Below are 113106 nucleotides of genomic sequence, written 5' to 3'. Positions count from 1 at the left end.
GCAAATGGTGAACAAGGGCGACAAGCTGCTGCGCCTGGATGACACACGCTTCCTGTCGAACAAGGGTGAGAGCGAAGCCGACCGTTACGCGCTGACCGCGCAAGTCGAACGCCTTTCCGCCGAAGCCGAGGGCCGTCCGTTCAAGCTGTCTGACGAGGTGATCGCCAAGGCGCCACAGGTCGCCGAAGACGAACGGGCGCTGTACGACCAGCGCCAGCGCCGTCTGGCCAGTGAGCAACGCACCCTCACCGAACAGCTGCGGCAGAAGACTCAGGAGCTGGCGGAGTTTCGCTCCAAGCAAGGCCAGTACAGTTCCAGCCTGGCGCTGCTGCAGCAAGAGATGAACATGTCGGCGCCGCTGGTCGGCACTGGTGCGGTGTCACCGGTGGAGATCCTGCGACTGAAACGCAGCGCGGTGGAAATTCGCGGCTCGCTGAACGCGACGACTTTGGCGATCCCACGGGCGGAATCGGCGATCAACGAGATCAAGAGCAAGATCGACGAATCGGAACAGACCTTCCGCTCCGACGCCGCCAAGGACCTCAATCAGAAGCGCACCGACCTGTCGAAAATCACCGCGTCGAGCATCGCCATCGACGACCGGGTCAGCCGCACCACCGTGACCTCACCGGTGCACGGGGTGATCAAGCAACTCAAGGTCAACACCATCGGCGGCGTGGTGCAGCCGGGCAGCGACATGGTGGAAATCGTGCCACTGGAGGACAACCTGCTGATCGAAGCCAAGGTCCGTCCGCAAGACGTCGCGTTCCTCCATCCGGGCCAGAAAGCCATGGTCAAGTTCAGTGCCTATGACTACACGATCTACGGCGGGCTGAGCGCGAAACTGGAACTGATCGGCGCCGACACGATTACCGATGACAAGGGCAACAGCTTCTACCTGATTCAGGTGCGCACCGATAAAAACCATTTGGGCGGGGATGTGAAACCGCTGCTGATCATCCCGGGGATGGTGGCGACGGTGGACATTATTACCGGGGAGAAAAGCGTGCTGGATTACCTGCTCAAACCAGTGCTCAAAGCCCGGACCGAGGCGATGCGCGAGCGGTAGGCATTGTTGGGATTTGCGGTGATTGATCCGACGCCTTCGCGAGCAGGCTCGCTCCCACAGGGAATTTGAGCCGAGCACATAATTTGTGCACATCTGCGATCAAATGTGGGAGCGAGCCTGCTCGCGAAGAGGCCCGTATCAACAACTATTATTTCGCATGATTTCGCTGGTAGACCTCCGCCCCCATCGCCGCAATCTGCCCCTCGATCAACGCCTCGAACGGCTTCAACAACGGCGCAAACGTCGCCGGGGCCTCGAGGGTTTCCAGCGCCTGCACAATCGCCTCAATGGTCGACAACGCCCCCGGCCCCGGGGCCTTGCGCAACCGGTAGCGCGACACCCCGCCCTGCGCCAGCGTCACCCGTGGCAACGCCGCCAGCAGCGGGTTGAGGTGGAGCATCTTGCGTGCCTTGCGCCAGGTGCCGTCCGGCACCACCAGCAGCAACGGTTCATCGGATTCTCCATAAGCCTGCATCGGCTGCGCATCGTCAGCGGGAAACAGCAACCGCGCCTGATACCCCGGCCGGTTCAGCAGCGCAGGTAAATCCTCGAATACCTCGCCGACAATCAGCTCGGCATTGGTCAAACCCAACGCCGCCAATCGCGCGGTGTTGAGCGCATGATTGACCTCGCTCGGATGCTGCAACAGCAGCACCCGGGTGCGGCTGTCGAGGTTCGGGATCAGTGGGCACAGGCAATGGGTGAGTGGGCGCAGGCAGCGCGGGCATTGGGGTCTGGACATAGTTTTTACGCCTGATTCAACTGCGCTTTGAGCAGATCACGGAACGTCTGGATCAACGGTTCGCGGCTGCGGCCACGGCGCATGATCATCGAAAATGGCGCCTGATAACCGAAGGTCGCCGGCAGCAACACGCGCAAGTCGCCCTTGTCGGCCCAGGCCTGGGCGTAATGCTCCGGCAGGTAACCGATGTAGGCGCCGGACAGCACCAGAATCAGCTGTGCCTCCATACTCTCCACGGTCGCCGCGCTGTGCTTGAATCCATGACGTGCCAGCTCTGCCTGACTCCAGTAGCCACGGCCGACCATGCGTTGCTGGGTGATGACCTGCTCGGGAATCCGCCGCTCGTTGAACAACGGATGCCGGCTGCTGCAATACAGCCAGTGCTGCTCGCGGTACAGCGGCATGTACACCAGACCGCTCATGCGCGTGGAGAACGCGCCGATGGCCAGATCGAGGCGATTGTCCTGCACGCCGAGTTGCAGTTCGTACGGGCTCATCACCGACAGATGCAAATGCACCGCCGGGTGTTCCTGACTGTAGGCACCGATGGCTTCGGCGAACGGCAAGGCCTTGTCGCTGACGGTGGAGTCGATCACCCCGAGGTTGAGCGTGCCACGCAGTTCGCCCTTGAGCGCGGCGGCGTATTGCTCGAAACCTTCGAGTTCGGCCAGCAGGCGCAAGGTTTCCTGATGGAACAGCTCACCCTTGCTGGTCAGGCTGAACCCACCGCGCCCGCGATGGCACAGCACCAGACCGAGCGCCGCTTCGAGCTGGCTCATGTAGGTGCTGATCGCCGAGGTCGACAGGTTGAGCTCCTGCTGTGCATTGGCGAAGCCCTGATGCCGGACCACGCTGACGAAAATGCGCAATAGTTTCAGGTCGGGTAAAGCGTTGGCCATGCGGCTCTCCAAACACCGTTGATTTCACCCTGTAGGAGCTGCCGAAGGCTGCGATCTTTTGATCTTTGTTTTTAAGGTCAAGATCAAAAAATCGCAGTCCTCGGCAGCGCCTACAAGGGTGTTTCACTTGGCAAGAAGTCTATCCCGGGCCTGACCATTAGTTTAGAAAAATCTGAACTAAGTTTTTGCCCGTAGCGATTCTTCCCCCGCACTACATTTCGCAGAATCGGCCCCACAGCGGCGTCCGAACCTGTGCTCAACGGTGCGCCGACATAAATAAAACAAAGACGATGAGGCCCTACCCGTGGACAAGATTCTTCACCAACCACTGGGCGGCAATGAAATGCCGCGCTTCGGCGGCATCGCCACCATGCTCCGACTCCCCCATGTACCGACCGCTGCCGGCCTGGACGCTGCCTTCGTTGGCGTGCCACTGGACATCGGCACTTCGCTGCGCCCCGGCACTCGCTTCGGGCCGCGCGACATCCGCACCGAATCGGTGATGATCCGCCCGTACAACATGGCCACCGGCGCCGCGCCGTTCGACTCGCTGTCGGTCGCCGACATCGGTGACGTGGCGATCAACACCTTCAACCTGCTCGACGCCGTGCGCATCATCGAAGAAGCCTACGACAACATCCTCGAGCACAACGTGATCCCGATGACCCTGGGTGGCGACCACACCATCACCCTGCCGATCCTGCGGGCGATTCACAAGAAGCACGGCAAGGTCGGTCTGGTGCACATCGATGCGCACGCCGACGTCAACGATCACATGTTCGGCGAGAAGATCGCCCACGGCACGACCTTCCGTCGCGCCGTCGAAGAAGGTCTGCTGGACTGCGACCGCGTAGTGCAGATTGGTCTGCGCGCGCAGGGCTACACCGCTGACGACTTCAACTGGAGCCGCGATCAGGGTTTCCGCGTGGTGCAGGCCGAAGAGTGCTGGCACAAGTCGCTGGCACCGCTGATGGCCGAAGTGCGCGAGAAAGTCGGTGGTGGCCCGGTGTACCTGAGCTTCGACATCGACGGTATCGACCCGGCCTGGGCGCCCGGCACCGGCACCCCGGAAATCGGTGGTCTGACGACCATTCAGGCGATTGAAGTCGTTCGCGGCTGCCAGGGCCTCGACCTGATCGGCTGCGATCTGGTAGAAGTCTCGCCCGCTTACGACACCACCGGCAACACCTCGCTGCTGGCCGCCAACCTGCTGTACGAAATGCTCTGCGTACTGCCTGGCGTGGTCCACCGCTGAGGGTTCGGCCATGAACGAACGTGATCAGGTATTGAAAGCGGCTGCCGATCTGGTGTCCGCCTTTGCTCGTAACGATCGCGAAGCTTATTTCGGCGCGTTCAGCGCCGATGCGAGCTTCGTGTTTTACACCCTCGAACAGCCGCTGCTGTCGCGCGATGCCTATCAGGCCTTGTGGGACAGCTGGCGCGCCGAGGATGGCTTTGAAGTGCTGTCGTGCACTTCAAGCAACGCCTTTGTCAGCCTGCAAGGTGACGTGGCGGTGTTTATCCATGACGTGGCCACCGAGCTGCGCATGCAAGGGGAGCAACATTTCAGCCAGGAGCGCGAGACGATTGTTTTCAGGAAACAAGCGTCGAGCCTAGAACAACAAGGCCATTGGCTGGCCTGCCACGAACATTTGTCCGCAATGCCGGAAGGGCTGCCATCCCCTTAGCCAAACAGGTGACGCCTCACACACGATGAGGCGCGCCTTTATGATCGGAGCAGATCATGAATAACAACAACAACGACCAAAGCCTTACGCAGATTGAAACCCACGGGGTCGAACAGATCCCGGACCACGAACGCACCGCAGGCCCGACGGACTTGTTCCGGATGATCTTCGGCGGTTCGAACACCTTTGCCACCGCCGTGCTCGGCAGTTTCCCGGTGCTGTTCGGCCTGTCATTTCAGGCCGGTGTCTGGGCGATTGTGCTGGGCGTGCTGCTCGGCTCGCTGATCCTCGCACCGATGGGCCTGTTCGGCCCGATCAACGGCACCAACAATGCCGTGTCCTCCGGAGCGCACTTCGGCGTGCACGGGCGGATCGTCGGTTCGTTCCTGTCGCTGTTGACCGCCATCGCGTTTTTCTCGCTCTCGGTGTGGAGTTCGGGGGATGCGTTGATCGGTGGGGCGAAACGCCTGATCGGTCTGCCGGAAACCGACCTGACCTTGGGCCTGGCCTACGGTCTGTTCGCGATTCTGGTGCTGACCGTGTGCATTTACGGCTTCCGCTTTCTGCTGTGGGTGAACAAGATCGCGGTGTGGAGCGCCAGCCTGTTGTTCCTGCTGGGCATCTTCGCCTTCGCCGGTCCTTTCGATGTGAACTACGTGGGCACGGTGAACCTCGGTCAACCGGGCTTCTGGGCAGCCTTCATCGGCGCGGCGCTGGTCGCGATGAGCAACCCGATTTCCTTCGGTGCGTTCCTTGGCGACTGGTCGCGCTACATCCCGAGTGACACGTCCAGGCAGCGAATCATGGCCGCTGTAGTGCTGTCGCAGATCGCCACGTTCATCCCGTTCCTGTTCGGCCTGAGCACCGCGACCATCGTCGCGATCAAGGCGCCGGACTACATCGCGGCGAACAACTATGTGGGTGGCCTGCTGGCGGTATCGCCGAGCTGGTTCTTCCTGCCGGTGTGCCTGATCGCAGTGATCGGCGGCATGTCCACCGGCACCACCTCGCTGTATGGCACCGGGCTGGACATGTCCAGCGTGTTTCCACGGGTGCTGTCGCGGGTCAAGGCGACGCTGCTGATCGGCGTGCTGTCGATTGCCTTCATCTTCATCGGGCGCTTTGCGGCGAACCTGGTGCAGAGCGTGTCGACCTTCGCCGTGCTGATCATCACCTGCACCACCCCATGGATGGTGATCATGATCATCGGCCTGCTGGTGCGTCGCGGTTTCTACTGCCCGGATGACCTGCAGGTGTTCACTCGCGGCGAGCAAGGCGGGCGCTACTGGTTCAATCACGGCTGGAACTGGCGTGGCCTGGGCGCATGGATCCCGAGCGCGGCGGTCGGCCTGTGCTTCGTCAACTTGCCGGGGCAATTCGTCGGCCCGCTGGGTGAATTGGCCGGCGGCATCGACATCAGCCTGCCGGTGACTCTGGGCCTGGCGTCGGTGGTGTACCTGACGCTGCTGAGCCTGTTTCCGGAACCGCGCGAAGTGTTCGGGCCCACGGATGCCCGCAGCCAAGTGGTAGCAAAATCTGAACTGCGTCAGGCCGCCTGACGCCCCCCCTGTGGGAGCGAGCCTGCTCGCGAAAGCAATCTGTCAGTCACTTCTTTGTTGAATGTGCCGACGCCTTCGCGAGCAGGCTCGCTCCCACAGTGAGCAGCCACACCGAACCAAATTTGTTTCACATAAAAAAGACAATCGGAGACACGCCATCATGGCTTTGGATTTATTCGTCGTCCTCATCTACGCCGCCGGCATGCTGTTGCTCGGCTACTACGGCATGCGCAAGGCCAAGACCAACGAGGACTTTCTGGTCGCCGGGCGGAACCTGGGCCCAAGCCTGTACATGGGCACCATGGCCGCGACCGTGCTCGGTGGTGCATCCACCGTTGGCACCGTGCGTCTGGGCTACGTGCATGGCATCTCCGGTTTCTGGCTGTGCGCCGCGCTGGGTTGCGGCATTGTCGCGCTGAACCTGTTTCTCGCCAAACCGCTGCTGAAACTGAAGATCTACACCGTTACCCAGGTGCTGGAAAAACGCTATAACCCGATGGCCCGCTCGGCGAGCGCGGCGATCATGCTGGCCTATGCCCTGATGATCGGCGTGACCTCGATCCTGGCGATCGGCACCGTGCTGCAAGTGCTGTTCGGCCTGCCGTTCTGGATCTCGGTATTGCTCGGCGGTGGCGTGGTGGTGATCTATTCGGCGATCGGCGGCATGTGGTCGCTGACCCTGACTGACATTGTCCAGTTCATCATCAAGACCGTGGGCCTGATGTTCATCCTGTTGCCGATCTGCCTGTACCGCGTCGGCGGTTGGGACGAACTGGTGCTGAAGCTGCCGGCAGCGGCGTTCAACTTCACCACCATCGGCTGGGACACGATCATCACCTACTTCATGATCTACTTCTTCGGCATCCTGATCGGTCAGGACATCTGGCAACGGGTGTTCACCGTCAAGACCGCCAAAGTCGCCCAGTACGCCGGCAGCATCGCCGGTATCTACTGCATCCTTTACGGTCTGGCCTGCGCGCTGATCGGCATGGCTGCGCACGTGCTGATCCCGGATCTGGACAACGTCAACAACGCCTTCGCCGCCATCGTCAAACTGTCGCTGCCGGACGGCATTCGTGGTCTGGTGATCGCCGCGGCACTGGCCGCGATGATGTCCACTGCCAGCGCCGGCCTGCTCGCCGCTGCCACCACCCTGACCGAAGACCTGCTGCCGAAACTGCGCGGCGGCAAACAGTCGAGCCTGGCAATCAACCGTCTGTTCACTCTGCTCACCGGTGTCGTGGTGCTGGGTATCGCGCTGGTGGTGAATGACGTGATCAGCGCCCTGACCCTGGCCTACAACCTGTTGGTCGGCGGCATGCTGATTCCGCTGATCGGTGCGATCTTCTGGAAACGTGCGACCACCGCCGGCGCCATCGCCAGCATGGGCCTGGGTTTCGCCACCGCGCTGTTGTTCATGTTCAAGGACGGTCTGGACGCCAACACACCGATCTACTACAGCCTCGCAGTAGGTCTGGTGAGTTTTGTAGTGGTCAGCCTGGTCTCCCCTCGCCCGGCGACGGTGGCGAGTGCAATCTAAGCTTTGATGTAACGACTTGATGCTTTCTTCGACGGGTGTGGCGTCGGTTGCCACACCCGTTTTTTTACGTCTGGAGAAATGGTTTATGAAGATCGTTTCGCGCGATCAGTGGTTCGAAGTTCTGAGTTTGAGCGACGGCATTCGGTTGATTCACGAGCCGTATATTCGCCCGTTCTACCGCTGCAACCTCTGGCACATTCAGGGCCGCGACAAGGATCTGCTGCTCGACAGCGGCTCTGGACTGGTCAGCCTGCGCGAGCAGTTGCCGTGGATCACCGAGCGGCCGCTGGTGGCCGTCGCCAGTCATTGCCACTTCGACCACATTGCCGGGCATCACGAATTCACCGAGCGCCTGGTGCATCGCGCCGAGGCCGACATCCTCGCCGCGCCGAACGGCGAGAACGACTTGAGCCGGGCCTTCGTCGGCGACGACATGTTCGAGGCGCACCCGGACTGCCCGCTGTGCTACGCCGAATACCGGGTCAAGGCTGCGCCGGCCACCGGTTTTGTCGAGGATGGCGACGTGCTGGATCTGGGCAATCGTACCCTGCAGGTGCTGCATACGCCGGGGCACTCGCCGGGCGGGATCAGCCTGTATGAAGCAGCAACGGAAACCCTGTTCAGCGGCGACATCATCTACGACGGGCCGTTGATCGAAGACGCCTACCACTCCAATCTGCAGGATTACGCCGCCAGTCTGCGACGCTTGCAGGCGCTGCCGATCCGCACCGTGCATGGCGAACATTTCGGCAGTTTTTCCGGGGAGCGTTTGCGCTCGATGATTGACGAATGGCTGCGCGGGCACGCTTGAGGCCTGAACCGTTTAGTGCCGAAGAGAGATCGGATGCTCAAGACCGCCAGGACGGCGAACAGCATTCGTGATGTTTGAGCACCACCACAAAAGCAAAAGATCGCAGCCTTCGGCAGCTCCTACAGGAAACACATTGCCCTGTAGGAGCTGCCGAAGGCTGCGATCTTTTGATCTTTGAATAGAGCACTACCGCCGGCGAGGCTGACGCCGGCGCTGTTCGTCATCGGTACGGATCGGTACGGGTTGCAGAGGCGGTTCGATCAAGCCGAGGGCGACACCCAAATCGTGCAGCCAGTTCTGAATTTTCTCTTTCATCGTCATGCCCCCTTCAGGGTAGTGCTGAGCGGCCGGAATTCTGAGGCCGCTTCGCACTGATAATAGTCCGAAGTCCTACGCAATGCTCGGCCAAATCCGCAATGATCTGTTACTGAATTGAACAGAATTACCATCGGTTGGTTCACGCCGTCTGCCGGGATTCATTCGCGGCCACGGGATAGAGCGCTTGCTGCTGTTCAATCCAGGCATTGAGGTTGGCCCCGACCATGCCCTTGCGCCACATGAGCCACGTTGTCGCACTGGCGAACGGCTCGGCCAAAGGGTGCACCGCGACGCTTTCGCGCCCCGGCAGACTGGCCAGCATCGACTCCGACATCAGTGCCACACCACTGCCGGCAATCACGCAGGCAAGCATGCCCTGATAGGACTCGATCTCCATCGCCCGGCCCATCGCCGCCTGATAGTGAACGAACCACGCCTCCAGCCGCGCGCGGTAGGCGCAACCATGGCGGAAGGTGAACACCGCCCTGCCCTCGACCTCCTTGGCGCTGCGGATCGGCGGGTGGTCGGCTTCGCTGATCAGCACCAGACGCTCGTCGCACAGCGGCACGCCGTCGATCCCGGCGAGTTGTGGCGGGCCGTCCACCAGCGCCGCATCGAGACGCCCGGAGACCAGGCCTTCGAGCAGTTCGCCGCTGGGTCCGGACTGCACTTGCAGATTCACCGCCGGGTATTGCTTGTGATAGCGCGCCAACAGCGCCGGCAAATGGATCGCCGCCGTGCTGTACAGCGTGCCGAGGACGAAATCCCCGGCCGGTTGCCCGCCCATCACCGCCGCACTGGCCTGATCGCGCAGAGCGAACAGCTTGCCGGTGTAGTCCAGCAGGACTTTTCCCGCAGGCGACAACTGCAAACGCTGACGCTCACGGACGAAAAGCTCGACGCCCAATTGCTCCTCCAGCTGTTTGAGCCGAGTCGACAGATTGGACGGCACACGGTGCAGACGCTCGGCGGCGCGGGTGATCGAACCCTCCTCGGCCACCGCCTGAAAGATCCGCAATTGGCTGAACTCCACCACCATTCTCCATAACAGAACAAGTTACTCACTATTATTCAATTTTAAAGAAAGTCAATCGCTTCTAGCCTGACGGTCATTGCTCCTTCAAAGGAATCCCGACCATGTCGCCACTGATTCGCTTATCCGCCTGTTTCGTCGCCCTGATGATGGCCATGGGCATCGGGCGTTTCGCCCTCACCCCGCAAATGCCGCACCTGCTCAGCGAAGGCCAGGTCGACCTGACGGCCGCCGGCCTGATTGCCGCGGCCAACTACCTCGGCTATCTGCTGGGCGCGGTGGACGCGATGTTCGCCCATCGTCCGCAGCAAGTGCAGCGTCGGCTGCATGGCGGTTTGTGGCTGTGTGTGCTGCTGACCCTGGCGTCGTTCTGGGCCAACGGCTTCTGGGCGCATTTGCTGCTGCGCTTTGGCACCGGGGTGGCGAGTGCCTGGGTGCTGGTGATGATTACGGCGCTGAGTCAGCCACTGGCAGCGGCGGCAGGCCGGCCACGGCTGGGGGCACTGGTGTTTGCCGGACCGGGGCTGGGGATTTTTCTCACCGGGTTGCTGGCACTGGTCTCACATCTGCTGCAGCAGACCTCGGCAACGCTGTGGCTGATCTACGCCGCCGTGGCGCTGCTGATGTTGCTGGGGATCGTGCGGATCCTGCCGCAATCGGGCGTGCACACGCCTGTCGCCACGCTCAATGTCAGCCATTCGAATCGCGGCATCCCGCGACTGGCAGTGGTGTATGCGCTGTATGGCGTGGGTTACATCATTCCGGCCACATTTCTCTCGCAAATGGCCAACACACAGTTTCACGGGCAATGGCAGGCCGATCTGTTCTGGCCGTGTTTCGGTCTTGGCGCGGCGATTGGTGTGCTGTTGGTGAGCCTGCGTCGTCACGACCCAAACACCACGCGGCACTGGCTGACCGCCACGTTGTGGTTGCAGGCGCTCGGGGTCTTCGCCTGTCTGTTGGGCAGTGCTTATGGCCTGGCGCTGGGGGTGATGTTGTGCGGCATGCCGTTCCTGGCCTGCATGCAACTGGTGATGCAACGCTCGCGCGAACTGGCGCCGCACAGCACCCAGCGTAACGCCGGGCTGCTGACGGCGTGCTTTGCCGTCGGCCAGCTCAGCGGCCCGTTACTCGCGGCGCTTAGCAGCCATTTCAGCGGCGGTCTGCAACCGGCGCTGATCATTGCCGGCAGCGGTCTGCTGATTGCCGGCGGGCTGGCGCTGCAATCGGTCAGCGCTGGCCGAGGACTTTGCGCAAACGCCGACGCACCCACTGTTCAGCGCTGACAAAGGTGATGCCGAGCAGCACCAGCACCGCACCGATGACGAAGTTCACGCTCAATTCTTCACCGAGCAGCACCACGCCGAACGTGACGCCGAACAGTGGCGTCATGAACGAAAACACCGCAAGGTTAGCCGCCAGATAGCGGCGCAGCAGCCAGAACCAGATCAGGTAACTGAAGAACGACACCACCAGGCCCTGGAACAACACGCTGGCGACCGCCACGGTGGTCAGGCTGACGTGGCTGATCTGGCCGCTGAACAGTGCGATCAACAGCAGACCGACGAAGCCGACGATCAGTTGATAGAACAGAGTCAGCGTCACTGGCGCCTCTGACAGACGCGAGGCGCGCACCACCACGGTGGTCGCGCCCCAGCAGGCACCGGCAATGACACCGAACGCATCGCCCAGCAGCATGCGCCGGTCGAGGTTGTCCCATGATACGCCGCCGGCAAAAGCGATGGCGATACCGACGAACGCGAGCAGAATCCCCAACCATTGCAAAGGCCGCAGGCGTTCACTGGCCAACAGAAAATGTACGCCGAGCGCGGTGAAAATCGGCGCGGTGTAGAGGAACACCGACATGTGCGCGGCGGTGGTCAGTTGCAGGCCTTCGGCGATGAAGAAGAATTCCAGACCAAACAGCGCACCGGCCAGCAGGCCGCCGCGCCAGGTGTTGCCCACCTGATCCCAGCCACCCTTCCAGCACAGCAGCAAGCCCACCAGCAACGCGGAAATCCCCGAACGCCCGGCCGCCTGCATCACTGGCGCGATGTCGGGTGCGGCCCACTTGATCATCACTTGCTGCACGCCCCAGATCAGGCACAGGCCGATCATCACCTGCAAGGCAAACCCGTCGGCATTGCGCCGCTCGACATTCACCGCAACACCTCGAAAACACACAACATGGCAGCCGTCCAATGGTCAGAAATCAGTGTCGGGGATTATCAGTCAGTCAGACGGGAAAAGCCGTCTGGAAAAGACATTTTGTGCTTCAGTGACGTCAGGGGTGAATGGCTGTCGGCTGCGCCGCCATTCGCGAGCAGGCTCGCTCCCACTTTGGAGTGCGTTCCCCGGTGGGAGCGAGCCTGCTCGCGAAGAGGCCGGCATTGCTTACCTACATTTCGAATCAGACCTTGCCCAACCGCCTCGCTAACAAAAAACCGACGCTACAAGCCACAGCAGTGGCAAAGGTCCCCCACGCCCAATCCATCAACGTCACCTGCACCGACCACCCGCGCAATGTCGCCCAGTTGGTCAGGTCATACGTGCCGTACGCCACCAGCCCAAATAAAGCCCCCCGCTTCGCGGCCCACTGCAGACTGGCCGCCGGCAACACCACAAACAGCACACAGCCGAAAACGTACAGGCAATAAAAAACCGCTGCCGGTAACAGCAGCGGTTTTTCGAGCATCAGCGAACCGAGCAGTTCGCGATAGGTCGGCGCCATCAAAACGCCGAGCCAGATACCGTCGAGCAACAGAAACGCCAGCAGGGTGGCGCCATAGGCAATCAACGCTTTTTTCATCTGCGAACCCTCATGTAGGAGCTGTCGAAGGCTGCGATCTGTTGATCTTCAAAAGGCAAAAGATCGCAGCCTGCGGCAGCTCCTGCATGGGGCCTGCGGTGACTCAGGTTAGTTCAATGCGATCGGCATGAATGACGATCTTGCCTTCCTTGTACAACGAACCGATCGCCTTCTTGAAGTTGCCCTTGCTGACACCGAACAGACTGCTGATCAAGGCGGGATCGCTCTTGTCGCTGACGGCCAGCGAGCCATCGTTTTCGCGCAATTTGGCGAGGATCTTCGAACTCAGGCTGCTGGCCGCTTCCTGACCCACCGGTTGCAGGCTGAGGCTGATCTTGCCGTCGGCGCGCACTTCCTTGATGAAACCCTTCTCGCGCATGCCGGAACGCATGAACTTGAAGATTTCATTCTTGTGGATCAAGCCCCAGTGCTTGTTGTTGATGATCGCCTTGAAGCCCATGTCGGTGGCTTCGGCCACCAGCAGATCAACTTCCTGACCGGCGCTGTAGTTGGCCGGGGTCTTGTCGAGGTAGCGATCCAGTCGCGCGGTCGCAGTGATGCGGCGCGTGTGTTTGTCCAGATAGACGTGCACCACGCAGTACTCGCCAGCGGTCATCTGACGCTTTTCTTCGGAGTACGGCAGCAACAGATCTTTCGGCAGGCCCCAATCGAGGAACACACCGATGCTGTTCACTTCAACTACTTTCAGGCTGGCAAATTCACCCACCTGAACTTTTGGTTTTTCAGTGGTAGCGAGAAGTTTGTCTTCGCTGTCCAGATAAATAAAAACGTTGAGCCAGTCTTCATCTTCGCTGGGAATATCTTTAGGGATATAACGGTTGGGCAAAAGAATTTCGCCGTCAGCACCGCCGTCCAGATATAAACCGAAGTTAGTGTGTTTAACCACTTGCAAACTGTTGTAACGCCCGACTAAAGCCATTTTCCAAAACCCTCATTGCGTGGGCGGCATTCTACCCGTTTTTGCCTCTGCCGTTCGCTGGCGGAGCACCCGTTCGAGAAAATCCGCGGGACGCCTTGATTTTCCTCGATCTGACGCCGCCGGGTTGCCCCTCGTCAGACCAACGCGCGGCCTGACGCGTCATTTCACTCGGGATATTTTCACTGATTACAAATAAATGTTCTTATTCAAAACAGTGGCTTAGGAGAATATTTCGAATAATTAACCGAGAATACTCCACCCACGCGCTCAGTTATTCCGGGGGATATTTATCAAGCAATTGTCAAGTTATTCCTGTACGATGCCTGGCCGAGTTACTTTTCTACAGGTTAATGGCCGCCATGCGTGTAAAAGCATCCACCAGCAAAGCAAAGCCAGCTCCAGCCGTTGAAACCAGCGAATCGATCAACGATCAGATCGCAGCGTTCCTCAAGTCCGGCGGTGAAATCCAGCAAATTGCCAAAGGCGTCAGCGGCCAGACGTTCGGTCCGTCCAAGCAGATCAGCCTGGGCAAGAAGTAACACCCGGTAATACACCCGTCCAGAGGCGCTTTGAGCTTCGAAGCGTCTGGACTGGCACCCGCGTAATACTCTCCAATCTGTTTAATCAATCTTTGAAAATCGACGAACGGCCATCATTGCCGAGCATTCGTCGGTATCCTTGCACGCGTCTGGATCAAGCGTTTCAGCAGGCTCAAGCCCTGCCCTCGCTGTTCATGGAGTGACGCATGCTCAAATCTTCCCGTTTATTGCTTTTAAGCCTGCTGGTCTGCTCGTCCGCGCACGCGCAGATTTTCCAGCGTGAACTCGGCGACTTCGACCTCAAACTCGGCACCACGCCCAGCCGCAGCATGGCCCAAGGTCTGGTCAAACCGGCAGCAGTCGGCTCGTTCCACGGCGGCCTCGATCTGAGCCACGACAGCGGCCTGTATGTCGGCCAGTACGCACCGAGCATGGGCCTGACCCCGGGCAAGAACCTTGAAATCGACTCCTACGTCGGTTTCAAACAACCTTTCGATCAGACCCTCGGCTATGAAGTCGGGATGATCCATTACAGCTATCCCAAAGTAGACACCCTCGACAGCCAGGAGCTGTTCGGCGGCCTGACCCTGCTCGGCAGCCGCTTCGGTGTGGCCGTCAGTAACGACCCTGACAAACAGAACAACACGCTGTTCGCCGATCTTGGCGGCAATCAGCCGTTCGGCATCGGGATCAGCATGAAATACACCACCCACCAACTGAACACGCCGGTGTCGGTGGACGGTGGTTATGTCAGCAGTTTTACCGACTGGTCGGTGAAATTTTCCCGGCCGTTCATGGGCGTCGACCTAGACCTGATCTACAGTGATTCCAACCTCAGCGGCAGCGAATGCTCGGCGTACTCGGGACACAACAGTCAGTGTGACGGCCTGGTGACGCTCAAGGCCGAACGCGCGTTCTATTAATCGGCTGAACTGCCGGGAGTTCCCTGCGTTCACATAAGAATCAGACGTCAGGCTCTCGCAAGGATTCGCTCATGTCTCGCTGGTTCAAACACCTCGCCACCCTGCTGATCTTCACCCTCGCCCTCGGCGCCTGCAGCCGCGTCGGCCTGGCCTACCGCAATCTCGACGTGATCATTCCATGGACGCTTGGCGACTACCTGGACATGAACGGCGAGCAGAAGGACTGGTTCAACGAACGGCTCAAGGAACACCTGAACTGGCACTGCACCACACAGCTCCCGGGCTATCTCGACTGGCTGGATCGCTTGCAGGCGATGGTCGAAACCAATCAGGTGACGGACGCGGCACTGCAAGCGCGAACCGCCGAGGCCAAACAGGCCATCGCCGAAACCGCGCGCCAGATCACCCCGTCGGCCATCGAATTGCTGCAAGGGCTGGACGACAAACAAGTCGCGGAAATGAACGACGCGTTCGCCAAGGAGCTGCGCAAGCGAGAAAAGGAATATGTCAAACCGCCCTTGGCGCAGCAGATCGCCGAACGCGGTGCACGCATGGACAAGCGCCTGACCGATTGGCTTGGCCCGCTGAGCGTCACTCAGGAACAACGGGTGATGGCCTGGTCGACGGCGCTGGGTGATCAGAACACTCAATGGATCGCCAACCGCGCACATTGGCAGCAGCAATTCAGTAACGCCGTTGCCCAGCGTAAAAGTCCCGAATTCCCACAGCGAATCGAGACACTTCTGGTCAACCGCGAGCGTTTATGGACGCCCGATTACCAGAAGGCCTACGCCAACACCGAAGCACAGGCGCGCTCGCTGGCGGTTGATCTGATGGCCGAGAGCACGCCGCAGCAGCGTCAGCGGTTGCTCAAGAAAATCGAAGGGGTGCGCAAAGACTTCAACGATCTGAAGTGCCTTAAAGCCGCACAAAAATCTTGAGAGCGATGCAAAGCCCTGTTGGAGTGAGCCTGCTCGCCATGGCAGTGTGTCAATCAACATCACTGGCACTGAAATACCGCTATCGCGAGCAGGCTCACTCCTACAGGGGTAATAGGCAAATTCAGGCAATCTGCGCCTTTGAAGCCAGTTCATCAAACGTCGCCTCATCCAGCGCATCTTCCTGCTCATCCAGCACCTGACGCGGGTGGTCATTGCCGGGAATGCTGCTGTCGATCAGGCTCAACAAACTCGACCCACGGGGCGTCAGAACGAAATTGTTGCCCGTGCTGCCTTCATCATCCGGGCGCGGTGCAATGTACCCGCGCAAGAGCAACAACCGCTCATAGTCACAAGCCAGCGTTTTCAGGTGATCCAGATTCTCGATCGGCTCACCCGCACCGGCTTTCGCCGCCGCATAGTCCTCGGCATAAGCCCGCGGCGCGAAGCTGTGACCCGCACTGTTCTGCACTTCATGCAGCAAGCGTTCAATCAAATCCCAGTTATAAGTCGTCATCCTGATTCAACCTCCGGTGCACGTGAATTGGGCACTGTCATAAGTTGTGACCCGGGCGTGACGTAGCCGTTCAGCCGCATTTCTCGCCACGACCGACCGGCGGTCTGTCGAATTGATCGAGGGTTAAACGACTAGTCTGACAAAGACGGTTTCAACCCCCGCAGGAGAAATCATCATGAACGTCGAGAATCATCCGGTGGTATCGCGCGAAGAATGGCTCGCTGCGCGCAAACAGCATCTGACCGACGAAAAGGCCTTCACCCGCGAGCGTGACCGCTTGAGCGCCAAACGCCGCGCATTGCCTTGGGTCAAAGTCGACAAGGACTACCGCTTCCACGGCCTGCACGGCGAGCTGAAACTGGCCGACCTGTTCGGCCAACACAGTCAATTGATCGTTTACCACTTCATGTTCGCCAAGGACTGGGAAGAAGGCTGTCAGGGCTGCTCGTTCCTGTCCGACCACATCGACGGCGCGAACCAGCATCTGGCGCATCACGATATTGCGGTGGTGGCGGTCTCCCACGCACCGTTCGAACAGTTTCAGGCCTTCAGGCAGCGCATGGGCTGGAAATTCGACTGGGTGTCGTCAGACGGTTCCGATTTCAACTACGACTTTGGTGTTTGCGCCAGAGCCGAGGACGCCGAAGCCGGAAAGGCTACCTACAACTACGAAAAAACTGACAGCGCCGAGGAAGAAATGCCGGGGCTGAGTGTTTTCTATCGAAATGCGAAGGGCGACATATTCCATACCTACTCAACCTACGCCCGAGGTCTGGACATGCTGGTCGGCGCCTACAATTACCTCGACCTCACCCCCAAGGGCAGGAATGAGGACGACATCATGGAGTGGGTGCGGCACCATGATCGGTATGATGGAGGAACGAAGTCCATCTGCTGCCATAGTGATTGATATAAGTTTTTCACCGATGTGGGCAGCTGAATTTTCGCCAGCTACATCAACCCTTTACCGCAGTCGGACCAGCAGCAAATCGAATCATCCGAGCGGTTCAGATACCGACAAGTGGACACAACAGTTTTTCTGAATGTGCGATGCTAGCGACTCCGAAGGCTTCGGCCCGCTATAATAACTGCAGACTGTCAGTAAGGTGCCAAGATGGAAAAGCTCAGTTTGCAAGCCAAAAAAGTATGGTTTGCCAAGTACCGAAAAGGCAATTTCGCAGCCAGTTTGCGCTTGGAAGGTTTTGTACCATCGCCTTGTGAGGGTGATATCAAGCTGCCCACCAGAGACGCAGCCTTGAGGGCTGTGCGGCACGTGAAAGCTTGAGCACTGACAAGTACGGTACTGACCAGGCTCCGGATTGTTACCCCGGAACTGACGTTTTGATTAATTTGCTCAACCTGCAAAACGCGCAAGACCTTGATGAAGCCGAACGCTATATCAACGAGGTAGCCGCTGAAACCCTCGATTTCATCCTGCCTCCTTACAGTCTTGCGACGTTGAAACAAATCCATCGCACCCTGTTTGAACGAGTTTATTCTTGGGCAGGTGAAATTCGATCACTGGCAATTAGCAAAGGAACCACTCGATTCTGCAGCCCGGAATTCATTGAGCGAGAGGTAGCGAAGGAATTTGAAAGGATCGAGGCTGCGAACTGGTTCGAAGGATACCGCCGCGATCAACTGGTGGTATCCGTTGCCGAGTCCTATGGGACACTCAACGTAGCCCATCCATTCAGGGAAGGTAATGGTCGAACTCAGCGCATTTTGTTCGAATACATCATCGTCAATGCGGGCTATTCAATTGACTGGAGTTCGATTGGCCGACAGGAATGGATAGACGCGTGCATTCATTCTTTCTACACAAGTGATCAACCTCTTGCCGACATCTTTGATCGTTGCGTAGGTACTTCGCTGGTTGAATTGGACTACTGAGCGAGCACTTGGTGAGCAAGCCGGCGTACAAAGGCAATCTTCACTGAACTTTTCCAGAATGTCCCCCTCCACCGGTTAACCCGCCTTAACCGGAACGGAGGCCTGCCCCCATGAAAACCCTGATCAAGCTCACCCTCGCCGCCACCCTCGCCTGCGCTCTGCCCGTATGGGCGTGCACACCCGAGGAAGCCACCGCCAAACGTGAACAATTGGCCAAGGAAGTTTCCAGACTCACCGAACAGAATCCGGCCAAGGCCAAGGAGATCAATGCCGAGTTGCAGAAGATGGACTTGGGCACGGCCAGCGCCGATCTGCCGGACAAGTGCCAGTTGATTGATCAGCGGTTGAAGGAACTGGGGACGGCTGAGAAAAAAACCGAGAGCTAAACGCAAGATCTACAGATCGCAGCCTTCGGCAGCTCCTACACCGATCCCTGTAGGAGCTGCCGAAGGCTGCGATCTTTTACCCGTTAAAATGCATCAGTGCATTTATTTTATTGCATAAACGCATATCTTGACTAAGGTTACCTCGAGCAAGGAGATCGGCACCGTTCATCGCAGATGAAAACCGTTAACCACCGATCGCTCTGCAGCACCGCAACACACTCACAAGCTGGACGCTTGTTTTCATTCATGGAGGACTGAAAATGTTAACCACTCAAGCAACATCGTTCACCGGCGAGAGCCTGCCAAGATGCCTCGTTGGCCATCTGCTCGACCCGCAACTGGTCGAGGTTGAAGCCACTGCGCAAACCGCACCACTGGCCGCCGCCAGCCTCAACTTCAGCATGCAGAAACAGACCCAGACCAACTGGTGCTGGGCCGCCGTTTCCGCCTCGGTCGGCAACTACTACGGCACCGGGTCATGGACTCAGTGCGGCGTCGCCAGCACCCAGCTGGACCGCAATTGCTGCAGTCAGCCGGGGCCGTGCAACGTCTATGGCTACCTGGATTCGGCCCTGCAGACCACCCGCAGCTACAACGGGATGAATCAGGGTTCGCTGCAGATGTCGGCCATTCAGAACCAGATCAACATGGGTCGCCCGGTTGGCCTGCGCTGTGCCTGGTACGGTGGCGGTGCGCACTTCCTGGCGATCTACGGCACCAACGGCAACTACGTGCTGGTCGCCGACTCGATCTACGGTTACTCGACCCGCGCGCTGAACTCATTCCCGGGTTCGTACAACGGCGGCGGCAACTGGACTCACACTTACTTCACTGCGAAAAACTAGGAGGGCGACATCATGCAACTGACTTATCCAAAGGCGCCTTCCAACGGCGTACAGACTTTGCGTCCGGTGCTGCAAGCCGCGCTGCAAAACCAGGGCTTCGGCATCAATCGCCAGTTCGCCAATGCGGCACCGGCCAAAGTCAGCCTCAGCGAAGCCTATCGCGGCTACTCGCTGACGCTGGACGACCTGAGCCAGGGCAAGGGTCTGAAAGACGCACGCATCGGTGACTGGCATTACCTGGTATTTGCCGACGGCGTAAGCATTGCCGATGCGCAACTGGCCGAGGTGCGTGGCCATGTCGAGTTCGCTTCGCTGAACCACGGCACCCGGGCCGCCGACACCGTGGGCGCGTTGAAACTGGCGGAACAGGCGCCGCAGCTGCAGGGCAAGAGCGTCGAATTGCGTGTGCTGTTTGTCTCGGCGCTGCACGTCGTGGCGATCTGGCTGCACGCTGACGGTGAAGATGTGCTGATCCCGATCGAGCCGACGCCGAAAGAGCTCGGGGATTCGCGGTTGTACAGCGAAGCCACGCTGCTCGCGCTGCTCAAACCGGCGGCAGATCGCGCCAAACAGCGCTTTGACGCAGACACCAGCGGACAGTTGGGGAACTGACAAACCCTGCGCATAAAAAAACCCGGACACTGTCCGGGTTTTTTATTGGCCATTTGAGGCGACTTATTCAGCCGCAGGCTCAACCGGCTTGCGACGCTTGAGCGGGGCCATGCCGTCGCTGCTCACCAGCGAATCCGGCTTCGGACGGTTGGCACTCTTGCGCTTGGTCGGGGTCTTGGCGGCGGTTTTCTTCTTGTCGCCCTTGGCGTCGGTCTTTTTCTTCTTCACGCCGACGGCTTTGCCCGAGGCCTTGACCTTTTTCGGCCCGCCGTAGGTGCCTTTGACTTCCTTGATGGTGCGGCGCTCGAAGCTCTGCTTCAGGTAGCGCTCGATGCTCGACATCAGGTTCCAGTCGCCATGGCAGATCAGCGAGATCGCCAGACCGTCGTTGCCGGCGCGGCCGGTACGACCGATGCGGTGCACGTATTCGTCGCCACTGCGTGGCATGTCGAAGTTGATCACCAGATCCAGGCCATCAACGTCCAGACCACGGGCCGCGACGTCGGTCGCTACCAGAATCTTCACGCCGCCCTGCTTCAGACGATCGATTGCCAGTTTGCGATCCTTCTGGTCTTTCTCGCCGTGCAGCACGAACGCCTTGTATTCCTGAGCCACGAGGCGGCCGTAGATGCGGTCGGCCATGGCACGGGTGTTGGTGAAAACGATGGCCTTCTGGTAGGTCTCGTTGGCCAGCAGCCAGTTGACGATCTGTTCTTTGTGCTGGTTGTGGTCGGCAGTGATGATCTGCTGACGGGTGGTCGAGTTCAGCTGGCTGACCGCGTTGAGCTGCAGGTGCTCAGGGTTGTTCAGCACCTTGGCGATCATCTCGCGCAGGCCGGAACCGCCGGTGGTGGCGGAGAACAGCATGGTCTGCTGACGGTTCGGGCATTCGTCGACCAGACGTTGCACGTCTTCGGCGAAACCCATGTCGAGCATGCGGTCGGCTTCGTCGAGCACCAGCACTTCGACTTCTTTCAAATCGAGGTTGCCGGCGTTGAGTTGCTCGATCATCCGGCCCGGCGTACCGATCAGGATGTCCGGCACCTTGCGCAGCATCGCCGCCTGTACCTTGAAGTCTTCGCCGCCGGTGATAAGGCCGGACTTGATGAAAGTGAACTGCGAAAAACGCTCGACTTCCTTCAGGGTCTGCTGGGCCAGTTCGCGGGTCGGCAGCAGGATCAGGGTCTTGATGCTGACGCGGATCTTGGCCGGGCCGATCAGGCGGTTGAGGATCGGCAGGACAAAAGCGGCGGTCTTGCCGCTACCGGTTTGCGCCGTCACCCGCAGGTCACGCCCCTGGAGCGCCAGCGGAATGGCCGCTGCTTGCACAGGCGTTGGCTCGACAAATTTCAGCTCGGCCACGGCTTTGAGCAGGCGTTCGTGCAGGGCGAATTGGGAAAACACGGGTGCTACCTCGAAGATATGCAAAAAAACAGCTGCATAGGTTACCGGTTTCGAGCGCTCAGGCCGAGTTTCTTTATACAAACGGGCGTAATCAGTGGCTTTTTTGTTGCTCGATTTGTCTCCAACGGTAATACACAGCGTCTTAAATGCTCTAATCGCCCATCGCGTCTTACAGAAGAATCGTTGCTCACATGGATTTCAAACAGCTCTGGCTCAACGCCCAAGACCTCTGGGGTGCCCTCGAACAGCACCCGTTCCTGCAATCCGGCCTGGCGCTGATGTTGCTATTGGTGATCGCGCTGGTCCTCGGACGAGTGGCACGTTATCTGATCCTGCATGCCAGCCGCATGCTCGGGCGCCAGCCGGCCCTGCACTGGATCAACGACTTTCGCCACAACAAGGTGTTTCAGCGTCTGGCGCAGATGACCCCGTCGCTGGTGATCCAGTTCGGCCTGCACCTGGTGCCGGAACTGAGCAAAACCGCGATGACCTTCCTCGGCAACGTGGCGCTGTCCTTCACCATCCTGTTCCTGCTGCTGTCGGTCAGCGCCCTGCTCAATGCGCTGCTGGACATCTACGCCCGCACCGAACACGCCCGCACCCGCTCGATCAAGGGCTACGTACAGCTGGGGAAAATGGTCTTGTACGTGTTTGGTGCGATCATCATCGTCGCGACCTTGATCGACCGTTCGCCGCTGTTGCTGCTCTCCGGTCTGGGTGCGATGTCGGCGGTGATTCTGTTGGTCTACAAGGACACATTGCTGTCGTTCGTCGCCAGCGTGCAGCTGACCAGCAACGACATGCTGCGGGTCGGCGACTGGATCGAAATGCCGCAAGTCGGCGCCGATGGTGACGTGGTCGACATCACCCTGCACACGGTCAAGGTGCAGAACTTCGACAAGACGATTGTCTCGATCCCGACCTGGCGCCTGATGTCCGAGTCGTTCCGCAACTGGCGCGGCATGCAGCAATCCGGTGGACGTCGGATCAAGCGCAGCCTGTTCATCGACGCCAGCGGCGTGCGCTTCATCCGCGACGATGAGGAAGAAAAGCTCTCCCAGGTACACCTGCTGACCGGCTACATGGCCCGCAAGAAAGCCGAACTCAAGGCGTGGAACGAGGCGCAGGGCAACGTCGCGGCGATGTCGGCCAACCGCCGGCGCATGACCAACGTCGGCACCTTCCGTGCTTATGCGCTGGCGTATCTGAAGAGCCACCCGGAGGTACAGCCGAACATGACCTGCATGGTTCGCCAGATGCAGACCACGGCGCAGGGTATTCCGCTGGAAATCTACTGCTTCACGACCACCACGGTGTGGGCCGACTATGAGCGGATTCAGGGGGACATTTTCGACTATCTGCTGGCGGTACTGCCGGAGTTTGGCTTGAGCCTGTATCAGCAGCCGAGTGGTGGGGATTTGCGTACCGGGTTGCTACCAGCGGTGCTGGGTTCGGCGCATATCCCCGAGCCGCAAAAACACCTCATGTAACACCATCCCCATGTAGGAGCTGCCGCAGGCTGCGATCCTTTGATCTTTAAAATCAAAGGATCGCAGCCTGCGGCAGCTCCTACATTCAGTTATGCGGTGCGGCGGATGCCCAATCGGCTGATCCATACAGCGGCGAGGATGACGCTGCCGCCGAGGAACAATCGCCCCAGCTCTTCATGCTGATTCCAGATCAGCAGATTCAGCAGCAGCCCCACGGGCACATGCAGGTTGTTCATCACCGCCAGCGTGCCGCCGTTGACCATGCACGCGCCCTTGTTCCACCAGTACATCCCCAGCGCCGTCGAGACCAGTCCGAGGAACAGCAACACGCCCCATTGCAGCGGTGCTTCGGGCAGGAAGTTGGCTTTGCCGAACAGCAGAAATGCCGGCAATACCACCGCCAGTGCCCCGAGGTAGAAGAAGCCGAAACGTCGGTAATGCGGCAGATCGCTCGGGTGTTTGGCCACCAGATGCTTGTACATCACCTGCCCTGCCGCATAGGTGAAGTTGGCCAGTTGCAGCAGCAGGAAGCCCATGAAGAAATCCGGACTGATGCTGTCGAAACGAATCACCGCCGCGCCGCCCACCGCGACCAGCGCCGCAATCAGCGCCCACGGATTGAAGCGGCGGTTCAGCGCATCTTCGATCAGCGTCACGTGCAGCGGCGTGAGGATGGTGAACAGCAACACCTCCGGCACCGTCAGCACACGGAAGCTCAGGTACAGGCAAACGTAGGTGATGCCGAACTGCAACGCGCCGATCAGCAGCATGCCGCGCATGAACGCCGGTTCCACCGAGCGCCAGCGGGTCAGCGGAATGAACACCAGCCCGGCCAGCACCACACGCACCAGCACCGCGAAGTAGCTGTCGACGTGCCCGGCGAGGTATTCGCCGATCAGACTGAAGGAAAACGCCTGAATCAGCGTGACAAAAAGTAGATAGCCCATGCTCGCCCCTAATTTGAATGGCGGCGACGATAGCCGGTTTTACATTCCGCAACCAACACAAAATCCCCTGTAGGAGCTGCCGCAGCCCGAGCCTGCGGCAGCTCCTACAGGGAGAGCAGTGAATCAGAGAAATCCCAGGCAAAAAAAAAGCCCGATCTCGCTAAAGCGTTCAATCGGGCTACAGCACTCAGGAGCAACAAGTGCAAAGGGAGGTTCGATGCGCGTAGAGCCTTGAAGGGGTTGCGCCAGGTCACTTAAACAATCGGCGATTATCTGGCGATTAACATATCAAGCGACCTGGGACAGTTTGGCGTTGGCCTGATTAAGGCCCTTCTCCTGGAAGTCGCCGCCCAGGTTCATGCCTTCGGCGTGAATGAAGGTCACGTCGTGGATGCCGATGAAACCCATGACCTGACGCAGGTACGGTTCCTGATGGTCGGCCGGGCCGCCGGCGTAGATCCCGCCGCGAGCGGTCAGCACGTAGGCACGTTTGCCGCTGAGCAGGCCTTGCGGGCCGGTTTCGGTGTACTTGAAGGTCACGCCGGCACGCAGCACGTGGTCGAGCCAGGCCTTGAGGGTGCTCGGGATTGCAAAGTTGTACATCGGCGCAGCCATCACCAGTACGTCGGCGGCGAGCAGCTCGTCGGTCAATTCGTTGGAGCGCTCCAGCGACGATTGTTCGTTGGCGCTGCGCTGCTCGGCAGGCTTCATCCAGCCGCCCAGCAGGTTGGCGTCCAGGTGTGGAACGGGATTCAAGGCGAGATCACGCACGGTGATCTGATCGTTGGGGTGCGCGGATTTCCACTGGCTGATGAAGGTCTGGGTCAGTTGACGGGAAACCGAATCTTGCTGGCGGGCACTGCTTTCGATGATCAGAACGCGGGACATGGTGTGTAGTCTCCATCCGAGAATGTTGTAAGTCGATGGAGTGAAGGTTAAACAGGGTTGTATCGATGAAAAAGCGCAAATAATTGCTGCAAAGTATCGAATAATTCGTTTAGATGCTGACACGCACCTTTGTAGGAGTGAGCCTGCTCGCGATAGCGATGTGTCCGATACATCAGAGTTAACTGACACACCGCTATCGCGAGCAGGCTCACTCCTACAGGGGATCGACCGTTATTTCGGGCTGCAGCTCAGGTTGATGCGCAGCTTGATGATTTCGCGGGAGAACTTGGCCGTGGCATTCGTATGCTTGCGGGCCGGGACTTCGATGTTGCGCGTACGCGGTGCTTCCGGGCCATTGTTGAAAACGACTTTGCAGGTCGCGTCGACATCACCGTAGTTGGCGACCCGGATGGAGCCGATGTCTTTGTCGGTGTCGAAGGTCTCGTAGTCGATCTTCAAGCCATTGAGGTTCTTCTGCACATCGATCGGGTAAGCAAACGCCGTCAGCGGCAGCAGCGCCAGCACCACACAACAGAATTTTTTCATTCGCCAGTCTCCATGAGGGACGGCCAGCTTAGGACAAGAGGAGCTATTGATGAAAGCGCCCCGCGTGACCCTTGATCAATGGCGAACATTGCAGGCCGTGGTCGACCACGGCGGATTCGCCCAGGCCGCCGAGGTTCTGCACCGTTCGCAATCGTCGGTGAGTTACACCGTCGCCCGCATGCAGGACCAGCTCGGCGTGCCGTTGCTGCGCATCGACGGACGTAAAGCGGTGCTCACCGAAGCCGGCGGCGTGCTGCTACGCCGCTCGCGACAACTGGTGAAACAGGCCAGCCAACTGGAAGACCTCGCTCACCACATGGAGCAAGGTTGGGAGGCCGAGGTGCGGCTGGTGGTCGATGCGGCTTACCCAAGCGCACGCATCGTCCGGGCGCTGACCGCATTCATGCCGCAGAGTCGCGGCTGCCGCGTGCGTCTGCGCGAGGAGGTGTTGTCGGGGGTCGAAGAGGTCTTGCTCGAAGGCGTGGCCGATCTGGCAATCACCGGCCTGAGCATCCCCGGCTACCTCGGCGCGGAATTGAGCGACGTCGAATTTGTCGCGGTCGCCCACCCGGATCACGCGCTGCATCGGCTCAATCGCGAACTGAGCTTCCAGGATCTGGAAACCCAGATGCAGGTGGTGATTCGCGACTCCGGTCGCCAGCAACCACGCGACGTCGGTTGGCTCGGCGCCGAACAGCGCTGGACCGTCGGCAGCCTCGCTACGGCTGCCACGTTCGTCAGCAGCGGCCTGGGCTTTGCCTGGCTGCCGCGGCACATGATCGAACGCGAATTGAAGGAAGGCACGCTCAAGCTGCTACCGTTGGATCAGGGGGGCAGCCGTAACCCGAGCTTCTATCTGTATTCGAACAAGGACAAACCGCTGGGCCCGGCGACACAAATACTCATCGAACTGCTGCGCACCTTCGACACTTTGCCGCTGGACGCACCGTTCGCCGCCCCTGAGCAAGCCTGACACGGAGTTCACCGATGGCGTATTTCGAACATGAAGGTTGCAACCTGCACTACGAGGAATATGGCCACGGCACCCCGTTGCTGCTGGTTCACGGGCTCGGTTCGAGCACCCTGGACTGGGAAATGCAAATCCCGGCACTGTCGGCGCACTACCGGGTGATCGTCCCCGACATACGCGGTCACGGTCGCTCGGACAAACCTCGCGAGCGCTACAGCATCGCCGGTTTCAGCGCCGATCTGCTGGCGCTGATCGAGCACCTGAAACTCGGCCCGGTGCACTACGTCGGGCTGTCGATGGGCGGGATGATCGGCTTTCAGTTCGGCGTCGATCAGCCGCAAATGCTGAAAAGCCTGACCATCGTCAACAGCGCCCCCGAGGTGAAGATCCGCAGCCGCGACGATTACTGGCAGTGGTTCAAGCGCTGGAGCCTGATGCGCGTGCTGAGCCTGGCAACCATCGGCAAGGCCTTGGGCGGCAAACTTTTCCCCAAGCCCGAGCAGGCCGATTTGCGGCAGAAAATGTCCGAGCGCTGGGCAAAAAACGACAAACGTGCTTATCTCGCCAGCTTCGATGCGATTGTTGGCTGGGGCGTTCAGGAACGACTTTCCCGGGTGACCTGTCCAACCCTCATCGTCACTGCCGACCGTGACTACACACCGGTGGCACTGAAAGAAACCTATGTAAAACTGCTGCCCGATGCGCGGCTGGTGGTGATCACCGATTCGCGCCACGCCACCCCGCTCGATCAACCCGAACGCTTCAACCAAACGCTGCTGGAGTTCCTTGCCACAGCCGATACTCAATCTCAGGATCACTGACCCATGCTGAAAAAACTCGCCCTCGCCGCCGGCACCGTGCTGTTTGCTGCCAACCTGATGGCTGCCACCCCGGCCAAAGCGCCGCACGTGCTGCTGGACACCACCAACGGCCAGATCGAAATCGAACTGGATCCGGTCAAGGCGCCAATCAGTACCAAAAACTTTCTGGATTACGTCAACAGCGGTTTTTACACCAACACCATTTTCCACCGTGTGATCCCGGGCTTCATGGCTCAGGGCGGCGGCTTCACGCCACAGATGCAGCAGAAAGAAACCAGGGCGCCGATCAAGAACGAACACAAAAACGGCCTGGCCAACGTGCGTGGCACCTTGTCCATGGCGCGCACCTCCGTACCTGATTCGGCCACCAGCCAGTTCTTCATCAACGTCAAGGACAACGACTTCCTCGATCAAGGTGATGGCTACGCCGTCTTCGGCAAAGTAGTCAAAGGCATGGACGTTGTAGACATCATCGTCAACTCGCCAACCACCACCAAACAGGGCATGCAAAACGTGCCTTCCGACCCTGTGATCATCAAGTCGGCCAAAGTCATCGACTAAGCTGTACAGGGCATTTCGAGCGGCGCTGGCGTGACGCCACGCCGCTCACACCGATAAAAGGAGAGCCCGGCATCCGGGCGGTTATCTGATGCTCTATCGCCGTTTCGAACAACTGATCGACATATTCCGCGATGCCCCCACGGCCTCCCCGCCGGATCGTGTCTGGCCCTTCTATACCTATTACCTGAAGCAGGTCTGGCCGAGTTTTGCCGCCCTGCTCGTCGTCGGCCTGTTTGCCGCGCTGATCGAAGTGGCATTGTTCAGTTACCTGAGCCGCATCATCGACCTGGCCCAGGGCACGCCCAACCCGAATTTCTTCAGCGACCACGCCCTCGAACTGACCTGGATGGTGGTGGTCGCCCTGGTGCTGCGGCCGATCTTTTTCGGTCTGCACGACCTGCTGGTGCACCAGACCCTGAGCCCCGGCATGACCAGCATGATCCGCTGGCAGAACCATAGCTACGTGCTCAAGCAGAGCCTGAACTTCTTCCAGAACGACTTCGCCGGGCGCATCGCCCAACGCATCATGCAGACCGGCAACTCGCTGCGTGACTCGGCGGTGCAAGCGGTGGATGCGCTGTGGCATGTGGTGATCTACGCGATCAGTTCGCTGGTGCTGTTCGCCGAAGCCGACTGGCGCTTGATGATCCCGCTGCTGACGTGGATCGCCGCCTACATCGGCGCGCTGTATTACTTTGTGCCACGGGTGAAAGATCGCTCGGTGGAGGCCTCCGACGCGCGCTCGAAACTGATGGGGCGAATCGTCGACGGCTACACCAACATCGCCACCCTCAAGCTGTTCGCCCACACCAACTTCGAACAGCACTACGCCAAGGAAGCCATCGAAGAGCAGACGGTCAAGGCGCAAATGGCCGGCCGCGTGGTGACCAGCATGGACGTGGCAATCACCACCATGAACGGCCTGCTGATCGTCGGCACCACTGCGCTGGCACTGTGGCTTTGGACGCAGTCGCTGATCACCGTCGGCGCGATCGCCCTGGCCACCGGTCTGGTGATCCGCATCGTCAACATGTCCGGCTGGATCATGTGGGTGGTCACCGGCATTTTCGAGAACATCGGCATGGTGCAGGACGGTCTGCAGACCATCTCGCAACCGGTCAGCGTCACCGACCAAAAACAGGCCAAACCGCTGGCCGTGGCCCGTGGCGAAGTGCGTTTCGAGCACGTGGATTTTCACTACGGCAAGAAGAAAGGCATCATCGGCGACCTCAACCTGAACATTAAACCCGGCGAGAAAATCGGTCTGATCGGGCCGTCCGGCGCCGGCAAATCGACCTTGGTCAACCTGCTGCTGCGCCTGTACGACGTCGAGGGTGGACGGATCCTGATCGATGGGCAGAACATCGCCGAAGTCGGCCAGGAAAGTCTGCGCGCACGCATCGGCATGATCACGCAGGACACTTCCCTGCTGCACCGCTCGATCCGCGACAACTTGCTGTACGGCAAGCCTGACGCCACCGACGCCGAACTCTGGGATGCGGTGCACAAGGCCCGCGCCGATGAGTTCATTCCGTTGCTGTCGGACGCGGAGGGCCGCACGGGTTTTGACGCGCACGTCGGCGAACGCGGGGTGAAACTGTCCGGCGGCCAGCGTCAGCGCATCGCGATTGCCCGGGTGTTGCTCAAGGACGCGCCGATCCTGATCATGGACGAAGCGACCTCGGCACTCGATTCGGAAGTCGAAGCGGCGATTCAGGAAAGCCTGGAAACACTGATGCAAGGCAAAACCGTGATCGCCATTGCTCACCGCCTCTCGACCATCGCCCGCATGGATCGGCTGGTGGTCCTGGAAAACGGCAAGATCGCCGAGAGCGGTACCCACGCCGAACTGCTGGCACATCGCGGATTGTATGCGCGGTTGTGGGCGCACCAGACCGGGGGGTTTGTCGGGATCGATTGATCACGCAAGATCAAAAGATCGCAGCCTTCGGCAACTCCTACAGGGTATTTGTGCCCACCTGCAGGAGCTGCCGATGGCTGCGATCTTTGCTTTTGGGTCGCTGGAAAACCACAAAATCCCTGCTGTACTCAGCCAAGGTTCCAGCAGGGAACCTGTCGTAAATCGCAAGGAAGCACAACTCGATACAGTCTCGATAGCACGCCTATCAAGGACTCTCTCATGTCTCTGTTCAAACGTTCAGTTACTGAGTTGTTGGGTACGTTCTGGCTGGTTCTGGGTGGTTGTGGCAGCGCGGTAATCGCCGCGTCCTCGCCCTTGGGTATCGGGGTGCTGGGGGTGGCCCTGGCGTTTGGTCTGACGGTGCTGACCATGGCGTTCGCCATTGGCCACATCAGCGGCTGTCACCTCAATCCGGCAGTGTCGGTCGGGTTGGTGGTCGGCGGGCGGTTTCCGGCCAGGGAGCTACCCGCCTACATCATCGCCCAGGTGCTCGGCGCGATTCTCGCCGCGGCGCTGATTGCGCACATCGCCAGCGGCAAGGAAGGCTTCGATATCGCCGCCGGTCTGGCCTCCAACGGGTATGGCGAGCATTCGCCCGGCAAATACTCGATGGCCGCAGGCTTTGTCACCGAACTGGTGATGACCGGGATGTTCGTGATCATCATCCTCGGCGCCACCGACAAACGCGCCCCGGCGGGCCTCGCACCGATTGCCATCGGCCTTGGCCTGACGCTGATTCACCTGATCTCGATTCCGGTCACCAATACCTCGGTCAACCCGGCGCGCAGCACCGGGCCGGCGCTGATGGTCGGCGGTTGGGCGATTGCGCAGTTGTGGATGTTCTGGGTCGCGCCGCTGCTGGGCGCGGTAGTCGGTGGGACGATTTATCGCTGGCTGGGCAAAGAGCAATCCTGAAACCACCGCCGTCCCTGTAGGAGCTGCCGCAGGCTCGGGCCGCGATCGGACGATCTTTTGATTTTATTTTTCAAGATCAAGATCAAGATCAACAGATCGTCCGATCGCGGCCCGAGCCTGCGGCAGCTCCTACAGGGATCTAGGTTTGGCGGTAGGGCAAGGCTGTTCTGGCTTCCTCGGCGTACGCAAGGACGCCGGCGCGTTCCTGTTGCAGGAAGTCTTTGACTGCGGCTTTCAGACCGGGATGGCGCAGGTAGTGCCACGAGTGGGTGATCACCGGCTCAAAACCGCGAATCAGTTTATGTTCACCCTGAGCACCCGCATCAAAACGCTGATACCCCTGGGCAATCGCATAGTCCATGCCCTGATAGAAACACGTCTCGAAATGCAGCCGGTCAAACTCGGCCAGACAGCCCCAATAGCGTCCGTAGAAACTGTCGCCCCCGACCAGACTGAACGCCATCGCCACCGGACGTGAACCCTGCCTGGCGAAGACCACCCGAATCGCCTCCGGCATCCGCGCAGCCAGCAGACTGAAAAACTCGCGCGTCAGGTACGGCGCCTGCCGGCGCACGGCGTAAGTATTGGCATAGCAGGCGTAGACAAAATCCCATTGCGCCTCGTCCAGCTCGCGCCCCTGCAGCCATTCGAACTCGAAGCCCTGCCCTGCCACCTGCTCGCGTTCTTTACGCATCTGCTTGCGCTTGCGCGAACTGAGCACGTCGAGAAAATCCTGGAAGTCTCGGTAACCGCGATTCTGCCAGTGATACTGACAGCCGATACGCTGCAGCCAGCCTGGTTGCTCGGCCATCGCGGCATCGGTGAACGGGTCGGTGAAATTGATGTGCGCGCTGGAAAGCTCTTCGATTTCCAGATAACCCGGCAAGCTCTTGAGCAGTTCGAAACCGTCCTCGACATTCGCTGCCAACAGTCGTGGGCCGCTGACCGGGCTGAACGGCACCGCCGTCAGCAGTTTGGGGTAGTAATCGATGCCGGCCCGGGCGCAGGCATCGGCCCAGCCGTGATCGAACACGTACTCACCGTAGGAATGCCACTTGCGATAACTGGGCAACGCCGCGATCAGCCGATCATCTTCGACGTGCAGCAGATGCTCGGCTTGCCACCCGGAATGCGGGCCAACGCTGCCGCTGTCTTCTAGGGCCGAGAGAAAGGCGTGCCGCAGAAACGGCTGGTTCTCGGGCACCAGTGCATCCCAGGTCGCAGGGGCGATTTCTGACAGGCTTTGCAGGCGTTGCAACGGCATCCACTGACTCTCCACTTCCGGGCTTCAAAGCCCCGCGAGTATCGCTTATCGCTGCCCTTTGCACACGAGCATTCGGACGACAGCGCTCTAGATCAATAGTTCAGGACAACTTTATATCGTCATCGACATGACATCACTTAGCCACTGCCCTGTCATAAACCATCGCGATACTCGCTCCTGTTTTTAGAGCGCCGGGTTCTACCCGGACACTGTTTTCCGACGTGCGCGTCGGTGTGCCCAGGATGGTTCAGCCATCCCCTCTCATCTTCGGAGATTGCTATGCGTCTTGCTTCCACGAAAACTGCGGCGGCCCTGTGCGGTGGCCTGTTGCTGGCCATGAGCGTTCCGGCCAGCGCTGCAGTCGACGCCAAACTGCTCGACATGCTCAAGGCCAACGGTTCCATTTCCCAGGCGCAGTACGTCGAACTGCAGACTGAACTGGCCAAGGATCAAAAGGCTCAGCAAATCGCGCAGCAGGCGCAGCAAGAGACCAACGAGCAAATCGCGGCGACCGCGAAGAAAACCAACGAGCTGAGCTCCTTCGACCAGAAACTCGCCTGGGCCGCCAAGACCCAGTTCAAGGGTGACGTGCGTATTCGTCAGGAGACCGTCAAGATCGACGGCGAATCCAATAACGGTGGCCGTGACAAGGATCGCCAGCGTATCCGCGCACGTCTGGGTGCTTACACCGAGATCAACCCGCAAGTCGACACCGGTATTCGTATCGCCACCGGCGGCGGCGACGATGCCCGTTCGACCAACCAGGACATGGACAACTACTTCGACAAGAAGCAGATCTGGCTCGACCTGGGCTACATCGACTACCACCCCGATGCAATCAAGAACCTGCACGTGATCGGCGGCAAGATGCTGCAACCGTGGGTCAGCATGGGCGACGTGATCTGGGACAGCGACATCAATCCGGAAGGTCTGGCCGTCACCTACAAATATCCACTGGGCAGCAGCGCCGAACTGTTCGGCAGCCTGGGTAACTACACCCTCAAGGACAACGTCGACGGCGAAGGCGTGCAATTCCGTCACGACCTGCGCCTGACTGCCGGTCAATTGGGCAGCCGTTTCGCGATCACCGACAACCTGAAACTGACCCTGGGCGGTAGCGTCTACGCCTACCAGAACGACGAAGACAGCCGCTGCACCGGGACGTCCACACCGTGCGCGCTGTCGGTCAATGGCAACTCGGCCAACAACGAATTCCGTCTGTATGAAGGGTTCAGCCAGGTCGACATCGGCGGTCTGCCGATGCCACTGTCGTTCTACGGCCAGTACGTGAAGAACAACGATGCCGTGACCGATCAGGACACCGCGTGGCTGTTGGGTGCCAAGTCGAAAGTCTTCGGCCTGAACCTCGATTACAACTATCGTGACGTGCAGCGCAACGCCGTGGTCGGCGCCTTCACCGACTCCGACTTCGCCAACGGCACCACCGGTTCCCGCGGGCACAAGTTCAAGGTCGGTTACGACATCGACAAGAACTTCGCCATCGGCGCCACGTACTTCCTGACCAAGGCCGACTTCTCCAGCCGTACCCAGCGTGACGCAGATACCAACACCCTGCAGCTGGATGCGGAAGCCAAGTTCTAAAACGCTTCACCCTCTAGCCTGACGCGGGCGGGACGATCCCCATCATCCGTTCGTTTCGTCCGCGCCGGGCTATTCTGCAGGAAGCAAAAAAAAACTGTAGGAGCTGCCGAAGGCTGCGATCTTTTGATCTTGTTTTTGAGGATCAAAAGATCGCAGCCTCCGGCAGCTCCTACAGGGAATTGTCTTTGCGGCGTTGCTCGGCCAGGCGTTCGGCCAGCGCATCTGCACCCTCTTGTGGTTTCTCCGGCATCGCCTTCAGGGTGGCCTGCATCAAACGCATCTGACGAATGAAGCGCCGACAGTTCGGGCAGAACATCAGGTGATGGCGCACCATCAGTTTTTCGCGAAAGCTCAACTGGCCATCGAGATAATCGCTGGAGCGTGCCACTTGTTCCTTGCAGGTCAGCATTCGCCAGTCTCCTCAAAATGCTCCACCGTGGCGAAGACTTTCAGCCGCGCCCGATGCAGCAGAACACGGACATTGGAGAGCGAGATCTCCAGAAGATTACAGATCTCTTCCAGCTCCAGACCCTGACGCTCACGCAGCAGCAACACGCTGCTTTGCAGTTCCGACAGGCTGAGCAAGGTGTGCTCCAGGCAATCACGCAATTCGCTTTCGGTGAGCAAGGCTTCCGGCGTGTCCTGATGCCAGGCGAACGGCGCCACCAGCCAATGACCGTCACCGGGAGAAAAGCGATCATCGTCGATGGTGCCGTGGGGTGACGGCAGATCATCCATCAATACTTCGCGGCGGTTTTGTTTGTAGCGGCTCTTGGCCGAATTGGCGGTGATGGTCAGCAGCCAGGTCTTGAGACTGGAACGTCCCTCGAAGCTACCGATATGGCGCACCACGGAGAGCCAGGCGTCCTGCACCACTTCTTCGACATGGCGCTGGCCGACAATCGCGTAAGCCACCGCGCGCATCGCGCTCTGATAGGTGCTCACCAGTTCCTTGAAAGCCTTTTGCTCACCCGCGAGCAGGCGTTCGAGCAGTTGGGGGTCGTTCGTTGCGGCCATGCACGCCTCGTTTTCAGATGGTCGAAAGCAAAAGATCGCAGCCTGCGGCAGCTCCTACAGAGATCAGTGTAGGAGCTGCCGCAGGCTGCGATCTTTTCAGGCGCACTCAGCGCTTGCGCAGAATCACGCTACCGATCGAGTAACCGGCGCCGAACGAGCTCAATACCGCCAGCGAACCGCTGGCCAGATCGTCCTGGTATTTATGGAACGCAATCACCGAGCCGGCAGAGCTGGTGTTGGCGTAGGTATCGAGAATCACCGGCGCCTCTTCTTCAGTGGCTTCACGGCCCAGCAGCTTGCGCACGATCAGGTGGTTCATGCTCAGGTTGGCCTGGTGCAGCCAGAAGCGCTTGACGTCGCCGACGTTGAGCTTGTTCTCCTCCAGGTGCTCGCCGATCAGCTCGGCAACCATCGGGCAGACGTCCTTGAACACCTTGCGGCCTTCCTGCACGAACAGCTTGTCGCGGGCACCGATGCCCTCTTCCGCGGCACGGTTGAGGAAGCCGAAGTTGTTGCGGATGTTGTTGGAGAACTTGGTCAGCAGTTTGGTGCTGACCACGTCGAACTGATACTTGGACGTCGCCAGGTCAGCGCGCTCGATGATCACTGCCGTCGCCGCGTCACCGAAGATGAAGTGGCTGTCACGGTCGCGGAAGTTCAGGTGACCGGTGCAGACTTCCGGGTTGACCATCAGGATCGCCCGGGCCTGGCCCAGTTGCACGCTGTTGGCGGCGGCCTGAATGCCGAAAGTCGCCGAAGAGCAGGCCACGTTCATGTCGAAACCGAAGCCCTGAATGCCCAGCGCTTCCTGGACCTCGATGGCGATGGCCGGGTAGGCACGCTGCAGGTTGGAGCAGGCAACGATCACGCCGTCGATGTCGGCGGCTGTCTTGCCGGCACGTTGCAGGGCCTGTTCGGCGGCGCCGATGGCCATCTGGCAGAGGACCGACCATTCGTCGTTGGAGCGCTCCGGGAGGCGCGGGGCCATGCGCGCAGGATCGAGGATGCCGTCCTTGTCCATGACAAAGCGGCTCTTGATGCCCGAGGCTTTTTCGATGAATGCAGCACTCGATTCGGTCAGCGCCTGGACTTCACCGCTGGCGATGGCGTCGGCGTTGTCGGCGTTGAATTGCGCAACATAGGTATTGAAAGACTGCACCAGCTCTTCGTTGGAGATGCTGTTGGCCGGGGTGTACAGGCCGGTGCCGCTGATGACGACGTTATGCATGGTCGTTTCTCTAATCTGTTCAGGCAGAAAGCGCTGGCACCGACGTACCAACACACAAAGGGTCTATTCCCGTCCGCGGGACGCTGACCTGGCATCGCTTTATTCCGCCACGTGACCCAGCCGAAGGCTCTGGGTCACGAAAACGGCGTTTATGGTCGCGAAGTTTGCCATAAACCCGAGGTTTTGGCCCCTTTCTCATGCCGAACCCAATCACTGTAGGAGCTGCCGCAGGCTCCTACAGGGGCGATGCAGGGTTTGGGATCAGGCCTCGACCTGACTCCACTGCTTGCTCAGCCGCTTGTCCGAGATCGGTGCTTTCGTCCCCAACTGCTGGGCGAACAGCGACACTCGGTATTCCTCCAGCCACCAGCGGTACAGTTCAAGCTGCGGATCGCGTTTGCCTTCCTGGGCATGCTTGGCGGCGCGGGTCTGGTATTGCGCCCAGAGGCTGGCCAGTTCACCGCTCCAGACCCGATCCTTCTGCACTTGCGCACCGAGTTTCTCGAAACGCTGCTCGACCGCCTTCAGATAACGCGGCAATTCCTTGAGCCATTGCATCGGTGTTTCCCGGACGAAACCCGGATACACCAGATTGCTGATCTGCTGCTTGATGTCGTTAAGCGCCACAGCCTGAGCCAGATCGATCTTGCCCTTGAAGCGTTTTTGCAGGCCGTGCCACAGCTTGAGAATTTCCAGCGTCAGCCGCGCCACACGTTCGGCGTGTTCGGTCCAACTGCCCCGTTTGCGTTCGGCCAATGCCGCCAGCCCGGCGCCGTCACGCGGCAACGGGTCTTCGCCTTCCAGAATGCAGCTGTCGAGACTGGCCAGCAGAATGTCTTCGACCAGCGCATCCACTCGGCCCAGTTCGCGATAGAGCAGGCCCAGCTCGGTGATACCCGGCAGTTTGCTGCGCAGGAACTTCGCCGGCTCCGCCAGTTGCTGCAGCAGCAGCCGCTGCAAGGCGCGACGATGCTGGAACTCGGCTTCGGCCGGGGTCGAAAACCGCCCTTCCTTGACCGTGCCGCCCTCTTCCACCAGCGCCGGATAGACCGTCATCGACAACCCGGCAATCTTCTGCTGCGTCTTTTCCGCCACCGGGGCGAAGACCTTGGCCTCCACCGGCTGCTGACTTTTCGCACTCTGCGGCACGGCCAATGCCGCTTGGCTGGCTTCGGCAAAACGCGCGGTCAGCTCGGCCAGATCGCGGCCCTCGCCGAGGAATTTGCCCTGGCCGTCGACGATTTCCAGGTTCATCCGCAGATGGCTTTCGACCTGCTGCGCCGCTTCCGCCCAAGCCTCATCGCTGACGCGGGCGCCGGTCATGCGCAGCAGTTCGCGACCCAGCGATTGTGGCAACGAACCTTCAGCGAAGGTCATGCGCTGCAACGCCGCCTTGATGAAGTCCGGCACCGGCACGAAGTTCTTGCGCAGGGCCTTTGGCAGGTTGCGCACCAGCGCAATGCACTTGGCCTCGATCAGCCCCGGCACCAGCCATTCCAGACGCTCCGGCGGCAGCATCGGCAGCAGCGGTGCCGGCACCCGCAGGGTCACGCCGTCGCGCGGGTGATTGGGTTCAAAGTGATAACTTAGCGCCAGTTCCAGATCGCCGATGTGCAGCGTGTCCGGGTAGTCGCGCGCGGTGACTTCACTGGCCTCGCGGGCCAGCACATCTTCTTCGCGCATGATCAGCAATTGCGGGTCTTTCTGGCTGTTGACCCGATACCAGCTGTCGAACGTCGCGGTCTGATGAATCTCCGCCGGCAAGCGCGCATCGTAGAACGCGTACAGGGTTTCTTCGTCGGCAAGGATGTCGCGACGCCGGGCCTTGGCTTCCAGTTCGTCGAGCTGTTCGAGCAACTGCTTGTTGGCGGTCAGGCACTTGGCTTTCGACTGAATCTCGCCACGCACCAGCCCTTCACGGATAAACAGCTCACGCGAAACCACCGGATCCACCGGGCCGTAATGCACCGGACGGCGACCGACCACGATCAGCCCGAACAGGGTGATCTGCTCGTAGGCCACGACCTGGCCGCGCTTCTTCTCCCAGTGCGGTTCGAAATGGTTTTTCTTGATCAGGTGCCCGGCCAGCGGCTCGATCCAGTCGGCATCGATCTTGGCGACCATGCGCGCGTAAAGCTTGGTGGTTTCCACCAGTTCGGCGGTCATCAGCCACTGCGGACGTTTCTTGCCGATGCCCGACGACGGATGAATCCAGAAGCGCCGCTGGCGGGCGCCGAGGTAATCGCCGTCCTCGGTTTTCTGGCCGATCTGGCTGAGCAGGCCGACCAGCACCGCTTTGTGCAGTTTCGGATAATCCGCCGGTTCCTTGTTGAGGCTCAGCTGCATGTCGCGGCAGATCAGGCTCAACTGGCGATGGGAATCACGCCACTCGCGCAGACGCAGATAATTCAGGAAATTTTTCCGGCACCAGTTGCGCAGCGGGCTGGCGGTCAGTGCCTGGCGCTGTTCTTCAAAGCCGCGCCACAGATTGACCAGCCCGGCGAAGTCCGAATCGCTGTCTTTCCATTGTGCATGGGCCTGATCGGCTGCTTGCTGACGCTCCGGCGGGCGCTCGCGGGGATCCTGAATCGACATCGCGCTGGCGACGATCAGCACCTCTTGCAGGCTGCCGAGCCTGGCTGCTTCGAGCAGCATGCGGCCCATGCGCGGGTCTACCGGCAGGCGTGCCAACTGGCGGCCGAGCGGGGTCAGCTGACTGTTGCGATCCACCGCCGAGAGTTCTTGCAGCAGGTTGAAACCGTCGCTGATCGCCTTGCCGTCCGGCGGCTCGATGAACGGGAACGCGGTGATCTCGCCGAGGCGCAGGTGCAGCATCTGCAAGATAACGGCGGCAAGGTTGGTGCGCAGAATTTCCGGATCGGTGAATTCCGGGCGACCGAGGAAATCTTCCTCGCTGTACAGGCGCACGCAGATCCCCGGCTCGACCCGGCCGCAGCGACCTTTGCGCTGATTGGCGCTGGCCTGGGAAATCGCTTCGATCGGCAGGCGCTGAACCTTGGCGCGATAGCTGTAGCGACTGATGCGCGCGGTGCCGCTGTCGATCACGTAACGGATGCCCGGCACGGTCAGCGAGGTCTCGGCAACGTTGGTCGCCAGCACCACACGACGCCCCGGATGCGACTGGAAAATCCGTTGCTGCTCGGCTGGCGACAGGCGCGCGTACAGCGGCAGGATTTCCGTGTGTTTGAGCTGAGCCTTGCGCAGCATGTCGGCAGCGTCGCGAATCTCGCGCTCGCCGGGCAGGAACACCAGCACATCGCCGGGACTGCGGCGTTCGCTGCGTTCGTAGGCGGCAATTTCGTCGAGGGTGGCGAGGATCGCCTGATCCACGGTCAGGTCGTCTTCGACACGGTTGCCCTCTTCGTCCTGTTCCAGGGTCAGCGGGCGATACCAGGTGTCCACCGGGAAGGTGCGACCGGACACCTCGACGATCGGCGCATCATCGAAATGTTTGGAGAAGCGCTCCAGATCGATGGTCGCCGAAGTAATGATGACTTTCAGATCCGGACGACGCGGCAGCAGGGTTTTCAGGTAACCGAGCAGGAAGTCGATGTTCAGGCTGCGTTCGTGGGCTTCGTCGACGATGATCGTGTCGTAGCGTTCCAGATAGCGGTCGTTCTGGGTTTCCGCCAGCAGGATGCCGTCGGTCATCAGTTTGATCAGGGTGTTGGAATCGCTTTGATCCTCGAAGCGCACCTGATAGCCGACCAGCGAACCGAGCGGCGTGCCGAGTTCTTCGGCCACCCGGCTGGCGACACTGCGCGCAGCGATTCGGCGCGGCTGGGTGTGGCCGATCAAGCCATGCTGGCCGCGACCGATTTCCAGGCAGATTTTCGGCAACTGGGTGGTTTTACCCGAGCCGGTTTCGCCAGCGATGATCAGGACCTGATGCTTCTCCAGTGCTGCCTTGATTTCGTCACGCTTGGCGGCAATTGGCAGGCTGTCGTCGTAACGAATCACCGGCAGGCTGGCACGGCGCGCCAGCACCTGATCACAGGACGCCTGCATGCGCGCCACCCACTGGACCAGCTTGGCCTCGTCAGGTTTTTTGCGCAGCTCAAGCAACTGCCGCCGCAGCCGGTGACGGTCGGCGAGCATGGCGTGATCGAGGTTTTTCAGCAGTTTGTCGATGGAGGGCGATTCGTCGGTCATCGGGTACGCAATTCGGTCGTCTGTTTATGCAGGGGGCCGATTGTCGCAGATTTGCCCTCGATTGACCTGCTTCCCCTGTAGGAGCTGCCGCAGGCTGCGATCTTTTGATGTTGTTTTTGAGGAATCAAAGTCAAAAGATCGCAGCCTGCGGCAGCTCCTACAGGGTTGAGGTGACAACGGGTTATTCGTTATCGAGGCCTTTGCGGCGGTAGGGGAAGACGTCGATGACTTTGCCGGCGCGGATCGCCTCCTGCAGGCCCTTCCAGTAATCGGCGTTGTACAGTTCGCCATGCAGTTGATCGAACAGTTTGCGCTGCCCGGCATCGGCGAACAGGAACGGTGGAAACTCTTCCGGGAACACATCCAGCGGCCCGATCGAGTACCACGGCTCGGACGCCATTTCGTCCTCGGGGGTGCGCGGCGCGGGGATGTGGCGGAAGTTGGCTTCGGTCAGGAAACAGATCTCGTCGTAGTCGTAGAACACCACCCGCCCGTGCCGGGTAACACCGAAGTTCTTCAGCAACATGTCGCCGGGAAAGATGTTGGCCGCCGCCAGTTGTTTGATCGCCAGGCCGTAATCCTCCAATGCCTCGCGCACCTGCGCTTCATTGGCGTTTTCCAGGTAGAGGTTGAGCGGGGTCATCCGGCGCTCGGTCCAGCAGTGGCGGATCAGCACCGTGTCGCCTTCGACCGAGACCGTCGACGGCGCGACTTCCAGCAGTTCTTCCAGGCACGCCGGATCGAACTTGCTCAGCGGAAAACGGAAGTCGGCAAACTCCTGGGTATCGGCCATGCGCCCGACCCGGTCGACGCTTTTCACCAGACGATATTTTTCGATCACCGTCGCCCGGTCGACGTTTTTCGACGGCGAGAAACGATCCTTGATGATCTTGAATACGGTGTTGAAGCCCGGCAGGGTAAACACACTCATGACCATGCCGCGCACGCCGGGGGCCATGATGAACTGGTCGTCGGTGTTGGCCAGATGATTGATCAGCGCCCGGTAAAACTCGGATTTTCCGTGCTTGTAGAAACCGATCGAGGTGTACAGCTCGGCGATGTGCTTGCCCGGCAGGATGCGCCGCAGGAAGCCGATGAACTCCGCCGGCACTGGCACATCGACCATGAAATACGAACGGGTGAAAGAGAAGATGATCGACACATCGGCTTCGTCGGTGATCAGCGCGTCGATCTGAATCCCGCGGCCTTCGCGGTGCAGCAATGGAATCACCAGCGGCCACTGCTCGTCGCGGGTGTAGATGCGCCCGACCAGATACGCGCCCTTGTTGCGGTACAGCACCGAGGAAAACAGCTCGACGCTCAGCTCCGGATCCTTGCACACCCAGTCCGGCAGGTTCTCGCGCAGTTGCGATTCGAGGCGCAGCAGGTCGCCGGGCAAATCGGCGTAATCCTCGCTGAAGCGGTAGTCGGCAAAGATGCTGGCGAGCATCGACGACAACTGCCCTTGCGGCTTGTAGGTGCGGGTTTGCGCAGCCCGGGCGCGGCGCAGGCTCGGCCGGGTGGTGTGGATGAACATGCAGCCGTCGCTGATCAGGTCATGGCTGAACAGCCCGCAGAAGATCGAGTTGTACCAGGTCTCGGACAGTTCATCGTCGAAACGCAGGTCAATGACGCTGATGTAGGCGCTTTTCACCAGCGGCCAGCTGCCGACATTCATCAGCGTCTCGTCGTCGAAATGCTCGCGCAGGCGGGCGATGGTTTCGCCGACCTTTTCTTCGTAGAGATTGATCCGCGCCGCCGACGCGGTCTGCGTCTCCTGCCAGCGCGCCTGCTCGAAGCGCTCGCGCGCACCGTCGGTGATCCGCCGGAAATGCTCGCGGTAATCGTCAAAGCCATCGAGGATCATGCGGGCGATGTCGGTGGCTGGCCATTGCTGCGGCATAGAGGAGACCTCGGCGTGCAAGTGGAAATCTGTGCCTGAGCTTAGCCACGGATGCCTGTGCAGGAGAAGTGCAATTTCTGCCAAAAGCGCGACAGGGTTGTACAGCGACACAGTTTTTAGCAAAGTTTTTTGAGTCGACCGTTCGGTCAATTTACCGCCCTCTCAGTCTCACCTGCCGCACCACGCCAGCCCGCGAATTCACTGGTGCTCGGATCCAATCGCCGCTCCGCCGCTCTGGCTCGCGGTTGTACCACCGTGATTCGGCCTGCCGATGCAACAGCTGAACAGATCACAGATTGGTCTTACCAAAATAGTGGCACTTTGATATATAGCCCGCCAGCACCCACCTCACAACAAGATCCTCGGCCCACGAGGACGACCTCTCCCTCATAGATCAAGGAGCACATTGATGTCTATCCGCAATCTGCGCATCGGTTTGCGCGCCAGCTTGAGTTTTGCCGTATTGGCCGGCCTGCTGGTAGTGGTCGGCCTGTTCGGTCTGGGCCAAATGAAAAACCTGCGTGAGAGCGCAACGGTGATCGAAGAGTCATGGATGCCCAGCATCGAGAGCATTCACGATGCGGCGGCGAACATCGCCAACATCCGCCTCGAATCCCTGCGCCTGATCACCAGCACCCAGCCGGCGGTACGCGACACAAGCAAAGGCATCATCAAGGTGCAGCGTGAAGAATTGTCGAAGCGCCTGAAGGACCACACCACTCTGCTGGCCAGCGATACAGAACGGGCGATGCTCGACGGTTTGAATGGCGACGTCGCCAAGTACATGAGCATCCTGGACCAGATCATCGCTCAGATCGACGCCGGGCAAAGTGAACATGCCTATGCCCGTCTGAACAATGAACTGGCGCCACAGGGCAGGATCCTCGACAAGGCGCTGGAGCAGATGATCAGCTTCAACCAGCAAGGCGCCGACAGCGCCGCCGAAGCGGCTGCCGGGGTTTACCAGCGGGCGCTGTGGATTGTCGCGACGATCATCATTGTCGCCCTGATCGCCACCCTGCTGCTGGCCTGGCTGCTGACCCGCAGCATCACCGCACCGATCAATCAGGCCCTGTCCGTCGCGCAAAAAATTGCCGCCGGCGACCTCAGCGGCCAGATTGCCGATCACGGTCGCGATGAGGCGGCGCAGTTGCTCAGCGCCCTCGCCGAGATGCAGAGCAACCTGCGCTCGACCATCCGGGGTATCAGCGAATCGGCGCAGCAACTGGCCTCGGCCGCCGAAGAAATGAGCTCGGTGATGGAGCAAAGCACCCGTGGCCTGCAGCAGCAGAACGATCAGATCGAACAGGCCGCCACCGCCGTCACCGAGATGAGCACGGCGGTGGATGAAGTTGCGGCCAACGCGGTGTCCAGCGCCGAGGCCTCTGCAGCCTCCAACGAGGACAGCAAACACGGGCATGTGCAGGTCAGCGAGACCATCAGCTCGATTCAGGATTTGGTCAGCGCAGTGCTTGGTGCGTCGGAGCAGGCCGAAGGCCTCGCGACCCAGGCCCAGGACATCAGCAAGGTGCTGGAGGTGATTCGCGGCATCGCCGGGCAGACCAATCTGCTGGCGCTCAATGCAGCCATCGAGGCTGCGCGCGCCGGTGAGGCCGGACGCGGTTTTGCGGTGGTCGCCGATGAGGTGCGCTCCCTGGCGCAACGCACGCAGAACTCCACCGAAGAAATCGAGCTGATGATCAGCAGCATCCAGCAGGGCACCGGTGCCACCGTCGGTGCACTGCAAAGCAGTGCCGAGCAGGCCAGCCACACGTTGCGCCGGGCCAACAGTGCCGGTCAGGCGCTGGAGAAAATCACCGCGTCGATTTCGCAGATCAACCAGCGCAACCTGGTAATCGCCAGTGCCGCCGAACAACAGGCGCTGGTGGCGCGAGAAGTCGATCAGAATCTGGTGACCATCCGCGACCTCTCGACCCAGACCGCCGCCGGCGCTACCCAGACATCCGCCGCCAGTCAGGAACTGTCACGCCTGGCGATCGACCTCAACGGCTTGGTCACGCGCTTCGTGCTCTGACGAGAAATTAAATGCCGGTTTAGCGGTTGCCATCGACAGGGCGCTCGGCAACACTCTCGTCCCGATCAAGGAAGGAGTGCCATCGTGAGCGCTGTCGATATTTTCCGCATGCTGTCGCTGGCAGCCATCTGGGGCGCGAGCTTCCTGTTCATGCGCATTATTGCGCCGGTGATCGGCACCATTCCGACCGCGTTCTTTCGTGTTTCGATTGCTGCAGTCGGTCTGCTGGTGATTCTCGGGCTGATGCGCATCAGCTGGGATTTCAAGGGCAAACTGAAAACCGTGATGTTGCTGGGCGTGATCAACTCAGGGATTCCGGCGACGCTGTATTCGGTGGCGGCGCAGGTGTTGCCGGCCGGTTACTCGGCAATTTTCAACGCCACCACGCCGTTGATGGGCGTGTTGATTGGCGGACTGTTTTTCAGTGAAAAACTCACTGTCGCGAAACTGACCGGGGTTTTTCTCGGCTTGTTCGGTGTCGGCGTGCTGACGCGCGCAGGTCCCGTGGCTTTCGATCTGCAATTGCTGATGGGCGCCCTCGCCTGCCTGCTCGCCACCACTTGCTACGGTTTCGCCGGATTCCTCACGCGTCGCTGGCTGGACCATAGCGGCGGGCTCGACAGTCGTCTCTCGGCCGTGGGCAGCATGCTCGGCGCCTCGCTGTTTCTGTTGCCGCTGTTCGGCTACAGCGTGATCACCGCCCCTCCGGCAAGCTGGGGTGGGTGGAATGTCTGGCTGTCGCTGCTGGGCCTGGGCCTGGGCTGCACGGCGTTCGCCTACATCATCTATTTCCGCCTGCTCAGCTCCATCGGCCCGGTGAAATCGATGACCGTGACCTTCATGATTCCGGCGTTCGGCGTGTTGTGGGGCGCGTTGCTGCTGGATGAGCCGTTGTCGATGGCGCACCTGTATGGCGGGGTGTTGATTGCGCTGGCGTTGTGGCTGGTGTTGAAGCCGGCGGTGGTGAAGCCTTCTGCCGTTACAGCCCGATGATTTTGTTGCGTTAATAAGGTCGTATTCGCGAGCAGGCTCGCTCCCACAGGGATTTATGCTTTAGCCCAGATCCAGTGTGGGAGCGAGCCTGCTCGCGAAGGCGGCCGAACAGCCGCCATCGTCATAAGTCAGCCGGTTTTGCGGAACACAAATACCAGACCCACAATGATCAACAGCATCCCCAGCACACTAAACGCCGCCAGACGATTGCCGAAAATCACGTAGTCCATCACCGCCGTCACCGCCGGCACCAGATAGAACAGACTGGTGACATTCACCAGATTACCCCGGGCGATCAAGCGGTACAGCAACAGCGTCGCCAGTACCGACACCACCAGTCCCATCCACAACACCGGCACGATAAAACCTGTGCTCTGTTCAAAGTGGAACGGCTGAAATGGCACAAATATCCCGCACAACAACAGCCCAGCCAGATACTGCACCGGCAATGTGCCGAGGGGATTGTCGGTGATGCGCTTCTGCATGATCGAGCCAACCGTCATGCTCGCCAGCGCCAACAGACCGAACAGCATCCCTGCCCAGGACATCCCCGCCAGTCCGATCCCCTGATAAACCACCATGATCAGCCCGGCCAGCCCCAGCGCCAGACCGAACATCCGGCTCGCCGAGCGCTGGCGCTCCATCAACACCACGGTGAGGATCGGCTGCACGCCCATGATGGTCGCCATCACCCCCGGCGTGACTTTGGTGTTCAGGGCCAGCAGATAGAAAATCTGATACGCCCCCAACAACACCACGCCCGTTGCAATCGCAAACAGCATCGGCCGACCGCCCTTGGGCAGCTTCAACTTGAGCAGCGGCGTCAACAGCAACAGCCCGCACAGCGCGATCACAAAGCGAATCAGCAGAAAGGCAAACGGCGATGCATGGGCCAGCCCCCATTTGGAGAAGATCGCCCCGCTGCTCCACAGCAGAACGAACAGGCTCGTGGACGTCGCCGCGAGCGCGGATTTTTTCGATAGGACAAACATGAATACCACCTGTAGTCAGGCAAATAGCCAATTCAGCCGAGGCTGAAATTCAGTAGGTTTTTCTGGCGGGCGCAGGGGTCAGCAGAGAATGCCGATCAGCCCGAAACGCCAACGCCCGGCGGTGATACGACGGCGCACACCGGCGTGCTACTGACAGGTGGAGGGTAATGACTGATCTGCCCAGGCTGCTGATTCCCGCACGGCACGACGCCAGCGTTGACCGCTGAATCGACTACCGCGTTGATGAGGGATGCAGGCATTGGGGCTGATCTTTTTTGAAGGGTTTGAAGAGTGAATCAGCTGATTCACGAGCGCCGACTATAACCAGCGCGGGACATGGATTGCAATGATTTGGACAAAGGGCCAGCAGGGACAGCTCGATGGCAGGCGCATAGGCTGATGAGCAACGGATAGGCCCATTGATGGGGGACAGGGAATGCTCGAGATCACATGCCAAGGGAACGGACGAGTTTGCGGTATCAGTTGTACAAGTCGCAGGCCAGGAAACAGGCAAGCATCGCCAAAGCTCTATTACAGCTACCAGCGGGGCAAGACTTGTCGAAAGTACGCTTCGAACCCATCGACGTCATAGCACTGAACGCGTTCGAGCGCTGGGAGAATCCACTTTTTTGCTGGCGAGAGGTTGCCGCATGGAAATCACGAGAACCCCTGTCGCTGGATATCGCGATATGGTTTGAAGAACAGCTGTGCGGACTGTGTTTCGTCAATCCGAACAAAAGCCGCCAACGTGTTCGAATCGTGCGATTAGAAGGCCGACCCGGAGACTCTCACCCGCTGAAAAATCGTATCGGGACCTTGGCGATGATGGTCATCGATGAGTTCGCTCAAATAATCGGCAGCAACTTCATTGAAGTCCAGGAGCCGATGCAAGGAGCAATTCCTGTTTATACGAAGCTCGGCTTCAAATTTGATTTCGAAGGTCGTCTTGTCCTCGCAGTGGAGAGTAAAGTATCGTGAAAACCGTTCAAGTAATGATCAATGAGGGAGGAAGCATGCGCAAATCAATCAAGAAATCCTCCGCTAAGAAAAGATCAATCAAAACAGAAGAAAAGATCGTCTCATCCAAGCTATCAGCCAATCAGCGGCACTTTCTGCAGCTACTGATTACAGGCATTGAAGACGAGCCAAACATTCTTGCTGGACGCCGCTGACTCACAGACAATAAAAAACCGCTCACAAGGAGCGGTTTTTTTATTTCAACATCCAGCCTCAACCAAACAGCCAGTACCCCAGCAACGTCAGCACCACCACCGCCAGAATCGGGCGCATGACCCGGTAGGCCTTGGGATTGCGGCGTTTCCACTGCTTGACCAAGCCACTGAACCGGTCGCTGAAGTTCTTGCTCCAGGCGTAGGCCTGATTGATACCGCCGACCCGTTCGTCATCAAGGTTCTGCGGGGCGGTGGCGCGTCCCAGCCAGGCGCTGATGGCGCGGTTGATGCGGGTCATCAGACGGTTGCTCAGCGGACGTTCGACATCGCAGAACAGGATGACGCGGGTCTGCTCGGTTTCGTTCTTGACCCAGTGCACGTAGGTCTCGTCGAACATCACGTCTTCGCCGTCGCGCCAGGCGTAGACCTGACCGTCGACGAAGATCCGGCAGTCGTCGGAGTTCGGTGTCGACAGGCCCAAGTGATAACGCAGCGAGCCGGCAAACGGGTCACGGTGCGGGTTCAGGTGACTGCCACCCGGCAACAGCGCGAACATCGCACCTTTGACGTTGGGAATCGCACTGACCAGAGCCACGGTTTTCGGGCACAGGGTTTCGGCCGACGGCAGCGGTTTGTCGTACCACTTGAGATAGAAACGCTTCCAGCCCTTCTTGAAGAACGAGCCGAAACCGGCGTCATTGTTCTTCTCGGCGGCGCGGATGTAGCCCTCGTCGAACAGGTGCATGGCCTCGTCGCGAATGGTTTCCCAGTTATCGCGCAGCACATCCAGCTCCGGAAACTTGCTGCGATCCAGATACGGTTTGGAGGGAACGCCGGAAAACAGGTACATCAGCGCGTTGTACGGAGCGAACAGCGCCGAGTGGTTGACGAACTGACGCAGAACCGGCAAACGCGCCTTGCCGCGCAAATGCACATAGAGGATGCTGCCCGCAAACAACAGCAACACCGACACCTTGGCGGCTAACGAAAAGGTCATCAACGACTCCTTGAATAAAGACAACGCTGCGCAATGCCCTTTACCCGGCATGGCAGCCGGCCATGATAAACACTACCGGCCTCGGGAAAAACCCGCTGAACCCAAGATTCAGTGTTAAGAATTGCGCAACAAAGCATTTATTAGCATAACGATCCTGAACCCCGGCTGATCTGAGTCAATTCGACTACTGCTGATTCTCCTGCTCGGTGAACAGATCGCTGAAAAGCATGCTCGACAGATAGCGCTCACCGGAGTCCGGCAAAATCACTACGATGGTCTTGCCCTGCATTTCCGGCTTCTCGGCCAGGCGCACCGCTACGGCCATGGCCGCGCCGCAAGAGATACCGCACAAAATCCCTTCTTCCTGCATCAGGCGCAGTGCCATGGCCTTGGATTCGTCGTCAGTGACCTGCTCCACCCGGTCGACCATCGACAAATCGAGGTTCTTCGGCACGAAACCGGCGCCAATCCCCTGAATCTTGTGTGGGCTCGGCTTGATCTCCTCACCCGCCAGCGCTTGGCTGATGACTGGCGAAGACACCGGCTCCACCGCCACCGACAGAATCGGTTTGCCCTGGGTATTCTTGATATACCGCGAAACACCGGTGATGGTTCCACCGGTACCGACGCCGGCCACCAATACATCGACAGCGCCATCGGTGTCATTCCAGATTTCCGGGCCGGTGGTTTTTTCGTGAATCGCCGGGTTAGCCGGATTGTCGAACTGCGACGGCATGAAGTACTTGTCGGTGTCGCTGGCAACGATCTCGGCGGCTTTCTCGATTGCACCTTTCATGCCCTTGGCCGGTTCGGTCAGGACCAGCTCTGCGCCCAGTGCTTTCAAGACCTTGCGACGCTCGATGCTCATCGAAGCCGGCATGGTCAGCATCAACTTGTAACCACGGGCGGCCGCAACGAAGGCCAGACCGATGCCGGTATTGCCCGACGTCGGCTCGACGATAGTCATGCCCGGCTTGAGTTTGCCGCTACTTTCGGCATCCCAGATCATGTTCGCGCCGATCCGGCACTTGACCGAATAACCGGGGTTGCGCCCCTCGATCTTGGCCAGAATGGTCACGCCACGCGGCGCGATGCGGTTGATCTGCACCAGCGGCGTGTTGCCGATGGAGTGGGCGTTGTCAGCAAAAATACGGCTCATGGCTGGGTCCTTATGCAGCGTTGAATTCAGCGTTTCAAGGTATGCCTGTTGCCTGGCGCAGTCCAGTCGGGTCGAACGTCTGCGCCGCGTCACAGTCAATCGCTTACATCGTTCGGGAATTGTTGCCATGAAGCGTCGTTACAGCTGGCCAATAGGGATCTTTGCCGTAGTCGTTGTGCTGCTGATCGCCCTGCACATCGCCCTGCCCTACGTGGTGCGCGATTACCTGAACGGCAAACTCGCAGACATGGGTGATTACCGCGGCCAGGTCACCGACGTCGATCTGGCCCTGTGGCGTGGCGCCTACCGGATCAATGGCCTGAAAATCGTCAAGGTCGACGGCAAGGTACCGGTACCGTTCGTCAACGCGCCCGTGATTGATCTGGCGGTCAGCTGGCATTCGCTGTGGTACGACCATGCGGTGGTGGCACAGGTGCAGTTCTTCAATCCCGAAATCAACTTCGTTGATGGTGGGGCCAACAAGCAGAACTCTCAAACCGGTCAAGGCACCGACTGGCGCGAACAATTGGGCAAATTGCTGCCGATCACTCTCGACGAGGTTCAGATTCACGAGGGCAAAATCACTTTTCGCAATTTCAACTCCAAGCCACCGGTCAACATGAATGCCTCCAACGTCGAAGCGAGCATCTACAACCTGACCAACGTGGTCGACAAACAGGGCAAGCGCGACGCCCGCTTCGAAGGCAAGGCGCTGCTGCTGGGGCATGCCCCACTGGAAACCACGGCCACATTCGATCCGCTGAGCAATTTCGAGGACTTCCAGTTCCGCCTGCGCGCCCGCGACATCGAACTCAAAAGCATGAACGACTTTGCCTCGGCCTATGGCAAGTTCGACTTCAATGCCGGCCACGGCGACGTGGTCATCGAATCCCAGGCGAAAAAAGCCCAGGTCAGCGGCTACATCAAACCGCTGTTGCGCGATGTCGAAGTGTTCAACTGGCAGCAGGACGTGGAAAACAAGGACAAGAGCATCTTCCGTTCTGTCTGGGAGGCCATCGTCGGCGGCACGGAAACCGTGCTGAAGAACCAGGCCAAAAACCAGTTCGCCACCAAGGTCGAACTCAGCGGCAACGTGCATCAGCAAAATATCAGCGCGTTCGAAGCGTTTTTGCAGATTCTGCGCAATGGCTTCATTCAGGCCTTCAATGCGCGGTATGAGCGGCCTAAGCCGGAGGCGGGCTAAGACTTACGATTAACGACATATCGGCCAGACTCTTCAACCGCCAGCGTGGACTTTTGCTGCAATGAGTCCCAGCCAAGACAAGCCAACACCAGTGACTTAGGCACCGCCTCCCTCCCGTTAATGTATCGGCTGATGCTGCGGGCACTGAAACCCAGCGCCTCGGCTGCCTGATTAAGAGAGAGTCCGGTACGTGCGCGCCAATCGATGAAAATCCGAGTGTTTTCATCGGCAGTGTTTTGAGCCAGCGCATCCATATAAAGCGTATCTGCGCCAATCTGTATATCGGGTTCAAGCCATTCGACCGTCCAGCCATAGTGGTCGAGGGTCGCAGCCGCCAATACTTCGGGATCAAGCAATGGTTACAGACCTGGATAAGCGTGAATATCTCGGCTCAGGTCAAGGGTCAGATCCTGACCATCAATAGGTCAGTTTCAATCGAAAACCTGACAGTGCCTGCACAGCCGTCAGACGAGGCCTTTTCATGGGTAACATCGTTGCCACTCCTCCAGCGGCTGCGCTTGATGCGCCGCAACCCAGACCAGCGCTTCCTTGATAATCAGCGACGGTGCCTTGCCTGTCATGACGTCGACGGCTTCAAGGCTCAGCATCACTTCCACTCCGCCACCGATCAAGTGGACATGAGGTGGCGGGGGATCCTTCTCACGCAACTGAATGCGGTATTTGTCGCGAAATCGGTATTTAGTCGTCATGCCTGACAGGCTATCGCCAAATCGGCGATACCTGAATGCTGGCCCTGGGCCGAAACCGAGTCAACATGTGACGCCCCATTCAGAGACTGAATAAGCCGTCTGCGTTCACAGTCGACCGGGCTGCGCGTTATAGTCGGGGCATCCGATTTTTTCGCCCCCGCCCTGCCTGTGCAGGTCGGCGTTACCGTTCGAGGATTAGCAGATGAAGTTCGAAGGCACCCAGGCCTACGTCGCCACCGATGACCTGAAGCTGGCGGTCAACGCCGCCATCACCCTGGAGCGGCCGCTGCTGGTCAAGGGCGAACCGGGCACCGGCAAGACCATGCTCGCCGAGCAACTGGCCGAATCGTTCGGCGCCAAGCTGATCACCTGGCACATCAAGTCCACCACCAAGGCCCATCAGGGCCTGTACGAGTACGACGCGGTCAGCCGTCTGCGCGACTCGCAACTGGGCAACGAAAAAGTCCACGACGTGCGCAACTACCTGAAGAAGGGCAAGCTCTGGGAGGCTTTCGAGTCCGAAGAGCGGGTGATTCTGCTGATCGACGAAATCGACAAGGCCGACATCGAGTTTCCCAACGACCTGCTGCAAGAACTCGACAAGATGGAGTTCTACGTTTATGAGATCGACGAGACCATCAAGGCCAAGAAGCGTCCGATCATCATCATTACCTCAAACAACGAGAAAGAGCTGCCGGACGCCTTCCTGCGCCGCTGCTTCTTTCACTACATCGCCTTCCCGGATCGCAGCACCCTGCAGAAAATCGTCGACGTGCACTACCCGGACATCAAGAAGGATCTGGTCAGCGAAGCGCTGGACGTGTTCTTCGACGTGCGCAAGGTGCCGGGCCTGAAGAAGAAGCCGTCGACCTCGGAGCTGGTCGACTGGCTGAAGCTGCTGATGGCCGACAACATCGGCGAAGCGGTGCTGCGCGAACGCGATCCGACCAAGGCCATTCCGCCGCTGGCCGGTGCGCTGGTGAAGAACGAGCAGGACGTGCAGTTGCTTGAGCGCCTGGCATTCATGAGCCGTCGCGGCTCTCGATAAGGGCATCGTCATGCTGCTCAACCTGTTCAATGAAATGCGTGCAGCCAAAGTGCCGGTGTCGGTGCGCGAGCTGCTCGACCTGATCAACGCGCTGAAGCAGCGCGTGACCTTCGCCGACATGGACGAGTTCTACTACTTGTCGCGGGCGATTCTGGTCAAGGACGAACGGCATTTCGACAAGTTCGACCGTGCGTTCGGCGCCTACTTCAATGGCCTGGAAAAGCTCGACGATCACTTGCAGGCGCTGATTCCCGAAGACTGGTTGCGCAAGGAATTCGAGCGTTCGCTGACCGATGAGGAGCGCGCGCAGATCCAGTCCCTCGGCGGTCTGGACAAGCTGATCGAAGAGTTCAAGAAGCGCCTGGAAGAACAAAAGGAGCGCCACGCCGGCGGCAACAAATGGATCGGCACCGGCGGCACCAGTCCGTTCGGCTCCGGCGGCTTCAACCCGGAAGGCATCCGCGTCGGCGACGCCGGCAAGCGTCAGGGCAAAGCGGTCAAAGTCTGGGATCAGCGCGAGTACAAGAACCTCGACGACTCGGTGGAACTGGGCACGCGCAACATCAAGGTCGCCCTGCGTCGCCTGCGCAAATTCGCCCGTCAGGGTGCGGCGGAAGAGCTGGACATCGACGGCACCATCGACCACACCGCCAAGGACGCCGGCCTGCTGAATATCCAGATGCGTCCGGAACGGCGCAACACGGTGAAGCTATTGCTGCTGTTCGACATCGGCGGCTCGATGGATGCGCACGTGAAGATCTGCGAGGAACTGTTCTCGGCCTGCAAGACCGAGTTCAAGCATCTGGAGTACTTCTACTTCCATAACTTCATTTATGAGTCGGTGTGGAAGAACAACATGCGCCGCACGTCCGAGCGTTTCTCGACGCAGGATTTGCTGCACAAGTATGGCGCCGACTACAAAGTGATCTTCATCGGTGACGCCGCCATGGCGCCCTACGAAATCACCCAGGCCGGCGGCAGCGTCGAGCACTGGAACGAAGAGCCGGGCTACCTGTGGATGCAGCGCTTCATGGAGAAGTACAAGAAGCTCATCTGGATCAATCCATATCCGAAGGACACGTGGGGCTATACCTCGTCGACCAATATCGTGCGCGATTTGATTGAGGATCAGATGTATCCGTTGACCCTGCGCGGGTTGGAAGAAGGGATGCGGTTTCTGTCCAAATAAGAGCCAAAGATCGCAGCCTGCGGCAGATCCTACAGAAAAATTCGCGTTTCCATGTAGGAGCTGCCGCAGGCTGCGATCTTTTGATCTTCAACCAAAACGCCGCAAATACTCGACATGCTCGCGGTGCGCCACTTCCTGCACCACCGGCCGCAACCGCACCTGCGCCCCCGGCAGACACTGCGCCAACCGCGCCAGCGCCAAAGGTGTCAACGCTCCCAAACGTGGATAGCCACCAATCGTCTGCCGATCATTGAGCAAGACAATCGGCTGTCCGTCCGGCGGCACCTGCACCGCGCCCAGCGGAATGCCCTCGGAAATCATCGGGCGGCCCTGATACTGCAAAGCCTTGCCCAGCAATCGAATACCCATGCGGTCAGCGCGACTGTCCAGCGTCCACGGACTGTTGAACACATCGAACAGACTCTGCCCGCTGAACTGACCGATCTGTGCGCCGAGCACCAGATCCAGCGGCGCATTGAGGCGCAAATCAGGTCGATGCGCCAGCGGCACTTCACGCACCTGCAGAGCCGCACCGCGATAACTCAACGTCGCGCCCTTGGCCAACGGCAACCCCATGCCATCAAGACCACCCAGTTCTTCGCGCACCACCGTGGCGCTGCTGCCCAGCACCTGCGGCGCGTCGAAACCACCGGGCGCCGCCAGATAAGCCCGGGCACCGAGCAGCGGCTGGGTGAACTTCAATGTCTGGCCTTTGCCCAGTTTGAAACTGCGCCACGGCGCCAGCGCCTGCCCGTCAATCTGCGCGCCAAGATCCGCCCCGGCCAGCGCCAGCAAGCAATCTTCCTGCGCCACCACGGCAAACCCGCCGAGGGTGATTTCGATCACCGGCAGATCCAGCGCATTGCCGAGCAACCAATTGCCCCAACTCATCGAACTCCAATCCGCTGCACCGCCCTGGGTCACGCCCAAATGGCGCACGCCAAAGCGCCCGGCGTCCTGCAACTGGCACAGCGGCGTGCTGGCTTCAATTGTCAGTTGGCTCATGCCAGCACCTCCAGCGGCGTGTCATCACCGCCCAGGTTGATGAACTCGGCGTGGCTCACCGCTTCGAAACGCACCGTGTCGCCGGGTTGCATCAGGCTGTAGCCATCGCGATGGCGGTCGAACAGTTTCGCCGAGGTGCGACCGATCAGATTCCAGCCACCGGGTGATACCACCGGATAAGCAGCGGTCTGCCGCTCGGCAATACCGACGCTGCCGGCCGCGACTCTCTTGCGCGGGGTGCCCAGGCGTGGCGCCGCGAGGATTTCTTCCACCAGCCCCATGAAGGCGAATCCCGGGGCGAAGCCGAGGGCGAACACCTGATATTCACGAGCGCTGTGACGGCGGATCACCTCCTCCACCGCCAACCCGCTGCGCTGCGCCAGCAGGCTCAATTCGGGACCGACACTCAGGTCATACCAGACCGGCAAGACATGGCACTGGCCGCTGGTTCGCGCATTCGGCGAAAGGTCGATCAAGGCTTCAGCGATCAACTCACGGGCCTGCCCCGGATTCAATAAAGTCAGGTCGTAATGCACCATCAACGTAGTGTAGGACGGCACCAGATCGATCAACTGCGCGCCAAACACCGCTCGCAGACGCTCACTGGCGGCGAGCATCCACGGCATGTTGGTTTCGGCAATTTCATCGAACAGGCGCAGCATCAGGCAGTCCAGGGCCACCACTTCAATCCGTGGGTTCATGGCGCGCTCTGCTGATTCAGGGCCTCGCGAATCCGCTGCACGGCGGCCACCGAACTGGCGTTGTCGCCATGCACGCACAAGGTGTTGGCCTGCAGGTACAGCGCGCTGCCGTCGCTGGCGACGAGGTCATCGCCACGGGCGATGGTCAGGGCCTGTTCGATGATTTTTTCTGGCTCGTGATGCACCGCGCCCGGCAGTTGCCGCGAGACCAGTCGACCTGCACTGTCGTAGGCGCGGTCAGCGAAGGCTTCGAACCACAGGGTCACGCCGTATTCGTCACCGAGCTGCTGCGCCGCCGCGTTGTCGCGGGTGGCCATCAGCATCAGCGGCAAGCTGCGATCGTAGGCGGCAATGGCCTGAATCACCGCACGCAATTGCGCCGGGTTGGCCATCATGTCGTTGTACATCGCGCCGTGAGGTTTGACATAACCGACCCGCCCGCCCTGCGCGCGGCAAATGCCGTCGAGCGCGCCGATCTGGTAATGCAGGATGTCTTGCAGTTCCTGGGCGGAATAGGCCATGGAACGCCGGCCGAAGCCAACCAGATCCTGATAGGCCGGGTGCGCGCCGATCTGCACGCCGTGACTCAGGGCCAGACTGACGGTCTTGCGCATGATGCTCGGGTCACCGGCATGGAAGCCGCAGGCCACGTTGGCGCAGTCGATGAAGGGCATGACCTCGGCGTCCAGACCCATGGTCCAGCTGCCGAAACTCTCGCCGATGTCGCAATTCAATAGCAGGCGGCTCACGATGAACACTCCTGTAGCTTCTGGTCTTTTTACCTGTAGGACGCTTGCCCGGCAGATTATCAGTTACTGCGCATGCATCTGCGTGTCCATGCCGTGATCTTGCAGCTCCAGAAGATACGACGCTCTGGCTGATTGATGTCGCGATACCAGTCGAACGTTCCGGGGCGGGCCGTGCTCTTGGAGAGGTCGAGGGTGTCGGGCGCACGCATGGCAAGTCTCCGCAGGCTTTTATTGGTCTTGTTCGAAGTTCCGACGACGCCTATCGTGGGAACCGGATGCGCCGATTTTTCACCGCCCGGCCCTGCTGCGTCCAACGAATAAAAACCCGCCTTAGGCATAAGAAAAACTTGTCACCCGAGCCGTTGCCATGAACCTGAAGTTTCTCGAGACCTTTGTCTGGGTCGCCCGGCTGAAGAGTTTTCGCCTGACCGCCGACAAGCTGTTCACCACCCAGGCATCGATTTCCAGCCGCATCGCGGTGCTCGAAGGCGAGCTGGGGGTGAAGCTGTTTCTGCGCGATTCACGCGGCGTCAGCCTGACGCCCGAAGGCCTGAAAGTGCTGGATTACGCCGAGCAGATGCTCGATACGATGTCGGCGCTGAAGCAATCGATCGAGACCCGTTCGAGCAAGGTCGGCCGGGTGCGCATCGGCGTGATGGACACAGTGATCCACACCTGGCTCAGCCCGTTGGTGGCGCAGATGACCGATGTGTATCCACGGGTGGAAATCGAGCTGGTGGCGGATACCTCTCTGAACCTCTGCGATCAGCTGCAAAAAGGCTTTCTCGACATTGTTCTGCAAACCGATCTGGTGCGCCACGAAAGCGTGCGCAGCCTGGAGCTGGCCAGCCATCCGCTGGGCTGGATCGTCGCCAGCAGTTCGATCTACAACCGCGACTACGCCGACCTCGGCGAACTGGCGCAGGAACGGATCATCACCTACTCGAAAAACTCCCGACCGCATCAGGATCTGCTGGCATTGATGCAGGCCAACGGTGTACTGGCGCCGCACCTGAACTGCGTGAATTCGGTGTCGGCGATTACCCGGCTGTTGCGTGATGGTTTTGGTATTGGCGTACTGCCGCCGGTGCTGGTGGCCGAGGAACTGGCGCGGGGTGAACTGACCTTGCTCGACATCGACCAACGCCCGCCGAATCTGCAGGTGGTGGTGTCGTGGCGGGTTGGCGTGGAGTGGGTCGAGGAGATGGTGACGTTGTGTCAGCAGGTGCTGGAAGGGTATGCGCGCAAGGTCGGTGAAAACTACATTGTCTTGAGTTCCTGAAAGCCAAAGATCGCAGCCTGCGGCAGCTCCTACACGGGAATATGCGTTTCCCTGTAGGAGCTGCCGCAGGCTGCGATCTTTGGCTCTTGATCTTTTAGAGGCCGCGCACGTCGCGATCTTCTATCGGCCGGCTCTGGCGCAAACGCCGGCCGCCGAGCACCACCCAGTCAATCAGACGAATCAGGCACTCGATGCCGAACGACAGCAGCAACGCGCCGCTCATGCCCCAGATCATCGCTTCCGGGGTCAGCAGGATCTGGTAGCTGTAGCCGTTCCAGGTTTCCTTGCGAATGTCCGGATCGGCGGCCAGCACCACTTGCAGGAAACGGATGTACCACGGGCCCTGCATCGCCTGGAACTGTTTATCCAGCGCTATCTGGCGGTTGAGCAAGGTGCTCAGGCTGTCGGCATCGCTGCGAAACACCGGGTCTTCACTGGCGCGGTAATGCGCGACCAGCGCCTGCAAATCGCCCTTGAAGAACTGCTCGGCGGTGCCCTGAAAACCGCGCAGACCGGTCTGCGCTTCGATCAGATGGGCTTCGACGCGTTTCGCGTAATCGTTGATGAACCCCGGCACCTGGACACCGATCAACAGGCCCGCCGCAAACAACACCAGCCGTAGATAACTGAGCAACATCGAGGAGAGATCCTTTATTCGGTCGTGCCCTGGCTGACGCATTCGCCGCGTCGCCACAGGCTCCATTGGCCCGGTTGGTAACGGGTCCAGGTTTCGTTTTCGGTCAAAGGCTCGGTGGCGATCACCGTGACCACGTCGTTGGGCGTGGTTTCCGCCTGGAAATCGACGATCACATCGACATCCTTGAGCCGCGCCGGGCCGAACGGTGCGCGCCGGGTAATCTGTGCCAGTTTGGTCGAGCAATAGCAGAACAGCCAGTCGCCGTCACTGAGCAGACAGTTGAACACGCCTTTGCTGCGGTATTCGGCGCAGGCCGCGACCAGATCCGGCAGCAGCACTTCTATATCGACCGGTTCCGGGAATGCTGCACGCACGCGGTTAAGCAAATCGCAAAACGCCGCTTCGCTGTCGGTGTCGCCCACCGGGCGGTAGAAACTCTTGATCGGAGTGAAATCGGCGAGCTGGCCGTTGTGCGCGAAACACCAGTTGCGCCCCCACAGTTCGCGGACGAACGGGTGGGTGTTGGACAGACAGACCTTGCCGACGTTGGCCTGGCGGATGTGGCCAATGACCACTTCGCTCTTGATCGGATAGCGCTGCACCAGGTTGGCGACTTCCGACTCGCTGCTGGCAGCCGGGTCCTGGAACAGGCGCAGACCGCGCCCTTCATAGAAGGCGATGCCCCAGCCGTCGCGGTGCGGGCCGGTACGCCCGCCGCGCTGCATCAGGCCGGTGAAGCTGAACACGATATCGGTCGGCACGTTGGCACTCATGCCCAGTAGTTCACACATGTGCTGACTCTCGTGATTACAGCCGCGGCTCGACGCGCATGCGCTGCGGATTGTTCGGCAACGGCGGGCGACCGTAGCGGTCATCACCGGCACCGCCGAACGGCTGATCGTCGTCGCGATCATCGGCACGCGCCGCAGCCTTGGCGGCTTCGGCCTGCTCGCGTCGGGCGCGCGAGGCGCGTTCGATCGGGAAGCGGATCAGCACGAAAATCAGGTAGATGCCGAACGCAATCATGCCGTACATGAACAGATCGGAAATCGCCCGCCAGGCGTTGTTGCCGACCTTGAAGGCCAGGTCCAGCGCGGTAATGGCGATGGACGGTGCAACCTTGGCTTTCACCGGGTCAATGATGGTCGGGCTGAACAGCAACACCGCCATCAGCACCCGCAGCGGCTCGCGCAGCCAGCGCCACATCCAGCGGGTCAGGCGCATCCATACCAACAGGCAGCCCACAGCAGCAAAGGCGTAGAGGCCCCAGGCGATCAGATAGTCGTTCTCGGTCATGGTGTCCATGGCAAGGCAGGCAAAGAGGCGCTTATAGTAACGACTTTTCGCCCGTCAGGCTTGTCCCAATAGACACACGACCTGCAGGAGTGAGCCTGCTCGCGATGGCGTCAGCCCATTCAACATTGATGTTGTCTGGTAATCCGTCATCGCGAGCAGGCTCACTCCTACAAGGAAAGTGGCAGTCTCAAGACTTGCGATCACCCTACTTCCGAATACTGCCCGAGAGCCTTCCATGCCCGAATCCGCCCACGTCATCCGTGCCCCGATCGCCCGCAAGGCAGCCGGTGCCGACCCGTATGCCTGGCTGCAGGAACGCGACACCGACGCGGTGCTCGACTACCTCAAGGCTGAAAACGCCTATCAGGAAGCACAGACTGCCGATCAGGCCGGCCTGCGCGAAAGCCTGTTCGAAGAGATCAAGGGCCGGATCCTCGAAACCGACCTGTCCCTGCCCTCGCCATGGGGCCCGTATCTGTATTACACGCGCACCACGGCGGGTGACGAATACGCCCGTCATTACCGCTGCCCGCGTCCGGCCGACGACAGCCTGACCCTCGACGAAAGCCGCGAGCAACTGCTGCTCGACCCGAACGTGCTGGCCAATGGCGGTTTCTTCTCGCTCGGCGCGTTCAGCATCAGCCCGGACCACCAGCGGCTGGCCTACAGCGTCGACGCTTCGGGCGACGAAATCTACACGTTGTTCGTCAAGGAACTGGCCAACGACAAAGTCAGCGAGCTGGAATTCCAGGACTGCGACGGCAGCATGACCTGGGCCAACGACAGCCTGACGCTGTTCTTCGGCGTGCTCGATGACACCCATCGCCCGCACAAACTGTTTCGCTATCGTCTCGACGGCACCGCCGCCGAAGAGGTGTTCCACGAGCCGGACGGGCGTTTCTTCCTGCATTGCTACCGCTCCAGTTCCGAGCAGCAATTGCTGCTGACCCTGGGCAGCAAGACCACCAGCGAAGTCTGGGCACTGGACGCGCATCAGCCGCACCTGCCCTTCACTTGCATGGCGCCACGGGTCGAGGATCACGAATACGATGTCGACCACGGCGCGCTGGATGGCGTGTGGACCTGGTTCATCCGCACCAATCGCGACGGCATCAACTTCGCCCTGTATCAGGCGCCGGACACCGGTGTGGTGCCGAGCGAGGCCGACTGGCAGAACCTGATCCCGCACAGCGACACGGTGATGCTCGACGGCGTGACGCTGAACACCGCGGCCATGACCCTGAGCCTGCGTGAAGGCGGTCTGCCGATCATCGAAGTTCACCCACAGGGCCAGACGCCGTATCGCGTGCAATTGCCGGACGCGGCCTACAGCCTCTATGTGCAGAACAGCCTGGAGTTCGAAAGCGACCGCATCCGCCTGCGTTACGAGGCATTGAATCGTCCGGCGCAGGTGCGCCAATTGCTGCTGGCCAGCGGCGAACAAACCGTGCTGAAAGAAACCCCGGTGCTCGGCCCGTTCGACGCCGACGCCTATGTCAGCCAACGCCTGTGGGCCACCGCGCCGGACGGCACGCAGGTGCCGATCAGTCTGGTGATGAAACGCGAAATGGTCGGCAAACCGGTGCCGCTGTATCTGTACGGTTATGGCGCCTACGGCTCCAGCCTCGACCCGTGGTTCTCCCATGCCCGCCTGAGCCTGCTGGATCGCGGCATGGCCTTCGCCATCGCCCACGTGCGTGGCGGCGGCGAGCTGGGCGAAGCGTGGTACCGCGCCGGCAAACAGGAACACAAGCACAACACCTTCAGCGACTTCATTGCCTGTGCCGAATTCCTGATCCTCAACGGCATCACCACCGCCGAGAAACTGGCGATCAGCGGCGGCAGTGCTGGCGGTTTGTTGATTGGTGCGGTGCTGAACCAGCGTCCGGACCTGTTCGGCGTGGCGATTGCCGAAGTGCCGTTCGTCGACGTGCTCAACACCATGCTCGACCCGGACTTGCCGCTGACCGTCACCGAATACGACGAGTGGGGCAACCCCGAAGAGCCGGACGTCTACGAGCGGATCAAGGCGTACGCGCCGTACGAAAACGTCACCGCGCAGGATTATCCGGCAACCCTGGTGATCGCCGGCTACAACGACAGTCGCGTGCAGTACTGGGAAGCGGCCAAGTGGGTAGCGAAATTGCGCGCGACCAAGACCGACGACCATCTGCTCCTGCTCAAGACCGAACTCGGTGCCGGGCACGGCGGAATGAGCGGGCGTTATCAGGGATTACGTGACGTAGCGCTCGAATATGCATTTGTGTTCAAGGTTTTGGGCCTGGCCTGAGGAACTCCGTCGGTCACTCGGGTCTTAATTCCAGACCCGAGGGGCCGATACACATAAACCCCTGTAGGAGCTGCCGCAGGGATCGTGTAGTGCCTTGAAAATGTGAAAACAATAAAGACCGCAATGACATGTCAGAACCCACCCTGCTGAACAACGAAATTCGCGACTGGCTGATGGATTGTGGCCTGTTCGATCAATTGCAACTGGCGGACTTCGCCGCGGCCTCGGGCTACTTCAGCATCAGCACCGTGGCTGAAGGCGAAGCGATTTTCCGTGAGGGCGATGCCGGCAGTTTCATGTGCATCCTCCACACCGGTCAGGTCGCGGTGCAGAAGACTGGCCCCGACGGCCAGGTCATCACCATGGCCACCCTGCGCAGCGGTCGGGCGTTCGGAGAAATGGCCGTGCTGGATGGCGAACGCCGTTCGGCCACCTGCGTCGCGGCGAGCAACTGCCAACTGCTCAATCTGGGCAAGGACTCGCTGGAAAAGATGCTCAACGACGCACCGAAGATCGCCGCCAAGATCATCCGCGCCCTCGCCGTCTCCCTCTCCAAACGTCTGCGCATGGCCGACGGCCAACTGGCAGCGCAACAGGTTTAACCGCCGGGGGATTTGGCCTTGGTGCTGCCCGGTTCGATGCCCGGCACCGGTTGATCCTTGCTCGGCGGGCTGGGCATTTCGATCGGCACCAGCGGCGGGCTGCCACTGCCGGCACCGGCCTTCGGTGCGCTGATCGGGGTGATTTGCGGATACGGCGTCGGCGTGGCGGTTCCCGGCGAGCCAGGTTGCGGCGTCGGACTGACCGGAATGGTCTGCTGCGCCTGCACTGCAGTAATCGAGAGCGCGGCCAGGGCAATGACCGTTAGAATGGTGCGCTTCATCAAGGGCTCCGTTTGGCCTTTAGTCTGCGCTCAGGCTACTCCCAACGGGCCTGCTTGCCTTCCCCCTTGTAGAGATTTCCATGAAACGTTTCGTTCTGCTCGACACCACGCCGATCCCTGACAACGGCGGTGCCCTGTGCCTGTTCGAGTATGGCGAGGATTTCGTCATCAAGATCCAGGGCGGCGACGGCGGGCAATTGATGAACACGCGCATGCACGGTTCGGAAGATGCGCTGGCCGAGATCCCTTGCCGCAAGGTCGCCGGACGGCCGAATTCGCGAGTATTGATTGGCGGTCTGGGCATGGGGTTCACCCTCGCCTCGGCGCTCAAACATCTGGGCAAGAGCGCCGAGGTGGTGGTCGCCGAACTGGTGCCCGGCGTGGTCGAGTGGAATCGTGGGCCGCTCGGTGAAAAGTCCGGGCGACCATTGCTTGATCCGCGCACGGTGATCCGTCAGGACGACGTAGCCAAGGTGCTGCAAAGCGAGCCGAACGGCTTCGACGCGATCATGCTCGATGTCGACAACGGCCCCGAAGGCCTGACCCAGAAGGCCAACAGCTGGCTGTACTCTGCCGCTGGCCTGAATGCCTGCGCCAAGGCGCTGCGGCCCAAGGGTGTGCTGGCGGTGTGGTCGGCCAGCGCTGACCGGCAGTTTTCCGACAAATTGAAGAAGGCCGGGTTCAAGGCCGAAGAAGTCCAGGTGTTCGCCCACGGCAACAAGGGCACCCGCCATACGATCTGGATTGCCGAGAAGCTCAAGGGCTGAGCTAAACTCTGCACATAACCGTCATTAGTCTTTTTACTAAGGTGAACCCATGAGTTCGTCCACCCCGACCAACACGTCGAAGCTCGATCGCATCCTTGCCGACAACCAGCGCGACAAGGAAATGGGCTACCGTGACAAGGCCCTGAAAATGTACCCGCACGTCTGCGGCCGCTGCGCCCGGGAGTTCTCCGGCAAACGCCTGAGCGAACTGACCGTGCACCACCGCGATCACAACCACGACAACAACCCGCAGGACGGCTCGAACTGGGAGCTGTTGTGTGTGGATCTACCAGAAAAATGGTATCCGACTATGAATAGTCATAGGCCCCAACGATACATACCATTTTTTTCCGGTATGTGAGCCCTGACTTATCGCTTACAGAGCGTCTCGATACGGTTTATCCTTCCTAAGCACTCATCCCGGACACTCAAATGAACAACAAAACCACACCTAGCCTTTCTAAACTGGATAGAATCCTCGCAGATGCGAAGCGCGATAAGGAATCAGGTTATCGGGATAAAGCACTCAAGATGTATCCACATGTTTGCGGCCGATGCGCTCGTGAGTTTTCTGGCAAGCGCCTGAGCGAGCTAACCGTGCACCACCGTGACCACAACCACGACAACAACCCTCAGGATGGATCTAACTGGGAGCTTCTCTGCTTGTTCTGTCATGACAATGAACACTCACGCTACACTGATCAGCAATATTTCTCCGAATCTTCTTTGAGTTCGCCAAAACAAGCATCCGCAACTCACAACCCATTTGCAGCGTTGGCTGAACTTATGAAAAAGTGACTCCGCACAATGTAAAAAAAACAGCCAATAACACCCTTGCAAGTTTATTAGAAAACAAGCAATGCAAGATGCATCCTACCTCTTCTCGAGAGAAAACCATTATTTCTCAGCCGCTAGGAAAATATTCAATATCAGTACAAGTTGGTTACGCTCCCGAATGTGCGCACTGTATACCTTCGCAACAACAGCAAGCATTTAGCCCAAAACCCAAATAACTATAATCATGAGAACCAACGGACAACCACGGCGATATTAGGTAAAGAATTTTTTTGATACTCTTGAATACTGCACGTATCGAGTTTACTCTTTTCGCTAAAGCAAAAACGAGACGACACTTACAAACAAGATGATACTGAATAAAGCAATGGAAGCGTATATAGCACCGCCTTGCGGGCTCTTCCAGGAAAACATGCACTAATGTGTTCTATGTCTCCAAAGCGGAAACGAACCCCTTATCCGCGTTCTTGATACTTGCTGCTTGAGGAATATTGGCTAGAGTCAAAGAAGTTACTGGAATCCTCTACAACTTCAAGGATCGAACATGCGAAACCTTCAGCTCTTTGCTCCTGAAGCTTTCCCCACGGCTCATTCGGAAGTTCGTGCTTACACCATTGCGGCTTTTCGGGTTGCCCAAGCTAGTGATCAACTCTCATTGATCGCCATGTCAAAACCGCTTCTGGAATTTTTGGTGAAAAAACGTGCCTTGGGTTACTGGCTCTCAAGGGGCAGGCTAATCCAAGAAGTCCACGGCTATAGGCTTACGGAGCGGAGACTTGTCGATTGCCAGTCCGCGCTGGCGTTGCAACTGCCTACACATAATACAACTGCCAGCCAAGTGGCGTTCTGGGTGAATGAGTTCTGCTCAAATGCTGAGCTAAAGCGTACTGCAACCTTTGAGATTTGATATTTTTGCAGTTGGCTCAAGATATCTGGTCGCGGCAATTTTTTGGGCTGGGAGTGTATCGGTCACCGCCTAGGAAACGCAGATACCCCTTTGCGGAAAGTCTCTTGACTGCTCCGATGCCAGTTTAGTCAGTCGGCATCCGGACGGCCAATAGTGCCATTCCGAACTATCATCCTCTGCACCGTCTTAAGCTGCGCCTTTTTGAGCTACTCATGAAGCAGCGGCGAAAAGGTAAAAAAGGAATCTCAGGAGAGAATGTATGGTTCGGATTCGGAAGCTGGATATTCATAATTTCAGATCCATACGATCTATGTCTTGGTTGCCCTCTGCTGGTATGAACTGCCTCATTGGACCTGGCGACAGCGGTAAAAGCACGATCCTCGATGCAATTGATCTATGCATGGGCGCTCGCCGCAACGCCTCATTTGCCGATACGGACTTTTTCAATCTCGACGTTTCACAACCTGTCCAAATCACCCTGATCATTGGTTCTCTGCCTGATGCTTTGATGAACTTCGATGCGTATGGTCAGTACCTTCAGGCATTCGACCGCACCTCCGGGGTCGTTTATGACGAGCCGTTTGAGGGACTTGAAACGGTCCTCTCATTGCGATTAACCGTTGATAGCGAACTTGAACCGAATTGGACGCTCGTCTCGCTGCGCGCTCAAGCATCGGGGCTCGAACGAAACATTGCTTGGAAAGATCGGCTGCTACTAGCGCCGGCTCGGCTCGGTGCCTATGCCAGCTCTAATCTTTCTTGGACGCGCGGCTCTGTACTCAACCGCCTGACTGAAGAGCGTCCCGAATTGGGCGCTCAATTGGCGAGCGCTTCTCGCGGAGCGCGTGAGGCGTTCGGAAACCAAGCCGGCGCACAGTTGGCCTCAACGTTGCAAATTGTTTATGAACAGGCGGTCTCCCTGGGAGTACCTGTTGGTGCCCGAACGCAAGCCCTGCTGGATGCTCATGCAGTGTCTATTGGAGATGGCGCAATAGCGTTGCACGATGAGCAAGGCGTACCGTTGCGTTCGTTGGGTACAGGATCGTCCAGGTTGCTCGTTTCAGGCTTGCAACGAGCGGCTGCACAGCGTGCATCCATCGCATTGGTGGATGAGGTGGAATATGGTCTTGAACCACACCGGCTAATCCGGCTACTCGACTCCTTGGGGGCAAAGGAAAGCATTAATCCCCTTCAAGCGTTCCTCACCACACATTCTCCAGTTGCAGTGAGAGAGCTTCGGGGCGACCAAATTTTCGTTGTGCGCAAGGGACAAGATGGCGCACACATAGTCAGCATGGTTGGCACCGCCGACGACGTGCAAAGCACAATCCGTATGGATCCTGAAGCCTTTCTGGCGCGCAGCGTTATTGTTTGTGAAGGAGCGAGTGAAGTTGGTTTGATTCGTGGCCTAGATCAATACTGGACAGCATTAAACTACCGTTCACTACTCGCCGCGGGCACGGCCTATGTAAATGTCGGTGGGGGCGATCCGGATCGCTGTTTTGTGCGGGGCTTAGCGCTGCTCCGATTGGGGTATCGGGTTATGGTTCTGGTTGATGCCGACAAACCACCGACTCCAGCTGTAGTGGCAGCTTACCGGGAGGCTGGAGGTCAGTTCATCACATGGAGGGAAGGCCGGGCTTTGGAGGATGAACTCTTTCTGAGTCTTCCTGATGTTGCCGTAGATTTGTTGTTGCAGCGTGCAACAGAATTCCTTGATGTAGAGTTGATCACCGCCCACATCAGTTCGCAGTCTCAGGGGGCGGCTACCCTCGAAGGTATATATCTGCAGCGTCAGCAACAGATTCCTTTTCCTCCAGATATACGTCAGCTTCTAGCTCTCACATCCCGAAACAGAAAACATGGCTGGTACAAATCGCTCACGAAATTCGAGATCTTGGCGCGCGACGTTATCGGCCCTAACTTAGGGGGGTGTGAGCAGGGCTTCATCGATCTAATAAACAATCTGTTTGGGTGGGCACATGCCGCCTGAGTACGATCTTCTAGCGCATTCACTCGGCGCCATCACAGCGCCCGCTGGGTGTGGCAAAACGCAGCTAATTGCGGACACGCTCGCTCAGCACGCGGGCTCGAAACCGGTGCTTGTTCTGACTCATACAAACGCCGGAGTGACAACGTTGCGCCTACGCATGCAGCGTGGCAACGTCCCGCCCGCTGCTTATCGAATCGCAACCCTCGATGGGTTCGCTATGCGTCTAGTTGGCACTTTCCCCACACGTAGTGGCATACCTACCGACACGCTGAGTTTGCTGAACCCCAACGCGGACTATCCAGCAATCCGTTTGGCTGCAGTTCACTTGATCCAGGCTGGCCACATTGCTGCAACTATGACCGCGTCTTATTCCCATCTAATCGTAGATGAATACCAAGACTGCAATATGGTGCAGCATGCGTTTGTAACTGCACTTTCTTCGGTGCTGCCAACCTCTGTGCTTGGCGATCCAATGCAAGCCATTTTCAATTTTCGTGGTAATCAACTAGTCGATTGGCATGCACATGTACTGCAGCAGTTTCCACCAATAGGTGAGCTGACCCACCCGTGGCGGTGGATAAATGCGGGTAAATCTGGATTTGGTGAATGGCTACTCAATTGTCGGCATACATTGCAGGCCGGTCACAGCATTGATCTGACCCAAGCGCCGGCGGAAGTCACTTGGGTACAGCTGCATCCCGCCACTGCCGACAGGCAGCGTATTGCTGCCGCCTTGACCCCTCCAGTATCCCCTAACGGACAGGTGCTTGTGATCGGAGACAGTCGGAGTACTGAGAGTCGAAGGAGAATGGCCAGCCAAACGCCAGGGGCCAGTACTGTAGAGCCCGTGGACTTGGCTGATTTGACAACCTTCGGCCGCTCATTCGATCTACAACATCCCGACTCTGTAACAGTGCTAGTTAATTTTGCTGCTGAAGTGATGACCCAAGTCGGTGCCGCAGGACTATTGCAGCGACTTGTTTCTCTCTCTGGAGGACGGGCTCGTACGCCTCCATCGTCAGCAGAATCGGCGCTGCTGGCGTACTTGGTTGCACCGTCATTTTCTCTCGCCGAAGCCGCCCTCAGATCGTTAATGCAACAACCCAATGCACGTGTATACCGACCGGACGTGCTCTATGGATGTCTTAGAGCATTACAGGCGGCATCGCGAGGGCAGTGTTCTTTAGCTGATGCCACGGTACGAGAACGTGAGCGTAATCGGCATGAAGCACGACAGATAGCTCGGCGTGCTATTGGAAGTACGTTGTTATTGAAGGGGCTTGAGTCGGAGGTTGCCGTGATTACAGCGCCGGAGACCATGAATGCTCAGCATTTGTACGTCGCTATAACGCGGGGATCGGCTCGACTGGTTATCTGCTCTGCTACACCTCAGTTGGCTCCCCGATAGAGATCGCACCGATTGAGTGGTGGGTTGTGTCATCGCCCTCCACCAGCACGCTTCATGACCACGATAAGCAAAGAACTACCCATTGCGGTCGGTGGGGAAAAGCAGAAGTCGGCCAACAGCAGCTCGGACTATTCAGGTCATCGATTTCTTAGATCCCGCATCGATAGTGCTCATGTTCGGGTTGAAGTCATCCAGTTGACGCGCAGTTCAACCGACCTCAAGGTCGATGGGGCCAGGACTCGAGCAATGAAAAATCAAGCTATACTGTATCGATTAACAGTGATTCTGCGAGTGAGCATGGATTTTTATAGATCAACTGGGCGAATAACGCCGAAGCGTACTCCGGCTCCAATCAGCACTTAATGGCGTTACAAAATCTAGTCATGAAGACGACACTGCCCCGCAGTCGACTGATGCCTAGCTCTAGAATCTTGATATTTGAGTACAAGTCCGCATGCACGAGACACTCGATAGAAACGTTGAGATCCGCACATTCAATACCATTTCTGAGATTGAGGCGCTCCCTGGTTTCAAAAAAGAAAACCCTGTATCGCCGAAAAACTATAAGCATTTGCTTGGAGATTACTTTCTAAGTGATGAAGTTAGGTGTTGTCTTCTGAAAGACAATGACAAGCTATGCAATGAGGGCCATAAATGGGGCTTTGTTGCCGTGCTTTCCGACAATAGCATTACTCTTGTTGGCAACGAATGCGCCAAAACAAAATTTAACGGTGAGTCAAGGCTTAGCGCTGATAGAACTAAGTATCTGAATCAGAAAAAACATGAAGAAAGCCTTGAGCGTCTTCGAGCGCTAGTTGAGCAAAAAGACTCTGCACTAAAAGAAATCCTGCAAGTGAAATCAGATTTGGCTACAGTCCAAAATCGTGTTCATGCAATGCGGGAAAAGCTCGGCCCCCAGACCATGAGACATCTTGAGTCGATCGCTCGCACCGGCGCGTACACGCTGTCAGTAACTGGCGTGACGATAAAGGAATACACAGACAAGAAAGGGAAGAAGAAAACTGATCGTCGTACCCAGCGCATGACACTGGGTACGATAGCCAGCACCTCCTTCCTTCTTGAGGAGAGATACCGCGACGTTTTGCACAGCCTCTCTGACGTCAAAAAAGCCTATGATGAAGCTGAGAAATTAGAGCAGAACGTCACCACGCTGAAACTTAATGCTCTCACAAAAAAAATGGATACCATTGAACAAGCAAAAACAAACGCGCTTCAACTTATCGAACAAGAGCGTAGATTCGCGACAAGTGATTTAAGTCTACTGTGCTACATAACTTCCGACAAAGTAGAACGATACAAGTCGGCAAAATATGCGCTAGAACAAGCAAATCAAGATTCCGGAAAAGAAAAAGCAAAGGAATGGTTTGCCGAGCAAGACCGTATTTTCCGCGATAAGTTGAACGTTACGAAAATCGAAGTCTTATAATTCATGATAGGGCGCAGACTGCGCCCTCCTCTGCATCGCAATAAAGTAAAACAAACCATTTGAGTGGTAAATTCCTCCATTGCCGTCGATGGAATATCAGAATGGCATGTCTCTAAGGACCCTCCACTTGAGAGCGATGACCTAGGTAATATTTCGGGATCGATTCGCCCCATCGACCAAGGGAGAACTTGTGTCTCTCAACCCATCCTAGTTCCCCAAAGGCCTCAACTTTGGGGAACTAGGAGTGAGGTCCTTTCCCCTAACGTCGCAATGATCGGGCGATAATTACCTGGCGGAAATGCGGAGAGCAGAACGCCTAAACGAGTACATTAAATACGGTGGCAAGAAGGTAAGACTGGCCCCCACCTTTCTGAAAGGGGAGGCCTGCGCCCATCATACATCCACCTATAGGCACTGCACCGTCACGCCTGCTCAGCCTCCTGTAGCACCAATTCGAACTGGGTCCACTCGCCAGGGGGATCGTCGCGGGTGAGGGTCAGGTGCTCACGCTTTCCCCTAGGCTTGCCGTTGTAGTGGAAGACTTCGCCGTCCATATAGCCCACCTCCCAAGTTCCCTCAAAATAACGTCCTTTTCGCAGCTCGCCCACCTTGCGCCCTTGATAATTCACATCGTAATTGGCATGCGGATCGTAGTGATTCACGGGTACTGCTCCTTGTTATGTTGGTTGGGAGAGTGTAGCCAGCTTAAGGACCTATCTTGAGAATGGGACGATCAGTTGTGTATTTCCGCTCGCCTGCAGCCATTGCCTCTAACTTCAGCGTCTAGCATTATACTTCCCTCCTTAAATCAAAATCAGCTGCCGGTACAGCAAGGAGAAGTACGCTTATGTACGATGGAGAAGCGGTTTTCAATCCAAGCTTTCGCCTTATTCCCGGACTGCCGAATCAAGAGCCATGTAGAGACCTTTACATGGAAACATTCTTCACTCTAGAGGATCCCGACGATCCAGATGCCTGGTACCCTCACGCAGTGGACCGCTGGCATCTGCTCGCCAGTATTTTTTCCAATCGCATCGTCACATATCCCGTATTCACCAATCCGCATGCAAAACGCTACCTCTCCCGTAGGCATGGGCGAATCAATACTGTTATTTACGAGATGAAGTATGAACAGGCACTTCCGGAATCCTCGGATGCCGCTTTGACTTTGATCGATTTATATCTAACTTCTCGATCATGGAACAGCTGTAATTTTGGGCTAGGATTGATCAAAGATCTTGAGCCCCTATGCGCTGGCCTGATGCGAGTGGCTGAGCTAGATACCTTGGTGGTAACGCACGATGATCACATAAAAATTGACCGCAACTGCGCGCGTATTCCCGAGCGGCAGATTGAGGATTTGAGGCGGACATTTTATAAAGCGGATCGCAGACAAAAGGAGCGCATTCGGGCTGCGAAGCACTGGCACGTTCGCAATGCAATAATGGCGAAGCTCGCACCTGATAAATTTCCAGCGCTGCTGCAAGTGACTAGCACAGGGGAAATGATCGAGTACCGAATGGCCAGCACGAGGCGGTCGCAGGCCATGGAGAAGCAGCAACAACAGGCATCAGTAAGAACCGTTAGGCAGAATGCCAAACAGATTGCAAAGAACGCGCCGCACGAGCTGCTGCGTCTACATGCGGAAATTGAACGAGTAACGCTGGCAAACATGATCGAGCTTTTTGAAAAAAAGCTTAATCAGCAGCTCTCCGAATCTCACTGGCAGCGTTTTTTTGAGGACAACATATTCATCTTGTCCATGCTGTTTGCTCGGCCAGTCCAGCTACTTCATACCCAATTTCATGCTCAAGCAGCCAGCATCAATGGGGCTGGCGCGCAAATAGGCGACTTTCTTTTCCGGGAGTTGGGGCAGCCATTAGCTATCGTTGAAATAAAAAAGCCATCCAGTCCGCTTATGCTATCGAGTGCCTATCGCAACAACAAAGTCTTCGGGCCGCACCAAGAGCTCAGTGGCGCAATGACTCAGGTTCTCTACCAACAAACCTCATTGCGTAGTAACTGGTTGGTTCATCGAGCCGACTTACCAGGATCACAACCCGATGCCATCAAGTGCATAATCATCTGTGGCACCACTCCCACAGAACCCGAGCCGCGGCGCTGCTTCGATATTTTTCGGCACGCCTGCAAGGACGTGGAGGTCGTCACATTTGACGAGCTTCTAGACAAACTGAAGCTGCTGCTTTACCACCTAAACAGTTCAGAGCGAAACGAGGACGCCACCTGAATTCGGACCAAAACCATCAAACCCGCCACGCTGGACCTGGACTCTTGCCCAGCCTCAAAAGCAAAACTTCCACAGACAGAATGATGGTTAATTTTGTTGCACGGTCCAAGTGCGGCTCGCTACCCAACCCCTGATGCAAATTACTTGTGAGCAAGGGATAAAAATTGTCACAGTCACTCAGGGATTTCCCGGTTTCCAAGGGTGCTCAAAGAAACACATCGAAAATAAAGGCTGTCGGAAAATCGATACCCACAAAAAATGGAGCCCATTGCAATAAATAAAGGGGTTGTCACAGGCGAAAAGCAAGACCCGAAAATCTCAACGGTGCCCCATTGAAGGCCTGCCGGTAATGATACTTTAGCCGTAACAAACGAATGCTCATGACCGCGATTGAAAGCGAGCAGATATGACGGAAGCAGATAACCATGGCTCTATCTTCATCTCATACGCATGGGGCGAAAGCTTCGAAAACAAGGAATGGATACGTCGACACATAGTTTCCTATTTGGATTGGAACCATGACGTCTTCTGGGATCGAGACAACATCGGCTACGGCGAGCTACCCGACGTTGTCATATCCAAACAGTTGGCCAAGCGACCACTGACGGTTTTGTGCCTCTGTGATCTGGACTATCTGCAATCGGCGAAGAAAGAAGGCTCCGGACTGTCTCGTGAGCTACAGATGCTGGCCGAAATAATTGATCAGCCTGGTGTCAGGGTTATACCGCTGATCCTTGAGTCTGGATGCGCTGGTCACCTACCTGATCCATTGATCAATCGCATTTACCTAAACCTTCAGCCCTTAATGCAGCGGAAGATAGATATCGGGATGACGCTAGCGGATCTGGCGGAAGGTTGCAGCCAGGCAGTGGTGCAATCCGGTATCAATAAGACGCTGGCCGCATTCAAGCTACGAGAGCGTGCCAATACTTATCTCAGGAAGAACCCAATAACGTTATGGGGCAACCCTCAAAATCATGAAGTCACTGTCTATTCTGAGGAAGCTGCACCCTACCTGCTAAAGCCTCCTAAGTGGATGTGGGAAAGCGATCGTTGGAATTACATGCTCAATGATGACGGCCCGACCTTTTGCCCCACCAAAGGAATCTGGCATTGGGAATATTGCGCTATCTCTCTGGAGATACGCCCATTGAGTACAGCGGCGGTATCGACATTTTTTCCGCAGCTCACCAGTGAGGACGAACAGGGGTTATTGAATGCGGCAGGCATACTGCTGGCATCCAAACTGTTCAATACCTTTAAAATTAATGAGATCTTCACGTTCAGTGCTGAGGATCTGACGACCTACCTGATCAACAGCGAAGAAGGATTTCATATTCTTGAGCGACTGCTGGACGCAGCCGAAGCCCTTTCCCCTGCCTGACCCCGCTCACGCCGTCGCGTTGGACTCAATACGTGGAAAGGGCCTCAAGGCCTAGCGGCACGCTTCAGACGAGTTCTTGTTTGAGATAGTGATTTACCTCCTTCACGATATTACGAGCGGTGCGTGTCACCCCGATCAACGTCGCGGAAGCCAAGCCAGTCCAGTCGCCATAGCCAACTAGCCAAAGCCGAGGTTCGATTGAAGAACGGTTGTCGTGAACGTCGACCCGCCCCTGTGAGTTGACCACGCCGAGCCCCCGCAGGTGGTTCAAAGAGGGAGCGAAACCAGTGCACCAGATAATGGCATCAACCGTGGTCTCATCTCCATTTTTCCAGACAACGCCGTCTGGCGTAAAAAACTCAAATGGTCGTACAGCTTTCAAAACACCACGTTCACGCGCTTCTTTCACCGACGGCACCATGACGATGTCACCCAATCCGCCGGTTGGTTCGGGTATGTTACGTCCTTCCTGATGGGCTTTCAGACGCTCAGTGGCGCGCTCAAAAAGCACACGGCCATCTACGTCATCAGGCAAAAACATTGGCTCGTCCAGGGTCACCCAGGTAGCGTCCGCCACCTTGGATATCTCGGCGTAGATCTGGGCACCTGAGTTACCTCCGCCGATAACCAGTACCCGTTTGCCTTGGAACGACTCGGCGCAACGGTAGTGCGCTGAGTGAATCTGCGGACCTTGATAAAGCTCGCTCTTCGGGTAATGGGGAATGCGGGGATTGCTCCAAGTCCCGGTCGCGCTGATTACGATTTTGGCATCCCAATGCTGAGTTTCTGAGTGGACCCGCAGACCGAAACTCTGAGGCTCAACGCTCGTGACCTCTACGGGACGTACGATAGGAAACCCGTACCTGCTTTCGTACTGTGCCAGGTAATCAACAACATGATCTCGACCGGGATTGCCATCATTCACCGGTGGCATCGGCCACCCTGCGATGGAACTCCAGGCAGACGGTGAGAACAGCTGCAATGAATCCCATCCGTGACGCCACGCACCACCCGGGCCTTTTTCTGCATCTAACAGAACGAACGACAAGCCGGTGCGTTTGAGGAAGTAAGCCGTTGTCAGCGCAGCCTGACCTGCTCCGATGACCACCACATCCAGCAGTGTGTTTTGAGTGTCCATCAACTACTCCCTCTGGCTAAGACAAAGCTCTCAAAGGCGCTCGATGTAAGAGACGTGCGAAGGCTTTTGGATTGCTCGCGGCCGCAGTTGCTGTACCAACTCAACAGCACGGGCACGTGGCATCCCTCTGTCGATCATGAGTTTTGCGGCGACCAACCCAGTACGTCCCGACCCACCTTTGCAATGAATCGCAATGGCCCGGTTTGCGTCCAGAAGCTTCGACAACTCTGGGAGAGCCTTCTGCCACCGGGCCTCAAATTCAGCGTCAGGAGCCTCATCGTCCTCAATCGGTAGCTGGTACCAAGCGAGCTCTGCCGCCTGGACTTGCTGACCTAACTCACCAACACCGTTGTGAGTGAGTTCGGCGTCGGACATCAAACTGACGATGGCACTGGCGCCTGCGTTTTTCAGGGTGGCGAGCGCTTGTTGGAGCGACTCACCCTGAGTGCCCGGACACGGGGTGAAGATGAGAGTACCCGCACCGTCTGGCATTACTAGGATCGAGAAAGGGTGAGACATGATGAGATCCTTAGATGGAGCGCTGATTCACTCGTTTCGACAGCTCTTCAGCCGACTCCTTTCGTTCCGAGTAACGGTCTACCAGGTAATCCTGACGGTCACGCAATAGCAGGGTGAACTTCATCAGTTCCTCCATCACGTCGACCAGGCGATCGTAGTAGGACGAAGGCTTCATACGCCCATCCTCGTCGAATTCGGTAAACGCTTTGGGCACTGAGGACTGATTGGGGATTGTCACCATCCGCATCCAGCGACCCAGAACTCGCAACTGATTCACCACGTTAAAAGATTGAGAGCCGCCACAAACCTGCATGACGGCCAGAGTTTTACCTTGGGTTGGACGTACTGCGCCCATCGCCAAAGGCACCCAATCGATCTGAGCTTTAAAAACAGCGCTCATCGATCCATGACGCTCTGGAGAACACCACACTTGCCCTTCCGACCACTGCATTAGCTCGCGGAGTTCCGCGACTTTCGGATGGGTATCCGGAGCATCATCAGGCAGTGGTAAACCTGATGGGTCGAAGATTCGTGTTTCCGCACCGAAGTGCTCCAACAACCGCGCGGCTTCTTGGGTTACCAATCGGCTGAACGAACGCTCGCGGGTCGACCCGTAAATCAGAAGGATGCGCGGTTTATGCGTGGACGGCTCACGAGGAGTGAGTAGCTCCATGCTTGGGACGTCGATTAGATCTGCTTCGATGTTTGGAAAATAGTCTTTCATAGTGACTCCTGGCTCCAGCCACACACGGCCTACAACGTGCCGATGCGGGCTAGCTCAGCTTTAAGGTCTTCAGTGCTCAACATAGCGATGGGCAACGAAATGAAGGCGTTTACCCGCTCTTGGATTTTGCTCAGGGTTTGCTGGAATGCCGCCTCGATTTGCGCTTCAGATCCCGTAGCTTCGGAAGGATCTGCCAGCCCCCAATGAGCCTTGAGCGCCGGGCCGAAGAAGATCGGGCAGGCTTCGCCGGCAGCCCGATCGCAGACCGTGATCACGATGTCTGGTGGCGACCCTTCGAAGGCATCGGATGCTTTACTGCTAAGGCCATTAGTAGGAATACCTGCTGCTTTGAGCGTTTGAATCGCTCGCGTGTTTACGCGGCCACTTGGGAAGCTACCGGAACTGACGGCTTCCATTCCTTCAGGAGCAAGGTGATTGAACACCGCCTCGGACAAGATGCTCCGGCAGCTGTTGTGGGTGCACATGAATAGGACTTTCATCGTGATCTCCTGGAATCAAAAGCTGAGGCGCAAAGCCAAGGCGCTCAGAGTGACAATGAGGATTGGAAACGTGAGCACCACACCGGTCTTGAAGTAGTAACCCCAGCTGATGGTGATGTCTTTTTTGGCCAACACATGCAGCCAGAGCAAAGTGGCCAAGCTGCCAATAGGGGTGATTTTCGGGCCGAGGTCACAACCAATAACGTTCGCGTAGACCATTGCCTGATGAACGATGCCAGTAGCGTCCGCTGCATGGATCGCAAGAGCGCCGACCAGCACCGTTGGCATGTTGTTCATGATTGAAGACAGCACTGCAGTCAGAAGACCTGTGCCCAGCGAAGCCCCCCAAATGCCGTAGCCGGCGAACACGTTGAGCAACTGAGCGATGTAGTCCGTCAGGCCGGCGTTCTTCAAGCCATACACCACCAGGTACATGCCCAGCGAGAAGATCACAACTTGCCACGGGGCACCCTTGAGCACCTTGCTGGTGTTGATGGCGTGACCTTTGGCGGCGATGACGTAGAGCACCAATGCGCAGGCGGCGGCGATGGCACTGATGGGGATACCCAGTGGCTCGACAACGAAGAAGCCGACCAGTAACGCGAGCAGCACCCACCATCCTGCCACGAAGGTTGCGCGATCGCGGATCGCATCCTCTGGGGCATGTAGCTGTGCCAGGTCATAAGTCTTGGGTAAGTCTTTTCGGAAAAACCACAGGAGCATTCCCAGCGTTGCAGCGATGCTGACCAAGTTGACCGGCACCATGATTGCCGCGTACTCGCTGAAGCCAATGTTGAAGTAATCGGCCGAAACGATATTCACCAGGTTGGAAACCACCAGCGGCAAACTCGCGGTGTCGGCAATGAATCCTGCGGCCATCACAAACGCCAGAGTCGCTGCGGGTGAAAAGCGCAGGGCCAGCAACATGGCGATCACGATGGGAGTAAGGATCAGCGCCGCGCCGTCATTGGCGAACAGTGCTGACACAGCGGCTCCCAGCAAGATGATGAAGGCAAACAACTTGCGGCTGCTGCCACCTCCCCAGCGAGCGACATGCAAGGCTGCCCACTCGAAGAAACCAGCCTCGTCGAGTAGCAGACTGATGATGATCACAGCGATGAACGTCGCCGTGGCGTTCCACACGATATCCCATACCACCGGGATGTCGCCGAGACTGACCACCCCGCTCAACAACGCAAGCACGGCACCCAATGAGGCACTCCAGCCAACACCCAGCCCTTTGGGCTGCCAGATGACCAGAACGATGGTGACGATGAAAATAAGTAGAGCGATTAGCATGCGAGCGGCTCGTTTCGAAAGGTTGGATCAGCCGCACACGGTCTGATTAACTGGGCGATCGTTCATTTCACAGAGCCGCTTGGTTTCGGTGTCCAGCCACTGCTGGTTGGCATCAACGACACCCTTAAGCACTTCGGTGACCCAGGTCGGCAGTTCGGGATGGAGTCGGTAGTAAACCCATTGGCCTTGGCGCCGATCCGCCAGTAACCCGGAGGATCTCAGCAGTGCGAGATGTCGAGATATTTTTGGTTGGCTCTGCTCAAGAGCGGCGGTTAGTTCGCATACACAGAGTTCTCCCTCGCGGGCGATGAGTAGCGTTATTTTGGTTCGAGTGTCATCTGCCAGGCTTTTGAACAAAACGGTAGGAGTGATTGGCTCGTTCATGAGGCCTCCAGGTGTTTGGTTTTAACCAATACAAATAATTTGACGCGTTCGTGGATATCGTGAAGGGCGCGTTTGAAGGCGTCCGGGTGAGAGCTGCTCACTGGATCCTCAAAGTCCCAGGCAAGCACTTCACCTGCCTTGGGCATCGCCAGACATTCACGCGCAGACTTGTCGCAGAGGGTAATTACGTAGTCGAAATGCTCGTCACGAAACTCTTCGACAGACTTGCTGCGTAGCCCTTTTGCATCAACGCCAACGTGTTCCAGCGCTGCAACGGTCCGTGAATCAACCTCAGTTGGTTCGGTACCAGCGCTGAACGCTTGAAAACGCGCGTCGCTGTTTCTCAGCAATGCTTCAGCCAGCTGAGATCGAGCGGAGTTAGCAACGCAGATAAAAAGCACTTTGATGGGGGCGCTCATGACCACACCTCACGCATATGGGAAATCGAATATACGATAATTCGAATATACGGTAAAGCGAATGTGTTTAGGAGAGCCTGCCTGATCCTTTCCGCGACGTTAGGCGAAAACTGCTGATTAGGGATTTGTAAGCGTCTGGCGAGCTCACATTCCGAACTGTGCGCCTCCCCGTTGACGCTGATACGATGGCACTTTCGAATCGTCGGCAGGGAAGCGCATGTTCGATCTACTCAAGCTGCTCACAGACAACAGCCCTTCGCTCAACAGTGACATGCAGGCGTGGTTCAAGCAGTACCCGCCAGACGCCCCATGGAACATCTATTCCGACTACTGTGTAGGCAACACAGAGAAGGCCAATGACAGCTTTTCATTTGTCATTACTCTGAAGCACGAGACTGACAAGAATTTTTCAGAGTACATCGCGAACGTTGCGCCAAAAGACCTGAAGAAGACACGCCAGGCCTCGGAAGGTCTGATTTCCTACCTCAACTGCCCTGTGGCCTTCAGCGTCTCGTTCATCGTTGAGCGAGATTCGAAGCTCCTTCGAGATTTCATCACTGATGACAACATCCATGGATTCTGTGTAGGACTTCGTGAGCTGATCGGCGAATGGTCAGACGACCCAGGCGTCGATAGACCGTATTGGCAACGTATTGACAAAGCGCTTGGGGAATTCGCGGACGAAGTGAAGCGTAAGAAATTCAATGCGAAGCTGGCGAGGCAGGTATTGCTGACCTCTACGTTCGCAGCGTTTCTCTTCTTGACGCTTAACAAGCTAAAGGAGCCGGCATTTCTCAGATGGGTGACTGATAGAGATGCTACTTTTGAAAAGTACAATGAGGTGGCTTTTGACATCGCTTTCATGCTGTTTCTTATCGTTCGTCATCAGTCTGGAAATGTAAAAGATCCCAATAAGCCTCAATTTATATTCGCCTACCCATTCATGGATGGGAAAACTGACTATGCAGAGCATGTACGCCTTCCTGACTACCTTGCAGGACTCTGCGCTGACATAAAATTGCCCTCCATGGAGTTCACACACACCAAATTCGAGAAGATCTTTGGTACTGCCATAATCAACTCGACGAACAATGTCGTTCTCCAGATCCTGGGGAATCCAGAAAAAATTACTGCAAGGCGCCTCACATTTAGGGAAGAATCATGAGCGTAAACTTCAACGAAAAGCTCGTAGAACTTAGTTATCACGTACTCTATGAGAAACACTTCGCCAAACTTTATAAGAAACGGCAATATGAAATTTTCTCTCCAGGCAAGGAAGAGGTTCACGTAGGTTTTGACCTTGGATTTGCGGCGCCTGACCCTACGTGCAAATTTAGAAAAGGGGAGTTTTTTGAATGGATAAAGAAGCGCTTAATAGATACCAGTACTAACAACAGCGCATTTATTTTTGCATATTTCTATCAGTACAAACTAATAGCGCCTGTCAACTTAAAAAGACTGAGAGATGCCACTGTCAGAACTGGTCTTACCAATGCGGGCTACGATCCAAATGGCAGGCCTTATAGGGCAAAGCTTGACACGGTAAGGAAGATGTACGCGAAGGGCACTCGCCAACATCCTTTCAGCCAGCATGAAGCTCTATGTCGCTTGTCGCGAGTTAAAGACGCGGAAGTTTTTTACTGCACCCCAAAGTTTGATGAGCAAATGGGCATACCCAAGGAAAATAAGCGCTCCCTAAATGATTTAACTAGAACGCCGGTTACGATTAATACGCCTGATTTTGCTCGATCGACTCCCCATCATCTATTTTTCAAAGACGTTAATGGCAATAAGCCGATGTGGTGCTCCGAACCAGTACCTGCAGAGTCGAGTGAGGAGATCCGCATCCCAAACCTTCTTACCCCCGAGCAACTTGTTAAGTTTATAAAAACGAATTACCTGCTCAATGAGGGGAGTGACAAAGTCGATTACAACGAAACGAGAATCACAGAAGAAGACCTAAGTAGAACCACCTTCCTAAAATACCTAGATGCGTTACCGAAGTGCGGAAAAATCGCAATTGTCTTTGACTAATGTCGCACCAGCTTCGCTGAAATAGGCCAGCGGATTAGATTCGTGCATCTGCCCATGCTTGCACTAACCTCCGGCCTATTTTCTGCTAGCAGCAGGTGACCGGCTTTCAGGCTTCAACATTGTTGATCTCTACACGAGATGCGCAGACCACATCTTGCTCCACAATCATTTCAAGCCCCTGAAACAAGTCTTGACTGACTCTATAATCACATAGACCTCCTCACGAGTGTTCGCAATTCTTGCGGTCGCACGCCCGTTGTCTTCCCGTACACAGAAGATCGGTGATTAGGCTCTGAAACGTTTTCGATGGAGAGTCAGTGAAAACGTCAGAGAGAGGAGCACAGCCTACTAATTCAGCAGCATTTGCTTGGCAGATACTCGTCACGGCTAAGTTCTTTCAGGCCGCAGCGTTGTTCGGTGGCTTTGGCGAAGCGACGTAGCATTTCGATCGCGCCATCACGTGCTTCTTTCGATAAGTCGCAAGCTAGATTACGAGCTTCTCCCACCAGGTCCGACCGAATGCTTTCGTAGATGGCCATGCCTTCGGGTGTCACGGTGATTGCCAGCGCACGGCCGTCACTTGCGTCCGGTACACGTTGAACCAGGCCCTGTTTGGCAAGCGAATCGACCAGCCGGCTGGCATTACTCTTGTCGAGAAAAAGCTCGCTGGCCAGCGATTGCACCCGAACAGGCCCAGCCTTGATCACATGCTCCAGCGCGTAGCATTGAGTGACGGACAGTCCTTCGCAGCAGCTGCGATCTCTGTCACGAAACTGGTACACGCGAACCAAATGACTCAACGCTTCATAGAGCTGTTCGGCATCCTGGTCGATCTGATCAATCTTTGGCATAGCACTCGGCTCGCAATTCCGGGGAAAACGCTAATACCACCTTAGCAGTCGTAGCGACACATTTTTTTGGGCATAAGGGCCGACGAAATTGTTCCAAGATATTAGTTGCGGCACGCAACGTATTTTGCGATTGTGAATTGGAGGTATGGCTTGCGGGCTTTTCAGAGGCGGCTGCGGTAACGCTTGGAGGTACAGGGATGTTGGTAGAAACGCTTAGGACGAAAACAGGCTCCCGGTTACGAAACCTATGGAGCAGTGTTTCCATTCCTCTACCTGTAGCGATGCTACTGGGCGCGATTCTGATCCCACTTCTTGCCGGCAGTAGCAGCGGGGACGTATTCCAGTCGCTGAGCAAAGGCTTCGGAAACAACCTCGGTTATTTCGCCATCGTCATCCTGAGCGCGTTTTTCATTGCCGGGTGGATCTCGGCGCAAGGAAGTGCGTCTTTCGGAAAATTCGGTATCTCTCTATCACCTCTGCTGGGTGCTGGGATGGTTTGTCCCGATACGGCCTACGCCTCTCTTGCTCCCATTGCGGGGCAACACAGGAAGTACATCGCGATCGGATGCTACTCAGGGTTCAAGCTTCTGATGCCCGCTGGCCCGCTGATCATCGGGATTGGGCTGGGAGCCAACACACATGACCCAAAGTTTCTGTATCTAGGATTGCTGCTCACAGTCGTCACGTGGATTACCGGAACGATCTGGACGTACTGGACGACTCGCACAGACTATTTATCTCCCAAGGATTCGACTGACCCGACCGTGCTTCAGGATTCGGTTATCAAAGTAATTCTGCCTCTGGCTGTATTTTTTGCACTCCTGATCGCCGGGTACACCATCACCAAGAACCAGCATTCCGTAATCGAGTTCTTCACTACTCCCGCCGGTGCGCTGATCGCTACATCGTTATTGATCGCGATTAGCTGCAAACCTGGCGAGGTTCAAGATCTGCTGTCCAAAGCAATGCGTAGAACCAGCTCGTTATTGTTCACCATAGGTTGTGCGTCTGCGTTGGGCCAAGCCCTCGGTATGGTGCTTCCCAAGGATCTGATTCAGCAGGCATTCAGCGCGTCGGGCAGCACCACGCATATTTTGGTTGGGGTGTTCCTGCTGGCAGCGGTATTCAAAACACTGAATGGTTCTTCGCTTGCGACCTTTGCTGCCATCCCACCTGTTCTCTCGCCAATCTTGGCGTCGAGCGGAGTGGATTTGATGAGCGTCACGTTCGCCGTATGCCTGGGATCCTTCGTCGCCATTCTCCCTAACGACAGCTATTACTGGTTGGTCAAAACCGACGCCTTTCCCGAATACAGCACCGGCAGGTACATGCGCCTAGTGACCGCCGGCTCAGTTCTACAAGCATTGATAGGTTTGGCAGTCCTTCTGCTGATCTCGCTTTAACTTCGAATTCCTACAAAACCATCAGTGATTCCAGTCACCGAATCGTCGTGCCTGAGCTCAAGGAGAAAGAGAATGAAGTACCTGGTCGCCAGTACATTCGAAGGGGGGTATCAACCGCTCAACGCGATATCTGCAACCACAGCTCTACTCGATGCAGATATCGAAGCGCAGTTGATCGATATCTACGTCGAGGGACTTTCCCTGGAGAGATTCAGTGACGCAGATTTGGTCTTCATCTGCGTACCGCTTTTTGACTCTCTGACTGCCGGAACGCAGCTGGCCAAGCAGCTTAAAGAAGCGAAGCCTTCCCAGAAAATTTGCTTCTTCGGTCAATACGCGACCATCAATGCAAAAAGCCTGGCCTCTAAGTACGGTGACTACGCGATCGCAGGCGAGTGGGAAAAACCCATTGTCAGCTTGGCTAAACACCTCAGTGGCGAACAGGGGCAGGATCTGCGTGGAGTGATCGATCGTACTCGCGGCCTTTCCAGTGAGATCGTTGTGCCTCAGTTGATCCGTGACGGGTTCCGCCTGCCGCGCAGGGACCTGGCACCGCCTCTACACAAATATCCCCAACCTCAGCTTGAGAAGCTGCTCGGCGAAAAGAAAGTTGTGGGTGGGGTCGAAGGGTCGCGCGGATGTCACCATAAGTGTTCCTACTGTTCGGTGTATGCGGCCTATGACGGCAAGGTGCTTTTGGTCTCCGACGATCTCGTTGAGCGCGACGTGGCGAACCTCGTCGCACAGGGAATGACTCACCTCACCTTCACGGATGCCGATTTTTTCAATGCCAAGAAGCACGGTTTGAAAATCATCCGGACTCTGCATTCGCAATTCCCCGACCTCACGTACGACTTCACCACTCGCGTGGATCATATTCTGGAGAACAAAGACGCCATCAAGGAAATGGGGCAGCTCGGGCTTGCTTTCATCACCACCGCGTTGGAGTTCCCCAAGCAGGAAGTTCTCGACCAAGTCTTCAAGGAAATGAACGTGCCCATGATCGAGGAGGCGTTGGCGTTTCTGAAGGAGGCCGGCGTCAAGGTTAACCCGACCTTCATCACGTTCAACCCTTGGGTGAGCCTTGAAGACATGGCCGAGCTGCACGATTTCATTGCTCGCAACGAGTTGGAGAACATCGTCGACCCCATCCAGTTTGAGACTCGGCTGCATCTCTATAAAGGCTCACCGCTGCTCAACAACGACACGGTGAAGGAGTTGCAGTTGGAGGAGCACGAGTTTCACTTCGACTGGCAGCATTCGGACTCCCGCCTGGACAAGCTCTTCATGGACTCGGTCACACCGCCAGAAGAAGGTGTGTTCAAACGTTGCTGCCTGAAATGCTAAGGAGATAACAGATGTCGTCACTTACTTTGTTGCAGGCAGCTCTCAGGCTGGCCAACCAAACTGATGGTCTCCAGGTGCCGGGCCATATTGCCTGGCGCGCGCATAACGAGGCATTGAACAGGTCGCTGAAGGATGGCAAAGACACTCTGTTCATCTGCTCCGCGAGCCGCTATGACGAACTCAGAGTCCAGTTGGGGCAGGCTGATGGCGTAGCGTTCAGTTCGAGTGCGAATGGAGCCGATCCCGCTGCGGCCGTGTTCGCGAACATTTACTGGGAAGGGTTCAATGCTGAGCCCGAATTTGGCCGAATCGCGCAATCGCTCTACGAGCGATTGCAACGTCATGGTCGACTGGTATTCCCGGCGATTCTGTCTGATGAGAAAGCCGTATCGCTCAGGGCCTTCACAGTTGAGGGGTTGGAGTGCCGCAACGTGCTCACAGAGTCTGCTATTGCTGAGCAGCTTTGCGAAGCGGGTTTTCATGGCATCACTTATGAGCTGGCATCCGAAGTGCCTGTCTCCATTCAGGATGGCATTGAGTTCCGACTGTTCACCGTGAGCGCATACAAAGGTAAGGCCGGCGTTTGCCTCGACCAGGGGCATGCCGTTATCTACAAAGGTCCCTGGAAGCATACGGTCGACGACGACGGCCATACCTACCAGCGTGGCGTCCGTACAGCGGTGTGTGAGAAAACCTTCAACCTGCTGATGTCAGCGCCTTACCAAGGCCAATTCATCCCCGTGCGTTGCTATGTCGAGCCAGCCTTGGAGAAGAGCGGCTTCTTCGACTGCAACACGCCTTCAATCCGGGATCCCAAGGTCACCAAAGGGCTTGTGCCCATCGCAGGCTCTGCCGAGGAATCGTGCTGCGCTGATGGTACTTCGTGCTGCTAAACGGGAGATGTGAGTAATGACTTCTGCAATTGAAAACACAATCATCGCGGACTACACCGAGGCGTTGAGCAACGGCAACGTTGTCCTTGAATCGCAGCTTACTGATAGCTGCTGCAGCGACGCCTATGGTGCCCAGTACCTGAAGAACATTCCAAAGCGGATCATCGAGGCCAACTTCGGGTGCGGTAACCCGACCAAGTATGTGCGTGAGGGTGATGTCGTCCTGGACTTAGGGTCAGGGGCTGGTCTGAATTGCTACGTCGCTGCCCAAATCGCTGGCAGTAAGGGCGCTGTCTTTGGTATCGACATCAACCCAAGCATGTTGCAAATCGCTCGTGAAGAAGCGAATGCGTTTCAGAAGGCAACAGATAGCGCACCTTTGCGTTTCTACAAGGCCTCCGCGAGCAACTTGAAAATCGATCAGGAGCTGGCCGAGGAACGCCTGCGTACGGAGCCTTGTGCTGATTGGGCATCGTGGAAAAACTTCGAGCAGTTCATCAGCGATAGCTCCCAGTCCAAGCCTCTTGTCGAAAGTCAGTCCGTCGATCTGGTGATCTCGAACTGCGTGATCAACCTGGTTGGCGAGACCGAAAAGCAGAACGTTTTTGCTGAGATTTTTCGGGTGCTTAAACCAGGTGGACGTTTCGCGATATCTGACAACATTTCAGATATCGCCATTCCTGACGAATTGAAACGAGACACCAAGCTGTGGTCGGCCTGCTACTCAGGCGTGCTTCAGGAGCAGGAGTTCTACAAGCAGCTTCAGGAGGTCGGTCTGACGGGAATAAAGATTGAGGCCAGGAACGACGCCTCAACCAAGAGAATTGGCTCTGTACGGTTCTACTCCGTCACTGTCACCGGTACCAAACCCGAAGTTCAGAATGGGACACCTGCGACGGTAATCTACCGAGGGCCCGGCCGCGAACTCACCGGAGATAGTGGCAGGGTTTACAAGCGCGGTGTACCCACTGAATTGGCCTCACAGGATGCCTACCTTTCCACAGACGATGCGCTGTATGTCGTGGAGGGAAGTCAGCCCGCTAAGCCCAAGTCCTGCTGCTCGTAACAGCGTCTGCGGCTACGAGCCAGCTCAGTAGCCGCTACCCCTAAAATCTCTCCTCATAGAGCCTATCCAATGAGTACTTCACGGAAGATCTTGGCTGAGTTTCTCGGTACAGCAGTTCTGCTGTGCACCGTAGTTGGTTCTGGAATCATGGGTCAGCGCCTAGCGAACGGTAACGATGCGCTAGCGCTTCTTGCCAATGCACTGGCAACTGGCGCGAGCTTGTATGTACTGATCGTGTGCTTCTCCACTTTTTCCGGTGCGCACTTCAACCCGGTGGTCTCTGTAATCGATTATTTACGCGGAGGACTGAGCAGTAAGCAACTGGGCCCCTACGTGGCGGCTCAAACAACGGGTGCAATCTTCGGAGTATTCGCTGCGCATTTCATGTTCGAGCTGCCTGTGGTCGAGTTCTCCCATCATGTTCGTACCGGGCCGTCGCAGTGGTTCAGTGAGTACCTGGCAACGTCGGGATTGGTGCTGACAATTCTGCTGTGCGATAAATATCACAAAGCAAAAGTGCCTCAGGTGGTTGCCGCGTATGTTGTCGCAGCCTACTGGTTCACGTCCTCTACGAGCTTTGCGAATCCGGCGGTGACGATTGCTCGCGGGTTCACCGATACGTTCTCGGGGATACGGATATCAGATGTAGCGCCGTTTATCATTGCGCAGTTTTTCGGTGGGCTAACGGCACTGTTCCTGGCGAAGGTTCTCGGTGGCAAAGACGTCGTCGTAGATATCCCGCAGCGTAGTCTCCACGAACAGAAGCTCCCAATTCAGTGAACGGTGCTTTCTGCGGTACGTGGATGCGGTGAGCCCGTTTGAAGGAAAGTTCACGGTTCTATCGCGACATTCTGAAGGGCTGGGCCTTGCATGGGTCAGCCCTTCAAACACAACTCTTCACAGGGGCAGCAAGAAAAGACATGAATTACAACGTGAGGGTTGCCACACCCGCTGATGCCTCCGCCATCCAGGCTATCTACGCGCCAATGGTTTTGGACACGGTCATCTCGTTCGAGCTGATACCACCGACTGTTGATGAGATGGCCGCACGAATAGCCGCAACACTGCCGACGTATCCCTATCTGGTAGCAGAGGTGGAAGACAAGGTCGTTGGATACGCTTATGCAAGTCAGCATCGAGCAAGGGAAGCTTATCGCTGGTCGGTAGACGTCACCGTCTATATCGACCCAGCCGTACACCGAAAAGGAATTGGTCGTGCACTTTATCAGCGACTTCTACCGCTCCTCGAGAAACAGGGGTTTCATGCAGCCTATGCCGGCATCGCCTTACCCAACCCGGGAAGCATAGGTATTCATGAAACGCTCGGTTTCACTCACATTGGCACTTACCCTGAGGTTGGGTTCAAACATGACCAATGGCATAGCGTGGGCTACTGGCGCAAACCGCTTTGTGCCGTCACGCCGCCTAACGAGATCATCCCGTTCAGCGAAGTAAAAGGCGAGTAGAAATAAAGATGGGAGATTCCCGACTCCTGTTTTCAGCGTATGCGTTGGGATGGATCGCTGGGATTTAAATCGGGCACACATAAAGAATTGCGGTCGCCTGATGCATGGAGGCGACCATAGCTTTGACAACCATTATTTATTGCAGGCATTACTCGAAAACCACCCTAAACAGTACCTTGTTAACCACTTTTTTTCATTGTTAACCACTGTGGTTTACAGCGAAAAAAAATGGTTAACAAGACGCGTAAAAGCCAAGCTCCATGCGGGGCCCGGCAAATTATCCTTCTAGAGCTTGGCTATTTCCTCTGCCACTTGGGTCGAGACAAAGTGAGTCGGAGTAGGCATCGAGCAAAAGCCTCCTTGTCTCTGTATGGTGCGAAATTTCCTACCTAACCAATAATCATTTATCCGTCAGAGGCTGCCATAAAGCTAACCACGATTCTTGCGTCACACTGCCGTGGCTAAGCGGTAAATCACTTTAAAATTGCCATCCCGTGTGATAGGAGCAACGTCTGGAAAATATAATACCCTGCCATCCTTAAGGGAGAGTCTTGCAGATCCTTCCTCAGGATTTTGAGCTACCTCTAACAGAACATCCATTTCCCAGCACTGATGTCCATTCAGCCACGCAGGTGATACGAGCTGAAGCGACTCCAGCCGCGTCTCGTCTTGCCGCTGCGCCACCAAATGAATGAGTGTCGGCAATGAGTCGATAAAAACCACATGGCGGGTCTCGAAGCCTTCATCGCACCTGATCATGGTGGCGTGATACCAAGGCGAGATCTGCGGCTTCAACATGACGTGCCAAGCACGCTGACCTGGCTCAAGCAACGATGCGAGACCTTTGACTTCCGCCTTGCTATCGGAAATGAACATACAAAACGCCTCAAAATGAACAGTATACTGTGTAGCGATATACTATTCAAAACGGCTTCATCGTTCCTTTTGCGGATTGAGCAAATGGAACTGAAAAAGGCTTTCGGTAAAGTGTTCCGATGGTGCCGGACTAGAAACGCACTCAGCCAAGAGGATTTCTCCGACGTCAGTGGGCGTACCTACATCAGCACCTTGGAACGCGGAATTCATTCTCCAACGATCGAGAGACTAGAGGCCTTGGCGCCCATTTTGAACATCCATCCCATAACATTGCTGGTGTGCACATACGCAGAGCGGGATGGCGTCTCCCCAGACACGTTGTTGCAAAAAGTTCGCGAAGAGATCGAAATCATGGCTCCCCCTTGGTCTACCCCAAGATAAGGGACACGAGGGTATGCCCCATGAGACCCAAAGCGGCTCACCATGCCCTCTAACTACCGTAAATTTTTTCGACAGACTTACATGGAGACAACGCATGCCTTTAAATTGGCAACTCATCACGGAAGAGACCCTGTCATCTCTCGACTTGGACAGTCTGCTACAGGGCTTCACGGACTTAGACTGCCTCAGTTTTCAAAGCGTAATTTCCCGCCTGGAAAAGGAAGATGGTCGGTGGAGCCCTGCTCAACTGGAAGGATTGCGCTTCATTGGTGCCTCGCTGTCTATGATGCTTCACGCAGATCAGCCTTCTGAGCCTTTTGGCCCAATGTTTGTTATGGGCGGTCGTCGCAGCGCCATTCCGACAGATTTCCCAAAAGACAATCTACGAGAACTGTTAGCCTGGGCACTGACTCTTAAAGACCCCGAGATTCGAGCAAGATTGTTGGATCTGATATGGATTCAAGCTCGCTCATTTCCTGCCGCTCTGGGCGCTATAGACGCGTATCTTGAGTCGGCGTTAAGACTTGAAAGCCCAACTGATTGGTCGAAATGCCTTGAGCGCTTGGAGCGATCATTGCGCCTATCAGCAGGTCTGGGTAAAGGCGGAGCCGAGCTGCGGCTAAAAGTGCTAAACGAAATCGAGGCGATGCTGCATCGGCACAAAGGAAAGGATCCTCTTTATCTAACATTGCGCCTCACACGACTACTGCTGGAATTCAAACATGGTGAGCCGAGGCAGTACGCCGAGTACGCTCATGTGGCAGCAACTATCGCTGATGCAGAAAAAAATTACTGGCGCGCGAAAGACTATTATCAACTGGCAGCGGATTGCCTTCGCGCTGCAGGTGATGTGGAGGGAGAAAGTGCCGCACTCAGAGATTCAGCAGAGTCTTTAGTTAAAGAGTCTGACCTAGCGCGAATACAGACTGGACGTGGAGCTATGACCGCTGCGTCAATTTTGTCTGATGCAGTAGAAGCCATGCGCCAAGCCCCTGGTGGGCGTGAACGTGCAACAGAGTTGCATGATCATCTGCTGAAACTGCAGAAAGAGTCGTTGGATGATTTTAAGCCGATTTCGACCAGCATCGATCTTACCAAGATGGTTATAAATGCCAGGGCGGCGGTCCGTAATAAAAGCTTGCATGACGCTGTCATCACCTTGATTCGCATGGCGCAGCCTCCATCAATTGAAAAACTGATCCGGGACGTCAAAGATCAGGCGCGCGTCTCAATATTGGGCAGTATGATTTCTAGCGAGATCGTTAACTCTCGCGGTCGAGTGGTCGCTCGTGCTCCTGGCCTTGATGACGCAGCTGATGATCCCAAGCATGACGGGCTTCGTTGGAGGATGTTTAGCACGGCCCGATTGGGGAGAGGTCTTACAGTACAGGGCGCCTTGGACCCCGCTCGAACTGAGATACTGGCTGCGCACTTTCCGGATCGGATCGATATATTAGGCTTGATTCAGCATAGTCCTTGGATCCCGCCAGGACATTTGGAAAGCGTTCTACGTGCTTTAGTGGCAGGTTTTCACGGGGATATGCTCGTTGCTTCGCATCTTGTGATACCACAACTCGAAGCAATCATTCGTCATGTTGTGGAGTCGATGGGCGGTGCCACCTCCATGCTAGAACCTGGTGGCGTGCAGCCAGAGAGGCCATTAGGTGTACTTCTAGAAACACCCCAAGCGCTTCAAGTCTTCGGCGCAGATGGCATATTCGAGCTTCAAGGTTTACTCGTTGATCCCCTCGGCACGAATTTACGTAACGAAGTAGCACATGGGCTGATTGATGATGAAGGCCTTTTTGGCACAGACGCCATATTCGCATGGTGGCTACTGCTGAGATATTGCGTGATGACATCGAAAATTGTGCAGCGAGAGTCTAGCGCCTCAGCTTCTACCTAAAAAAGATGAGGTAAATGGCATGCCACAAAGCTAGTGATATCAAATAGGAAAGGGCTACTTATTCTCCATCATGGACTTCAAGAATAGGATCTCTGACACTTTGAACGCTAAAAAGGCTGAGAGGCAGGGAAATGCGGAGGCGCGACCGCATTTCCAGCTATTAAAGAGATATTGGACGAGGTGTTGAGAATCACTCCTACGCCCCCAGAGCCGCTATAATTTTAGCGTATGCGCGACTCCCTATACCGCCTACTTCTGGTCAAGAGTCTTAACGGTACCTTTCCTGCATTCAGAAATTAACACTACTGCCTTATCAGACAACTGCACTCGCAGCATGAGCAACTCTTCTTCGAGCTGAGTTATTTTTAGCAGCGCCTCCTCCAACTTCGCATCTCGAGATACAATTTCAATGGCATAAATCTCGTTATAAGATCTAGCCAAATCAGTATACCTTTCTTTCCAATCATCAATTTTGCATGTAACCTTGCGCCGGACAGTCTTGGACCCTTTAACCAGCTGTTCCTCCAGTGTTTCTAGCCACTCTTTTAATATGACCCTACTGGTTAATTTATGAACTTCGCCCTGCAATGTAATCTTGTGTATTCCAGCGCGACGACAAACCTCTGCCATTGATAGCCTGCCCTTGTTGAAGGGGTAGATGCCATCATTACTTTCTAATTCAAGTTCAATAGTCGCCATAGCTTTATGGAGCTTTACGCTGACTGCATCTGAACGAGACTTAGCATGCGCAATTAAAGAACCATTGACGATATCATTTTTTGACTTGGATTTGACCATACGCCTCCACTAGCGGATGCGACCGCCATTTCTTCTCTACTTGTGGCCACCGATGGAGCCAATTTTTTAATTGGCCCGCCCACAGTGAAACAATCATGTCCTCCTCATCATCTATTGCCTTTTGCAAGTTCATAATAATTTCCGCAACAGCATCATCACACTTTTCTTGATGGGCGGCAGTTAGCAACTGGAATGGGCATCCGCTTTGGCAATATGCGGGATTAGTTCTTCCCTGACCCTTGGCACACAACCCACCGCTGCCAGTCGGCAGTGTGCAATACACTCCCGGGGAAACCATAATCCACGATCGCCCATCAAATGTTTCCCGCGCAGCAAATTCATAAGCATCCTGAGGCTCAAACTCCGATTTACCTAAGAGCTGTAAAAAGTTTGACTTCCGATTTCGTAGCTGTTCACCAACTGCACCACCTAAATTTTCCGAATCATTGATCACATCCACAGCCATCAGAATTACCAGTTCTTTCTGAACTTTTAATACCTCACGCGCAATCCCTTCATCACTGAGAATATAACTGCGAATAGTCATATCTAAATCCTCATGACCAAAGCAGTCCATAAGAATTATTGGCGAGTTGACCAATGATAGAGCTACGATACGTGCAAGAGTTTTTCGAAAACGGTGGACATGCACGCGACTTGAATTATCTAGGAATTGCCTGACATCAATCTTGGATGCGTAATCATCAATAAACCGGGTTAGCAGCAGATGCTTTTCCCCCATTAAACCGCGTCCAAACGTCCGAGTATGAACCCACAGATGATCTCCGCACACACCCGCTCGCTGTTTTACAAGCTGAGCAAGACGGATCTGCTGCAGCAGAGCGTCAACAACCAGCTCAGGCGCACAAAAATCTCTTTGTCGCCCTCCGAAATCGTTTACCAACTTATAAGTTTTCGCAACAATTCTATGCCCAATACCAGAAACTTCTTCAAGACAATTTACTGTAAACCCACATACCTCTGACGCCCTAGGACCACTTGCTAAGCATATCGGAAAAAGATGAGCACCTTGAAGTACGGATAATAAACCCCACGCGTCAGCAAAGGTTTTCGGGGGCCACGCCAGGTAAGGTAATTTTTCACTGAGAACCATACCTCTGTTTTTTGTTTCCTTCACCAAGAGATCCAACTCTAAAGACTCTATTGGTGAGCCATCTTTACTTAACCAACTCCAACCGGAAATCACCGCATCGCGTGCCTCTGCGATAGCAAGCTGCTGATTTCTCGGATGTAGATCTCCCCCATCCTGTCGTTTCCTGACGGGTACCAGCATCGCTTCCTCCAATGCCGCAAGCAAAGTAGGTCCTAACAATCGAATAATTCGAATTGATCTCCACCCGCATTCGCTTGTGAATTTATCAGGAAGCGGAAGCCAGGCTTCGCTCTTTTGGCATTTCTGGTCGGGCACAGCCTCGTTATAACGATTACGTTCTACCGCTCTTCCTTCAACCTGCGGTTCCTCCCGCAAACAGTCAGATATGTAGCCCCTTTCCTTAAACCTCCTAAGCGTATCAACAATGGAGTTCCCTATCGAACTCATATTGGAAAGCTCCCTACTGGCAGCGTTACTCCAAAACATCGTGGCGCTGTAGGGCTGTTCAACTATTTTTCTTGCAAGCCTAATCAGCAAGTGCAGCTCAGACATTATTGTGGAGGGCTTTGCGATGACCCGTGCGCCCGGCATAATGGATCTTACTATTCCGTAGCGGATGATTTCAGTCCATGCCTGCGATATTTTTAATTCGTCGACAGCCGAATCACTAGTTATTTGTTCGATCGAACAACTGCGCCGCGACAAACCTCGCAACTGTCCATCAGGCATAAATTCTGGAGGGAACTCCCACTTCCCCCACGAACCTCCAGCTCCGAGAGCATACTGAACGTCAAGCAGATCCCGAACTCCCATATTGAGAAGGTCATCAGCTTTCAATTTTTCATTGAGAGCGTCACGGCGGCTCTCGTATAAAGGCGAGACAAAGCCACCCATTAGTGCACTCCCGCTGCCGCAATCAATATCCGGTGCTCCCCAATATTAATCTTATGCCTCCACTGTGATACAGCCTGCGTCACCTCCGGTTCAGGCCACTGCTTCAGAGTAGCTTGAATCATTTCCATATCTATACTATCCGACGACTCATACCAGCGAACGTCTCCGACGTTACCTCTTTTCCACTCCAGTTCAGCCAGACACTTAGCCAAGTGAGATAAACTATCCTTAAACACTACTCCTCTAGGGCAACTAGCACACCTCTGACCTTGGGCGCAGACGGCTGTCCCGTCCCTTGGATGGAGCGGGTCTATCGACTCCGGAGGATTCAAAGGAGTTGTACAACCCATTCCGCTGTAAGTCCGGTTCTTTCGATATGCCGCTAATCTAGCAATTTGCTCTTCTGTTACATTTATACCGTCCACTGACGCCCGCAATAGAGCAAAGTCGATGACACGATGCACCTCAATCTGCTCAAATACCGTAGTCATTAGATTATTCAAATCTTTTTCCGACTCCTTACGCCAAGCTAGAGATCGAAGGTATCTTCTAGTGGTGTTAACACTTTTATGCCCCAGCGCTATCTGAGTTAGAAAAACAGAGTAACCACCTGTCCTATGAGCAACTTCAGCGAAAACATCCCGAAAATCAGACGGCCTAAACACAGGAAGTTTATCTATCGCATTTTTATTATAGGCACGAACAAGATCTGATAAAAACCCTCGCATACGACTCAAGTTCTCATCACTAAGAACCCTTATTGTCGTAGAATCATTAATTGACAACCAAGGAGACCTAACGGCTAATTCAGGGAATTTACTACGACCCGCATCAAACTTTAATCTTTCTCGAAGAGGCGCGGTTCGATGTAACAATTTCTGGATTATTTGAAAGCAGTGGGATGTACTTTTTACAGGAGAGATAGTATCTTGCCATTCTCTCCCTCGTGCTTTATAACTATGAATCCATACGTAGTCCTCACCATACTTACGAAACCACGTTTGTTCGCTTGAACAATCTAGAGCAAATACAGTAGTTGGATTCCACCCAGTTCTTGCCATAAACAACAATGCCAGGCAATAAATATCTTGCCCAGTGGGATATAGACCAGGCAACAAGTCATTTTCAACATTAATAGCTTGGCCTGCTCTTGGTTGGCCGAGCTGTTTTTTTGGCCACCAGCGTGGTAAAGTTTTGCCAAATCCCACTATCTTAGCAACTGTACTCATAACTGGCGCGGGCTCGCCACTAACTTTTATTACCTCCCTATACGTTGCGTGGATGTCAGCTTCGGTGACATTCCCGGCTATTAGTTCTTCCCTTGATAATCCTACAAGCGATTTTCCTTGCTCTGCCATTGAATCTGCATCATCCCACCTTTTCCAGATAGCATGTGCCTTCCGCGTTAATAGTTTGATCATCGTAACCCCCTCCGCTCTGGAGGGCGTATCAACACGACGTATCCTGTTAGGATTTTTAGCCGCAGGCCAATGTAAAGGCATCAGTCCTGCTGAGCGCCGGCTCATTTGAAGTATTAGAAGTACGGATCTATATTTTTCCGGTCGAACGGCGCACCAACTACCATCAGCAGGTCTCAACCACCGCAGTCCGTGGATTGTTTCAATCATAGCGATGCCATCGACTTTTCGGATACCATCTGCTTCCTTCAGATACCTTTCAAAAGCATCTAAAAAGCGCCAGAAAGATCGAAGTTCGTGGAGAAGGCCACTAATCGCCTGGGGACGCCTAGTTACAGCAATAACCTTAATTGCTGCAAATATATCTTCAGCCAGGCCTGGACGCCCGTTAAATCCCCCCGCCCAGTTCCCTTTTCTTTTAGATTTCGCACTTTCGCCCCCTAACCACAACTCTCCAAAATCAACGCACGCCGACGCCGAAACATAGTCTTTATGCTCACTTCTTATTAAAAAACGAGACTCCATAATCACCGCCTCGGCGAACTGCATCAATCAATAGAATTTACTCATCACATTCTTTTTGCCAAATTAGAACTGGATGAACAAATCTTGACAACAAGCGTTCGCGAGCTGCTGCCAGATAAATCATCGTAGTCTTTTCGTCTATATGGCCCAGCAGCGGGCTCAATATGATCTGAACTTGGCCCGCCATGAGCCCATGAAGCCATCCTGCGCTAGGAATTTCAGGAATTTTAGCGACATCAATAAGACTCTGCGTATAATCCACAATAGTGTTTACAGCAAATTCATGCCGAGCTCTGTGAGGGCTCCATTTCCACGGACCACATTCAACAGATGACCATGCCTGACGAACCCATCCTGCGGTAAGCGGGCGTCCGCGCTTACCTATCCAGAACTGATCGGTCCTAGCGATTTTTTTTCTGCGATCTCGATCTATCCGACTTTTTCCGCTAGTGATCCACCTCAATATTAGAGTCGCACGACCTTCTCTTTTGTAGTTATCCATCCGATCAGCAAGCTCAATCGGTATATATATCTGCCGAGGTGTAACACTCTCTTGGCTTCCGCGGAAAACTTTGGGGCCTTTAATACCCATACAGATCGTGCACGGCACCTCACCAGCGGCGACCCAATCATCTCGCCATGAATTTTTATCTTCCCCAAAATTTTTCCCTGGCAGATCATTAGCTCTCAATCCAATACCTTCACTGATCCTTACACCAGTCTTAATGAGAAACTCAGCAAAAAGCGACATTACTTCGCCATGACGAATTTTTAAAAGTGTTTTCCACTTCGATAGTGCCTTCTCTGTCGGTAGGGATAATCTGCTTCTCTCTGGAGGAAGCGCCGCCACTCGCACAGATCCTAGATTATTTCGCCGCCGTAATTTTTGATTTTGACTTCCTCTTAGGCTGACGAGAGCATCAAAACTCTCTCTGTAGCCTCGATCAGCCGCCCAAATTAGGAAGTAACAAGCCTCTGCAACTCTAGCGTTTACTGTTTCGTTGGAAAGCCGTTTTTGACTACGCGAAGCAGAGCCATCAAGCATCCCCACCTGCCACTTGTCTATCAAATCATCTTGGTAAGTAACTTCACGCCAAGCGTTGGAATTTTTTTCCTTATTGCACCACAGGAGAAACTCCATCAGCCGACGAGCCATCGCGTCAAGGCTATTAATCGTTAGGCTTCTGTTAAAACGAAAGCGCTCTTCCCCGTATCCAACTTTTGGCCTCCACTCAAGACAGGCCCTCTCTCTCAAGTAGCGATTCGCTTCAACTGGGTAACTTCCATCGTCAGCTATTAGAAAAGGCACATACGCAAGCTTTGGATACCCAAGCGTATGCATTCTGTCGGGGGCTGGAAAAATTACTCGCATGGAAAATCCTCCAGGGCACATCCTCAGAGGCTAGTTCACTCAGGTGACCTGTCAACGACAACCAGATCAGAGTTTAAAAGTGAAGATCAACAAAGACGGAGTCACATACCAAATATGTGCACTGTCAGAAATGCCTGTACTGCCACGACAACGAACACTCACGCTACACCGACCAGCAATACTTCGGCGACGGCTCGCTGAGCACGCCGAAAATCGCCAAGGCGACGCATAACCCGTTTGCTGCCCTCGCCGGGTTGATGAAAAAAGAAGACTGAAGATCTTCAGCGCCTGAACCGGCCCTTTCGCGAGCAGGCTCGCTCCCACATTTGATCGGTGGTGTACACAAAATCAATGTGGGAGCGAGCCTGCTCGCGAAGGCGGCCGGCCAGACACAACAGATCTCGAATCTGCCCGCCCTCCCCCAATCCCCGTATAATCGCCCTCTTTTTCCCGAAGGCACCCCGCTCGTGGCAGACAAACGTTACAGCTGCATTGGTTTGTACAACCCCAAGTCACCGGAGAACGTCGGCTCGGTGATGCGCGCCGCAGGCTGCTACGGCGTGGCATCGGTGTTCTACACCGGCAAGCGTTATGAACGCGCCGCCGATTTCGTTACCGATACCAAACGCGTGCACTACGACATTCCGCTGATCGGCATCGACGACCTGAAAAAGATCCTCCCGCTCAACTGCGTCCCGGTCGCCGTGGAACTGGTCGAGGGTGCCCGCCCGCTGCCCGAATACACCCACCCGGACCGTGCGCTATACATCTTCGGCCCGGAAGACGGCTCGCTGGATAAAGAGATCCGCGACTGGTGCGAAGACGTTGTGTACATCCCGACCACCGGCTGCATGAATCTGGCGGCGACGGTCAACGTCGTACTCTACGACCGCATGGCCAAGGGCCTGAATACCCGCTCCGGGCCGAAATTCCGCTGAAACGTCGCACATTCGATGGAACGAGCCGGCCGCTGCAGCAGTCAGCTTATCTATCTATTGCACATTGCCTGGGAGACAGATCATGACCGAACTCAAACGCGTCCAACGTATCGATTCCACCCCGTTCCAGAGCCCGACCGAGCAGAACGTACAGGGCTGGGAGCGTATCGGCTCGCTGGCCGGTGGCGTGATCATGGTTGGCAAGGGCCTGCGCCGTGGCGGCGTGTTCGGTCTGATTCAGGTGGCAATTGGCGGCGTGGCGATGGCCCGTGGCATCACCGGGCACAGCTCGGTGAAAAGCCTGCTGGAGAAAAGCCGTCAGGACATCAACAACGTGCGGGCGAAGATCGAGCGGGCCGGGGAAGAACTGAGCCAGCTCAAGGCCAATGCCGAGGCGGCGACCAGCACTGCGACGGTGACCGGCAATGACTCGGTGAAATCGCCGAAGGCCGGGGTTTGATTCTCTGAAAACAAAAGATCGCAGCCTGCGGCAGCTCCTACACCAATTTCTGTAGGAGCTGCCGCAGGCTGCGATCTTTTGATCTTTACTGGAGTAACTCGGTATCAAGGACTTTAGAGGTCTCGCCGAGCACGCTGTCAGCCAGTTGCACAAACTCCCTGGTATCCACCGTCCCCAGATGCATCGCCCCGCGCAACACATCATCCAGCGAACGTTTGTTGCGCGTCTTCAGACGAATCTCGCGATCCAGTTCCTGCAGCACCAGCACCGCTTTTGAAAGCTGCGCCGCACTGATCTGTTCGCCGCGCAGGGTCGTGACTTTCTGACTGTCCCGGGTCAACTTCGCCTGTAACGCCTGATATCGCTCATCGCTCATGCCCCCGGCGCGCCGCACCAGTTCGATCGCGTAATACTCGGCAAACCCTTCGCTGATCCAGTCGCTGCGCCGCTCGTCATTGATGCGCCCGAACACCTGCGCCAGCTCACGTACCAGCGCACTGCTGCCGCTCTCGCTGACCAGCGGCAAACGTGTGTTCACGTAAATTGACTCATGTGCGCCGAGGGTGCCGCGCCACATCGGGTCGTTGGCGCCGACGATCAGCAGTTTTTTCGGATGCCGGGGATAGACCGCTTGCACCTGCGGCCAGACGAACGTCAGCAAGGTCAGCACATCCATGCGGCGCATGCCCTGCCCTTGCGGCGAGGCCACGGTGACTTCGGTTTCGCCCAGACGCGTGCGACGGCTGCCGAGGTGGCCGGCGAGCATCCAGCCGGTCGGGCGGTCGAACAGGCGGGACGGGTTGTCGATGCGGAATTTTTTCTTGCCGATGCGCGGCCAGGCGGTTTCAACGCTTTGCCAGCCATTGGGCAATTCGAATTGCAGACGAGACACCAGCTCGACGCCATCCTGCTGATCGAGCCGGGCCGGCGGCACCAGATCATCGCCGCGCAGCAGCGCCCAGGTCGGGGTCATGCGCGTGTCGAAGCTGCCGCTCTTGCGGCCGTGGCTGATACTGACGCGATAAGTCAGGCTGGGCTTGTCGCCGAACGGGCGCCAGAGGCCCCGGGTCTGTTTGCCCGGGGTCAGTTGCCACTGGCCATCGGCCTTGAAGTCGCTGTAATGGGTGCCATCGCCGAGGTCGAAGTCGAGACTGCGCACCGCTTCGCCTTTGGCCAGGGTCAGGCGCACTTCGGCCTGATCGCTTTGCGGCAACAGACGCACGTGGTAATCCAGATCGATTTTCTTTGCCGCCCACACTGGCGCGCTTAGCGTCAGCAGGCCGATCAACGATGCCCGCAGCAATCCCCCAGCCATACACACTCCTTGTTGAATCCTGGAACCCTTGGTGCTTAACCGGCGCGGAAAATCAGGTGATCTTCCCAGTCGTCCTCCGGCACGCTGCCTTCGGCGAGCATGCGCCCGGACTGGGAAATCCTTTCGTGGTGCACGGCGTCACGATCGCCGCACACCAGGTGGTGCCACAGCGGCAGATCCTTGCCTTCGCTGACCAGACGATAACCGCAGGTCGGCGGTAGCCATTTGAATTCTTCGGCCTGGCCCGGAGTGAGCTGGATACAGTCCGGGACAAACGTGATGCGATTCGGGTAGTCGCTGCACTGACAGGTTTTCAGGTCCAGCAGTTTGCAGGCGATGCGCGTGTAATAGACGCTGTTGTCTTCTTCATCTTCGAGTTTCTGCAGGCAGCACAGACCGCAGCCGTCGCACAGCGATTCCCATTCCTCGTGATCCAGTTGATCGAGGGTTTTGCGTTTCCAGAACGGTTCGACTTTGGCGGCCATGGCTCAAGCATCAACATCAGGTGGTGAAAAGGCCGCCAGTCTAGTGCCCAAGGCCTTGCGGGCCAAGCGCTGGCGACTGTCGGTAAATCCCGCTTGTCAGCCGAATCGCCGCCCAGTAGGGTTTTGCCAAGAATTCATGACTCAAACACAGCAAGGAATCTTTTGATGAGTGCCAACCCTCGCGTTGCCGATTACGCCATTCACCCGCAGTTCACCGACCGCTGGTCGCCCCGCGCCTTCACCGGCGAAGCAATCCCGGAAGAAACCCTGCTGAGCTTTTTCGAAGCAGCACGCTGGGCGCCGTCGGCCTACAACTCGCAGCCATGGCGCTTTCTGTATGCGCGCCGGGATACACCGAACTGGCAGCGCTTCCTGGGTCTGCTGAATGAATTCAACCGCAGCTGGGCGCAACACGCTTCGGCACTGGTGATCGTGATTTCGAAAACCACCTTCACCGCACCCGGTGCCAGCGAAGAGTCCCCGGCGCTGTGGCACACCTTCGACACCGGCTCGGCCTGGGGCCACCTGGCGCTGCAAGCGAGCATCAGCGGCTGGCACACCCACGGCATGGCCGGTTTCGATCAGGAGCTGACCCGCAAGGAGCTGAATATTCCTGAAGGTTATGCGCTGCACGCGGCGGTCGCTATCGGCAAGCTGGGTGACAAGGCGACCCTGGCCGAGTACTTGCAGGCCCGTGAAGAGCCGAGCCCGCGTCGTCCGCTGAGCGAGCTGGCTGCAGAAGGCAGCTTCACCCTGTAAGCCACCATGCAAAAACCACTGTAGGAGTGAGCCTGCTCGCGATGGCGTAGTGTCAGACAACATCAATGTCGACTGACACACCCTATCGCGAGCAGGCTCACTCCTACAGGTATCGCGCTGGATTTAATATCCGCGGTTGAAATCAACTTCCCCGCGCAATGCCTCTCCCGCCTGATACGCCTTCAGGTTCTCGACGAACAACTGCACCATCAATGCCGGCGAGGTTGGTGCCGAGCTGTGCCCGGTCAGCAGCAGGCCCCAGGCAGTCCAGAACGGATGGCGTTGCGGCAACGGCTCCTGACGGCAAACGTCGATCACCGCGCCAGCCAGATGCCCTTCTTTCAGCGCTTCGACCAGATCCGCGTCAACCACTGCCACACCGCGTCCGACGTTGATGAACAAACCGGTCGGCTTGAATTGCTTGAACAGCGCCGCGTCGTAGATATCGTGGGTGTGCGCGGTATTCGGCAGCAGGTTGACCACGTAATCGACCGCGCCCACCAGCCGTGGCAGATCCGCCATCGAGCCGACTTCGACGAACGGCGCCTGCTCGCGCGCGCTGCTGGCGATGCCGTACAGCTCGACCCCGAATGGCAACAGAAACTGCGCCACGCTCTGGCCGATGTCGCCGGTGCCGACGATCAGCACCTTGCGCCCCACCAGACTCTGGCCGGTGCGGTTGTCCCACTTGCGCTCGACCTGGCTGACCAGGCGCGCCAGCACTTCTCGCTCGTGGCCGAGCATGTAGGTCAGCACGTATTCGGCCATCACCTGACCGAAGATCCCCACCGCGCGGGTCAGGCGGTAATCGCGGCGCAAACCGTCGGCGAGCAACGGCGTGATGCCGGCCCAGGTCGATTGCAGCCATTGCGGCTGATGGCCCTGACGCAGCAGCGTCGCCAGCAGATCCGGCTGCCCCAGCCACACCGGGCAATCGGCAGCCTGACGGGCCAGTTCGGCAGAGTCGCCACTGGTCAGTACTTCAAGTTCGGGGGCCGCCTGACGCAGCAGCCGGGCGTACACCGCGTGGTCGTGTTCAGCAATCAGAACGCGCATCTTCAAACCTTTCGCAAACCGTGCAGGCAACCGCCGAAGGAGTCGCGCTCCTTCGTGGCGGTCGTCGCCGTAAAATCAGTTCCAGGGTGGCAAGAGGCCCAGAACAGGGCCTCGCAGATCAGACCGGGTCGTTGCGTCGCAGCAATTCTTCCGGCAGGTGTTCGATGTACTCGTCCTCGGCCGGCGGCATCTGCAGGTGGTAACCCTGCTTGTCGAGGTTTTCCAGGACCACGACGATGTCCTCGCTGGCCAGCTTGCGCTCAGGCGACAGCACCAGATCGAAAGAATGTTTCGGCTTGCCGAACGCCAGCATCAGGGGTTCCGGCACACGCTCCAGAGCATCGCTCTTGAGCACATAAAGATACATTCCGCTTCGCTTGGAGCTTTGGTAAATGGAGCAAATACGTTTCAAGGCTGTTCTCCGGCGGTGGCCAGGCTGTCGAGCAGCTTCTGGCCCATGAGTTCGCGGCGCCAGCCACGCAGCGACTCAGGCAATTGATAAGGACCCTCTGGGAAGCCGCTTTTGACCAGCGCTTCGAGGGTTTTCTTGCGCAGCATCAGTTCCGGGGCGATGCCCAGGCATTCGGCTTCGACCTGGCCGAGGGCGCGCAGTTGCTTGATCAGCGCTGCCGCTTCGACCGGCAATGGCTCCGGCACCGCCGGCGGCCATTGATCAGGCCCCACACTGCCAGAGCGCTTGATCAGATCAAGCAGAAATTGGCCGTCCTGACGCACGGTACGCGGGTGCATGTCTTCGATCTTGCCCAACGCCGCGAGGTTGTCCGGTTGCGTGCGGGCCAGTGGCCACAGCGAGTGTTCACGGACGATGCGGTTGCGCGGCAGATTGCGCGCGCGGGCTTCACGCTCACGCCAGGCGCACAGCTCACGCAGCACCGCCAGTTGCGCGCGGGACAGTTTCCACGCCAGTTTGGCTTCGCGATAGACCTCGTACGGATCGGTCTCGCGGCGCAGGTTGGCCACCAGTTCGGCGCCATCCTCCAGCACCCAGGCGAATTTGTCGTCAGACAGTTTCGGCCGCAGTTGTACGAAAACTTCCGCCAGATGCACCGCGTCTTCGGCGGCATAGCTGATTTGTGTGTCGGAAAGCGGACGCTGCAACCAGTCGGAGCGGGTTTCACCCTTCGGCAGGTCGATACCGAGTACTTCCTGCACCAGTCGCGAATAGCCCATCGAGAACCCGAGGTTCAGGTAGGCCGCTGCCAATTGAGTGTCGAACAGTGGCGCCGGCAAGCTGCCGGTCAGGCGCAACAGCACTTCGAGGTCTTCGCTGCAGGCGTGCAGGACTTTGAGCACCGCCGGGTTTTCCAGCAACGCCGCCAGCGGTTGCCAGGCGTCGATGGTCAGCGGATCGATCAGGTAGGCGCGTTTGCCGTCACCGACCTGCAGCAAACCGGCAATCGGGTAGAAGGTGTCGACCCGCATGAATTCGGTGTCGAGGGCAACGAACGGCAGTTGCTGCCACTCGGCGCAAAACTGCGCGAGGCTTTCGTTGTCGCGAATCCAGTGAATATCGATGGCCACACGGCTCTCCCTTGAAGAATGGCGCGCAGTATATATCGCCGCCGGCGTTTTACGCGCCTGCGCTGGTCCAGAGCTGTAACGAAATGTCCTGCCAGAGGCAAAGAATAGTCTTACAGCGTGGTCAGCAAGAGGAATACGAACCTCCCCGTGTAGGAGCTGCCGCAGGCTGCGATCTTTTGATCTTGAAAAACAAAAGATCGCAGCCTGCGGCAGCTCCTACAGGGGGGAAGAGTCATATTTAGTTTTTAAATAATGCTCGGGAAATCTGATTTGCCGATACGTGCGCCACGCCGCCTAATCGACAGCCTCCACAATCAGAGCCTGCCGATGGAAAACGTCCGCGCCACCACCCGCCCCGCTGTCTGGCTGATGTCCGGGATCATTCTCGTCGCGCTCAATCTGCGCCCCTCCATGGCCGCCGTCGGGCCGTTGTTGTCGGCGATTCGTGGCGATATGCCGTTGAGCTTCAGCGTGGCTTCGCTGCTGACCATGCTGCCGGTGATGGCGATGGGGCTGGCGATGTTTTTCGGCATCCGTATCAGCCGACGGTTGGGCGAGCAACGCACGGTAATCCTGTCGTTGTCGATCATCGGACTGGCGACGCTGTCGCGGCTGGTGCTCGATTCGGCGCCGCAATTGATTGGTAGCGCGGTGCTGGCCGGGATGGGTATCGCCCTGATTCAGGCGCTGATGCCGGTGCTGATCAAGTCACGCTTCCCCGACCATGTGGCGCTGTGCATGGGCCTGTATGTCACGTCGATCATGGGCGGCGCCGCACTGGCCGCCTCATTTTCGCCACTGGTGCTGCTGCAGACCGGCAGCTGGCGGATCGGGCTGGCAATCTGGGCGGCACTGGCCTTGCTCGCGTTGCTGGTCTGGTGGACACAGTCGACCCCGTCATCCATCCAGAACACGCCTGCAGGAAAAGAGTCCTTCACGCGTAGCTCCCGCGCTTGGCTGCTTGCCCTCTTCTTCGGCCTCGGCACGGCGTCCTACACCTGCGTACTCGCCTGGCTGGCGCCGTACTACGTGGAACAGGGCTGGAGCGAACAGCACGCCGGACTGCTGCTGGGTTTTCTGACCGCCATGGAGGTGATTTCCGGGCTGGTGACGCCGGCCATCGCCAACCGCAGCCGTGATCGCCGCGCGGTCCTCGCGGCATTGCTGCTGCTGATCATCGGCGGCTTCTGCGGATTGATCCTCAGCCCGCAACATCTCAGCCTGCTGTGGCCGTGCCTGTTGGGGCTGGGGATTGGCGGCTTGTTCCCGATGAGCCTGATCGTCTCGCTCGATCACCTCGACAACCCGCAGCGCGCCGGCAGCCTGACCGCGTTCGTGCAAGGCATCGGCTACCTGATCGCCGGGTTTTCGCCACTGCTGGCCGGAATCATCCGCGACCGTCTCGGCAGCTTTGAATGGGCATGGTGGTCGCTGACCGCAGTGATGGTGGTGATGTTGTTGATAGTGCTGCGCTTTGACCCTCGGCAGTACGCCCGACACATTCGCTGAAGCAGAATGCCGTCGCCGAGCTAGAGGCCTGTTGCCATCTTTCTGCGGTTTATTTGCCGACGTCGTGTTGCTAAAACTTTCTGTCCCACTGGCGACATTGAAACGTCCTACAGGGCTTTGTCCTGGCACCATCGTTCCGCTACGATCATGCGCACACGTTTGCGCGGATTCAGCGCAAGGAGCACAGCGGGACGGAACGGATGCTGAACAGTAACTTGCTTCGAAAGCTCGACATGCAGGACCTCATGGTGTTTATCGCCGTGTATGAGCAAAGCAGCGTCACGGATGTCTCGGAGACGCTGTGCGTCAGCCAGTCCACCGTCAGCTACTGCCTGAAAAAATTGCGCACCAGTTTCGAAGACGAGTTGTTCATCAATACCCGCACGGGCATGCGCCCCACCTACAAGGCCGGCACCATGTACGGCCATGTGCAGAAGATCCTCGAAAGCATCAACCTGTGCCACGCCGGCGCCCCGGCCTTCGATCCGACCCGGCAAGCGGTGACTTTCAATATCTGTGCCCCGGAATACTTCGAGCAACTGGTGTTGCCGCGCCTTTTGAAGCGTTTCGACTTCGACGATTTGCCGGTGGTGGTCAACATGCACAAGTTCGAGACTGACGTACCCGCCGACGAACTGCGCGACGGCAGCCTCGACCTGGTGATCTGCTTCGGCCCCAACTTCCACCGCAGCCACACCGACCTTAAATCGCGAATGCTGCTGGAGGACGATCTGGTCTGTGTCTTCGACAAACGCGCCACACCGCTGGAACCGCGCCTGAGCCTGCAGGCCTTCACCGAACGGCGCCATGTGTTCCCGACGCCGTGGACTTCCAGCACCAACATGGTCGATGGCTGGCTGGCGCGTCAGGCGCAGAAACGGCAGATCGTCGCGCGCTCCAATAGCTACAGCGCGGCATTGAAGATGATCACCGGCACCGACTTCATCCTCACCCTGCCCCGGCGCATCCAGCGTCTGCTGACCAACGACGCGGTGTTCAATCACTGCGAGGCGCCGAACGGCCTGCCGGGATTCACCCTCGACATGCAATGGAGCCAGAGCGCCGATCAGGACAGCGCCAACGTCTGGCTGCGCGAGCAGGTGATCAAGGTGTGCAGTGAGCTGGAAGCGGCCTGAGTCCTACACGCCGATGGCGGTTTTGGTGTAGGAGTCGCGGTCGATATCGAGCAACTCCACACACAACTGCACTTCGACCCCGGCCGGCCACTCGCACAAATCCTGCAACACCGCCAGCAGACTCTCCGAGAGCTGCTTCTTGATCTGCGGCGAACGACCGCTGAGCAGCGCCAGCTTCACGTGGACAAAAGCGCGCTCGCCCATACCGGTACCGACCTTGAAGGTCTCGACCTTCACCGCCCGGCTCTTGATATCGAACTCCGCAGCGAACTGACCGGAACCCACAAGGGCGTTGTTGAGGCGAATCAACGCCACATCAGCGTTCAACTGCGGCAGGTTGGCGGTGTATTCCATGTGCAGGTGTGGCATGGGGTGCTCCAGTCATTCGGCAGAAAGGTCGTACATATATCACAGCACTGCCCTACTCTCCTGCGGCTTTTTCCGAGGTTATCGAGGCCGACGTCTGACGCAATGCGAGGCTTTCCCACAGCGCCACCAGCACCACGATCGCCGTGGTCAGCGCCCCGAGCATCAGCGCCGAAAACCAGTGATTCAACGCCAGCGGCAGCGCCAGCATGAGCAACCCCAGCCCAGCCACATGCGACAAGGGTGGCAGCGGTCGGTCCGACATGACCCACTTGAACAGCGCATTGCCCAACAGAAACAGCCATGGCCCGCCCACGATCACCAGGATCCCGGCGTCACTGGCGTGATCCGGATGCACCAGCACCAGTTCGTCGGCCACCGCACTGACGATCACCCCGGCAACGATCAGCACGTGCAGGTAGGTGTAGGCGATGCGCGCCTGGCGCCCCGGATCATTCGAATGCGCGATGCGGTGATGCGCGCGCTCGGCGCCGCTGTCGAAGTACACCCACCACATGCCGATGCTGCCCAGCACCGCCACCAGAAACGCCATGACCCCGGTGGCGCTCAGCGTCAGTTCGGCGAACGTCGCGCCGGTCACCAGCAACGATTCGCCCAGGGCGATGATCACGAACAGCGCGCAGCGCTCGGCCATGTGATTGCCTTCGACGTTCCAGTCACTCAACGACGAACGCCCCAGCCCCGGCACCCAGAAATACAGCGAAGGCGAGATCAGCTCGATCAGCAGCGCCAGCGCCCAACACAGCAGACGTTGCTGCCCGTCAAGAAATGCCCCGGCGATCCAGAACACGCCGGAGAACATCAACCACGCCAGAATCCGCTGGAAGTTGCGGGTCATGCTCAGCGACTCGCCACGCACCGCCCAGATCGCAAACAGCGTACGCCCGACCTGCATGAACACGAACGCCGAGGCAAACATCAGCCCGCGCTCGGTGAAAGCCTTGGGGATCGAGGACGACAGCAGCAGACCAGCGATCATCAGCCCGAACAGGCCGAGGCGGATCGGCAGTTTTTCCGGGTCGAGCCAGTTGGTGATCCACGAAGTGAAAATCCACACCCACCACACCGCGACCATCAACAGCGCCACCTGCACCGCGCCCAGAATCGTCAACTGCGCGAGCAGCGAATGCGAGAGCTGAGTCACGGCGAACACGAACACCAGATCGAAAAACAGCTCGACCATGCCGACCTTGCCACTGTCGAGACTGCCGCGCCCACGCAGCAACGAACGGGAAATGCTCATGGAGACAGGCCTCCGTCAAGGTTATTGCCATTGAGCAAAGCAGGCGGACCAGACGAACGCAAACCCTTGTAGGAGTGAGCCTGCTCGCGAAAGCGCTGTGTCAGACAACATTGATGTGACTGACACGCCCTCATCGCGAGCAGGCTCACTCCTACAGAGAGATTTGTGGTGGGATTCAGGGCGCGGTCAGTGGCCGTTCGCTCATGAATGCCTCAAGCCGCGAACGCAGCCAGCGCTCGGCCGGGTCGCTGTCTACGTGGCTGAGCCAGACCATCGACAGATCCAGCATCGGCGTCTTGAACGGGAACGGTTCCTTGAACAACAGCCCAGAGGCAGCCATGGCTTCGGCGGTGTAGTCCGGCAAGCTGGCGATCAGGTCGGTGCCGGCCAGCAATGCCGGCAGCGCACTGTATTGCGGCACCGACAACACCACATGCCGGGTGCGGCCGATTTCCGCCAGCCACTCATCGGCATAACCGCTGATGTTGGCCGTGTGCGACACCAGTACGTGTGGGCGTGAACAGTATTCATCAAGGGTCAGTGGCGAATCCGAGGCATCGGCGCGCAGGATGCTCGGCTGGATATGCCGCAGCAATTTGCGCTTGGCATTGGCCGGCAAACCTCGGGTCTGGCTGATACCGACGGTAATGTCGCCGGCGGCCAGCAGATCGGGGATGCGCCAGTAATCGACGTGTTGCACCACGAACACCACGCTCGGTGCTTCCTGACGCAGCGCTCGCAACAACGGTGGCAGCAGACCGAATTCGACGTCATCGGACAGGCCGATACGGAACGTCATGTTGCTCACGGCCGGGTCGAAATCGTGAGTCAGACTCAGCGCCACCGACAGTGAGTCGAGGGCCGGCGACAGGTATTTGAACAGTTCTTCGGCCCGGGCAGTCGGCTCCATGCGATGGCCGACACGGATGAACAGCGGATCGTTGAACATCGCGCGCAAGCGATTGAGCGCCGAACTGATGGTCGGCTGGCCGAGAAACAGCTTCTCCGCCGCCCGGGTCACGTTGCGTTCGAGCATCAAGGTCTCGAACACCACCATCAGGTTGATGTCGGCCTTGCGTAATTCATTTCGATTCATCCATTGCCCTCGCTCCCCAGACTGCCGGCAGTGTATGAAGTCCTTGAGACTGACGTCTATCAGACGATTGGCGGTTTGTTCGACAATTTCACTGAACCGTCAGGGTTTTCAACCCCAGCCCCATGACTCGCGCATCGTCATTGAAGCCGAGTTTTTTCGGGCTGACTGCATCGGGCAGGTGCAATCGGACATTCAGATATTCCTCGGCCACCTGCGCGGCGCTGAGCGGTATTTCCAGCCGATTGCCCTGCACCTGAGTCAGCCGCGTCGACAACGCCTCTACACCATTGATGCTGACGATCACCCGCTGACTGAGGTTCGGCGGCATGGCAAAGGCCAGGGCATCAATCACCAGCGCATGCGACCCGGGGGCGACGCGCAGCAGCAGTTCCGCATCCGGTCCATCACTCCAGGTGCCCCAGGCTTCCGGTGTGGACCAGCCTTTGACCAGTTGCCGAGTGCTGCGGTTGAACGTCTGCACCAGTCCCGGCTGGCTCAAGGGTATCGACGACAGCACCCGCCCCTGATCGACCATCGCCAGACAGTCATTACAGTGTTTCCAGCCCGGGGCCAGCACGACAAAGTCGTCGACCCGGGTCAACAGATCGGTGTCGCTGCGGATGCTCTTGACCGCCAACTCCAGCGCGTCGTCATCGAGGATGTACAGCGAATCGCTGTCGTACTGGCCGCTGGCGAGGTGGCTTTGCGTCGTGCGCGACAGCTTCTCCAGCGCCTTGGGGCTCGTACGCCCCAGGTAAGCCGCGTCGGTTTTCAACCCATGGGTGCCAGCAAAATCGGCAATCGCCTGCCACTGATCAGGCTGATTTTTCGGTGACAAGGCACGGACGTTCTTGTAGTGCGCCGCCGCGCTGGCCCAGAACGGATCATGCATCGGGCTGGCCCAGGCCGAGGCTTCGGGCAGCATTTTCGCTGCTCTCAAACCTGCCCAGGCAATCCGGGTGTCGGCGACTTGCACCACCAACGCCAGCGCCAGCAGCCCCATGGCGATACGCGGCCGATAACCGCGCACCACCAGATAAGTGAGCAATATCACGATGACGTAAAACACCGGCCAGAACATCCGGCCCGAAGCGCGAAAAATACTCGCTGCACGCAGCACGAATTTTGGCAGCGGATAGCCGAACGTCTGCAGGCCGAAACCGATCTGATTCGACAGGGCGAACAGCGTCAATCCGATGAACGCCAACAGCAATAAAGGTCGACTGCACAGCAATGCCTTCAGCGAGATGCCGCTTGTGTACCCGCCGATAGCGGCCAGCGGCAGAAGCAACAAGACACCTAGACCCAGGTAGTTGAAACCTTCGTAATCGCCTGCGCCCTTGGGGATACCTGGCAAGACGAACGACCAGCCGTCGGCATCCAACAGCGACAGCAGGTTCATTCGATAAAAGCCGAAACCGCCGCCCGCCGCGCCGTCGGTAATACTGAAATAACCCGCCTGCCAGCAGCACGCGCTGACCAACGCGAACAAGCCGCCCAACTCGATAAGGACCTGACGGCGCGTCAGCTTGCCAGCCCACAACTTGCCAAACAGATCCGCGACCCAGATCAGCGCCACCATGCCCAACAGGTAAGCGTGAACCAATGCCGTCACGGCGAGCAATGCCCCCCACGCCAAACGTCGGCGCTCGAATGCCGGGTGGAGTGCCAGATACAACGCCGCAAGAATCAGGAAGTGCCCGACCAGCGAAAGATGTCCACCGGTGCGCAGAAACATCGGCGGCGAAAACACCAGGAGCCCGGCGCCGAGCAGGCGCAACACGGGATTATCGGTGATCAAGCCGAGCAGCTTCCAGGCAAACCAGGCCTGCAGAATGAAACACGCCAGCAGCCATAAACCGAAATACTGGAACGTCTCCGGCAACCAGCCATTGAACGGTTTGAACAACAGCGCCAGCAGCGGATTGGAATCGGAAAAAATGATCGAGCTGCCCAGTTCCATCCCATAGGACGGGTTCAGCCCGAGGGGAAAAGTCCAGGGTGAATGGCGAAAGAATACCCAGCCCAGGTAATGCGTCGCCGGATCACCGTCCCTGAGCCAGGCAATGTTTTGCGGGTCGAGCGCACGCGGGCCAATCACCAGAAAAAACGCCAGCGCGCCCAACAGGATTGGCAACAGCGCCAAGGCTGGATGTTTGTTCAAGCCCCTCATCGATACGTCCAGAAGTTATGCAGCACGAAGGTGAATGCCGGAATGATCAGCGCTACGGCGCCGATGCCCAGCAAATAGTGCAGTCCGGCAATCTGCGCCGCCCACGCGACGAACATCGCCAGGCAGAATCCACCGCAGGAAACCAGCATGAAGCGCAGCAGGGTTTTGCCGTGCAAACGGGCAGAAAAACTCCAGGTGGTGTTGATCACGTAGGACACCACCGTCGCCACGACAAACGCCACACCGTTGGCGAGTGGCGGTTGCGGTGCAACGAAATTGATGAACAGCACCGCCACCAGCGCATGCAGCGCGGTGACGAACAGACCGGTCACAGCAAACCGCAAGCCGCGCTGGATCAACGCCGATCTGTCGGCTGAGGTCACGGTTTACGCGCCAGCACAAACACGCTCAGACCCGCCAGACGATTGATGCCCATCAGCGGCAGTTCAAGGCTGCAGAGGGTCTTGAGCACGCCGTTGACCAGCGGATGATGGCGCTTGAGCTGCGACTGCGGTGCTGCGGCCTGCGGGCCTTTGGGCAGCAAACGCAACGCTGCCGCGATCGGAAACACCGCACCGAAATAGTAGGCACCGCGCTGCACCGTCAAACCGGCGTCACGAGCCAGGGTTTCAAACTGCGGCAGGGTGTAGCGGCGCTTGTGTTCGAGGAAGTCGTCGTGACCGCTCCACAGGAACTGAAACGCCGGCACGGTCATCAGGAAACGGCTGCCGGACGGTACCTTGTCAACGTAAGCCTTGAGCAGACCGAGGTCATCGTCGACATGCTCCAGTACGTCCATGAGCAGCACCAGATCTGCGTCGATGGCGTCGATATCGCGGCGGTAGTGCACCGGTTTGCCGGCAGTGCTCGCATCGGAATCGGCGGGGTAACTGATATCGACGCACCACGCCTCCTGCGCCGAGGTTTGGGTCAGCAGATGGTGCGAGAAAAAACCCGACCCGGCGCCCACGTCGAGAATCCGCGTGATGGGTGCATCACCGAGCAGACGACGAGTCGCCGCCGCTTTGGAGCAGTAATACCAATGCTCACCGATGCTGTCGCCGAGGATATCGGTTTCCTTGAGATCCATGTTTCAGTCCTTGGGGTCGTAGACGCGACGCACCAGAAAAACCGGCCGGCGTTTGGATTCGATATAAGTGCGGCCGAGGTACTCGCCGAGTACGCCGATGCCAATCAATTGCAGGCCACCGAGGAACGTCACGGCCACCATCAGCGAGGCATAACCGGGCATGTCGACGCCGTGGATCAGCGTGCGCAGCACAATAAAAATGGCAAAGGCAAAAGATACCAGCGAGACCGCCGCGCCGATGTAAGTCCAGATCCGCAGCGGTTCGGTACTGAAACTGGTGATGCCTTCCAGAGCAAAGTTCCACAGCCGCCAGCCGTTGAACTTGCTCTGCCCCGCCACACGCTCGGGCCGCTCGTAATCAACATGAGTGGTGCGAAACCCGACCCAGGCGAACAGGCCCTTCATGAAACGCCGGGACTCGGGCAAGGTCAGCAAGGCATCGACCACGCAACGGTCCATCAGGCGGAAATCACCGACGTTTTCCGGCAGCGGTTGCTCGGCAATCTTGTTGTGCAGGCGATAGAACCAGTGCGCCGAAGTCTGCTTGGCCCAAGTGTCGCTGTCGCGGCTGATGCGGTGACCGAGCACCACTTCATACCCTTCGCGCCAACGCTCGATCATTTGCAGAATGACTTCGGGCGGGTCCTGCAGATCGGCATCGATAGGCACCACAATCTGCCCGGAGGCGATCTGCAGACCAGCGGATAACGCCGCCTCTTTGCCGAAGTTTCGGCTCAGATCGACGATGCGCAGCCGCGAATCATGCCGCTGACGATCCAGCAGCCGCTCAAGCGTGGCATCAGTACTGCCGTCATTGATGAACACCAGCTCCAGAGCAATCAACGCCTGGTGCTGGAAGACTTCATCGATGCGCTGAATGAACGCGTCGAGACTGTCCTCCTCGTTAAAAACCGGGACAACCAGCGATAACGTGACCCGTGTGGCCTGTGCCGTTCCATGCTCAGTCAAGGGAATGCTCTTTTTATAGTGTTTGTCGGTCGTCGAAGCATTTTCAACGCCATGAGCCGTCCCGTATTAAGCAGTAGCGTCGATAGCCTTGCAAGGCGCAAATGACGACATTTTGGCCAATCCAGACGCCAATGCGTGCGCTCTAGCCCGCGCTCTTCAGAAACATCTTCCAACGATTGGAAACAAATGCCCGATAGCGAAAAAAACTCGCTCCGCTAGGCTTGCGACGATGCGCCACACAGGTTGGCGCAAACACTATCGCAAGGAGCGAACTGAATGTATTTCGAGATCTACAGGCAATCCCGAGGCACCCCGAGCACCGGCAAAGGCCAATGGCGCTGGAGGCTGCGGGCGGGGAACCACGAGACGATTGCCAGTGGCGAGTCGTATGTGAACAAGGCCGATTGTTTACATGTGGTCGAGTTGATCAAGGGTGTGCGGGGGGAGACGCCGGTGAAGGAAATCTGACCGCGCCGCCCGGCATGGAGCCGTGTCCTACAGCCTCTTCCTTTTTCGCCTGATCACTGGCAAAGCATCTTTGCGACCCTGCGCTCTTCAGCGTACGGGGCCATCCAGCCCTGTTTCGCCAAATGACGTTCAAACTCTAAAGGAGCCGCAT

At 57.4% G+C, this 113106-nt stretch carries 114 protein-coding genes and 2 pseudogenes (1 of these 116 only partly in view); 59 read left to right on the top strand and 57 right to left on the bottom strand.

Going from position 1 to position 113106, the window contains the following annotated elements:
- Positions 1-1069, top strand: the 3' portion of a protein-coding gene (locus BW33_RS08095) for an HlyD family type I secretion periplasmic adaptor subunit (protein ID WP_047598208.1). It extends 290 nt beyond the left edge of the window; the window shows 1069 of its 1359 coding nt (coding positions 291-1359); its start codon lies beyond the left edge, outside the window; its stop codon occupies positions 1067-1069.
- Between the two features lie 148 nt (positions 1070-1217).
- Here BW33_RS08095 and BW33_RS08090 read toward each other — a convergent pair whose 3' ends face one another.
- Positions 1218-1811: a tRNA-uridine aminocarboxypropyltransferase gene (locus BW33_RS08090; RefSeq protein WP_047598207.1), complete on the bottom strand. Its 594-nt coding sequence runs from the start codon at positions 1809-1811 to the stop codon at positions 1218-1220.
- A 5-nt stretch (positions 1812-1816) separates the two neighbouring features.
- A complete protein-coding gene (locus BW33_RS08085; protein WP_007956593.1) occupies positions 1817-2710 on the bottom strand; it encodes a LysR family transcriptional regulator in 894 nt (297 codons plus the stop codon).
- Positions 2711-3014: 304 nt separating this feature from the next.
- On the opposite strand from BW33_RS08085, the gene speB reads away from it, so the two are divergent.
- The 5 genes from speB (at position 3015) to BW33_RS08060 (ending at position 8308) form a co-directional block, all read left to right on the top strand.
- Positions 3015-3965: an agmatinase gene (gene speB / locus BW33_RS08080; RefSeq protein WP_047598205.1), complete on the top strand. Its 951-nt coding sequence runs from the start codon at positions 3015-3017 to the stop codon at positions 3963-3965.
- 10 nt (positions 3966-3975) lie between these two features.
- Positions 3976-4398: a YybH family protein gene (locus tag BW33_RS08075; protein WP_047292404.1), complete on the top strand. Its 423-nt coding sequence runs from the start codon at positions 3976-3978 to the stop codon at positions 4396-4398.
- 56 nt (positions 4399-4454) lie between these two features.
- On the top strand, positions 4455-5957 hold the full coding sequence (locus BW33_RS08070) for a purine-cytosine permease family protein (RefSeq protein WP_047598204.1): 1503 nt from the start codon (positions 4455-4457) through the stop codon (positions 5955-5957).
- A gap of 160 nt (positions 5958-6117) precedes the next feature.
- The gene (locus BW33_RS08065) at positions 6118-7497 is read left to right on the top strand and encodes a sodium:solute symporter (protein WP_047598203.1); all 1380 of its coding nucleotides are present in this window, start codon (positions 6118-6120) and stop codon (positions 7495-7497) included.
- Positions 7498-7582: 85 nt separating this feature from the next.
- Positions 7583-8308 carry an MBL fold metallo-hydrolase gene (locus BW33_RS08060; protein ID WP_047598202.1) on the top strand — a complete coding sequence of 242 codons (726 nt, stop codon included), beginning with the start codon at positions 7583-7585 and terminating at the stop codon, positions 8306-8308.
- Between the two features lie 186 nt (positions 8309-8494).
- Here BW33_RS08060 and BW33_RS30315 read toward each other — a convergent pair whose 3' ends face one another.
- Both BW33_RS30315 and ptrR read right to left on the bottom strand, forming a co-directional pair.
- Positions 8495-8623 (bottom strand): PA1414 family protein, encoded by a 129-nt coding sequence (locus BW33_RS30315; RefSeq protein WP_003184145.1) that lies wholly within the window; start codon positions 8621-8623, stop codon positions 8495-8497.
- A 142-nt stretch (positions 8624-8765) separates the two neighbouring features.
- The gene (gene ptrR, locus BW33_RS08055) at positions 8766-9659 is read right to left on the bottom strand and encodes a putrescine utilization regulator PtrR (RefSeq protein WP_047598231.1); all 894 of its coding nucleotides are present in this window, start codon (positions 9657-9659) and stop codon (positions 8766-8768) included.
- A 104-nt stretch (positions 9660-9763) separates the two neighbouring features.
- Here ptrR and BW33_RS08050 point away from each other — a divergent pair, with 104 nt between their 5' ends.
- Positions 9764-10945 carry an MFS transporter gene (locus BW33_RS08050; RefSeq protein ID WP_047598201.1) on the top strand — a complete coding sequence of 394 codons (1182 nt, stop codon included), beginning with the start codon at positions 9764-9766 and terminating at the stop codon, positions 10943-10945.
- Here the strand turns inward: BW33_RS08050 and BW33_RS08045 are convergent.
- The 3 genes from BW33_RS08045 to BW33_RS08035 all read right to left on the bottom strand — a co-directional run bounded on the left by BW33_RS08045 (position 10890) and on the right by BW33_RS08035 (position 13408).
- Entirely contained in the window at positions 10890-11777 is an 888-nt protein-coding gene (locus tag BW33_RS08045) for a DMT family transporter (RefSeq protein WP_442965395.1), read from the bottom strand. The two genes, BW33_RS08050 and BW33_RS08045, sit on opposite strands and share 56 nt — an antisense overlap.
- Positions 11778-12069: 292 nt before the next feature.
- Positions 12070-12468 carry a DUF2177 family protein gene (locus BW33_RS08040; protein WP_047598198.1) on the bottom strand — a complete coding sequence of 133 codons (399 nt, stop codon included), beginning with the start codon at positions 12466-12468 and terminating at the stop codon, positions 12070-12072.
- A 103-nt stretch (positions 12469-12571) separates the two neighbouring features.
- The gene (locus tag BW33_RS08035) at positions 12572-13408 is read right to left on the bottom strand and encodes a CvfB family protein (RefSeq protein ID WP_047598197.1); all 837 of its coding nucleotides are present in this window, start codon (positions 13406-13408) and stop codon (positions 12572-12574) included.
- A 350-nt stretch (positions 13409-13758) separates the two neighbouring features.
- Here BW33_RS08035 and BW33_RS08030 point away from each other — a divergent pair, with 350 nt between their 5' ends.
- The 3 genes from BW33_RS08030 (at position 13759) to BW33_RS08020 (ending at position 15811) form a co-directional block, all read left to right on the top strand.
- Positions 13759-13947, top strand: a complete 189-nt coding sequence (locus BW33_RS08030) for a hypothetical protein (protein ID WP_016985943.1) — start codon at positions 13759-13761, stop codon at positions 13945-13947.
- 206 nt (positions 13948-14153) lie between these two features.
- Positions 14154-14870, top strand: a complete 717-nt coding sequence (locus tag BW33_RS08025; protein WP_047598196.1) for a TorF family putative porin — start codon at positions 14154-14156, stop codon at positions 14868-14870.
- A 71-nt stretch (positions 14871-14941) separates the two neighbouring features.
- The gene (locus BW33_RS08020) at positions 14942-15811 is read left to right on the top strand and encodes a DUF6279 family lipoprotein (protein ID WP_047598195.1); all 870 of its coding nucleotides are present in this window, start codon (positions 14942-14944) and stop codon (positions 15809-15811) included.
- Between the two features lie 121 nt (positions 15812-15932).
- Here BW33_RS08020 and BW33_RS08015 read toward each other — a convergent pair whose 3' ends face one another.
- Positions 15933-16325 carry a hypothetical protein gene (locus BW33_RS08015; RefSeq protein WP_047598194.1) on the bottom strand — a complete coding sequence of 131 codons (393 nt, stop codon included), beginning with the start codon at positions 16323-16325 and terminating at the stop codon, positions 15933-15935.
- Between the two features lie 175 nt (positions 16326-16500).
- Here BW33_RS08015 and BW33_RS08010 point away from each other — a divergent pair, with 175 nt between their 5' ends.
- The 6 genes from BW33_RS08010 (at position 16501) to BW33_RS07990 (ending at position 20061) form a co-directional block, all read left to right on the top strand.
- Positions 16501-17235 (top strand): DUF899 domain-containing protein, encoded by a 735-nt coding sequence (locus BW33_RS08010; RefSeq protein WP_047598192.1) that lies wholly within the window; start codon positions 16501-16503, stop codon positions 17233-17235.
- 204 nt (positions 17236-17439) lie between these two features.
- Complete coding sequence (locus tag BW33_RS29095; RefSeq protein WP_152546099.1) at positions 17440-17610, top strand: YhfG family protein; 171 nt, start codon at positions 17440-17442, stop codon at positions 17608-17610.
- Positions 17607-18218, top strand: a complete 612-nt coding sequence (locus BW33_RS08005) for a Fic/DOC family protein (protein ID WP_047598191.1) — start codon at positions 17607-17609, stop codon at positions 18216-18218. Before BW33_RS29095 ends, BW33_RS08005 begins: the two co-directional genes overlap by 4 nt.
- 110 nt (positions 18219-18328) lie before the next feature.
- Positions 18329-18604 carry a hypothetical protein gene (locus tag BW33_RS08000; protein ID WP_047598190.1) on the top strand — a complete coding sequence of 92 codons (276 nt, stop codon included), beginning with the start codon at positions 18329-18331 and terminating at the stop codon, positions 18602-18604.
- A 260-nt stretch (positions 18605-18864) separates the two neighbouring features.
- Complete coding sequence (locus BW33_RS07995; RefSeq protein ID WP_047598189.1) at positions 18865-19449, top strand: papain-like cysteine protease family protein; 585 nt, start codon at positions 18865-18867, stop codon at positions 19447-19449.
- A gap of 12 nt (positions 19450-19461) precedes the next feature.
- Positions 19462-20061, top strand: coding sequence for a hypothetical protein (locus BW33_RS07990; RefSeq protein WP_047598188.1), 600 nt, complete (start codon positions 19462-19464; stop codon positions 20059-20061).
- 63 nt (positions 20062-20124) lie between these two features.
- Here BW33_RS07990 and BW33_RS07985 read toward each other — a convergent pair whose 3' ends face one another.
- Positions 20125-21465 carry a DEAD/DEAH box helicase gene (locus BW33_RS07985; RefSeq protein WP_047598187.1) on the bottom strand — a complete coding sequence of 447 codons (1341 nt, stop codon included), beginning with the start codon at positions 21463-21465 and terminating at the stop codon, positions 20125-20127.
- A 191-nt stretch (positions 21466-21656) separates the two neighbouring features.
- Here BW33_RS07985 and BW33_RS07980 point away from each other — a divergent pair, with 191 nt between their 5' ends.
- Entirely contained in the window at positions 21657-22955 is a 1299-nt protein-coding gene (locus BW33_RS07980; protein ID WP_047598186.1) for a mechanosensitive ion channel family protein, read from the top strand.
- An 89-nt stretch (positions 22956-23044) separates the two neighbouring features.
- Here the strand turns inward: BW33_RS07980 and BW33_RS07975 are convergent, their stop codons facing one another.
- The 3 genes from BW33_RS07975 to BW33_RS07965 form a co-directional block, all read right to left on the bottom strand.
- On the bottom strand, positions 23045-23902 hold the full coding sequence (locus BW33_RS07975; protein ID WP_047598185.1) for a carboxylate/amino acid/amine transporter: 858 nt from the start codon (positions 23900-23902) through the stop codon (positions 23045-23047).
- Positions 23903-24190: 288 nt separating this feature from the next.
- Complete coding sequence (locus tag BW33_RS07970; RefSeq protein WP_047598184.1) at positions 24191-24790, bottom strand: FMN-dependent NADH-azoreductase; 600 nt, start codon at positions 24788-24790, stop codon at positions 24191-24193.
- Positions 24791-25021: 231 nt separating this feature from the next.
- The gene (locus BW33_RS07965; RefSeq protein WP_047598182.1) at positions 25022-25336 is read right to left on the bottom strand and encodes a hypothetical protein; all 315 of its coding nucleotides are present in this window, start codon (positions 25334-25336) and stop codon (positions 25022-25024) included.
- A gap of 49 nt (positions 25337-25385) precedes the next feature.
- Between BW33_RS07965 and BW33_RS07960 the strand changes: the two genes are divergently transcribed.
- The 5 genes from BW33_RS07960 to aqpZ all read left to right on the top strand — a co-directional run bounded on the left by BW33_RS07960 (position 25386) and on the right by aqpZ (position 30524).
- The gene (locus BW33_RS07960; RefSeq protein WP_027614550.1) at positions 25386-26309 is read left to right on the top strand and encodes a LysR family transcriptional regulator; all 924 of its coding nucleotides are present in this window, start codon (positions 25386-25388) and stop codon (positions 26307-26309) included.
- Between the two features lie 14 nt (positions 26310-26323).
- Complete coding sequence (locus BW33_RS07955; protein ID WP_047598180.1) at positions 26324-27127, top strand: alpha/beta fold hydrolase; 804 nt, start codon at positions 26324-26326, stop codon at positions 27125-27127.
- A gap of 3 nt (positions 27128-27130) precedes the next feature.
- The gene (locus BW33_RS07950; protein WP_047598178.1) at positions 27131-27688 is read left to right on the top strand and encodes a peptidylprolyl isomerase; all 558 of its coding nucleotides are present in this window, start codon (positions 27131-27133) and stop codon (positions 27686-27688) included.
- 88 nt (positions 27689-27776) lie between these two features.
- On the top strand, positions 27777-29609 hold the full coding sequence (locus BW33_RS07945; RefSeq protein ID WP_047598177.1) for an ABC transporter ATP-binding protein: 1833 nt from the start codon (positions 27777-27779) through the stop codon (positions 29607-29609).
- 219 nt (positions 29610-29828) lie between these two features.
- Positions 29829-30524 (top strand): aquaporin Z, encoded by a 696-nt coding sequence (gene aqpZ / locus BW33_RS07940; RefSeq protein ID WP_047598176.1) that lies wholly within the window; start codon positions 29829-29831, stop codon positions 30522-30524.
- Positions 30525-30663: 139 nt separating this feature from the next.
- Here aqpZ and BW33_RS07935 read toward each other — a convergent pair whose 3' ends face one another.
- Positions 30664-31788 carry a GNAT family N-acetyltransferase gene (locus BW33_RS07935; protein WP_047598175.1) on the bottom strand — a complete coding sequence of 375 codons (1125 nt, stop codon included), beginning with the start codon at positions 31786-31788 and terminating at the stop codon, positions 30664-30666.
- 279 nt (positions 31789-32067) lie between these two features.
- Between BW33_RS07935 and BW33_RS07930 the strand changes: the two genes are divergently transcribed.
- Positions 32068-33390: a putative porin gene (locus BW33_RS07930; protein WP_047598174.1), complete on the top strand. Its 1323-nt coding sequence runs from the start codon at positions 32068-32070 to the stop codon at positions 33388-33390.
- Positions 33391-33559: 169 nt separating this feature from the next.
- On the opposite strand, the gene BW33_RS07925 is transcribed toward BW33_RS07930, so the two are convergent.
- The 5 genes from BW33_RS07925 to aceK all read right to left on the bottom strand — a co-directional run bounded on the left by BW33_RS07925 (position 33560) and on the right by aceK (position 41711).
- Entirely contained in the window at positions 33560-33799 is a 240-nt protein-coding gene (locus tag BW33_RS07925) for an anti-sigma factor family protein (protein WP_047598173.1), read from the bottom strand.
- Positions 33793-34407, bottom strand: coding sequence for an RNA polymerase sigma factor (locus BW33_RS07920; protein ID WP_047598172.1), 615 nt, complete (start codon positions 34405-34407; stop codon positions 33793-33795). Before BW33_RS07920 ends, BW33_RS07925 begins: the two co-directional genes overlap by 7 nt.
- 106 nt (positions 34408-34513) lie before the next feature.
- Positions 34514-35635 carry a beta-ketoacyl-ACP synthase III gene (locus BW33_RS07915; RefSeq protein ID WP_007969627.1) on the bottom strand — a complete coding sequence of 374 codons (1122 nt, stop codon included), beginning with the start codon at positions 35633-35635 and terminating at the stop codon, positions 34514-34516.
- A 261-nt stretch (positions 35636-35896) separates the two neighbouring features.
- The gene (hrpA, locus tag BW33_RS07910) at positions 35897-39808 is read right to left on the bottom strand and encodes an ATP-dependent RNA helicase HrpA (RefSeq protein ID WP_047598170.1); all 3912 of its coding nucleotides are present in this window, start codon (positions 39806-39808) and stop codon (positions 35897-35899) included.
- 181 nt (positions 39809-39989) lie between these two features.
- Positions 39990-41711, bottom strand: coding sequence for a bifunctional isocitrate dehydrogenase kinase/phosphatase (gene aceK, locus BW33_RS07905; protein WP_047598169.1), 1722 nt, complete (start codon positions 41709-41711; stop codon positions 39990-39992).
- A 409-nt stretch (positions 41712-42120) separates the two neighbouring features.
- On the opposite strand from aceK, the gene BW33_RS07900 reads away from it, so the two are divergent.
- Both BW33_RS07900 and BW33_RS07895 read left to right on the top strand, forming a co-directional pair.
- Positions 42121-43746, top strand: a complete 1626-nt coding sequence (locus BW33_RS07900) for a methyl-accepting chemotaxis protein (RefSeq protein ID WP_047598168.1) — start codon at positions 42121-42123, stop codon at positions 43744-43746.
- Positions 43747-43830: 84 nt separating this feature from the next.
- Positions 43831-44739 carry a DMT family transporter gene (locus tag BW33_RS07895; protein ID WP_047598166.1) on the top strand — a complete coding sequence of 303 codons (909 nt, stop codon included), beginning with the start codon at positions 43831-43833 and terminating at the stop codon, positions 44737-44739.
- Between the two features lie 128 nt (positions 44740-44867).
- Here BW33_RS07895 and BW33_RS07890 read toward each other — a convergent pair whose 3' ends face one another.
- On the bottom strand, positions 44868-45731 hold the full coding sequence (locus BW33_RS07890; protein ID WP_047598164.1) for a DMT family transporter: 864 nt from the start codon (positions 45729-45731) through the stop codon (positions 44868-44870).
- Positions 45732-46202: 471 nt separating this feature from the next.
- Between BW33_RS07890 and BW33_RS07885 the strand changes: the two genes are divergently transcribed.
- Both BW33_RS07885 and BW33_RS29085 read left to right on the top strand, forming a co-directional pair.
- Positions 46203-46709, top strand: coding sequence for a hypothetical protein (locus BW33_RS07885; RefSeq protein ID WP_442965394.1), 507 nt, complete (start codon positions 46203-46205; stop codon positions 46707-46709).
- Positions 46706-46903 carry a hypothetical protein gene (locus tag BW33_RS29085; RefSeq protein WP_152546098.1) on the top strand — a complete coding sequence of 66 codons (198 nt, stop codon included), beginning with the start codon at positions 46706-46708 and terminating at the stop codon, positions 46901-46903. The genes BW33_RS07885 and BW33_RS29085 overlap by 4 nt, the downstream gene beginning before the upstream one ends.
- Before the next feature lie 58 nt (positions 46904-46961).
- Here BW33_RS29085 and BW33_RS07880 read toward each other — a convergent pair whose 3' ends face one another.
- Both BW33_RS07880 and cysK read right to left on the bottom strand, forming a co-directional pair.
- Entirely contained in the window at positions 46962-47900 is a 939-nt protein-coding gene (locus tag BW33_RS07880; RefSeq protein WP_047598162.1) for an aspartyl/asparaginyl beta-hydroxylase domain-containing protein, read from the bottom strand.
- Between the two features lie 184 nt (positions 47901-48084).
- Positions 48085-49059 (bottom strand): cysteine synthase A, encoded by a 975-nt coding sequence (gene cysK, locus BW33_RS07875; protein WP_047598160.1) that lies wholly within the window; start codon positions 49057-49059, stop codon positions 48085-48087.
- A 127-nt stretch (positions 49060-49186) separates the two neighbouring features.
- Here cysK and BW33_RS07870 point away from each other — a divergent pair, with 127 nt between their 5' ends.
- Entirely contained in the window at positions 49187-50263 is a 1077-nt protein-coding gene (locus BW33_RS07870; RefSeq protein WP_047598159.1) for a DUF748 domain-containing protein, read from the top strand.
- Here BW33_RS07870 and BW33_RS07865 read toward each other — a convergent pair.
- Both BW33_RS07865 and BW33_RS07860 read right to left on the bottom strand, forming a co-directional pair.
- Positions 50260-50755: pseudogene (locus BW33_RS07865) on the bottom strand (helix-turn-helix domain-containing protein). The gene BW33_RS07870 and the pseudogene BW33_RS07865 sit on opposite strands and share 4 nt — an antisense overlap.
- Positions 50743-50973, bottom strand: a complete 231-nt coding sequence (locus BW33_RS07860) for a DUF4160 domain-containing protein (protein ID WP_047598158.1) — start codon at positions 50971-50973, stop codon at positions 50743-50745. The pseudogene BW33_RS07865 and the gene BW33_RS07860 overlap by 13 nt, the downstream one beginning before the upstream one ends.
- A 202-nt stretch (positions 50974-51175) precedes the next feature.
- On the opposite strand from BW33_RS07860, the gene BW33_RS07855 reads away from it, so the two are divergent.
- Both BW33_RS07855 and BW33_RS07850 read left to right on the top strand, forming a co-directional pair.
- Entirely contained in the window at positions 51176-52021 is an 846-nt protein-coding gene (locus BW33_RS07855; protein WP_003222636.1) for an AAA family ATPase, read from the top strand.
- Between the two features lie 10 nt (positions 52022-52031).
- The gene (locus BW33_RS07850) at positions 52032-53210 is read left to right on the top strand and encodes a vWA domain-containing protein (protein WP_027614532.1); all 1179 of its coding nucleotides are present in this window, start codon (positions 52032-52034) and stop codon (positions 53208-53210) included.
- An 87-nt stretch (positions 53211-53297) separates the two neighbouring features.
- Here BW33_RS07850 and BW33_RS07845 read toward each other — a convergent pair whose 3' ends face one another.
- The 4 genes from BW33_RS07845 to BW33_RS29080 are packed head-to-tail and all read right to left on the bottom strand — an operon-like array spanning position 53298 to position 55874.
- Entirely contained in the window at positions 53298-54215 is a 918-nt protein-coding gene (locus tag BW33_RS07845) for a biotin-dependent carboxyltransferase family protein (RefSeq protein WP_047598157.1), read from the bottom strand.
- The gene (locus tag BW33_RS07840) at positions 54212-54916 is read right to left on the bottom strand and encodes a 5-oxoprolinase subunit B family protein (RefSeq protein WP_047598156.1); all 705 of its coding nucleotides are present in this window, start codon (positions 54914-54916) and stop codon (positions 54212-54214) included. Before BW33_RS07840 ends, BW33_RS07845 begins: the two co-directional genes overlap by 4 nt.
- Complete coding sequence (locus BW33_RS07835) at positions 54913-55665, bottom strand: 5-oxoprolinase subunit PxpA (RefSeq protein ID WP_047598155.1); 753 nt, start codon at positions 55663-55665, stop codon at positions 54913-54915. The genes BW33_RS07840 and BW33_RS07835 overlap by 4 nt, the downstream gene beginning before the upstream one ends.
- Positions 55666-55724: 59 nt before the next feature.
- On the bottom strand, positions 55725-55874 hold the full coding sequence (locus BW33_RS29080) for a hypothetical protein (protein WP_442965396.1): 150 nt from the start codon (positions 55872-55874) through the stop codon (positions 55725-55727).
- Between the two features lie 158 nt (positions 55875-56032).
- On the opposite strand from BW33_RS29080, the gene BW33_RS07830 reads away from it, so the two are divergent.
- The gene (locus tag BW33_RS07830; protein ID WP_047598154.1) at positions 56033-56947 is read left to right on the top strand and encodes a LysR family transcriptional regulator; all 915 of its coding nucleotides are present in this window, start codon (positions 56033-56035) and stop codon (positions 56945-56947) included.
- 94 nt (positions 56948-57041) lie between these two features.
- On the opposite strand, the gene BW33_RS07825 is transcribed toward BW33_RS07830, so the two are convergent.
- The 3 genes from BW33_RS07825 to BW33_RS07815 are packed head-to-tail and all read right to left on the bottom strand — an operon-like array spanning position 57042 to position 58889.
- Positions 57042-57584, bottom strand: coding sequence for a DUF2937 family protein (locus tag BW33_RS07825; protein ID WP_047598153.1), 543 nt, complete (start codon positions 57582-57584; stop codon positions 57042-57044).
- 14 nt (positions 57585-57598) lie between these two features.
- Entirely contained in the window at positions 57599-58375 is a 777-nt protein-coding gene (locus BW33_RS07820) for a class II glutamine amidotransferase (protein ID WP_007969599.1), read from the bottom strand.
- 16 nt (positions 58376-58391) lie between these two features.
- The gene (locus BW33_RS07815; RefSeq protein ID WP_007969598.1) at positions 58392-58889 is read right to left on the bottom strand and encodes a hypothetical protein; all 498 of its coding nucleotides are present in this window, start codon (positions 58887-58889) and stop codon (positions 58392-58394) included.
- A 226-nt stretch (positions 58890-59115) separates the two neighbouring features.
- Between BW33_RS07815 and BW33_RS07810 the strand changes: the two genes are divergently transcribed.
- Positions 59116-61170 (top strand): S9 family peptidase, encoded by a 2055-nt coding sequence (locus tag BW33_RS07810; RefSeq protein ID WP_047598152.1) that lies wholly within the window; start codon positions 59116-59118, stop codon positions 61168-61170.
- A gap of 128 nt (positions 61171-61298) precedes the next feature.
- A complete protein-coding gene (locus tag BW33_RS07805; RefSeq protein WP_041070525.1) occupies positions 61299-61772 on the top strand; it encodes a cyclic nucleotide-binding domain-containing protein in 474 nt (157 codons plus the stop codon).
- Here the strand turns inward: BW33_RS07805 and BW33_RS07800 are convergent.
- The gene (locus tag BW33_RS07800; RefSeq protein WP_047598151.1) at positions 61769-62053 is read right to left on the bottom strand and encodes a hypothetical protein; all 285 of its coding nucleotides are present in this window, start codon (positions 62051-62053) and stop codon (positions 61769-61771) included. The genes BW33_RS07805 and BW33_RS07800 overlap by 4 nt on opposite strands.
- Before the next feature lie 80 nt (positions 62054-62133).
- Here BW33_RS07800 and BW33_RS07795 point away from each other — a divergent pair, with 80 nt between their 5' ends.
- The 7 genes from BW33_RS07795 to BW33_RS07775 all read left to right on the top strand — a co-directional run bounded on the left by BW33_RS07795 (position 62134) and on the right by BW33_RS07775 (position 69370).
- Positions 62134-62820, top strand: a complete 687-nt coding sequence (locus BW33_RS07795) for a spermidine synthase (protein ID WP_047598150.1) — start codon at positions 62134-62136, stop codon at positions 62818-62820.
- Positions 62821-62869: 49 nt separating this feature from the next.
- The gene (locus tag BW33_RS07790) at positions 62870-63181 is read left to right on the top strand and encodes a YajD family HNH nuclease (protein ID WP_441344440.1); all 312 of its coding nucleotides are present in this window, start codon (positions 62870-62872) and stop codon (positions 63179-63181) included.
- 71 nt (positions 63182-63252) lie between these two features.
- On the top strand, positions 63253-63618 hold the full coding sequence (locus tag BW33_RS28345; RefSeq protein WP_081794187.1) for a YajD family HNH nuclease: 366 nt from the start codon (positions 63253-63255) through the stop codon (positions 63616-63618).
- 541 nt (positions 63619-64159) lie between these two features.
- Positions 64160-64522 (top strand): hypothetical protein, encoded by a 363-nt coding sequence (locus tag BW33_RS07785; protein WP_047598149.1) that lies wholly within the window; start codon positions 64160-64162, stop codon positions 64520-64522.
- Between the two features lie 259 nt (positions 64523-64781).
- The gene (locus BW33_RS07780) at positions 64782-66515 is read left to right on the top strand and encodes an ATP-dependent nuclease (protein ID WP_047598148.1); all 1734 of its coding nucleotides are present in this window, start codon (positions 64782-64784) and stop codon (positions 66513-66515) included.
- Complete coding sequence (locus tag BW33_RS28340; protein ID WP_081794186.1) at positions 66505-67923, top strand: UvrD-helicase domain-containing protein; 1419 nt, start codon at positions 66505-66507, stop codon at positions 67921-67923. Before BW33_RS07780 ends, BW33_RS28340 begins: the two co-directional genes overlap by 11 nt.
- 454 nt (positions 67924-68377) lie before the next feature.
- Positions 68378-69370, top strand: a complete 993-nt coding sequence (locus tag BW33_RS07775; RefSeq protein WP_047598147.1) for a hypothetical protein — start codon at positions 68378-68380, stop codon at positions 69368-69370.
- A 422-nt stretch (positions 69371-69792) separates the two neighbouring features.
- Here BW33_RS07775 and BW33_RS07770 read toward each other — a convergent pair whose 3' ends face one another.
- Positions 69793-70032: a hypothetical protein gene (locus BW33_RS07770; protein WP_047598146.1), complete on the bottom strand. Its 240-nt coding sequence runs from the start codon at positions 70030-70032 to the stop codon at positions 69793-69795.
- 269 nt (positions 70033-70301) lie between these two features.
- Between BW33_RS07770 and BW33_RS07765 the strand changes: the two genes are divergently transcribed.
- A complete protein-coding gene (locus tag BW33_RS07765) occupies positions 70302-71618 on the top strand; it encodes a Shedu immune nuclease family protein (protein WP_201771624.1) in 1317 nt (438 codons plus the stop codon).
- Between the two features lie 406 nt (positions 71619-72024).
- Positions 72025-73002, top strand: coding sequence for a toll/interleukin-1 receptor domain-containing protein (locus tag BW33_RS07760; RefSeq protein ID WP_047598144.1), 978 nt, complete (start codon positions 72025-72027; stop codon positions 73000-73002).
- Between the two features lie 64 nt (positions 73003-73066).
- On the opposite strand, the gene BW33_RS07755 is transcribed toward BW33_RS07760, so the two are convergent.
- Genes BW33_RS07755 through BW33_RS07725 form a run of 7 tightly spaced genes read right to left on the bottom strand, consistent with a single transcriptional unit; the run spans position 73067 to position 77985 of the window.
- Positions 73067-74140 carry an ArsO family NAD(P)H-dependent flavin-containing monooxygenase gene (locus BW33_RS07755; RefSeq protein WP_047598143.1) on the bottom strand — a complete coding sequence of 358 codons (1074 nt, stop codon included), beginning with the start codon at positions 74138-74140 and terminating at the stop codon, positions 73067-73069.
- A gap of 30 nt (positions 74141-74170) precedes the next feature.
- On the bottom strand, positions 74171-74659 hold the full coding sequence (locus BW33_RS07750; protein WP_047598141.1) for a cyclin-dependent kinase inhibitor 3 family protein: 489 nt from the start codon (positions 74657-74659) through the stop codon (positions 74171-74173).
- Positions 74660-74669: 10 nt separating this feature from the next.
- Positions 74670-75383 (bottom strand): arsenical resistance protein ArsH, encoded by a 714-nt coding sequence (gene arsH / locus BW33_RS07745; RefSeq protein ID WP_047598140.1) that lies wholly within the window; start codon positions 75381-75383, stop codon positions 74670-74672.
- 29 nt (positions 75384-75412) lie between these two features.
- Positions 75413-75883 carry an arsenate reductase ArsC gene (locus tag BW33_RS07740; protein ID WP_047598139.1) on the bottom strand — a complete coding sequence of 157 codons (471 nt, stop codon included), beginning with the start codon at positions 75881-75883 and terminating at the stop codon, positions 75413-75415.
- 15 nt (positions 75884-75898) lie between these two features.
- Positions 75899-77182, bottom strand: a complete 1284-nt coding sequence (locus BW33_RS07735) for an arsenic transporter (protein ID WP_047598138.1) — start codon at positions 77180-77182, stop codon at positions 75899-75901.
- A gap of 27 nt (positions 77183-77209) precedes the next feature.
- Positions 77210-77566 carry a metalloregulator ArsR/SmtB family transcription factor gene (locus tag BW33_RS07730; RefSeq protein ID WP_047598137.1) on the bottom strand — a complete coding sequence of 119 codons (357 nt, stop codon included), beginning with the start codon at positions 77564-77566 and terminating at the stop codon, positions 77210-77212.
- Positions 77563-77985 carry an arsenate reductase ArsC gene (locus tag BW33_RS07725; protein ID WP_047598136.1) on the bottom strand — a complete coding sequence of 141 codons (423 nt, stop codon included), beginning with the start codon at positions 77983-77985 and terminating at the stop codon, positions 77563-77565. Before BW33_RS07725 ends, BW33_RS07730 begins: the two co-directional genes overlap by 4 nt.
- A 217-nt stretch (positions 77986-78202) precedes the next feature.
- Between BW33_RS07725 and BW33_RS07720 the strand changes: the two genes are divergently transcribed.
- Positions 78203-79150 (top strand): hypothetical protein, encoded by a 948-nt coding sequence (locus BW33_RS07720; RefSeq protein ID WP_047598135.1) that lies wholly within the window; start codon positions 78203-78205, stop codon positions 79148-79150.
- The gene (locus BW33_RS07715; RefSeq protein ID WP_047598133.1) at positions 79147-80019 is read left to right on the top strand and encodes a hypothetical protein; all 873 of its coding nucleotides are present in this window, start codon (positions 79147-79149) and stop codon (positions 80017-80019) included. The genes BW33_RS07720 and BW33_RS07715 overlap by 4 nt, the downstream gene beginning before the upstream one ends.
- A gap of 353 nt (positions 80020-80372) precedes the next feature.
- Here the strand turns inward: BW33_RS07715 and BW33_RS07710 are convergent, their stop codons facing one another.
- Positions 80373-80870, bottom strand: coding sequence for a MarR family winged helix-turn-helix transcriptional regulator (locus tag BW33_RS07710; protein ID WP_047598132.1), 498 nt, complete (start codon positions 80868-80870; stop codon positions 80373-80375).
- A gap of 197 nt (positions 80871-81067) precedes the next feature.
- Between BW33_RS07710 and arsQ the strand changes: the two genes are divergently transcribed.
- From arsQ to BW33_RS07680, 6 genes are all read left to right on the top strand, one after another.
- Complete coding sequence (gene arsQ, locus BW33_RS07705) at positions 81068-82273, top strand: arsinothricin export permease ArsQ (protein WP_047598131.1); 1206 nt, start codon at positions 81068-81070, stop codon at positions 82271-82273.
- 72 nt (positions 82274-82345) lie between these two features.
- The gene (gene arsL, locus BW33_RS07700; protein ID WP_047598130.1) at positions 82346-83620 is read left to right on the top strand and encodes an arsinothricin biosynthesis radical SAM protein ArsL; all 1275 of its coding nucleotides are present in this window, start codon (positions 82346-82348) and stop codon (positions 83618-83620) included.
- 11 nt (positions 83621-83631) lie between these two features.
- Entirely contained in the window at positions 83632-84513 is an 882-nt protein-coding gene (locus BW33_RS07695) for a hypothetical protein (RefSeq protein WP_047598129.1), read from the top strand.
- Between the two features lie 16 nt (positions 84514-84529).
- Positions 84530-85579, top strand: coding sequence for an arsinothricin biosynthesis methyltransferase ArsM (arsM, locus tag BW33_RS07690; RefSeq protein WP_047598128.1), 1050 nt, complete (start codon positions 84530-84532; stop codon positions 85577-85579).
- 69 nt (positions 85580-85648) lie between these two features.
- Positions 85649-86359: an aquaporin gene (locus BW33_RS07685; protein WP_047598126.1), complete on the top strand. Its 711-nt coding sequence runs from the start codon at positions 85649-85651 to the stop codon at positions 86357-86359.
- A 140-nt stretch (positions 86360-86499) separates the two neighbouring features.
- Positions 86500-87045 carry an arsinothricin resistance N-acetyltransferase ArsN1 family B gene (locus BW33_RS07680; RefSeq protein ID WP_047598125.1) on the top strand — a complete coding sequence of 182 codons (546 nt, stop codon included), beginning with the start codon at positions 86500-86502 and terminating at the stop codon, positions 87043-87045.
- A 447-nt stretch (positions 87046-87492) separates the two neighbouring features.
- Here BW33_RS07680 and BW33_RS07675 read toward each other — a convergent pair whose 3' ends face one another.
- The gene (locus BW33_RS07675; protein WP_047598124.1) at positions 87493-87921 is read right to left on the bottom strand and encodes a hypothetical protein; all 429 of its coding nucleotides are present in this window, start codon (positions 87919-87921) and stop codon (positions 87493-87495) included.
- Positions 87922-87936: 15 nt separating this feature from the next.
- On the opposite strand from BW33_RS07675, the gene BW33_RS07670 reads away from it, so the two are divergent.
- Together BW33_RS07670 and BW33_RS07665 are read left to right on the top strand one after the other, a co-directional pair.
- Positions 87937-88302 (top strand): helix-turn-helix domain-containing protein, encoded by a 366-nt coding sequence (locus BW33_RS07670; protein WP_318271080.1) that lies wholly within the window; start codon positions 87937-87939, stop codon positions 88300-88302.
- Between the two features lie 94 nt (positions 88303-88396).
- Positions 88397-90208 carry a DUF4209 domain-containing protein gene (locus tag BW33_RS07665; RefSeq protein ID WP_047598123.1) on the top strand — a complete coding sequence of 604 codons (1812 nt, stop codon included), beginning with the start codon at positions 88397-88399 and terminating at the stop codon, positions 90206-90208.
- A 249-nt stretch (positions 90209-90457) separates the two neighbouring features.
- On the opposite strand, the gene BW33_RS07660 is transcribed toward BW33_RS07665, so the two are convergent.
- From BW33_RS07660 to BW33_RS29065, 4 genes are read right to left on the bottom strand one after another with little or no spacing between them, the layout of a single operon-like run.
- On the bottom strand, positions 90458-91006 hold the full coding sequence (locus BW33_RS07660) for a hypothetical protein (RefSeq protein ID WP_146774715.1): 549 nt from the start codon (positions 91004-91006) through the stop codon (positions 90458-90460).
- On the bottom strand, positions 90981-93014 hold the full coding sequence (locus BW33_RS07655; protein WP_047598120.1) for a hypothetical protein: 2034 nt from the start codon (positions 93012-93014) through the stop codon (positions 90981-90983). Before BW33_RS07655 ends, BW33_RS07660 begins: the two co-directional genes overlap by 26 nt.
- Entirely contained in the window at positions 93014-94984 is a 1971-nt protein-coding gene (locus BW33_RS29070) for a hypothetical protein (RefSeq protein WP_160168815.1), read from the bottom strand. Before BW33_RS29070 ends, BW33_RS07655 begins: the two co-directional genes overlap by 1 nt.
- A gap of 10 nt (positions 94985-94994) precedes the next feature.
- Positions 94995-96098: a hypothetical protein gene (locus BW33_RS29065; RefSeq protein ID WP_152546095.1), complete on the bottom strand. Its 1104-nt coding sequence runs from the start codon at positions 96096-96098 to the stop codon at positions 94995-94997.
- A 362-nt stretch (positions 96099-96460) separates the two neighbouring features.
- Between BW33_RS29065 and BW33_RS07640 the strand changes: the two are divergent.
- The 3 genes and pseudogenes from BW33_RS07640 to BW33_RS07630 form a co-directional block, all read left to right on the top strand.
- Positions 96461-96604: pseudogene (locus tag BW33_RS07640) on the top strand (YajD family HNH nuclease); the annotation flags it as partial.
- 192 nt (positions 96605-96796) lie between these two features.
- The gene (locus tag BW33_RS07635; protein WP_007911337.1) at positions 96797-97267 is read left to right on the top strand and encodes an RNA methyltransferase; all 471 of its coding nucleotides are present in this window, start codon (positions 96797-96799) and stop codon (positions 97265-97267) included.
- Between the two features lie 82 nt (positions 97268-97349).
- Positions 97350-97727 (top strand): YgaP family membrane protein, encoded by a 378-nt coding sequence (locus BW33_RS07630; RefSeq protein ID WP_047598116.1) that lies wholly within the window; start codon positions 97350-97352, stop codon positions 97725-97727.
- Positions 97728-97812: 85 nt separating this feature from the next.
- On the opposite strand, the gene BW33_RS07625 is transcribed toward BW33_RS07630, so the two are convergent.
- The gene (locus BW33_RS07625) at positions 97813-99042 is read right to left on the bottom strand and encodes a hypothetical protein (RefSeq protein ID WP_047598114.1); all 1230 of its coding nucleotides are present in this window, start codon (positions 99040-99042) and stop codon (positions 97813-97815) included.
- A 35-nt stretch (positions 99043-99077) separates the two neighbouring features.
- Positions 99078-99527: a YcgN family cysteine cluster protein gene (locus tag BW33_RS07620; RefSeq protein ID WP_047598112.1), complete on the bottom strand. Its 450-nt coding sequence runs from the start codon at positions 99525-99527 to the stop codon at positions 99078-99080.
- A 165-nt stretch (positions 99528-99692) separates the two neighbouring features.
- On the opposite strand from BW33_RS07620, the gene BW33_RS07615 reads away from it, so the two are divergent.
- Entirely contained in the window at positions 99693-100286 is a 594-nt protein-coding gene (locus BW33_RS07615; RefSeq protein WP_047598111.1) for a nitroreductase family protein, read from the top strand.
- 123 nt (positions 100287-100409) lie between these two features.
- On the opposite strand, the gene BW33_RS07610 is transcribed toward BW33_RS07615, so the two are convergent.
- The 3 genes from BW33_RS07610 to rnd form a co-directional block, all read right to left on the bottom strand.
- A complete protein-coding gene (locus BW33_RS07610; protein ID WP_047598110.1) occupies positions 100410-101342 on the bottom strand; it encodes a D-2-hydroxyacid dehydrogenase in 933 nt (310 codons plus the stop codon).
- Between the two features lie 118 nt (positions 101343-101460).
- Entirely contained in the window at positions 101461-101754 is a 294-nt protein-coding gene (locus tag BW33_RS07605; protein WP_047598109.1) for a YcgL domain-containing protein, read from the bottom strand.
- Positions 101751-102884: a ribonuclease D gene (gene rnd, locus BW33_RS07600; protein ID WP_047598107.1), complete on the bottom strand. Its 1134-nt coding sequence runs from the start codon at positions 102882-102884 to the stop codon at positions 101751-101753. Before rnd ends, BW33_RS07605 begins: the two co-directional genes overlap by 4 nt.
- 327 nt (positions 102885-103211) lie before the next feature.
- Here rnd and BW33_RS07595 point away from each other — a divergent pair, with 327 nt between their 5' ends.
- Positions 103212-104393: a cyanate transporter gene (locus BW33_RS07595; RefSeq protein WP_047598105.1), complete on the top strand. Its 1182-nt coding sequence runs from the start codon at positions 103212-103214 to the stop codon at positions 104391-104393.
- Positions 104394-104593: 200 nt separating this feature from the next.
- A complete protein-coding gene (locus tag BW33_RS07590; RefSeq protein ID WP_047598103.1) occupies positions 104594-105529 on the top strand; it encodes a LysR family transcriptional regulator in 936 nt (311 codons plus the stop codon).
- Between the two features lie 3 nt (positions 105530-105532).
- Here the strand turns inward: BW33_RS07590 and BW33_RS07585 are convergent, their stop codons facing one another.
- From BW33_RS07585 to BW33_RS07555, 7 genes are all read right to left on the bottom strand, one after another.
- Positions 105533-105898 carry a 5-carboxymethyl-2-hydroxymuconate Delta-isomerase gene (locus BW33_RS07585; protein ID WP_047598101.1) on the bottom strand — a complete coding sequence of 122 codons (366 nt, stop codon included), beginning with the start codon at positions 105896-105898 and terminating at the stop codon, positions 105533-105535.
- A gap of 52 nt (positions 105899-105950) precedes the next feature.
- Positions 105951-107159 (bottom strand): low temperature requirement protein A, encoded by a 1209-nt coding sequence (locus BW33_RS07580; RefSeq protein WP_047598099.1) that lies wholly within the window; start codon positions 107157-107159, stop codon positions 105951-105953.
- A 175-nt stretch (positions 107160-107334) separates the two neighbouring features.
- On the bottom strand, positions 107335-108255 hold the full coding sequence (locus tag BW33_RS07575) for a LysR substrate-binding domain-containing protein (RefSeq protein ID WP_027614510.1): 921 nt from the start codon (positions 108253-108255) through the stop codon (positions 107335-107337).
- A gap of 88 nt (positions 108256-108343) precedes the next feature.
- Positions 108344-110428, bottom strand: coding sequence for a DUF6311 domain-containing protein (locus BW33_RS07570; RefSeq protein WP_047598097.1), 2085 nt, complete (start codon positions 110426-110428; stop codon positions 108344-108346).
- Positions 110425-110811: a GtrA family protein gene (locus BW33_RS07565; protein ID WP_047598096.1), complete on the bottom strand. Its 387-nt coding sequence runs from the start codon at positions 110809-110811 to the stop codon at positions 110425-110427. Before BW33_RS07565 ends, BW33_RS07570 begins: the two co-directional genes overlap by 4 nt.
- The gene (locus BW33_RS07560) at positions 110808-111518 is read right to left on the bottom strand and encodes a class I SAM-dependent methyltransferase (protein WP_047598095.1); all 711 of its coding nucleotides are present in this window, start codon (positions 111516-111518) and stop codon (positions 110808-110810) included. The genes BW33_RS07565 and BW33_RS07560 overlap by 4 nt, the downstream gene beginning before the upstream one ends.
- Positions 111519-111521: 3 nt before the next feature.
- Entirely contained in the window at positions 111522-112487 is a 966-nt protein-coding gene (locus tag BW33_RS07555; protein WP_047598093.1) for a glycosyltransferase family 2 protein, read from the bottom strand.
- Between the two features lie 276 nt (positions 112488-112763).
- Here BW33_RS07555 and BW33_RS07550 point away from each other — a divergent pair, with 276 nt between their 5' ends.
- Positions 112764-112955, top strand: coding sequence for a YegP family protein (locus BW33_RS07550; protein WP_047598091.1), 192 nt, complete (start codon positions 112764-112766; stop codon positions 112953-112955).
- The last annotated feature ends 151 nt before the right edge of the window (positions 112956-113106 follow it).

It is taken from the genome of Pseudomonas sp. RIT288 (assembly GCF_000631985.1).
In the GTDB taxonomy this organism is placed as follows: domain Bacteria; phylum Pseudomonadota; class Gammaproteobacteria; order Pseudomonadales; family Pseudomonadaceae; genus Aquipseudomonas.
The sequence above is the reverse complement of the archived record's forward strand: the minus strand, read 5'-3'. Positions and strand labels throughout refer to the sequence as shown.

What these genes read in the sequence shown, in the direction of transcription:
- BW33_RS07920 (WP_047598172.1), bottom strand. Translation starts at nt 34,407, where the DNA reads ATGGCCGCAACGAACGACCCCCAACTGCTCGAACGCCTGCTCGCGGGT.
- BW33_RS07955 (WP_047598180.1), top strand. Translation starts at nt 26,324, where the DNA reads ATGGCGTATTTCGAACATGAAGGTTGCAACCTGCACTACGAGGAATAT.
- BW33_RS07620 (WP_047598112.1), bottom strand. Translation starts at nt 99,527, where the DNA reads ATGGCCGCCAAAGTCGAACCGTTCTGGAAACGCAAAACCCTCGATCAA.
- BW33_RS08020 (WP_047598195.1), top strand. Translation starts at nt 14,942, where the DNA reads ATGTCTCGCTGGTTCAAACACCTCGCCACCCTGCTGATCTTCACCCTC.
- BW33_RS07735 (WP_047598138.1), bottom strand. Translation starts at nt 77,182, where the DNA reads ATGCTAATCGCTCTACTTATTTTCATCGTCACCATCGTTCTGGTCATC.
- BW33_RS08035 (WP_047598197.1), bottom strand. Translation starts at nt 13,408, where the DNA reads ATGGCTTTAGTCGGGCGTTACAACAGTTTGCAAGTGGTTAAACACACT.
- arsQ (WP_047598131.1), top strand. Translation starts at nt 81,068, where the DNA reads ATGTTGGTAGAAACGCTTAGGACGAAAACAGGCTCCCGGTTACGAAAC.
- BW33_RS08085 (WP_007956593.1), bottom strand. Translation starts at nt 2,710, where the DNA reads ATGGCCAACGCTTTACCCGACCTGAAACTATTGCGCATTTTCGTCAGC.
- BW33_RS07580 (WP_047598099.1), bottom strand. Translation starts at nt 107,159, where the DNA reads ATGAGCATTTCCCGTTCGTTGCTGCGTGGGCGCGGCAGTCTCGACAGT.
- aceK (WP_047598169.1), bottom strand. Translation starts at nt 41,711, where the DNA reads ATGCCGCAGCAATGGCCAGCCACCGACATCGCCCGCATGATCCTCGAT.
- BW33_RS08075 (WP_047292404.1), top strand. Translation starts at nt 3,976, where the DNA reads ATGAACGAACGTGATCAGGTATTGAAAGCGGCTGCCGATCTGGTGTCC.
- BW33_RS29080 (WP_442965396.1), bottom strand. Translation starts at nt 55,874, where the DNA reads ATGCGTGCGCCCGACACCCTCGACCTCTCCAAGAGCACGGCCCGCCCC.
- BW33_RS07795 (WP_047598150.1), top strand. Translation starts at nt 62,134, where the DNA reads ATGAAACGTTTCGTTCTGCTCGACACCACGCCGATCCCTGACAACGGC.
- BW33_RS08040 (WP_047598198.1), bottom strand. Translation starts at nt 12,468, where the DNA reads ATGAAAAAAGCGTTGATTGCCTATGGCGCCACCCTGCTGGCGTTTCTG.
- hrpA (WP_047598170.1), bottom strand. Translation starts at nt 39,808, where the DNA reads ATGACCGACGAATCGCCCTCCATCGACAAACTGCTGAAAAACCTCGAT.
- BW33_RS07925 (WP_047598173.1), bottom strand. Translation starts at nt 33,799, where the DNA reads ATGCTGACCTGCAAGGAACAAGTGGCACGCTCCAGCGATTATCTCGAT.
- BW33_RS28345 (WP_081794187.1), top strand. Translation starts at nt 63,253, where the DNA reads ATGAACAACAAAACCACACCTAGCCTTTCTAAACTGGATAGAATCCTC.
- BW33_RS07845 (WP_047598157.1), bottom strand. Translation starts at nt 54,215, where the DNA reads ATGAGCCAACTGACAATTGAAGCCAGCACGCCGCTGTGCCAGTTGCAG.
- BW33_RS07790 (WP_441344440.1), top strand. Translation starts at nt 62,870, where the DNA reads ATGAGTTCGTCCACCCCGACCAACACGTCGAAGCTCGATCGCATCCTT.
- BW33_RS29065 (WP_152546095.1), bottom strand. Translation starts at nt 96,098, where the DNA reads ATGGAGTTTCTCCTGTGGTGCAATAAGGAAAAAAATTCCAACGCTTGG.
- BW33_RS07615 (WP_047598111.1), top strand. Translation starts at nt 99,693, where the DNA reads ATGAGTGCCAACCCTCGCGTTGCCGATTACGCCATTCACCCGCAGTTC.
- BW33_RS07945 (WP_047598177.1), top strand. Translation starts at nt 27,777, where the DNA reads ATGCTCTATCGCCGTTTCGAACAACTGATCGACATATTCCGCGATGCC.
- BW33_RS07560 (WP_047598095.1), bottom strand. Translation starts at nt 111,518, where the DNA reads ATGGATCTCAAGGAAACCGATATCCTCGGCGACAGCATCGGTGAGCAT.
- BW33_RS07750 (WP_047598141.1), bottom strand. Translation starts at nt 74,659, where the DNA reads ATGTCTCACCCTTTCTCGATCCTAGTAATGCCAGACGGTGCGGGTACT.
- BW33_RS08025 (WP_047598196.1), top strand. Translation starts at nt 14,154, where the DNA reads ATGCTCAAATCTTCCCGTTTATTGCTTTTAAGCCTGCTGGTCTGCTCG.
- BW33_RS08070 (WP_047598204.1), top strand. Translation starts at nt 4,455, where the DNA reads ATGAATAACAACAACAACGACCAAAGCCTTACGCAGATTGAAACCCAC.
- BW33_RS07675 (WP_047598124.1), bottom strand. Translation starts at nt 87,921, where the DNA reads ATGTTCATTTCCGATAGCAAGGCGGAAGTCAAAGGTCTCGCATCGTTG.
- BW33_RS07990 (WP_047598188.1), top strand. Translation starts at nt 19,462, where the DNA reads ATGCAACTGACTTATCCAAAGGCGCCTTCCAACGGCGTACAGACTTTG.
- BW33_RS28340 (WP_081794186.1), top strand. Translation starts at nt 66,505, where the DNA reads ATGCCGCCTGAGTACGATCTTCTAGCGCATTCACTCGGCGCCATCACA.
- BW33_RS07625 (WP_047598114.1), bottom strand. Translation starts at nt 99,042, where the DNA reads ATGGCTGGGGGATTGCTGCGGGCATCGTTGATCGGCCTGCTGACGCTA.
- BW33_RS07665 (WP_047598123.1), top strand. Translation starts at nt 88,397, where the DNA reads ATGCCTTTAAATTGGCAACTCATCACGGAAGAGACCCTGTCATCTCTC.
- BW33_RS07965 (WP_047598182.1), bottom strand. Translation starts at nt 25,336, where the DNA reads ATGAAAAAATTCTGTTGTGTGGTGCTGGCGCTGCTGCCGCTGACGGCG.
- BW33_RS07900 (WP_047598168.1), top strand. Translation starts at nt 42,121, where the DNA reads ATGTCTATCCGCAATCTGCGCATCGGTTTGCGCGCCAGCTTGAGTTTT.
- BW33_RS07630 (WP_047598116.1), top strand. Translation starts at nt 97,350, where the DNA reads ATGACCGAACTCAAACGCGTCCAACGTATCGATTCCACCCCGTTCCAG.
- BW33_RS07960 (WP_027614550.1), top strand. Translation starts at nt 25,386, where the DNA reads ATGAAAGCGCCCCGCGTGACCCTTGATCAATGGCGAACATTGCAGGCC.
- arsL (WP_047598130.1), top strand. Translation starts at nt 82,346, where the DNA reads ATGAAGTACCTGGTCGCCAGTACATTCGAAGGGGGGTATCAACCGCTC.
- BW33_RS07815 (WP_007969598.1), bottom strand. Translation starts at nt 58,889, where the DNA reads ATGGACACCATGACCGAGAACGACTATCTGATCGCCTGGGGCCTCTAC.
- BW33_RS07680 (WP_047598125.1), top strand. Translation starts at nt 86,500, where the DNA reads ATGAATTACAACGTGAGGGTTGCCACACCCGCTGATGCCTCCGCCATC.
- BW33_RS07730 (WP_047598137.1), bottom strand. Translation starts at nt 77,566, where the DNA reads ATGAACGAGCCAATCACTCCTACCGTTTTGTTCAAAAGCCTGGCAGAT.
- BW33_RS07660 (WP_146774715.1), bottom strand. Translation starts at nt 91,006, where the DNA reads ATGGTCAAATCCAAGTCAAAAAATGATATCGTCAATGGTTCTTTAATT.
- BW33_RS07850 (WP_027614532.1), top strand. Translation starts at nt 52,032, where the DNA reads ATGCTGCTCAACCTGTTCAATGAAATGCGTGCAGCCAAAGTGCCGGTG.
- BW33_RS07610 (WP_047598110.1), bottom strand. Translation starts at nt 101,342, where the DNA reads ATGCGCGTTCTGATTGCTGAACACGACCACGCGGTGTACGCCCGGCTG.
- BW33_RS07810 (WP_047598152.1), top strand. Translation starts at nt 59,116, where the DNA reads ATGCCCGAATCCGCCCACGTCATCCGTGCCCCGATCGCCCGCAAGGCA.
- BW33_RS07830 (WP_047598154.1), top strand. Translation starts at nt 56,033, where the DNA reads ATGAACCTGAAGTTTCTCGAGACCTTTGTCTGGGTCGCCCGGCTGAAG.
- BW33_RS07720 (WP_047598135.1), top strand. Translation starts at nt 78,203, where the DNA reads ATGTTCGATCTACTCAAGCTGCTCACAGACAACAGCCCTTCGCTCAAC.
- BW33_RS07840 (WP_047598156.1), bottom strand. Translation starts at nt 54,916, where the DNA reads ATGAACCCACGGATTGAAGTGGTGGCCCTGGACTGCCTGATGCTGCGC.
- cysK (WP_047598160.1), bottom strand. Translation starts at nt 49,059, where the DNA reads ATGAGCCGTATTTTTGCTGACAACGCCCACTCCATCGGCAACACGCCG.
- BW33_RS07975 (WP_047598185.1), bottom strand. Translation starts at nt 23,902, where the DNA reads ATGGGCTATCTACTTTTTGTCACGCTGATTCAGGCGTTTTCCTTCAGT.
- arsM (WP_047598128.1), top strand. Translation starts at nt 84,530, where the DNA reads ATGACTTCTGCAATTGAAAACACAATCATCGCGGACTACACCGAGGCG.
- BW33_RS08065 (WP_047598203.1), top strand. Translation starts at nt 6,118, where the DNA reads ATGGCTTTGGATTTATTCGTCGTCCTCATCTACGCCGCCGGCATGCTG.
- BW33_RS07980 (WP_047598186.1), top strand. Translation starts at nt 21,657, where the DNA reads ATGGATTTCAAACAGCTCTGGCTCAACGCCCAAGACCTCTGGGGTGCC.
- BW33_RS08045 (WP_442965395.1), bottom strand. Translation starts at nt 11,777, where the DNA reads ATGATCGGCCTGTGCCTGATCTGGGGCGTGCAGCAAGTGATGATCAAG.
- BW33_RS29095 (WP_152546099.1), top strand. Translation starts at nt 17,440, where the DNA reads ATGGAAAAGCTCAGTTTGCAAGCCAAAAAAGTATGGTTTGCCAAGTAC.
- BW33_RS07765 (WP_201771624.1), top strand. Translation starts at nt 70,302, where the DNA reads ATGGAAACATTCTTCACTCTAGAGGATCCCGACGATCCAGATGCCTGG.
- BW33_RS07930 (WP_047598174.1), top strand. Translation starts at nt 32,068, where the DNA reads ATGCGTCTTGCTTCCACGAAAACTGCGGCGGCCCTGTGCGGTGGCCTG.
- BW33_RS07595 (WP_047598105.1), top strand. Translation starts at nt 103,212, where the DNA reads ATGGAAAACGTCCGCGCCACCACCCGCCCCGCTGTCTGGCTGATGTCC.
- BW33_RS07570 (WP_047598097.1), bottom strand. Translation starts at nt 110,428, where the DNA reads ATGAGGGGCTTGAACAAACATCCAGCCTTGGCGCTGTTGCCAATCCTG.
- BW33_RS07860 (WP_047598158.1), bottom strand. Translation starts at nt 50,973, where the DNA reads ATGACGACTAAATACCGATTTCGCGACAAATACCGCATTCAGTTGCGT.
- BW33_RS07590 (WP_047598103.1), top strand. Translation starts at nt 104,594, where the DNA reads ATGCTGAACAGTAACTTGCTTCGAAAGCTCGACATGCAGGACCTCATG.
- BW33_RS07970 (WP_047598184.1), bottom strand. Translation starts at nt 24,790, where the DNA reads ATGTCCCGCGTTCTGATCATCGAAAGCAGTGCCCGCCAGCAAGATTCG.
- BW33_RS07820 (WP_007969599.1), bottom strand. Translation starts at nt 58,375, where the DNA reads ATGTGTGAACTACTGGGCATGAGTGCCAACGTGCCGACCGATATCGTG.
- BW33_RS08090 (WP_047598207.1), bottom strand. Translation starts at nt 1,811, where the DNA reads ATGTCCAGACCCCAATGCCCGCGCTGCCTGCGCCCACTCACCCATTGC.
- BW33_RS08060 (WP_047598202.1), top strand. Translation starts at nt 7,583, where the DNA reads ATGAAGATCGTTTCGCGCGATCAGTGGTTCGAAGTTCTGAGTTTGAGC.
- BW33_RS07935 (WP_047598175.1), bottom strand. Translation starts at nt 31,788, where the DNA reads ATGCCGTTGCAACGCCTGCAAAGCCTGTCAGAAATCGCCCCTGCGACC.
- BW33_RS07740 (WP_047598139.1), bottom strand. Translation starts at nt 75,883, where the DNA reads ATGAAAGTCCTATTCATGTGCACCCACAACAGCTGCCGGAGCATCTTG.
- BW33_RS07725 (WP_047598136.1), bottom strand. Translation starts at nt 77,985, where the DNA reads ATGAGCGCCCCCATCAAAGTGCTTTTTATCTGCGTTGCTAACTCCGCT.
- BW33_RS08050 (WP_047598201.1), top strand. Translation starts at nt 9,764, where the DNA reads ATGTCGCCACTGATTCGCTTATCCGCCTGTTTCGTCGCCCTGATGATG.
- BW33_RS07755 (WP_047598143.1), bottom strand. Translation starts at nt 74,140, where the DNA reads ATGGACACTCAAAACACACTGCTGGATGTGGTGGTCATCGGAGCAGGT.
- BW33_RS07670 (WP_318271080.1), top strand. Translation starts at nt 87,937, where the DNA reads ATGAACAGTATACTGTGTAGCGATATACTATTCAAAACGGCTTCATCG.
- BW33_RS07950 (WP_047598178.1), top strand. Translation starts at nt 27,131, where the DNA reads ATGCTGAAAAAACTCGCCCTCGCCGCCGGCACCGTGCTGTTTGCTGCC.
- BW33_RS07890 (WP_047598164.1), bottom strand. Translation starts at nt 45,731, where the DNA reads ATGTTTGTCCTATCGAAAAAATCCGCGCTCGCGGCGACGTCCACGAGC.
- BW33_RS07575 (WP_027614510.1), bottom strand. Translation starts at nt 108,255, where the DNA reads ATGAATCGAAATGAATTACGCAAGGCCGACATCAACCTGATGGTGGTG.
- arsH (WP_047598140.1), bottom strand. Translation starts at nt 75,383, where the DNA reads ATGAAAGACTATTTTCCAAACATCGAAGCAGATCTAATCGACGTCCCA.
- BW33_RS07800 (WP_047598151.1), bottom strand. Translation starts at nt 62,053, where the DNA reads ATGAAGCGCACCATTCTAACGGTCATTGCCCTGGCCGCGCTCTCGATT.
- BW33_RS07655 (WP_047598120.1), bottom strand. Translation starts at nt 93,014, where the DNA reads ATGGGTGGCTTTGTCTCGCCTTTATACGAGAGCCGCCGTGACGCTCTC.
- BW33_RS07715 (WP_047598133.1), top strand. Translation starts at nt 79,147, where the DNA reads ATGAGCGTAAACTTCAACGAAAAGCTCGTAGAACTTAGTTATCACGTA.
- BW33_RS08000 (WP_047598190.1), top strand. Translation starts at nt 18,329, where the DNA reads ATGAAAACCCTGATCAAGCTCACCCTCGCCGCCACCCTCGCCTGCGCT.
- BW33_RS07825 (WP_047598153.1), bottom strand. Translation starts at nt 57,584, where the DNA reads ATGTTGCTCAGTTATCTACGGCTGGTGTTGTTTGCGGCGGGCCTGTTG.
- BW33_RS07775 (WP_047598147.1), top strand. Translation starts at nt 68,378, where the DNA reads ATGCACGAGACACTCGATAGAAACGTTGAGATCCGCACATTCAATACC.
- BW33_RS07915 (WP_007969627.1), bottom strand. Translation starts at nt 35,635, where the DNA reads ATGCATAACGTCGTCATCAGCGGCACCGGCCTGTACACCCCGGCCAAC.
- BW33_RS07685 (WP_047598126.1), top strand. Translation starts at nt 85,649, where the DNA reads ATGAGTACTTCACGGAAGATCTTGGCTGAGTTTCTCGGTACAGCAGTT.
- BW33_RS07695 (WP_047598129.1), top strand. Translation starts at nt 83,632, where the DNA reads ATGTCGTCACTTACTTTGTTGCAGGCAGCTCTCAGGCTGGCCAACCAA.
- BW33_RS07855 (WP_003222636.1), top strand. Translation starts at nt 51,176, where the DNA reads ATGAAGTTCGAAGGCACCCAGGCCTACGTCGCCACCGATGACCTGAAG.
- BW33_RS08010 (WP_047598192.1), top strand. Translation starts at nt 16,501, where the DNA reads ATGAACGTCGAGAATCATCCGGTGGTATCGCGCGAAGAATGGCTCGCT.
- BW33_RS07880 (WP_047598162.1), bottom strand. Translation starts at nt 47,900, where the DNA reads ATGACCTTTTCGTTAGCCGCCAAGGTGTCGGTGTTGCTGTTGTTTGCG.
- BW33_RS08015 (WP_047598194.1), bottom strand. Translation starts at nt 16,325, where the DNA reads ATGACGACTTATAACTGGGATTTGATTGAACGCTTGCTGCATGAAGTG.
- BW33_RS30315 (WP_003184145.1), bottom strand. Translation starts at nt 8,623, where the DNA reads ATGAAAGAGAAAATTCAGAACTGGCTGCACGATTTGGGTGTCGCCCTC.
- BW33_RS07550 (WP_047598091.1), top strand. Translation starts at nt 112,764, where the DNA reads ATGTATTTCGAGATCTACAGGCAATCCCGAGGCACCCCGAGCACCGGC.
- BW33_RS07710 (WP_047598132.1), bottom strand. Translation starts at nt 80,870, where the DNA reads ATGCCAAAGATTGATCAGATCGACCAGGATGCCGAACAGCTCTATGAA.
- BW33_RS07585 (WP_047598101.1), bottom strand. Translation starts at nt 105,898, where the DNA reads ATGCCACACCTGCACATGGAATACACCGCCAACCTGCCGCAGTTGAAC.
- aqpZ (WP_047598176.1), top strand. Translation starts at nt 29,829, where the DNA reads ATGTCTCTGTTCAAACGTTCAGTTACTGAGTTGTTGGGTACGTTCTGG.
- BW33_RS07805 (WP_041070525.1), top strand. Translation starts at nt 61,299, where the DNA reads ATGTCAGAACCCACCCTGCTGAACAACGAAATTCGCGACTGGCTGATG.
- BW33_RS08030 (WP_016985943.1), top strand. Translation starts at nt 13,759, where the DNA reads ATGGCCGCCATGCGTGTAAAAGCATCCACCAGCAAAGCAAAGCCAGCT.
- BW33_RS07995 (WP_047598189.1), top strand. Translation starts at nt 18,865, where the DNA reads ATGTTAACCACTCAAGCAACATCGTTCACCGGCGAGAGCCTGCCAAGA.
- BW33_RS07870 (WP_047598159.1), top strand. Translation starts at nt 49,187, where the DNA reads ATGAAGCGTCGTTACAGCTGGCCAATAGGGATCTTTGCCGTAGTCGTT.
- BW33_RS07780 (WP_047598148.1), top strand. Translation starts at nt 64,782, where the DNA reads ATGGTTCGGATTCGGAAGCTGGATATTCATAATTTCAGATCCATACGA.
- BW33_RS07760 (WP_047598144.1), top strand. Translation starts at nt 72,025, where the DNA reads ATGACGGAAGCAGATAACCATGGCTCTATCTTCATCTCATACGCATGG.
- BW33_RS07785 (WP_047598149.1), top strand. Translation starts at nt 64,160, where the DNA reads ATGCGAAACCTTCAGCTCTTTGCTCCTGAAGCTTTCCCCACGGCTCAT.